Origin of the sequence: Halobacillus sp. K22, assembly GCF_052246795.1 — a bacterium.
Taxonomy (GTDB): Bacteria; Bacillota; Bacilli; order Bacillales; family Halobacillaceae; genus Halobacillus.
This window is the reverse complement of sequence record NZ_JBQQCN010000002.1, coordinates 57,672-172,067: the sequence shown is the minus strand read 5'-3', so window position 1 is coordinate 172,067 and position 114,396 is coordinate 57,672. Positions and strand designations below refer to the sequence as shown.

General features: G+C 41.6%; 126 protein-coding genes, 2 pseudogenes and 3 riboswitches (2 of these 131 running past the window's edge). Of the genes and pseudogenes, 90 read left to right on the top strand and 38 right to left on the bottom strand.

Features of this window, described 5'->3' with window-relative positions; translation table 11 throughout:
• From ACTWPM_RS02520 to ACTWPM_RS02475, 10 genes are all read left to right on the top strand, one after another.
• A protein-coding gene (locus tag ACTWPM_RS02520) for a carbohydrate ABC transporter permease (RefSeq protein ID WP_443131487.1) crosses the window boundary here: on the top strand, positions 1–341 show its end. The gene continues 643 nt to the left of window position 1, outside the view; 341 of the gene's 984 nt are visible here — the last part of the coding sequence; the start codon falls outside the window, past its left edge; the stop codon is at positions 339–341.
• A gap of 5 nt (positions 342–346) precedes the next feature.
• Entirely contained in the window at positions 347–1,201 is an 855-nt protein-coding gene (locus ACTWPM_RS02515) for a carbohydrate ABC transporter permease (RefSeq protein ID WP_443131486.1), read from the top strand.
• A gap of 82 nt (positions 1,202–1,283) precedes the next feature.
• Positions 1,284–2,759, top strand: a complete 1,476-nt coding sequence (locus tag ACTWPM_RS02510; RefSeq protein ID WP_443131485.1) for a glycoside hydrolase family 32 protein — start codon at positions 1,284–1,286, stop codon at positions 2,757–2,759.
• 12 nt (positions 2,760–2,771) lie between these two features.
• The gene (locus ACTWPM_RS02505; RefSeq protein ID WP_443131484.1) at positions 2,772–3,374 is read left to right on the top strand and encodes a YesL family protein; all 603 of its coding nucleotides are present in this window, start codon (positions 2,772–2,774) and stop codon (positions 3,372–3,374) included.
• A gap of 97 nt (positions 3,375–3,471) precedes the next feature.
• Entirely contained in the window at positions 3,472–9,135 is a 5,664-nt protein-coding gene (locus tag ACTWPM_RS02500; protein WP_443131611.1) for a GH32 C-terminal domain-containing protein, read from the top strand.
• Positions 9,136–9,555: 420 nt separating this feature from the next.
• Positions 9,556–10,098, top strand: coding sequence for a hypothetical protein (locus ACTWPM_RS02495; protein ID WP_443131483.1), 543 nt, complete (start codon positions 9,556–9,558; stop codon positions 10,096–10,098).
• A gap of 175 nt (positions 10,099–10,273) precedes the next feature.
• A complete protein-coding gene (locus ACTWPM_RS02490; protein WP_443131482.1) occupies positions 10,274–11,059 on the top strand; it encodes a nucleotidyltransferase domain-containing protein in 786 nt (261 codons plus the stop codon).
• Positions 11,060–11,082: 23 nt separating this feature from the next.
• Positions 11,083–11,622 (top strand): GNAT family N-acetyltransferase, encoded by a 540-nt coding sequence (locus ACTWPM_RS02485; protein ID WP_443131481.1) that lies wholly within the window; start codon positions 11,083–11,085, stop codon positions 11,620–11,622.
• A gap of 237 nt (positions 11,623–11,859) precedes the next feature.
• Positions 11,860–12,387 (top strand): GNAT family N-acetyltransferase, encoded by a 528-nt coding sequence (locus tag ACTWPM_RS02480; RefSeq protein WP_443131480.1) that lies wholly within the window; start codon positions 11,860–11,862, stop codon positions 12,385–12,387.
• Between the two features lie 82 nt (positions 12,388–12,469).
• Positions 12,470–13,282 (top strand): helix-turn-helix transcriptional regulator, encoded by an 813-nt coding sequence (locus ACTWPM_RS02475; RefSeq protein ID WP_443131479.1) that lies wholly within the window; start codon positions 12,470–12,472, stop codon positions 13,280–13,282.
• Here the strand turns inward: ACTWPM_RS02475 and ACTWPM_RS02470 are convergent.
• Positions 13,217–14,458 (bottom strand): MFS transporter, encoded by a 1,242-nt coding sequence (locus ACTWPM_RS02470; RefSeq protein ID WP_443131478.1) that lies wholly within the window; start codon positions 14,456–14,458, stop codon positions 13,217–13,219. The genes ACTWPM_RS02475 and ACTWPM_RS02470 overlap by 66 nt on opposite strands.
• A gap of 172 nt (positions 14,459–14,630) precedes the next feature.
• Here ACTWPM_RS02470 and ACTWPM_RS02465 point away from each other — a divergent pair, with 172 nt between their 5' ends.
• The 3 genes from ACTWPM_RS02465 (at position 14,631) to ACTWPM_RS02455 (ending at position 16,532) form a co-directional block, all read left to right on the top strand.
• Entirely contained in the window at positions 14,631–15,071 is a 441-nt protein-coding gene (locus ACTWPM_RS02465; protein WP_443131477.1) for a pyridoxamine 5'-phosphate oxidase family protein, read from the top strand.
• Between the two features lie 781 nt (positions 15,072–15,852).
• Entirely contained in the window at positions 15,853–16,179 is a 327-nt protein-coding gene (locus tag ACTWPM_RS02460) for a PadR family transcriptional regulator (RefSeq protein ID WP_443131476.1), read from the top strand.
• Positions 16,180–16,193: 14 nt separating this feature from the next.
• A complete protein-coding gene (locus ACTWPM_RS02455) occupies positions 16,194–16,532 on the top strand; it encodes a DUF1048 domain-containing protein (protein WP_443131475.1) in 339 nt (112 codons plus the stop codon).
• Between the two features lie 230 nt (positions 16,533–16,762).
• Here ACTWPM_RS02455 and ACTWPM_RS02450 read toward each other — a convergent pair whose 3' ends face one another.
• Positions 16,763–17,425: a hypothetical protein gene (locus tag ACTWPM_RS02450; RefSeq protein ID WP_443131474.1), complete on the bottom strand. Its 663-nt coding sequence runs from the start codon at positions 17,423–17,425 to the stop codon at positions 16,763–16,765.
• Between the two features lie 272 nt (positions 17,426–17,697).
• On the opposite strand from ACTWPM_RS02450, the gene ACTWPM_RS02445 reads away from it, so the two are divergent.
• The 4 genes from ACTWPM_RS02445 (at position 17,698) to tenA (ending at position 21,176) form a co-directional block, all read left to right on the top strand.
• On the top strand, positions 17,698–18,156 hold the full coding sequence (locus ACTWPM_RS02445; RefSeq protein WP_443131473.1) for a helix-hairpin-helix domain-containing protein: 459 nt from the start codon (positions 17,698–17,700) through the stop codon (positions 18,154–18,156).
• Between the two features lie 390 nt (positions 18,157–18,546).
• The gene (locus ACTWPM_RS02440; protein WP_443131472.1) at positions 18,547–19,566 is read left to right on the top strand and encodes a serine hydrolase domain-containing protein; all 1,020 of its coding nucleotides are present in this window, start codon (positions 18,547–18,549) and stop codon (positions 19,564–19,566) included.
• Between the two features lie 130 nt (positions 19,567–19,696).
• Positions 19,697–20,134, top strand: a complete 438-nt coding sequence (locus ACTWPM_RS02435; protein WP_443131471.1) for a GNAT family N-acetyltransferase — start codon at positions 19,697–19,699, stop codon at positions 20,132–20,134.
• A gap of 138 nt (positions 20,135–20,272) precedes the next feature.
• Positions 20,273–20,378: riboswitch (TPP riboswitch) on the top strand.
• 111 nt (positions 20,379–20,489) lie between these two features.
• Complete coding sequence (gene tenA / locus ACTWPM_RS02430; RefSeq protein ID WP_443131470.1) at positions 20,490–21,176, top strand: thiaminase II; 687 nt, start codon at positions 20,490–20,492, stop codon at positions 21,174–21,176.
• 93 nt (positions 21,177–21,269) lie between these two features.
• On the opposite strand, the gene ACTWPM_RS02425 is transcribed toward tenA, so the two are convergent.
• Positions 21,270–21,488: a hypothetical protein gene (locus ACTWPM_RS02425; RefSeq protein ID WP_443131469.1), complete on the bottom strand. Its 219-nt coding sequence runs from the start codon at positions 21,486–21,488 to the stop codon at positions 21,270–21,272.
• Positions 21,489–21,744: 256 nt separating this feature from the next.
• On the opposite strand from ACTWPM_RS02425, the gene ACTWPM_RS02420 reads away from it, so the two are divergent.
• The gene (locus ACTWPM_RS02420; protein WP_443131468.1) at positions 21,745–22,083 is read left to right on the top strand and encodes a n-acetylglutamate synthase; all 339 of its coding nucleotides are present in this window, start codon (positions 21,745–21,747) and stop codon (positions 22,081–22,083) included.
• A 164-nt stretch (positions 22,084–22,247) separates the two neighbouring features.
• On the opposite strand, the pseudogene ACTWPM_RS02415 reads toward ACTWPM_RS02420, so the two are convergent.
• From ACTWPM_RS02415 to ACTWPM_RS02405, 3 genes and pseudogenes are all read right to left on the bottom strand, one after another.
• Positions 22,248–22,913, bottom strand: a pseudogene (locus tag ACTWPM_RS02415) (potassium channel family protein).
• Between the two features lie 51 nt (positions 22,914–22,964).
• Positions 22,965–23,381, bottom strand: a complete 417-nt coding sequence (locus ACTWPM_RS02410) for a CBS domain-containing protein (RefSeq protein WP_443131467.1) — start codon at positions 23,379–23,381, stop codon at positions 22,965–22,967.
• A 25-nt stretch (positions 23,382–23,406) separates the two neighbouring features.
• Complete coding sequence (locus ACTWPM_RS02405) at positions 23,407–23,544, bottom strand: hypothetical protein (RefSeq protein ID WP_443131466.1); 138 nt, start codon at positions 23,542–23,544, stop codon at positions 23,407–23,409.
• A gap of 104 nt (positions 23,545–23,648) precedes the next feature.
• Positions 23,649–23,797: riboswitch (cyclic di-AMP (ydaO/yuaA leader) on the bottom strand.
• A 298-nt stretch (positions 23,798–24,095) separates the two neighbouring features.
• Between ACTWPM_RS02405 and ACTWPM_RS02400 the strand changes: the two genes are divergently transcribed.
• From ACTWPM_RS02400 to ACTWPM_RS02340, 13 genes are all read left to right on the top strand, one after another.
• Entirely contained in the window at positions 24,096–25,412 is a 1,317-nt protein-coding gene (locus ACTWPM_RS02400; RefSeq protein WP_443131465.1) for a TrkH family potassium uptake protein, read from the top strand.
• Positions 25,413–25,559: 147 nt separating this feature from the next.
• Positions 25,560–25,711: riboswitch (cyclic di-AMP (ydaO/yuaA leader) on the top strand.
• Positions 25,712–25,856: 145 nt separating this feature from the next.
• Positions 25,857–26,282 (top strand): hypothetical protein, encoded by a 426-nt coding sequence (locus ACTWPM_RS02395; protein WP_443131464.1) that lies wholly within the window; start codon positions 25,857–25,859, stop codon positions 26,280–26,282.
• Positions 26,283–26,391: 109 nt separating this feature from the next.
• Positions 26,392–26,475 (top strand): potassium-transporting ATPase subunit F, encoded by an 84-nt coding sequence (locus ACTWPM_RS02390; RefSeq protein WP_443131610.1) that lies wholly within the window; start codon positions 26,392–26,394, stop codon positions 26,473–26,475.
• Positions 26,476–26,493: 18 nt separating this feature from the next.
• Complete coding sequence (gene kdpA / locus ACTWPM_RS02385; protein WP_443131609.1) at positions 26,494–28,164, top strand: potassium-transporting ATPase subunit KdpA; 1,671 nt, start codon at positions 26,494–26,496, stop codon at positions 28,162–28,164.
• Between the two features lie 21 nt (positions 28,165–28,185).
• Positions 28,186–30,243 (top strand): potassium-transporting ATPase subunit KdpB, encoded by a 2,058-nt coding sequence (gene kdpB / locus ACTWPM_RS02380; protein ID WP_443131463.1) that lies wholly within the window; start codon positions 28,186–28,188, stop codon positions 30,241–30,243.
• Between the two features lie 12 nt (positions 30,244–30,255).
• Complete coding sequence (kdpC, locus tag ACTWPM_RS02375) at positions 30,256–30,831, top strand: potassium-transporting ATPase subunit KdpC (RefSeq protein ID WP_443131462.1); 576 nt, start codon at positions 30,256–30,258, stop codon at positions 30,829–30,831.
• Between the two features lie 66 nt (positions 30,832–30,897).
• The gene (gene kdpDN, locus ACTWPM_RS02370; protein ID WP_443131461.1) at positions 30,898–32,034 is read left to right on the top strand and encodes a KdpD-like non-kinase potassium sensor; all 1,137 of its coding nucleotides are present in this window, start codon (positions 30,898–30,900) and stop codon (positions 32,032–32,034) included.
• A gap of 682 nt (positions 32,035–32,716) precedes the next feature.
• Entirely contained in the window at positions 32,717–33,064 is a 348-nt protein-coding gene (locus tag ACTWPM_RS02365; protein WP_443131460.1) for a VOC family protein, read from the top strand.
• A gap of 56 nt (positions 33,065–33,120) precedes the next feature.
• Positions 33,121–33,489 (top strand): VOC family protein, encoded by a 369-nt coding sequence (locus tag ACTWPM_RS02360; RefSeq protein WP_443131459.1) that lies wholly within the window; start codon positions 33,121–33,123, stop codon positions 33,487–33,489.
• Positions 33,490–33,947: 458 nt separating this feature from the next.
• On the top strand, positions 33,948–34,496 hold the full coding sequence (locus ACTWPM_RS02355) for a flavodoxin family protein (RefSeq protein WP_443131458.1): 549 nt from the start codon (positions 33,948–33,950) through the stop codon (positions 34,494–34,496).
• 52 nt (positions 34,497–34,548) lie between these two features.
• Positions 34,549–34,758: a hypothetical protein gene (locus ACTWPM_RS02350; protein WP_443131457.1), complete on the top strand. Its 210-nt coding sequence runs from the start codon at positions 34,549–34,551 to the stop codon at positions 34,756–34,758.
• 547 nt (positions 34,759–35,305) lie between these two features.
• Entirely contained in the window at positions 35,306–36,124 is an 819-nt protein-coding gene (locus ACTWPM_RS02345; RefSeq protein ID WP_443131456.1) for an immunoglobulin-like domain-containing protein, read from the top strand.
• A 595-nt stretch (positions 36,125–36,719) separates the two neighbouring features.
• Positions 36,720–37,235 carry a hypothetical protein gene (locus ACTWPM_RS02340; RefSeq protein WP_443131455.1) on the top strand — a complete coding sequence of 172 codons (516 nt, stop codon included), beginning with the start codon at positions 36,720–36,722 and terminating at the stop codon, positions 37,233–37,235.
• Between the two features lie 74 nt (positions 37,236–37,309).
• Here ACTWPM_RS02340 and ACTWPM_RS02335 read toward each other — a convergent pair whose 3' ends face one another.
• The 3 genes from ACTWPM_RS02335 to ACTWPM_RS02325 all read right to left on the bottom strand — a co-directional run bounded on the left by ACTWPM_RS02335 (position 37,310) and on the right by ACTWPM_RS02325 (position 40,757).
• Positions 37,310–38,179, bottom strand: coding sequence for a DMT family transporter (locus tag ACTWPM_RS02335; protein WP_443131454.1), 870 nt, complete (start codon positions 38,177–38,179; stop codon positions 37,310–37,312).
• Between the two features lie 208 nt (positions 38,180–38,387).
• Positions 38,388–38,693 carry a DUF3243 domain-containing protein gene (locus ACTWPM_RS02330; RefSeq protein ID WP_443131453.1) on the bottom strand — a complete coding sequence of 102 codons (306 nt, stop codon included), beginning with the start codon at positions 38,691–38,693 and terminating at the stop codon, positions 38,388–38,390.
• 721 nt (positions 38,694–39,414) lie between these two features.
• Positions 39,415–40,757 (bottom strand): IS3 family transposase gene (locus tag ACTWPM_RS02325; protein WP_443131452.1). Its coding sequence is split into 2 segments (ribosomal slippage): positions 39,415–40,304 and positions 40,304–40,757, totalling 1,344 coding nucleotides; the frame shifts between segments, so codons are not numbered across the junction.
• Positions 40,758–41,202: 445 nt separating this feature from the next.
• On the opposite strand from ACTWPM_RS02325, the gene ACTWPM_RS02320 reads away from it, so the two are divergent.
• Positions 41,203–42,426 (top strand): IS110 family transposase, encoded by a 1,224-nt coding sequence (locus ACTWPM_RS02320; RefSeq protein ID WP_443131451.1) that lies wholly within the window; start codon positions 41,203–41,205, stop codon positions 42,424–42,426.
• A 301-nt stretch (positions 42,427–42,727) separates the two neighbouring features.
• Here ACTWPM_RS02320 and ACTWPM_RS02315 read toward each other — a convergent pair whose 3' ends face one another.
• Genes ACTWPM_RS02315 through ACTWPM_RS02300 form a run of 4 tightly spaced genes read right to left on the bottom strand, consistent with a single transcriptional unit; the run spans position 42,728 to position 45,483 of the window.
• A complete protein-coding gene (locus ACTWPM_RS02315) occupies positions 42,728–43,381 on the bottom strand; it encodes an ABC-2 transporter permease (RefSeq protein ID WP_443131450.1) in 654 nt (217 codons plus the stop codon).
• On the bottom strand, positions 43,378–44,229 hold the full coding sequence (locus tag ACTWPM_RS02310) for an ABC transporter ATP-binding protein (protein ID WP_443131449.1): 852 nt from the start codon (positions 44,227–44,229) through the stop codon (positions 43,378–43,380). Before ACTWPM_RS02310 ends, ACTWPM_RS02315 begins: the two co-directional genes overlap by 4 nt.
• A complete protein-coding gene (locus ACTWPM_RS02305; protein ID WP_443131448.1) occupies positions 44,207–45,106 on the bottom strand; it encodes an ABC transporter ATP-binding protein in 900 nt (299 codons plus the stop codon). Before ACTWPM_RS02305 ends, ACTWPM_RS02310 begins: the two co-directional genes overlap by 23 nt.
• The gene (locus ACTWPM_RS02300) at positions 45,106–45,483 is read right to left on the bottom strand and encodes a GntR family transcriptional regulator (protein ID WP_443131608.1); all 378 of its coding nucleotides are present in this window, start codon (positions 45,481–45,483) and stop codon (positions 45,106–45,108) included. The genes ACTWPM_RS02305 and ACTWPM_RS02300 overlap by 1 nt, the downstream gene beginning before the upstream one ends.
• A 224-nt stretch (positions 45,484–45,707) precedes the next feature.
• On the opposite strand from ACTWPM_RS02300, the gene ACTWPM_RS02295 reads away from it, so the two are divergent.
• Complete coding sequence (locus ACTWPM_RS02295) at positions 45,708–46,298, top strand: hypothetical protein (protein WP_443131447.1); 591 nt, start codon at positions 45,708–45,710, stop codon at positions 46,296–46,298.
• 58 nt (positions 46,299–46,356) lie between these two features.
• Entirely contained in the window at positions 46,357–46,569 is a 213-nt protein-coding gene (locus tag ACTWPM_RS02290; RefSeq protein ID WP_443131446.1) for a hypothetical protein, read from the top strand.
• Positions 46,570–46,665: 96 nt separating this feature from the next.
• On the opposite strand, the gene ACTWPM_RS02285 is transcribed toward ACTWPM_RS02290, so the two are convergent.
• The 3 genes from ACTWPM_RS02285 to ACTWPM_RS02275 are packed head-to-tail and all read right to left on the bottom strand — an operon-like array spanning position 46,666 to position 47,941.
• On the bottom strand, positions 46,666–47,106 hold the full coding sequence (locus tag ACTWPM_RS02285) for an RNA polymerase sigma factor (RefSeq protein ID WP_443131445.1): 441 nt from the start codon (positions 47,104–47,106) through the stop codon (positions 46,666–46,668).
• 11 nt (positions 47,107–47,117) lie between these two features.
• Positions 47,118–47,357 carry a helix-turn-helix domain-containing protein gene (locus ACTWPM_RS02280; RefSeq protein ID WP_443131444.1) on the bottom strand — a complete coding sequence of 80 codons (240 nt, stop codon included), beginning with the start codon at positions 47,355–47,357 and terminating at the stop codon, positions 47,118–47,120.
• Positions 47,358–47,368: 11 nt separating this feature from the next.
• Positions 47,369–47,941 carry a hypothetical protein gene (locus ACTWPM_RS02275; RefSeq protein WP_443131443.1) on the bottom strand — a complete coding sequence of 191 codons (573 nt, stop codon included), beginning with the start codon at positions 47,939–47,941 and terminating at the stop codon, positions 47,369–47,371.
• A gap of 209 nt (positions 47,942–48,150) precedes the next feature.
• On the opposite strand from ACTWPM_RS02275, the gene ACTWPM_RS02270 reads away from it, so the two are divergent.
• The 9 genes from ACTWPM_RS02270 (at position 48,151) to ACTWPM_RS02230 (ending at position 53,472) form a co-directional block, all read left to right on the top strand.
• On the top strand, positions 48,151–49,017 hold the full coding sequence (locus tag ACTWPM_RS02270) for an alpha/beta hydrolase family protein (protein WP_443131442.1): 867 nt from the start codon (positions 48,151–48,153) through the stop codon (positions 49,015–49,017).
• A 147-nt stretch (positions 49,018–49,164) separates the two neighbouring features.
• Entirely contained in the window at positions 49,165–49,578 is a 414-nt protein-coding gene (locus ACTWPM_RS02265) for an RDD family protein (protein ID WP_443131441.1), read from the top strand.
• A gap of 84 nt (positions 49,579–49,662) precedes the next feature.
• Positions 49,663–50,229, top strand: coding sequence for an SGNH/GDSL hydrolase family protein (locus ACTWPM_RS02260; RefSeq protein ID WP_443131440.1), 567 nt, complete (start codon positions 49,663–49,665; stop codon positions 50,227–50,229).
• Between the two features lie 80 nt (positions 50,230–50,309).
• Entirely contained in the window at positions 50,310–50,579 is a 270-nt protein-coding gene (locus ACTWPM_RS02255; RefSeq protein WP_443131439.1) for a hypothetical protein, read from the top strand.
• Complete coding sequence (locus tag ACTWPM_RS02250) at positions 50,477–50,701, top strand: ASCH domain-containing protein (protein ID WP_443131607.1); 225 nt, start codon at positions 50,477–50,479, stop codon at positions 50,699–50,701. Before ACTWPM_RS02255 ends, ACTWPM_RS02250 begins: the two co-directional genes overlap by 103 nt.
• A gap of 875 nt (positions 50,702–51,576) precedes the next feature.
• Positions 51,577–52,089, top strand: coding sequence for a GNAT family N-acetyltransferase (locus ACTWPM_RS02245; protein WP_443131438.1), 513 nt, complete (start codon positions 51,577–51,579; stop codon positions 52,087–52,089).
• Positions 52,090–52,195: 106 nt separating this feature from the next.
• Positions 52,196–52,642, top strand: coding sequence for a hypothetical protein (locus ACTWPM_RS02240; RefSeq protein WP_443131437.1), 447 nt, complete (start codon positions 52,196–52,198; stop codon positions 52,640–52,642).
• 37 nt (positions 52,643–52,679) lie between these two features.
• Positions 52,680–52,865, top strand: coding sequence for a hypothetical protein (locus ACTWPM_RS02235; protein ID WP_443131436.1), 186 nt, complete (start codon positions 52,680–52,682; stop codon positions 52,863–52,865).
• 325 nt (positions 52,866–53,190) lie between these two features.
• Positions 53,191–53,472, top strand: a complete 282-nt coding sequence (locus ACTWPM_RS02230) for a hypothetical protein (protein ID WP_443131435.1) — start codon at positions 53,191–53,193, stop codon at positions 53,470–53,472.
• A gap of 3 nt (positions 53,473–53,475) precedes the next feature.
• Here the strand turns inward: ACTWPM_RS02230 and ACTWPM_RS02225 are convergent, their stop codons facing one another.
• A complete protein-coding gene (locus ACTWPM_RS02225) occupies positions 53,476–54,273 on the bottom strand; it encodes a polysaccharide deacetylase family protein (RefSeq protein ID WP_443131434.1) in 798 nt (265 codons plus the stop codon).
• Between the two features lie 476 nt (positions 54,274–54,749).
• On the opposite strand from ACTWPM_RS02225, the gene ACTWPM_RS02220 reads away from it, so the two are divergent.
• The 8 genes from ACTWPM_RS02220 to ACTWPM_RS02185 all read left to right on the top strand — a co-directional run bounded on the left by ACTWPM_RS02220 (position 54,750) and on the right by ACTWPM_RS02185 (position 61,371).
• Positions 54,750–55,610, top strand: a complete 861-nt coding sequence (locus ACTWPM_RS02220; protein WP_443131433.1) for an AraC family transcriptional regulator — start codon at positions 54,750–54,752, stop codon at positions 55,608–55,610.
• Between the two features lie 228 nt (positions 55,611–55,838).
• The gene (locus tag ACTWPM_RS02215) at positions 55,839–56,453 is read left to right on the top strand and encodes an HAD family hydrolase (protein ID WP_443131432.1); all 615 of its coding nucleotides are present in this window, start codon (positions 55,839–55,841) and stop codon (positions 56,451–56,453) included.
• Between the two features lie 77 nt (positions 56,454–56,530).
• Positions 56,531–57,691, top strand: a complete 1,161-nt coding sequence (locus ACTWPM_RS02210; RefSeq protein ID WP_443131431.1) for an FAD-dependent monooxygenase — start codon at positions 56,531–56,533, stop codon at positions 57,689–57,691.
• 775 nt (positions 57,692–58,466) lie between these two features.
• Positions 58,467–59,105 (top strand): pyridoxamine 5'-phosphate oxidase family protein, encoded by a 639-nt coding sequence (locus ACTWPM_RS02205; RefSeq protein WP_443131430.1) that lies wholly within the window; start codon positions 58,467–58,469, stop codon positions 59,103–59,105.
• A gap of 85 nt (positions 59,106–59,190) precedes the next feature.
• Positions 59,191–59,430: a hypothetical protein gene (locus ACTWPM_RS02200; protein ID WP_443131429.1), complete on the top strand. Its 240-nt coding sequence runs from the start codon at positions 59,191–59,193 to the stop codon at positions 59,428–59,430.
• 165 nt (positions 59,431–59,595) lie between these two features.
• Positions 59,596–60,453 (top strand): GNAT family N-acetyltransferase, encoded by an 858-nt coding sequence (locus ACTWPM_RS02195; protein ID WP_443131428.1) that lies wholly within the window; start codon positions 59,596–59,598, stop codon positions 60,451–60,453.
• Between the two features lie 214 nt (positions 60,454–60,667).
• Entirely contained in the window at positions 60,668–61,123 is a 456-nt protein-coding gene (locus ACTWPM_RS02190; protein ID WP_443131427.1) for a hypothetical protein, read from the top strand.
• Positions 61,120–61,371, top strand: a complete 252-nt coding sequence (locus tag ACTWPM_RS02185) for a hypothetical protein (protein WP_443131426.1) — start codon at positions 61,120–61,122, stop codon at positions 61,369–61,371. Before ACTWPM_RS02190 ends, ACTWPM_RS02185 begins: the two co-directional genes overlap by 4 nt.
• Before the next feature lie 141 nt (positions 61,372–61,512).
• Here ACTWPM_RS02185 and ACTWPM_RS02180 read toward each other — a convergent pair whose 3' ends face one another.
• Positions 61,513–62,052: a hypothetical protein gene (locus tag ACTWPM_RS02180; protein WP_443131425.1), complete on the bottom strand. Its 540-nt coding sequence runs from the start codon at positions 62,050–62,052 to the stop codon at positions 61,513–61,515.
• Positions 62,053–62,200: 148 nt separating this feature from the next.
• A complete protein-coding gene (locus ACTWPM_RS02175) occupies positions 62,201–62,536 on the bottom strand; it encodes a winged helix-turn-helix transcriptional regulator (RefSeq protein ID WP_443131606.1) in 336 nt (111 codons plus the stop codon).
• Positions 62,537–62,659: 123 nt separating this feature from the next.
• On the opposite strand from ACTWPM_RS02175, the gene ACTWPM_RS02170 reads away from it, so the two are divergent.
• Both ACTWPM_RS02170 and ACTWPM_RS02165 read left to right on the top strand, forming a co-directional pair.
• Positions 62,660–63,154 (top strand): lactoylglutathione lyase family protein, encoded by a 495-nt coding sequence (locus ACTWPM_RS02170; protein WP_443131424.1) that lies wholly within the window; start codon positions 62,660–62,662, stop codon positions 63,152–63,154.
• Between the two features lie 279 nt (positions 63,155–63,433).
• A complete protein-coding gene (locus tag ACTWPM_RS02165) occupies positions 63,434–63,904 on the top strand; it encodes a hypothetical protein (protein WP_443131423.1) in 471 nt (156 codons plus the stop codon).
• A 51-nt stretch (positions 63,905–63,955) separates the two neighbouring features.
• Here the strand turns inward: ACTWPM_RS02165 and ACTWPM_RS02160 are convergent, their stop codons facing one another.
• Entirely contained in the window at positions 63,956–65,581 is a 1,626-nt protein-coding gene (locus ACTWPM_RS02160) for an L-lactate permease (protein WP_443131422.1), read from the bottom strand.
• Between the two features lie 28 nt (positions 65,582–65,609).
• Complete coding sequence (locus ACTWPM_RS02155) at positions 65,610–66,575, bottom strand: L-lactate dehydrogenase (protein ID WP_443131421.1); 966 nt, start codon at positions 66,573–66,575, stop codon at positions 65,610–65,612.
• A gap of 391 nt (positions 66,576–66,966) precedes the next feature.
• Between ACTWPM_RS02155 and ACTWPM_RS02150 the strand changes: the two genes are divergently transcribed.
• On the top strand, positions 66,967–67,146 hold the full coding sequence (locus tag ACTWPM_RS02150) for a hypothetical protein (protein WP_443131420.1): 180 nt from the start codon (positions 66,967–66,969) through the stop codon (positions 67,144–67,146).
• A gap of 42 nt (positions 67,147–67,188) precedes the next feature.
• The gene (locus ACTWPM_RS02145) at positions 67,189–67,371 is read left to right on the top strand and encodes a hypothetical protein (RefSeq protein ID WP_443131419.1); all 183 of its coding nucleotides are present in this window, start codon (positions 67,189–67,191) and stop codon (positions 67,369–67,371) included.
• Positions 67,372–67,456: 85 nt separating this feature from the next.
• On the opposite strand, the gene ACTWPM_RS02140 is transcribed toward ACTWPM_RS02145, so the two are convergent.
• From ACTWPM_RS02140 to ACTWPM_RS02130, 3 genes are read right to left on the bottom strand one after another with little or no spacing between them, the layout of a single operon-like run.
• On the bottom strand, positions 67,457–68,269 hold the full coding sequence (locus ACTWPM_RS02140; protein ID WP_443131605.1) for an alpha/beta fold hydrolase: 813 nt from the start codon (positions 68,267–68,269) through the stop codon (positions 67,457–67,459).
• The gene (locus tag ACTWPM_RS02135; protein ID WP_443131418.1) at positions 68,233–68,382 is read right to left on the bottom strand and encodes a hypothetical protein; all 150 of its coding nucleotides are present in this window, start codon (positions 68,380–68,382) and stop codon (positions 68,233–68,235) included. The genes ACTWPM_RS02140 and ACTWPM_RS02135 overlap by 37 nt, the downstream gene beginning before the upstream one ends.
• An 11-nt stretch (positions 68,383–68,393) precedes the next feature.
• Entirely contained in the window at positions 68,394–68,717 is a 324-nt protein-coding gene (locus tag ACTWPM_RS02130) for a hypothetical protein (RefSeq protein ID WP_443131417.1), read from the bottom strand.
• 321 nt (positions 68,718–69,038) lie between these two features.
• On the opposite strand from ACTWPM_RS02130, the gene ACTWPM_RS02125 reads away from it, so the two are divergent.
• Genes ACTWPM_RS02125 through ACTWPM_RS02115 form a run of 3 tightly spaced genes read left to right on the top strand, consistent with a single transcriptional unit; the run spans position 69,039 to position 70,572 of the window.
• The gene (locus ACTWPM_RS02125) at positions 69,039–69,407 is read left to right on the top strand and encodes a nuclear transport factor 2 family protein (RefSeq protein ID WP_443131416.1); all 369 of its coding nucleotides are present in this window, start codon (positions 69,039–69,041) and stop codon (positions 69,405–69,407) included.
• Positions 69,408–69,444: 37 nt separating this feature from the next.
• Entirely contained in the window at positions 69,445–69,834 is a 390-nt protein-coding gene (locus ACTWPM_RS02120) for a hypothetical protein (RefSeq protein WP_443131415.1), read from the top strand.
• Between the two features lie 51 nt (positions 69,835–69,885).
• On the top strand, positions 69,886–70,572 hold the full coding sequence (locus ACTWPM_RS02115; RefSeq protein ID WP_443131414.1) for an HAD family hydrolase: 687 nt from the start codon (positions 69,886–69,888) through the stop codon (positions 70,570–70,572).
• A gap of 87 nt (positions 70,573–70,659) precedes the next feature.
• Here the strand turns inward: ACTWPM_RS02115 and ACTWPM_RS02110 are convergent, their stop codons facing one another.
• Positions 70,660–71,604 carry a TetR/AcrR family transcriptional regulator gene (locus tag ACTWPM_RS02110; protein WP_443131604.1) on the bottom strand — a complete coding sequence of 315 codons (945 nt, stop codon included), beginning with the start codon at positions 71,602–71,604 and terminating at the stop codon, positions 70,660–70,662.
• A 3-nt stretch (positions 71,605–71,607) separates the two neighbouring features.
• Positions 71,608–74,697, bottom strand: a pseudogene (locus ACTWPM_RS02105) (efflux RND transporter permease subunit); the annotation flags it as partial.
• Between the two features lie 114 nt (positions 74,698–74,811).
• Between ACTWPM_RS02105 and ACTWPM_RS02100 the strand changes: the two are divergent.
• From ACTWPM_RS02100 to ACTWPM_RS02080, 5 genes are all read left to right on the top strand, one after another.
• Positions 74,812–75,657: a TetR/AcrR family transcriptional regulator gene (locus ACTWPM_RS02100; RefSeq protein ID WP_443131413.1), complete on the top strand. Its 846-nt coding sequence runs from the start codon at positions 74,812–74,814 to the stop codon at positions 75,655–75,657.
• A gap of 663 nt (positions 75,658–76,320) precedes the next feature.
• Positions 76,321–76,785, top strand: a complete 465-nt coding sequence (locus ACTWPM_RS02095) for a GNAT family N-acetyltransferase (protein ID WP_443131412.1) — start codon at positions 76,321–76,323, stop codon at positions 76,783–76,785.
• Between the two features lie 32 nt (positions 76,786–76,817).
• Positions 76,818–77,117 carry a TIGR04104 family putative zinc finger protein gene (locus tag ACTWPM_RS02090; RefSeq protein WP_443131411.1) on the top strand — a complete coding sequence of 100 codons (300 nt, stop codon included), beginning with the start codon at positions 76,818–76,820 and terminating at the stop codon, positions 77,115–77,117.
• A 32-nt stretch (positions 77,118–77,149) separates the two neighbouring features.
• Positions 77,150–77,911: a class I SAM-dependent methyltransferase gene (locus tag ACTWPM_RS02085; protein WP_443131410.1), complete on the top strand. Its 762-nt coding sequence runs from the start codon at positions 77,150–77,152 to the stop codon at positions 77,909–77,911.
• 21 nt (positions 77,912–77,932) lie between these two features.
• On the top strand, positions 77,933–78,475 hold the full coding sequence (locus ACTWPM_RS02080) for a GNAT family N-acetyltransferase (protein ID WP_443131409.1): 543 nt from the start codon (positions 77,933–77,935) through the stop codon (positions 78,473–78,475).
• A gap of 290 nt (positions 78,476–78,765) precedes the next feature.
• On the opposite strand, the gene ACTWPM_RS02075 is transcribed toward ACTWPM_RS02080, so the two are convergent.
• On the bottom strand, positions 78,766–78,978 hold the full coding sequence (locus tag ACTWPM_RS02075) for a hypothetical protein (RefSeq protein WP_443131408.1): 213 nt from the start codon (positions 78,976–78,978) through the stop codon (positions 78,766–78,768).
• A 196-nt stretch (positions 78,979–79,174) separates the two neighbouring features.
• Here ACTWPM_RS02075 and ACTWPM_RS02070 point away from each other — a divergent pair, with 196 nt between their 5' ends.
• The 3 genes from ACTWPM_RS02070 (at position 79,175) to ACTWPM_RS02060 (ending at position 81,403) form a co-directional block, all read left to right on the top strand.
• Positions 79,175–79,519: a MerR family transcriptional regulator gene (locus tag ACTWPM_RS02070; protein WP_443131407.1), complete on the top strand. Its 345-nt coding sequence runs from the start codon at positions 79,175–79,177 to the stop codon at positions 79,517–79,519.
• Complete coding sequence (locus ACTWPM_RS02065; RefSeq protein WP_443131603.1) at positions 79,519–79,980, top strand: SRPBCC family protein; 462 nt, start codon at positions 79,519–79,521, stop codon at positions 79,978–79,980. The genes ACTWPM_RS02070 and ACTWPM_RS02065 overlap by 1 nt, the downstream gene beginning before the upstream one ends.
• A gap of 883 nt (positions 79,981–80,863) precedes the next feature.
• Entirely contained in the window at positions 80,864–81,403 is a 540-nt protein-coding gene (locus tag ACTWPM_RS02060) for a hypothetical protein (RefSeq protein WP_443131406.1), read from the top strand.
• 174 nt (positions 81,404–81,577) lie between these two features.
• Here ACTWPM_RS02060 and ACTWPM_RS02055 read toward each other — a convergent pair whose 3' ends face one another.
• A complete protein-coding gene (locus ACTWPM_RS02055; protein ID WP_443131405.1) occupies positions 81,578–82,339 on the bottom strand; it encodes a sporulation protein in 762 nt (253 codons plus the stop codon).
• Positions 82,340–82,597: 258 nt separating this feature from the next.
• Between ACTWPM_RS02055 and ACTWPM_RS02050 the strand changes: the two genes are divergently transcribed.
• The 5 genes from ACTWPM_RS02050 to ACTWPM_RS02030 all read left to right on the top strand — a co-directional run bounded on the left by ACTWPM_RS02050 (position 82,598) and on the right by ACTWPM_RS02030 (position 85,697).
• A complete protein-coding gene (locus ACTWPM_RS02050) occupies positions 82,598–83,935 on the top strand; it encodes a short-chain fatty acid transporter (protein ID WP_443131404.1) in 1,338 nt (445 codons plus the stop codon).
• A 173-nt stretch (positions 83,936–84,108) separates the two neighbouring features.
• Positions 84,109–84,288 (top strand): hypothetical protein, encoded by a 180-nt coding sequence (locus ACTWPM_RS02045; protein WP_443131403.1) that lies wholly within the window; start codon positions 84,109–84,111, stop codon positions 84,286–84,288.
• An 83-nt stretch (positions 84,289–84,371) separates the two neighbouring features.
• Positions 84,372–84,542: a hypothetical protein gene (locus tag ACTWPM_RS02040; protein ID WP_443131402.1), complete on the top strand. Its 171-nt coding sequence runs from the start codon at positions 84,372–84,374 to the stop codon at positions 84,540–84,542.
• A 159-nt stretch (positions 84,543–84,701) separates the two neighbouring features.
• Positions 84,702–85,097, top strand: a complete 396-nt coding sequence (locus ACTWPM_RS02035) for a VOC family protein (RefSeq protein WP_443131401.1) — start codon at positions 84,702–84,704, stop codon at positions 85,095–85,097.
• A gap of 141 nt (positions 85,098–85,238) precedes the next feature.
• Positions 85,239–85,697 (top strand): hemerythrin domain-containing protein, encoded by a 459-nt coding sequence (locus tag ACTWPM_RS02030; RefSeq protein WP_443131400.1) that lies wholly within the window; start codon positions 85,239–85,241, stop codon positions 85,695–85,697.
• 91 nt (positions 85,698–85,788) lie between these two features.
• Here ACTWPM_RS02030 and ACTWPM_RS02025 read toward each other — a convergent pair whose 3' ends face one another.
• The gene (locus ACTWPM_RS02025; protein WP_443131399.1) at positions 85,789–86,598 is read right to left on the bottom strand and encodes a ZIP family metal transporter; all 810 of its coding nucleotides are present in this window, start codon (positions 86,596–86,598) and stop codon (positions 85,789–85,791) included.
• Positions 86,599–86,994: 396 nt separating this feature from the next.
• Here ACTWPM_RS02025 and ACTWPM_RS02020 point away from each other — a divergent pair, with 396 nt between their 5' ends.
• On the top strand, positions 86,995–87,498 hold the full coding sequence (locus ACTWPM_RS02020) for a hypothetical protein (protein WP_443131398.1): 504 nt from the start codon (positions 86,995–86,997) through the stop codon (positions 87,496–87,498).
• A gap of 852 nt (positions 87,499–88,350) precedes the next feature.
• On the opposite strand, the gene ACTWPM_RS02015 is transcribed toward ACTWPM_RS02020, so the two are convergent.
• The 5 genes from ACTWPM_RS02015 to ACTWPM_RS01995 form a co-directional block, all read right to left on the bottom strand.
• Positions 88,351–88,791, bottom strand: coding sequence for a DMT family transporter (locus ACTWPM_RS02015; protein WP_443131397.1), 441 nt, complete (start codon positions 88,789–88,791; stop codon positions 88,351–88,353).
• Between the two features lie 12 nt (positions 88,792–88,803).
• On the bottom strand, positions 88,804–89,499 hold the full coding sequence (locus ACTWPM_RS02010; RefSeq protein WP_443131396.1) for a Crp/Fnr family transcriptional regulator: 696 nt from the start codon (positions 89,497–89,499) through the stop codon (positions 88,804–88,806).
• An 18-nt stretch (positions 89,500–89,517) separates the two neighbouring features.
• The gene (locus tag ACTWPM_RS02005; protein WP_443131395.1) at positions 89,518–89,943 is read right to left on the bottom strand and encodes a DMT family transporter; all 426 of its coding nucleotides are present in this window, start codon (positions 89,941–89,943) and stop codon (positions 89,518–89,520) included.
• Between the two features lie 469 nt (positions 89,944–90,412).
• Positions 90,413–90,643, bottom strand: a complete 231-nt coding sequence (locus ACTWPM_RS02000) for a YjcZ family sporulation protein (RefSeq protein ID WP_443131394.1) — start codon at positions 90,641–90,643, stop codon at positions 90,413–90,415.
• A 115-nt stretch (positions 90,644–90,758) separates the two neighbouring features.
• Positions 90,759–91,595 carry a protein-glutamine gamma-glutamyltransferase gene (locus ACTWPM_RS01995; RefSeq protein WP_443131393.1) on the bottom strand — a complete coding sequence of 279 codons (837 nt, stop codon included), beginning with the start codon at positions 91,593–91,595 and terminating at the stop codon, positions 90,759–90,761.
• A gap of 256 nt (positions 91,596–91,851) precedes the next feature.
• On the opposite strand from ACTWPM_RS01995, the gene ACTWPM_RS01990 reads away from it, so the two are divergent.
• The 12 genes from ACTWPM_RS01990 (at position 91,852) to ACTWPM_RS01935 (ending at position 100,669) form a co-directional block, all read left to right on the top strand.
• Positions 91,852–92,115 carry a helix-turn-helix domain-containing protein gene (locus ACTWPM_RS01990; RefSeq protein WP_443131392.1) on the top strand — a complete coding sequence of 88 codons (264 nt, stop codon included), beginning with the start codon at positions 91,852–91,854 and terminating at the stop codon, positions 92,113–92,115.
• Positions 92,116–92,313: 198 nt separating this feature from the next.
• Entirely contained in the window at positions 92,314–92,658 is a 345-nt protein-coding gene (locus tag ACTWPM_RS01985; RefSeq protein WP_443131391.1) for an ArsR/SmtB family transcription factor, read from the top strand.
• 13 nt (positions 92,659–92,671) lie between these two features.
• The gene (locus ACTWPM_RS01980; protein ID WP_443131390.1) at positions 92,672–93,967 is read left to right on the top strand and encodes an arsenic transporter; all 1,296 of its coding nucleotides are present in this window, start codon (positions 92,672–92,674) and stop codon (positions 93,965–93,967) included.
• Positions 93,968–94,540: 573 nt separating this feature from the next.
• Positions 94,541–94,963, top strand: coding sequence for an arsenate reductase (thioredoxin) (gene arsC / locus ACTWPM_RS01975; protein WP_089752823.1), 423 nt, complete (start codon positions 94,541–94,543; stop codon positions 94,961–94,963).
• A gap of 92 nt (positions 94,964–95,055) precedes the next feature.
• Positions 95,056–95,430: an arsenite efflux transporter metallochaperone ArsD gene (gene arsD, locus ACTWPM_RS01970; RefSeq protein ID WP_443131389.1), complete on the top strand. Its 375-nt coding sequence runs from the start codon at positions 95,056–95,058 to the stop codon at positions 95,428–95,430.
• 13 nt (positions 95,431–95,443) lie between these two features.
• Positions 95,444–97,222, top strand: coding sequence for an arsenical pump-driving ATPase (gene arsA, locus ACTWPM_RS01965; protein ID WP_443131388.1), 1,779 nt, complete (start codon positions 95,444–95,446; stop codon positions 97,220–97,222).
• A gap of 13 nt (positions 97,223–97,235) precedes the next feature.
• A complete protein-coding gene (trxB, locus tag ACTWPM_RS01960) occupies positions 97,236–98,183 on the top strand; it encodes a thioredoxin-disulfide reductase (RefSeq protein ID WP_443131387.1) in 948 nt (315 codons plus the stop codon).
• A gap of 22 nt (positions 98,184–98,205) precedes the next feature.
• Complete coding sequence (locus ACTWPM_RS01955; protein ID WP_443131386.1) at positions 98,206–98,475, top strand: adhesin; 270 nt, start codon at positions 98,206–98,208, stop codon at positions 98,473–98,475.
• Positions 98,476–98,624: 149 nt separating this feature from the next.
• The gene (locus ACTWPM_RS01950) at positions 98,625–98,945 is read left to right on the top strand and encodes an ArsR/SmtB family transcription factor (RefSeq protein ID WP_443131385.1); all 321 of its coding nucleotides are present in this window, start codon (positions 98,625–98,627) and stop codon (positions 98,943–98,945) included.
• A 52-nt stretch (positions 98,946–98,997) separates the two neighbouring features.
• Positions 98,998–99,168: a hypothetical protein gene (locus ACTWPM_RS01945; RefSeq protein ID WP_443131384.1), complete on the top strand. Its 171-nt coding sequence runs from the start codon at positions 98,998–99,000 to the stop codon at positions 99,166–99,168.
• Positions 99,169–99,214: 46 nt separating this feature from the next.
• On the top strand, positions 99,215–100,084 hold the full coding sequence (locus ACTWPM_RS01940) for a permease (protein ID WP_443131383.1): 870 nt from the start codon (positions 99,215–99,217) through the stop codon (positions 100,082–100,084).
• Positions 100,085–100,465: 381 nt separating this feature from the next.
• Positions 100,466–100,669: a hypothetical protein gene (locus tag ACTWPM_RS01935; RefSeq protein ID WP_443131382.1), complete on the top strand. Its 204-nt coding sequence runs from the start codon at positions 100,466–100,468 to the stop codon at positions 100,667–100,669.
• Positions 100,670–100,807: 138 nt separating this feature from the next.
• Here the strand turns inward: ACTWPM_RS01935 and ACTWPM_RS01930 are convergent, their stop codons facing one another.
• A complete protein-coding gene (locus ACTWPM_RS01930) occupies positions 100,808–102,064 on the bottom strand; it encodes a hypothetical protein (RefSeq protein WP_443131381.1) in 1,257 nt (418 codons plus the stop codon).
• Between the two features lie 926 nt (positions 102,065–102,990).
• Positions 102,991–104,100: an oxidoreductase gene (locus ACTWPM_RS01925; RefSeq protein WP_443131380.1), complete on the bottom strand. Its 1,110-nt coding sequence runs from the start codon at positions 104,098–104,100 to the stop codon at positions 102,991–102,993.
• A 203-nt stretch (positions 104,101–104,303) separates the two neighbouring features.
• Here ACTWPM_RS01925 and ACTWPM_RS01920 point away from each other — a divergent pair, with 203 nt between their 5' ends.
• The 6 genes from ACTWPM_RS01920 (at position 104,304) to ACTWPM_RS01895 (ending at position 111,136) form a co-directional block, all read left to right on the top strand.
• Positions 104,304–104,984: a lysozyme family protein gene (locus ACTWPM_RS01920; RefSeq protein WP_443131379.1), complete on the top strand. Its 681-nt coding sequence runs from the start codon at positions 104,304–104,306 to the stop codon at positions 104,982–104,984.
• 202 nt (positions 104,985–105,186) lie between these two features.
• Positions 105,187–106,140, top strand: coding sequence for an LCP family glycopolymer transferase (locus ACTWPM_RS01915; RefSeq protein WP_443131378.1), 954 nt, complete (start codon positions 105,187–105,189; stop codon positions 106,138–106,140).
• Between the two features lie 452 nt (positions 106,141–106,592).
• A complete protein-coding gene (locus ACTWPM_RS01910) occupies positions 106,593–107,879 on the top strand; it encodes an ABC transporter substrate-binding protein (RefSeq protein ID WP_443131377.1) in 1,287 nt (428 codons plus the stop codon).
• A 65-nt stretch (positions 107,880–107,944) separates the two neighbouring features.
• On the top strand, positions 107,945–108,913 hold the full coding sequence (locus ACTWPM_RS01905; protein ID WP_443131376.1) for a carbohydrate ABC transporter permease: 969 nt from the start codon (positions 107,945–107,947) through the stop codon (positions 108,911–108,913).
• Positions 108,900–109,739, top strand: a complete 840-nt coding sequence (locus ACTWPM_RS01900; RefSeq protein WP_443131375.1) for a carbohydrate ABC transporter permease — start codon at positions 108,900–108,902, stop codon at positions 109,737–109,739. Before ACTWPM_RS01905 ends, ACTWPM_RS01900 begins: the two co-directional genes overlap by 14 nt.
• A gap of 53 nt (positions 109,740–109,792) precedes the next feature.
• The gene (locus ACTWPM_RS01895) at positions 109,793–111,136 is read left to right on the top strand and encodes a GH1 family beta-glucosidase (RefSeq protein ID WP_443131374.1); all 1,344 of its coding nucleotides are present in this window, start codon (positions 109,793–109,795) and stop codon (positions 111,134–111,136) included.
• 905 nt (positions 111,137–112,041) lie between these two features.
• Here ACTWPM_RS01895 and ACTWPM_RS01890 read toward each other — a convergent pair.
• Both ACTWPM_RS01890 and ACTWPM_RS01885 read right to left on the bottom strand, forming a co-directional pair.
• Positions 112,042–113,073 carry a LacI family DNA-binding transcriptional regulator gene (locus tag ACTWPM_RS01890; RefSeq protein ID WP_443131373.1) on the bottom strand — a complete coding sequence of 344 codons (1,032 nt, stop codon included), beginning with the start codon at positions 113,071–113,073 and terminating at the stop codon, positions 112,042–112,044.
• A 175-nt stretch (positions 113,074–113,248) separates the two neighbouring features.
• A protein-coding gene (locus ACTWPM_RS01885; RefSeq protein WP_443131372.1) for a carbohydrate binding domain-containing protein crosses the window boundary here: on the bottom strand, positions 113,249–114,396 show its end. The gene runs 1,852 nt beyond the window's last position; 1,148 of the gene's 3,000 nt are visible here — the last part of the coding sequence; the start codon falls outside the window, past its right edge; it ends in the stop codon at positions 113,249–113,251.

The window sequence follows — 114,396 nt, the reverse complement described above, 5'->3', positions numbered from 1 at the left end:
GCCTTCAAAACATTCCGAACCATTTATATGAAGCGGCAGATATTGATGGAGCAAGCAATTGGCAGAAGTTTTTACACGTGACGCTGCCAGGTTTAAAAAACATTGCCTTGTTCATTTTTATTACGATCAGCATTGCTGCCTTTAAATTACTCGTTCAGCCGATGATTATGACACAGGGAGGACCGCTTGGGTCTACCAAGTCTCTGGTCTATCACATCTATGAAACGGGCTTCAACTATCGAGATGTGGGTTATGCCTCAGCTATGGCCGTCGTCTTTACACTGATTGTCCTTACCATAACCATTATTCAGCGTGTGCTCATTCGTGAGGAGAGGGGGTAAAAGCTATGAAAAGAAAGAAAAGGATTCAGAGAGTCGTCTTATATGTATCTTTGATTCTACTCACATTCATCTTTCTCTTTCCCTTAGTATGGATGCTTGTTTCATCGTTGAAAGATGAATTTCAAATTTTCAGGGATATGAAATCACTGAAAGCCTTTCTGCCGCCGGCTCCGAGTGAAGTCGAAGGGGGATACTTCCACAATTATATCGCAGCTTTTCAACGTGTCGACCTTATGAAGTACATTTTAAACAGCTTGATTTATACAACAGGCATCATTGTCTTTGGGCTTATTGTCAATTCAATGGCTGGTTATGCCCTGGCACGGTTTCGTTTTCCACTGGCTGGTTTCTGGCTTGGCGTCATTATAGCTACCCTGATCATCCCGCCAGAAAGTATTTTTTTACCTCTCTACGTTTTGGTGTATGACCTTGGGTGGGTGAATACTTACACTGGTTTGATTGTTCCGTTTATCGCCAATGCGTTTGCTATCTTTTTATTCCGCCAGTTTTTTCTCGACTTTCCTAAGGAATTGGAGGAAGCAGCCAAGATTGATGGGTGTTCTCAAATCGGAATCTTCTTCCGGATCATTGTCCCGCTTTCTAAACCAGTATTCGCTACTGTGGCGATTGTTCTATTTATCAACCACTGGAATGATTTCCTCTGGCCGCTTGTTGTCGCTTCGGATGAAAGTATGCGTACCATCCAGATTGGACTGCAGTATTTTATGAACGAACCACCAATTAAGTGGGGACAAGTGATGGCTGCTTTAACGATTGCCACTGTGCCGATGCTGTTGATTTTTGCTTTCCTGCAAAGGTATTACGTACAAGGGTTAACACACACAGGTTCAAAAAACTAAATGATTTTCACTCAAATGTCACGCGAAATAAACTTCGCCTGATATGAAAGATTCAATATTGTTGGAAGGAGTGCCATAACATATGATTCAAAACCAGGCGTTGATGACGGATGGGTATTATCAGGAGAGGTATCGGCCTCACATCCATTTCACCCCCGAACAAATGTGGATGAATGATCCTAATGGACTTGTTTACTTTGAAGGGGAATATCACCTCTTTTATCAATATCATCCAGATAGTAAACAGTGGGGTCCGATGCACTGGGGCCACGCTGTTAGTAAGGATCTAATCGTATGGGACCATCTTCCTGTAGCCCTCTATCCAGATGATCTCGGCATGATTTTTTCGGGGAGTGCTGTGGTAGACCACAAGGATACGAGTGGTTTTTTCGATGGAAAACCGGGTCTTGTTGCTGTTTTTACACACGCAGATGGAGATTTACAAAGGCAGAGCATCGCCTACAGTAAGGATCGTGGACGGACATGGGTGAAATATGACGAAAATCCGGTGATTCAAAACCCAGGTATCAAGGACTTTCGTGATCCGAAAGTTTTCTGGCATGAAGATACAGAAAAGTGGGTGATGGTACTTGCTGCAGGGAGAAAAGTTCAATTCTACACCTCGCCTGATTTGAAGCAGTGGACCTATGCTAGTGAATTCGGAGAAGGATGGGGCGAACAAGAAGGTGTTTGGGAATGTCCTGATTTGTTCCCTCTCACGAATGAAACGTCTGGGGAAAAGAAATGGGTGCTGCCAATCGGGATTGATGCAGGCGCTCCTTCAGGTGGATCTGGCACGCAATATTTTATCGGGTCCTTTGATGGCAAGCACTTTGTTCCTCATCAAACAAAAGAAACGGTGCGCTGGCTTGACTATGGAAAAGACTTTTATGCGTCACAGTCCTTTTCCGATATTCCTGGGAGAAGGGTGATTCTTGCCTGGATGAGCAATTGGCAATACGCTAATGATGTGCCAACAGATCCATGGAGAAGTGCGATGACGATCCCAAGGGAATTGACGTTAACTATGGTGGAAGGTCAGGAACGCCTGATACAGAAGCCGATCGCAGAGCTTACAAGATTGATAGAAAAACGAAGGGAGCATAAGCGTTGCTTTCTTAAGGAACAGCAGTCCACCGAGCTATCCCAGCCTGCTTCTCCTTTTATATGGGAATTAGATGTAGAAGTTGAAAAAGGAGGGGTATTCGAAGGTCGGTTATTTGGAAAGCAGGACGCAGGTCTGAAGGTTAAAATTGATCGCGAAAAAAATGTGATATCCGTTCAAAGGGACAGGGCGGAGCTTGATTTCTCAAAGGAATATGTTTGTACGTGTAAGGCACCTTTGAATCGTGATATTTCGTCCTTCCATCTTAAGCTCATCTGTGACCGTTCCTCGGTCGAACTCTTTCTTGGGGATGGAGAAATAAGCATGACGAATTTATACTTACCGGCAGCGAATTATGAAGCTAAGTTAAAGATGGAATCTGTCCGCGGAACGGTAGAGGTGAAAGCCTCGTTGATATTCGAAATGAGATCGATCTGGAATCCAAACGCTTAAAGGAGGATAAAGATGAAAGGTACGGGGAACCTCATCTACCTTGTCTGTGACTGGTTGATGCGGCTTGCGATTTTAAATGTATTGTGGATCGCTTTTACACTGATGGGTGGAGGAGTTTTCGGTATCTTTCCTGCTTCTACCGCCTGTGTAGCTTTATTGAGAGAGTGGATGGCAGATAGGCGTCCTCCTCCGGCAGCGTTTTATTGGAACATTTATAAACGCTCTTTTCTTTCTGCGAATGTAGTGTGCCTAAGTACGTGTGTTGTACTGAGCCTTTTAGGGGTCAACATCTATACAAGTCTTCAGTTCACAGGAATATGGTTCTATCTTTTCTTCAGCGGTACCGTGTTTCTGGGGGGAGGGGTGCTGATGACGGCTATCTTAACGTTCAACCCTCTCAGTCATGGAATGAAGGCAAAAGAAGCTTTAAAAAACGCCCTTCATCTGCTCCTGCTTTACCCTGGGCGGCTGCTTTCTTTTATCGCTGGATTTGTTCTGCTGCTCTTGTGTATTCGGTTCATACCCGGCATCCTGCCGTTGTATTCCGTCAATATCATCTTACTGTTAACCGTACTTTTATTTCCTTTTCAACAAGAAGCTCACAAGCCCGTCTGACTGGATGCAAGAACAGACGGGTTTTCTATGCGTTAAAAATCAGCGCACTTTTTTGACAGCGCTTACAATTTAGAAGGAGGAAGATTATTTGAGACATGTGATTCGTCGGTCCACCACCGTTTTGACGATTGCGATTTTAATCATGGCTTTGTTTCCGACCTATCCAATGGCTGAGGAGGGGGCGCAGGAGAGTCAAGGAACTTCGCCTGATCCATACCGGTCACAATTTCATTATTCACCAGCTGAAAATTGGATGAATGATCCGAATGGATTGGTCTATTATGACGGGGAATATCATTTGTTTTATCAGCATAACCCAACGGGGAATCATTGGGGCCCGATGTATTGGGGGCATGCGGTCACCAAGGATTTAATTAATTGGGAGGAGCTCCCTATTGCGTTGTATCCGGATGAAAAAGGGTATATCTGGTCAGGGAGTGTAGTCATAGATAAACAGAATACGGCAGGGTTCCAAACAGGTGATCAAGCGCCTATGGTCGCTGTCTTCACTCATGAAAAAGCAGGACACCAAACTCAAAGCCTTGCATACAGCAATGATAAAGGACGAACCTGGACGAAGTATGAAGGAAATCCGGTCATGGAAATGCCCGAAGGTACGGATGTTTTTAGAGATCCAAAAGTCTTCTGGCATGAAGCAACAGGTCAATGGATCATGGTCGTGTCCGCAGGGCAGAGCATCGAATTTTACCAATCTGATAACCTGAAAGATTGGCAGCATACCGACACCTTCGAACGTCCGGCAGATGCTAAAGGGGTTTGGGAGTGCCCGGATCTTGTAGAACTGTCGGTCGACGGAGATGAAAATGAAAAGAAATGGGCGCTCACGATGAGTGTGAGTGAAGGTTCTTCAGCCGGCGGTTCTGGTATGGAGTATGTCGTGGGAAATTTCAATGGAGAATCTTTTTCCACAGAAATGAAACCGCTTCCTTTAGATTATGGAGCAGACATGTATGCTGGAGTAACGTGGAATAACCTGCCGAAAGAAGAAGAACGGACGATTTTGCTTGGCTGGATGAATAATTGGCAGTATGGGCAGGACATACCGACGGAAAACTTCCGTGGAGCAATGTCAATTCCGCGGGAATTGAATCTTCGTACAACAGAAGATGGAAGCTACCAGCTCCAACAACAGCCTGTAGCTGAATTTGAACAGCTGAGAGGAGAAACCGTAGAGCGAAAGGATGAAGTAGTGAAAGAAGGAAGTCAGACGCTCGGCGATTCTGTCAATGATTTGCTTGAAATAACCGCTTCTTTTGATATCACTCAGTCCTCTGCGGATTCCTTTGGGTTTACGTTGAGGAACGAAAACGATCAATCGACTAAGATTGTTTATCACACAGAGGAGGAGAAGATCGCAGTGGACCGGACTTCATCAGGGGAGAGTGACTTCTCAGCTGATTTTGCAGCCGTCCATGAAGCACCGCTGAAAGTGGAGGACGGGAAAGTTCAGATGAGAATCCTTCTGGATCGATCGTCTGTGGAATTGTTCGGGAATGAAGGGACGACCGTTCTGACAGACCAGATATTCAGAGAAGATTCCCCTTCCACGCTGGAAATGTTCAGTACTGGAGGAGAGGCGTATCTTAGTCAATTGAAGGTTACGAATTTGAACAAGGCGAACGTGGAACCAATGAAAACGACGATTCCTGAAGACGCTCCGAACACCTTGGAAAATGGGAATTTCGAAACGGGCGATTTAACAGGATGGACGGCGAGCGGAAGTGCCTTCACCCACGGCGTTTCTCAAACAGAAACGTATTGGGACGGCAAACCTTTTGAACAGGAAGGAAAGTACCATCTCTGGGGTTTTTCCGAGAACGTGAGTGATTCCGATTTCCGGACTGGAACGCTTCAATCGGATCTTTTTCAATTAAGCGGAAAAGGGCAGGTTGAATTCTTGATCGGAGGTGGGCAGGATAAGGAGCGCTTGTATGTAGCTCTTGTCCGAGCGTCAGACGGGAAAGAACTCTACAAAGCAACAGGCGCGAACGACGAGAAATACCGCCGCGTCTCCTGGGATGCCAGTGCCTATCTTGGTGAGACTCTATACTTGAAAGTCGTAGATTACCATAGTGGTGGATTCGGTCATATTAACGTCGATGATTTTCAGGTGTATGCAGAAGGAGAGCCGATCAGAGACGATCTTGAGAATGGTGGTTTTGAAACGGGTGATTTAACAGGATGGACCGTCGTTAAGGGAGATGCTTTCAGCCCGGCTGACGTAACCAAGGATACGGATTGGGGCTGGGGAGGCCCGTTCAACCATGAGGGTAACTACCATCTTTGGGGCGCTAAAGACGGTGGCGACGGGCAAACCGGCGTCCTGCGTTCCTCTTCGTTTGTCTTATCTGGAACAGGGAAGATTTCTTATTTGATTGGTGGAGGAAACGACCCTGACGACTTGTATGTAGCCCTTGTACGGGCGGAAGATGATCAAGAATTGTTGAAGGCAACCAATACCGAATGGAACGACTCTGAAGAATATTCGAAAGTCGTTTGGAATGCTTCGCAATATTTAGGAGAAGAAGTGTATCTGAAAATTGTAGACAACTCTACAGAAGGGTGGGGACATATCAATGTAGACGACTTCCAAGTGAAGCAAACCGGTCCGCTTGCTCACTGGTCATTTGATGAACAAGAAGGAAAGGTGACGAAAGAGGAAGTCAGTGGAGAGTCCAATCCTGTGCAGTACGTATTTAATAACGCGGAGTATAAAGCATCCTCTGATCCGTTGTGGAAGCCTGGGTTGGTAGGAAATGCTTTGTTATTTGATGGGTATTCCACGTGGGTGACGCATGCGGACGAACAATTTGTCCAGCCCGAAAATGCCGTTACGATAGAAGGATGGGTAGCTCCACGAGCGTATGAGTGGGGAGATCTTAATCAAATATCAGCGATCGTCAACCAGCATGATGAGTCAAAAGGGGAAGGGTTTATTTTAGGAATGGGCCGTCACGGGAAACTTTCCTTCCAGGCAGGCATTAACGGTGAGTGGCAAGAGGTTTCCGCTACGCCTGAACAAAGATTGGAAAAGGATCAGTGGTCCCATGTGGCCGCTACTTTCGATCGGAATGACCAATCGATGAAACTATATTTGAATGGAGAGCTCGTCGGCCAGACAGAAACCCCCAATGGAAGGATAACAGCTTCCAGTGAAGACCTATTAATTGGAAAACACAACCAGGCAGCACTGATTAATGGGGTGTTTGAGGCCAATATGTTCAATGGTTTGATGGATGAAGTGAAAATTGCAAATGAGGCGAAGACTGCAGAAGAGATTCAGCAAGAGTATCAGTCAATGGTAAAGAACTTCGACGGTCAAACGCTCCCTGAACCATCGATGGACTGGGACCGCACGCGTTATGACGGCGATCAGCATCGACCACAATATCATTTTATGCCTCCGGAACATTGGATGAACGAACCGCACGCACCGATCTATTACAAGGGAAAATATCACATTTTCTATCAAAAGAACCCACAAGGACCTTATTGGCACCATATTCATTGGGGACATGCGGTTAGTGAAGATATGGTGCATTGGGAAGAGCTTCCTACGGCTCTTGCACCTGACGCGGGCACGGTGGCCCCAGACGGGGTTTGGTCCGGCAGTGCAACGCTCGATGAAAACGGGGAACCGGTTTTATTCTTCACGGCAGGGGATGACAGTAAATTCCCGAATCAAATGACGGGGCTTGCCGTTAGTGAGGACCCAAGTGATCCTGAGTTGAAGGAATGGCGCATGCTTGATGAACCCGTAACGGTACAGGAAGAAAACCTTCCAGCAGAAGAGGGTGAAGTGATGTACGGACAGTTCCGAGATCCATTTGTTTGGAAAGATGGAGACACTTGGTATCAGCTGATGGGTTCAGGAATTGATCAAGTAGGTGGAACGGCGCTGCTATATTCTTCAAAGGATTTGGAAAACTGGACTTACGAGAAGCCTTTCTTTACCGGAGATTCAGAAGCCTATCCAAAAACGGGGGATGTATGGGAACTACCCGTCTTTCTTCCGCTCGGAAAAGATGAATCCGGAGAAGAAAAATATGCGTTCTTTATTAACCCATGGTTCGATGGATACAGCCCGCATAATGTCAAATATACCTTCTACTGGGTAGGCACGTGGGATAAGGAAAACTTAGCGTTTGTTCCGGATCATGAAGAACCGAAAATGTTCGACTATGGCGAGCATTTCACAGGTCCAAGCGGCATGGTGGATGAAGACGGAACGCCGATTTTATTCAGCATTGCTCAAGACAAACGAAGCGAGCAAGAACATTATGATGCAGGCTGGGCGCACAATGCTGGACTGCCTGTGGAACTTTCCTTGAGAGACAACAACGATCTCGGATTGCAGCCGATACAGGAACTGGAATCTTTAAGAGGGGAGTCACTGGTATCCTTTGAAAACAAAGGAATGAAAGAAGCGAATGAAATGATTCAGGATGTGGAAGGCGACATGCTTGAAATCATCTTAGACATCGATCCGAAACAAGCGGATAAAGTGGGGATTAAAGTACGTCAGAGTGAAAACGGCGAAGAAGAAACGCTCGTGTATTACGATACCACGGAAGAAAGGTTTGCGATCGACAGGAATCAATCAAGCATGGACCCGGATGTGAGTAAAGGCGTCCAAGATGGAGAATTGAAATTGAACGGTGACCGTTGGCAGCTGCATCTTTATTTAGATCGTTCGATGGTTGAAGCATATGCCAATGGACAGAAGAGCATCACTTCTCGCGTCTATCCCACAAGGTATGATGCGCTTGGCATAGAGCTATGGAGTGAAGGAGGCGACCCAGAGATTGTGTCCATGGATGTCTGGACAATGAACGGTGCCTTCGGGGAGACTGCCCCTGTTTATAAAAAAGAAACTGAAACGGTCCCACCACATGGCGAGCTTGAAAACCATGATTTCCAAACCGGTGACTTATCGGGCTGGAACATCGTAGAAGGAGAGACATTCTCGGATGCGCATGTCACAGCGAAGGACGATTGGGGCTGGGGCGGCCCGTTTGCCCAGGCCGAAGACCAGATAGATCCTGAACGTTATCATCTGTGGGGATTCCTTGAATCAAGCGGTGGCGACGCAGCCACCGGCATTTTAGAATCCCAGGTCTTTGAGCTTGGCGGCAATGGAGCGATTGACTTTCTGATTGGAGGGGGAAACAATATCGATCAATTATCGGTCTCCCTGATCCGTGTCTCGGATGGAAAAGTACTGAAGCAAGCGACAGGAAGAAACCAGGAAACATACCGTCGAGTCGAATGGGATGCTTCTGAGTATGTGGGAGAAAACCTCTTGATTCGCATAACAGACAAAGCAGAAGGAGGATGGGGTCATATCAATGTGGATGATGTCAACGTCCCCGTCGCGTTGAGTGAAGAAGAGAAACTCCTTAGACAGCTGAAGGCGATGGATTTGCAAACAGGAAAAGATCTAGATGAGAAAATTGAACTCTATCAGGATGCAGAAGCGAAAATAGAGGAGAAAGAAGCGACATTCCATACAATCAAGGACGAAATGATAGACTTTCTTGAGAAAAAACTAAAATTGAAGAAAAAGGATTATACGCTCAGTTCGACCCAGCTTCATTTTTATGTGAAGCATGCGATTGAAGAAACAGAAGCCGAACAACCTTCGGATGCAGGAAAAGTCCAGGGGTATGTGATGAAGAGAGTGAATAAACATGCGACAGGCAAAGAAGTTCGCGGGGTCATCGAGAATTACTTGAAATAAGGGAAAAGGTTCTGTCCCAGTTGGGGACAGAACCTTTTTTGAGCAAGCAGCATGTCTTTTTAAGTGCTTTTGATGACCTATAAAATTGAACGACACCCAGTGCATAACATTAACGAAACATGGACCATGCACTGTTGAATAGTCAGTTTTGAACAGATACTGATATTTTTCAAAAAAATAATTTTGCAAGCAGATGAAAACATACAGCATGTTAGATTAAAGTATTTTTCGGAAGGGAACCATTAGATAAAAAACTTATGTGGGCATCGTCACTAAATAAACTACACTAAATTTTTGGAGATGTTATCCAAGGGAATGGTGTACTTAAAGGGCGAGTGGTCAATAAGAGCAAGCTAATTTTTTACAGGCCGGATTATTCACTAGCGAATTTCGAAATATATTAGGAGATGTGTGAGTTTAATGAGAAGAAAAACACCAATGGTAATAGCTGTTGCTGCCGTCTCGGGTGGCGGGAAAACGACAATAACCTCTTATCTAAATGAGAAGCTCTCCAATAGTAAAGCAATCTATTTTGATGACTATGATTTTGAGGGTCCTGAAGACATGGTTGAATGGATAGAAAACGGTTCTAACCCTGATGATTGGGACTTATCACCACTTATTAGAGATGTACAACAGTTACTTACTGAATCTCTAGATTACATAATAGTAGATTTTCCATTTGCTTATTTACATAGGAGAACAAGTAACCTTATTGATTTTGCAGTGTTTATTGATACTCCTTTGGATGTTGCAATGGCCCGCAGAATAATTAGAGATTTTAAAGATGGCTCTGCTGAAGATATAGTGCAGGATTTAGATAACTACAGGTCTAAAGGGCGACGAGGGTATCTTTCAATGTTACAAACCACAAAACCAAATTCAGACCTCGTGGTGGATGGGACACGATTTAAGTCTGAGATTACAAGCGTTATTACACAACATGTAGAGAACTTACGATGATTTCAGGTCATAACAAACGAAAGTGGAACGCTTAGTTAAAGTGACAGCCCCCTATTCTTTTTCCATACATACAGATACAAATATTAGACCACTTAATTTTAGAATAGTGTTGAAAATTTTGGGAGAAAACGATATGATGGCGTAATATTTATCTTTACATGAAGAGGTGATGGGTATGCGTCAGGAAAAAGCCGTTGAAATACTTGTGAACAGCTTAAAAGAAGAACCTGGTGTTCGAAGTATATTTTTAAAAGGGTCCATGGGCAGAAATGAGCATGACCAGCATTCCGATATTGATTTGTATTGTCTGGTAGATGAAAAAGAAGAAAAACCATTTTTATCTCGAAGACTGAATCATCTCAGAGCCTATAAAGATCTCGTGTTCTACGACGACATATTTATCATAGCCCCACAAGTCATAGCAATCTACAACGATTGGCTTCATGTGGATTTATTTACAGTTACCGAAGAAACATTTCAGAATAAGGATTATTTTACGGTTCTATATGATCCTGAGCGTCTAATGGATAAGTATAAGGTCGAGCATAAATTAACATTATCGGAAGCTGAATTTAAAGATCACGTTACCGATGTAGCCTGGTTTTTGTTTCAATATAAAAAAGCGAAGGAACGAGGGAATTCGATGTGGGCACAAGAGATGCTGCGCTACGTTATGAGCCACCTTTCCAATGCAATATTATACGGATACGCGAGGGATCGCTCCCGGCTTGGACTTAAGGCGATCGACGTCCATTTACCTCAAGAAAAAAGAAAGAGGATGCTTGAGATTTATGAATCGATAACGCCCTCCTCCCACGAAAGAGCCGTTAAAAATATTACGTCTCTTTTAAAGGTAGAAATGAACTGGATTCAAGAGATTTTTGAGGAAGATGATCAGACGTTAAGGTTGTTGAGAGTAATGGTCAAAACATTCTCGGCTCAAGCTGAATTAACCCTATAAACTACTAGAGAGGATGCTTGTAAATGTTTAAACATGTGATTAACGAACATACGGAACTGCGATTGTTAGAGGTAAGACATGCTGAGGAGTTATTTCGACTAACGGACTCCTCGCGACACAGTTTAAGACAATGGCTTCCATGGATCGATGCAACAAAAACAGTTGAGAACTCCAAAGAGTTCATAGAAGGCACACTAAAGCAATTTTGCAATAATGATGGTTTCCAGGCGGGCATCTGGTATAAAGGAGAGCTCGCCGGAGTGGCAGGACTACACACGATTAACTGGTCAAACCGATCTACATCGATTGGTTACTGGCTTGGGGAATCCTTTCAAGGAAAAGGGCTGATGACACAGGCGTGTCAGGCTATCGTGGATTACTGCTTCGACGAACTGGACTTAAAAAGGATTGAAATACAGGCGGCGACTGGAAATGAAAAAAGTTTGGCTATCCCGCAGAGGCTGGGTTTTAAAAAAGAGGGATGCCTTGAAAAGTCCGAACGTCTATATGGTGAGTATGTCGATCATTATGTGTTTGCGTTAATCAACAGTCGTTCAGTGTAACCACGAATTACCAGGAAGGGGTTTTTAGATGAAGAAAATGAAGAGGGTTATATCATTAACACAATGATAAGTTGGCTCATTGCTATTCTGATTTCTACCTTTTTTGCCGGGGGGACCATTGCAGAAAACTATACCGGCAAGACCTGGGTGGCCTCTGAGTTTTTTACCTGATTTTCCATTTGGCAGAATAGATGTCCATTTAAGAATATGTAAAATCAGTATATAAGGGTGATAAAATTGTTTTCTACAGATCGCATTTATTTAAGAAAAGTCATTAAGGAAGACACCGATATCTATCATAAATGGAGAAGTAACCCTAACGTAATGCAAAACACCAGTCCTAATTTGGACGTTTATACACGGGAGGATACCGAAAACTTCATCCTTTCCATTATTAAATCCGCTAACTCTAAAAGCTATATGATCCAGCATAGGGAAAACGACGAACCTATCGGAATTGTATCTTTAATCAATATAGATTATAAGAATAGGAATGCTGAATGCATCATAGATCTTGGTAACGAAGACTACTGGGGCAGAGGTTATGGTAAAGAAGCAATGAATGAATTGCTGAAATATAGCTTCCTGGAGTTAAATCTACATAAGGTGTATCTAAAAGTATTTTCCTTTAATGAGCGGGCGATTAGGTTATACGAACGATTAGGGTTTGAGAGAGAAGGCGAACAAAAAGAGCAATTATTCAGGAACGGTGCCTGGCATGGGATAATAATGATGGCCTTATTTCAAGATAAATTTCTTCAATAACCAGAGCCTTATCGAGATATCTTAATTGGATAACTTATTATGATCTGTTTCTATACATCTACCTAAACAAGGAGATCTACGCATGATTTTGGAAAATGAAAATGGATTGCTGCTTAAGCGAAGTGAACAATTAGGTGAGCGGGACTGGAGAAGTGATCCGTGCTATAAGATAATCTTTTCTCCTTATGGCAGGAGCAAATACCAGACTCCTCATGGTGACATCCTTATAGATCGAAATGAATTCCTGATATTTAATCCTGTCGATACTCATAAACAGCTGCAGGCTTCAACGGAAAAATTCCTTATCGAGGTCCAGCCTTCTATGTTGCATGCCGCTGCCGAACAAATGGGAATAGAAAAAATGGAACCGGAATTTTCGTTTATTTCTCTTCGCCATCCACAGATTCAGCAGTGGATGTCTTTTGTAAGAGACTTTATTTCTCTTCACGAGAAATCAAACCCACCGATCAATCAATTGTTTCTTGATAACAGTTTGACTCAACTTTCTATTATGATGCTTCAATATGGACCTGGATCTCATCAAACGGAGTTTCCGACCATTCAAAGCAAGGGCAGTATTGATTTAGTGATCGATGCTCTGAAAGAAAGCTATAAAGAAGATTGGACGTTGGACCAGATGGCTGCTGTAGCCAGAATGAACAAGTATCAACTCGCGCACCTTTTTAAAGAAGAAGCTGGGCTCTCCCCTTACTCCTGGTTACAGATGTACCGTCTATTTCGAAGTCAGTATTCACTTTTACATACCAATCATCCAATCCTTTCGATTGCTCTTCATCACGGGTTTAAAAGTGTGGGTTCCTATAACCACTTATTTAAAAAGGTTTATCGGAAGACGCCTTCTGAATTTCGTCGTATTCACGGTATGAAGAAGTAGGGCACCTAAGCTTACGGATAGAATAATGAATCCACTGCCAAGCATCAACTTTTGGATGGAAATAAATGATGCTAATAGACCATAGAGACCTAAAGAAATCGTGTTGGAAAAGTATAATAGTACGGCATTCGTGCTAAACGCACGACCCATCTTTTCTTCAGGGACCAGGGTCTGAAGAAGATAAACCCGAGCTAAACCGGCAATAGGGAGTCCAATCCCGACGATTGCCACTCCTATAAAGAAGTGTTGAATCCCGTAAAATGCGCCATAGTAGGTAATTCCCAGCCCCCATAGGCTAGCTCCGATAAGATAGATAGGGAGAGTCATGGTTTTTATAAAATAGGGCAGCGCAAGATTCGTTAAAATAACGACGCCTCCAAAAACTCCCTGCAACATGCTATACAACTCTTCGCTCTTCCCACTCATATCTGTTAAAGCGAGCAACAATCCCACTTGCCAGACCCAGGTGTTAAGGAAAACCGTAATAAACGTAAAGATGAATAGTTTCTTGATGGTGGAATGGTCTTTGGCCCAGGATGTAAATTCCAGGATCGCACGGAATATAGTTTTTAACGATTTCTTTACGACTGGAAAATGGGTATCCTTCCAATTTATCTTTGCAATTAATAGCGCGCTAATCGCGTAGGTCAGGGCATCAATCGTAAACAAGTGCACCGTTCCAAAGGAATGCAATAACCATACGGTTAAAAAGGGAGTCAGTACAGTCACACCTCTGGTCAGTGTATCGTTCCAACTGTTGGCGCTCGTTCGTTCACTATCCCTGGTTATGGAAGGCAGGAGAGAGCGGTGCGCGGGATTGAAGAAACAGCCGATACTCTGGATAAGGAAACTCATGATTAATAAATATACATAAGTGAGCGCGTCAAAATAGTATAAGCACACAATGGACAGGACTAAAGGAACTCGAACCAGGTCGAGGTAGATCAGTAATCTTTTCTTAGGAAGCCAGTCAGCGATCACACCGCCAATCAGCCCAAACAAAAGGTACGGAACAGTTTCTGCGATCGCCATGATGGTTGTGAGAAGATTAGATTTTGTTAAATCATAAGCTAAAAATAAAAATGCCATCCCAGAAAGCGTGTCTCCGAACCGCGAGATCCCGCCTGCTAATAAATAATATCTAATATTTTTAGTGAACCATATTGTTTTATGCACCAAATCACCTCTTACCATTAGTTTAAAAGGGCAGGGTGATTGGGTCTGTTTGAATATTGGCAATAAATCCACCAATATCTTATCATTTATTAACAGAGCCCTCTTTAAATGCTGTATTGGAGACCAGTTGTAAGAGGGTTGGAAAAATTTAAAGCGAAAGGATGAATGAAATTTGGAAATTATCCCGGGGAATAGAAGTTTTGATTTAGACGAATTTCTTAAAAAGCCTTTATTTGCTCATCTTTCTACTTTATCTAAGGAAGGCCCAAGAGAGTCCCCAGTCTGGTTTTACTGGGAAAATGGATATATCTACATTATCGGCACGCCTTCAGACAGTTTTCCACAGAGAATTGAAGAAAATCCGGGGTGTGCGATTGGGATTGTTGATTTCGATCATACCACAGGAAAAGTGCTGCACGCGGGGTTTCGAGGACAGGCGACGGTTGAACCTTTTGATAAAAAGATTGCCACACGTCTGCTGGAACGTTATCTGGGACCTGATGAAGAAAGTTGGGATCCAAGATTCCAGGGCTTAGATGATAGCAACATTTTAATTAAATTCGCGCCGGAAACCGTAGTGGTAAGAGATCAATCTTATATGCCAAGTATTTAGGGAGAGGAAAATCGTTGAGTACATAGCTTTAGATGGTACATCCGATGCTGATTAACTAGCACCTTCATAGTGTATGGAGCAAGGGGGATAATTTTAAACACGTATCTATTAAGAACGATTCTTCACTAAGAGGAATCGTTCTTTCTATAACTTGGGATCGTAAATGTTTCCCGTCATAGAGTTACAAACCAAACTGGGGGATTAAGCTCAAGTACTTCGCTAATGCAAAGGGTAAATCTGAGGGATGGTTTAACTATTATGATCAAGTATGTATATTAAGACGGATATAAAAAGGATGAGCAAAGTGAGTTTGATTATAAATCCTTTGAAAACTTTTTTACCCTCTAAATAGGCTTTAACAGCTTGAATAAAGATAAATAGGGGAGTGAAAAATGCAAATCCATCATAAGAAAGTGATAAATCCGTAGAGCTCTTGAGCAAATAATAGAAAACCCCCAGGTTAAGGACTGTCCACTCGAAAGTATAAATAAAATTGCTAATCTGTTGACGCATAAATAATCAGTCCTCAAAATTTGTAAAATTTGGATAGTAACAGGTTAGCATAGAATTAGTTCATTGAGAACAGGATTAAATAAAGTACGGAATTGCGTCCCGATATTTATTAGTATTTATTATAAACTCCCGGGGATTAGAGCAGGGACTAAAACAAAAAGTATTATCTTGACAAAACCACTACTTAGCAATACTATATACTAGTAATAAGTAATACTTAATACTGGAGTTGCAGAATACTCATGATTCAGACCAGATGGAGGCGTAAATGGAAAATTTCAGAGAAATGATGAAAGGGGTTCTTGAGGGGTGTGTGCTTGAGATCATCAGCCGTGGCGAAACGTACGGCTATGAAATCACTCAACAGCTGCGGGAACTTGGTTTCACTGATGTAGTTGAAGGCACCGTTTATACAATTACCATGCGGCTTGAGAAAAATAATCTGGTGGACATCGAGAAAAAGCCATCCACTATGGGGCCACCAAGAAAATTTTATACCCTCAACGCAGCTGGGAATGAGCGCCTTGAAACTTTTTGGAGAAAATGGGAATTCGTATCAAGCAAAATTAACGAACTCAAAACCAAAAATTTATAAAAGGAGAAACGAATATGAGTATTTTTGAAAAAATTATCGGAAGTCTGGATGACAAACGAGAATGGAGAGCGATGGAGGCGCGTGCGAAGGCACTTCCAAGCGAGTATTACAACGCTTATAAAGCGATCCAAAAGTACATGTGGACTGCGGGTGGCCCCACAGACTGGAAGGCTACCAGCCGTATCTTTGGCGGAATTCTCGACCTTTTCGAGCAAGGTGCTGCGGAGGGGAGGAAAGTCACTGACCTCACGGGTGAAGACGTAGCGGAGTTCTGCGACGAATTAATGAAGGACGAGAAAACGTGGAAGGACAAATATCACAAAAAGCTGAACGATACGGTTGGTCGTGGATAACGGCTTAAACCTGGAGGGTTTTGACTCACACTAAATTGACTCCTTTTAAATATCGCTCAAGTTTTATACGTATTGTTATTGTACTGTTTGGTTCTTTTAAGCTGTAATACTAGCTAGCATGTATTTTTGAGCTTGCAGGCTGCCATACTGAACTTTTATTACGAGAATATAGAATAAGTAAACTAATAACAAAAGGCCGCTACTGGAAGTAGCGGCCGAGCATTCATAGTTTATTCAGCTTCAGTTTCCATATTCTCAAGAGCGTCTGGATAGACAACTTCATCAATTGTTTCGCCAGAACTTTCATCTTCTATGTTTATGGTAACGGAGTACTCGTCTTCATTTTTCCCCTCGAAAACCTGATACATCATCCCTGACATACCCAACGACATAGTGGCAAACACATCCATACTATTTTCGTAAGTCTCCCGGTCAACGATCATAGTGAACTCTGTAAAGTTATTGTTGTGAGTGATATCTTTAATCGAAGCAAAGTTTTCATCATTTTTCGTTTCCGTTATGGATTCTTCCATACCGGCCTTCACTTCTTCAAGCAAGTCCTGGTGAGCGGATTTTGACATTTTATAAGTGACAGAACCGTTATCATTTTTCGTAACCTTTTTAACGCCCTGTTCTTTTGCTTCTTCGGTGATTACGTCCATGCTTTCACCCTCAACCATAGATGACGGAAGGGTTACTTCAACATTCATTAGGCCTTCATCTACTTCTACACTTTCTCCTGTTTCCGATTCTTCCGAAGTTTCATTTTCTTCGCTTCCAGAAGCCTCACTTTTAGAGTTGGCTTCTTCATTTGTCTTACCTTCACTATTAGAGGAGCAAGCTACAAGAAGACCTAGTAAAAGTACAAAAACCAAGTATTTAGTCTTTTTCATATTATCATCCTTCTTTTGGTATATTCTTGATTATTGTATCAGAGAGTTCTTCTGTTTAGTAAGTATTTATTCTCATATAAGTGATCCGCTTCACGTCTAATAATAGTAAATGATAAATAATATACAGAGGGAACTTACCCACAGCTTTAATTTTCGGAACTAGTTTCTCTCGTAATTGTGATAAGGATTGGTTACAGTTAGATGAACAGATATATTTAGGTCAGATAGATTTAATAAAATATCTATTGCTAACATTAAAGGAGGAGTGTTTTTTGACTTCCACTATCAAATTGCCACTCACAAATGAGGAAAAATCAAAACTTAAAAAATCAAAAATTAAAATAAGCGAGATTCATACTATTGATACGGAGCAAATAGCTAATACGTTAAACTTTCCATTTTCCAAGGCAAAAGTATTAAAAGGTTTGGCTGAATTCCAAACTGTCCCTTCCATTGGTTATAAATTAGCTGAGAAGCTGGTTTTTAAGTTGAGTATTCTTTCATTATCTGAAATTAAGGACAAGAATGCTGCTGAACTTTTTGACCAATTAGAAAAACAGTTAGGTGTATGGACGGATAGTTGTGTTGAAGATCAAATTCGTTGTGTGATTAACTATGCAAACAATCCTGAGAGCAGCAAGCAGTGGTTTGATTTTACAAAAGAAAGAAAGGAATATCGAGAACTATATGGTTTCCCTGAAGATAGACCTGTAAAGGCCTGGTATGAATAAACGTTGATTCATTATTAAATCAATGGGAGTTTTTTGATAGGAATCTACTCAGGTTATTTGTTGATAACATTTTCAAGTAATACCTTGATATCACAGGGACCTTAGGGGTGAATTTACAGGAGTGAAGGGAGAGATTGCAGGTATAAAGTTTGACGTGAAACCTTTTACAAAGATGGACATTGAAAATGGTGTTGATTTATATATTAAGGTGTTTAATTCTGAACCTTGGAATGAAGAATAATCGTACGATATAGCCAAGGAAAGAATTAGTGATTTAAATAGCACACCTAAGTTTTTAGGTTTAACGCTTTACCAGGGAAGTGAACTGATAGGAATAATAAAATAAGTGGCCAAACCTAAATTACATCAAGCGATATGGGGGAGAACAATATGAAAGAATTGAACCAGCTCATCACTAACATGATCAATGAAATGAACTTTTCAGGAGTTGTATATGTGAAACAGGGTGGGCATATATTATCAGATTTATCCTTTGGTTATGCAGACCGAGGAGAAGAGCGGCTGAATACAAGCAACACTCGTTTTGGCATAGCCTCTGGCTGCAAGTTATTTACGGCTATCGGAATTAGTCAATTAGTAGAAGAAGGATTATTAGATTTCAATACTCGTCTAGCTGAATGTCTGAGTGTACACTTGCCTAATTTTGATAAAGAAATTACGATTCACCATTTGTTAACTCATACTTCCGGTATCCCTGATTACTTTGATGAAGAGGTCATGCAGAATTATGAAGACTTGTGGAAGAGCTACCCGGTTTACCAAATTAATTCTCTTAAAGATTTTCTGCCTTTATTTCAGGAAGATCCAATGAAATTCTCACCTGGAGAAAGGTTTCATTATAACAATGCCGGATATATTCTTTTGGGGCTGATCATTGAGGAACAAACGGGAAGGTGTTTTACAGAATATATAGAATCAGAAGTCTTTAGTAAGTGTAACATGGAAGAGTCGGGGTACTTTTCATTAGATCAGCTTCCTGGAAATACAGCGGCAGGATATATTGACAACCACAAGGAGAATACGTGGAGAACGAATATTTATTCTATTCCTAAAAAGGGAGGTTCTGATGGGGGTGCTTTTGTTACAGCTCCTGACATGATGAAGTTGTGGGAAGCATTATTTGACTATAGGCTTATAAATGAAGGGACTACCCGAAAATTACTTTATCCTCATGTACTGGTGAACGGAGAAGTCCATTATGGTTATGGAATCTGGGTGAATCAAAAGAATGACCATGCACACAAATACCACGTCATGGGCTATGATCCTGGAGTAAGCTTCAGAGCCTCTATCTATCCAGATTCGAATTTAAAAATCGTCATCCCTTCCAATATAGAAACGGAGCCATTCGAAATCACGAAAGCCATTGAAGACTTTTTATTAAAATAAAGTGTTTTTGGAAGACGAGAAGTTTATGGAGATCAGCTTTTTCATTTTAATAATCACGTAAAATGTTTATTAGTATCATCTGGTCATGTAAAATGATGTGAAATACTTCTGAAAGGCTGGGGACTTATAAATGGATGCTGTGACTGTGAAAGAGCTTAAGTCTAGTGAAGAAATACTGCAAGGATTCCCTGTTATGAGCCAATTGCGCCCCCATTTAGATGAAAATACATATCTGGAATTAGTATTAGAGGCTAGAGAAGTAGATAGGTATCGAATGCTTGCATTAATGCAAGGTGGTAAGGTAGTAGCGATAACTGGTTTTAAACCGATGACTACGCTTTATTATGGGAGGTTTGTTTGGGTTTGTGACTTAGTCACAGATCAAAGCTATCGATCGAAAGGATATGGGGAAAAGCTGCTTACTTACGTACATACGTGGGCAGAAGAAAATGGGTTTGAGAGTGTGGCTTTGTCCTCAGGATTACAGCGCACAGATGCCCATCGCTTTTATATGGATAAGCTGGAGTATGACAAAGTTAGTTATGTTTTTAAAAAATCACTAACATAATAGAAGAAGTAATCTTAAAGGGGAAGCTGCCACTTTTTCTAAGTTCCATGAGGAATACAACTCACGTTTAATTTAGCTTTGAGAAAACTTGTTCTTTTATTACGCCTATGTTCTAATGTTAGTAACGACTTTATAACATACTTTTACTAGGGGAGCCATAGAGTTTGGCTGAGAAAAGCAGAAGCTTTGACCCTTATTACCTGATCTGGATCATACCAGCGGAGGGAAGTGAAGCGGACCGATGAATTTTGTTCTATTGATACTTATGACGCCCGCTCCTTCTCTGAAGGGGCGGGCTTTTTATTTTGGAAAGAAGATTGTGGTTTCAACAAATAAACCTTAAGGAGGAGAAATAATGTTTACCGATCGTCTTTATAGAAGTGCACAGCCAATCTGGGAGTCTTACCTGCATCATCCTTTTGTGAAAGGAATCGGGGATGGCAGTCTCGAGCTGGATAAATTCAAATTCTTTATGCGCCAGGATTATTTGTATTTGATCGACTACTGCCGGGTGTTTGCCTTAGGGGCTGTAAAAGCGAAACGCCTGGACACCATGACCATGTTTTCTGAATTGCTTCATTCCACGTTATCTGAAGAAATGGAGCTTCACCGTAACTATGCAGAAAAGATTGGAATCAGCCGGGAGGAGCTTGAAAATACAGAACCTGCAGCTACACTTCTCGCTTATACGAGCTATATGCTAAGTAAAGCCAACCAGGGCTCAGAAGCAGAAGTAACCGCCTGTGTCCTTGCCTGTACGTGGAGTTATCATGTGATCGGTACGGAATTAAATAAGCTTGAGCGGAATGAAAAGCATGAGTTTTACGGGGACTGGATTGATATGTACGCTTCTGAAGAGTTTGCTGAACTGGCTGCCTCTTTAAAAGAGCTGATGAACGAACTTGCAGACGATCTTCCTGAAAGGGAAAAAGCCCACCTTGAAGAAATATTTATTCATACAAGCAAACTGGAGTATTTGTTCTGGGACATGGCCTACAATGAGACGATGTGGGTGGATGGGGAAAGTTTTCTTAATAGTTGAACGATGTGATATTTAATAAAGGGGGCGATCCTATTAGGATTGCCTCCTTTTTATTTGGGTGAGTTATGAGGACGTAATAACAGCCATACTTGATTATTCTTCCTTCACATCACAATCATATAAGTAAGCTACTAATTTATTAAAATCTTTATCAGAGGAACATTCAATTTGCAAATCAATAAAGGTCATCACCACTTCTTCATCATCAAACGGGAAATGGCTGTTATCTACGTTGCTAAGGATGTCCCGGTTAGAAAGTCCCTTACCTCGTAATACCTCAACGGCTTGCTGCATGGAAGATACTTCTGCCATTTAAAATGCCTCCTTGGAAAATTTAGTTCCTTACCTGTTATTTTCCCGTTTAAGTCCGTTAGATAACTAGGATGGTTGAGAAAAATTGGAAGGACGACAAGGATCGAAAATGTTAGATCCTTGTATTTATTAATACTATAAAGGATGGATATTATCCTGCTTTCATCGTTATTATCATGAATTACTTACTCCATTATTGGAATTTTGCAAATAATATGGTAGTGTTTAAAGTCATAATTTCAAGGAGGTACACTTAATGATAGATTATAATAACCGTCAATTTGTATCCGTAGAGAATACGGAAAGTGGTGAAGTTTCTTCTAAAACACATTTTCGCTACTATCAAGAAGGGAACATTCTCCATGCCGATTACTCCGGTGGAGAGGTAGCTAAAGGGAAGTTAATAGGAATAGTAAATGATGATGATACGTTGGAATTCAGATATAATCATGTGAACACATCCAATGAAATCCGGGGAGGCAAGTGCGCATCGGTTCCACACTTTAACTCTGAAGGGAAGATAGAATTGCACGAAGAGTGGCAGTGGCTTGATCATGATCAAACAAAAGGAAAATCGATCATCAGCGAAGTTTGATAGGGTTATTACATAGAGCGGCTTTTTTAAAAAAAGTATGGTTTGAAATAATCCTCGCTTACGATTTGTTGATCGCTAATTTTTCATTAAATAATGCCTTAAAACAGTGGTTATAAGATAAACCTGCTGTTTTAAGGCTTTCGAAGTCTTGTAATATTTACAGGTCAGTCATCAACAATAAGGTTCTTCTCGAATCGATTGATATCTTTGTCCCCACCGATAACAATTAAAATGTCGCCTTCCACAATTTCTTCAGTGGCCATTGGAGAAACATTAATTTCTTTCCCTCTCTTGATCGCCACGACATTGCAGCCATATTAGGCGCGAATATCTAGATCGATGAGAGTCTGTCCACTCAACTTCCGCCCTGCGATTACCTCAACGACACTGTGATCATCGGAAAGCTCAATATAATCAAGGATGTTATTAGAAATAATATTGTGGGCGATCCTTTTCCCCATATCTCTTTCCGGGTGGACGATATGATCGGCCCCGATTTTATTTAAAATCTTTTCATGATAATCATTTTGAGCTTTTACCGTAATTTTTTTGATGCCCATTTCTTCCAGGATTAATGTAGTCAGCATGCTTGCTTGAATATTATCACCAATCGCAACGATCACATGATCTATGTTTCTTAATCCTAGTTCTCTTAACACATTTTCATCCGTAGAATCAGCAATTACGGCGTGCGAAGCGATATCCCTGTATTCATTTACTTTATCCTCATCTAAGTCCAGGGCCAGTACGTGCATCCCTTCTCGACTTAATTCTCGACAAATACTCCCGCCGAATCGACCTAAACCAATAACGGCAAATTCTTTCTTCATTACAATCCCTCCTCCAACAAGTACATTGAACGAATGACAATCTCTTACTAGTTATTTTCTCTGATTTGTATCGTTCAATGATTTAAAATACTCAATGATGTCTTTCCTTCTGATGATGCCGATAAATACTTGCTGGTCATCCACTACAGGAACAAAATTTTGGTTTACCGCAAGCCCCAGCATGTCTTCCATTTCAGCATTTATGGATACAGGTCTATTTTTCCTGTAGTTTTTTACCTCTTTTAAAGGGATTTTATGCATGTTTTGAAAGTTTAAGTCAGGATCATTTTTAAGTTTCCATAGTAAATCCCCTTCTGTGAGTGTGCCGACGTAGTTTCCGTTTTTGTTAATGATAGGGATTGCCGTGTAGGAGTGATACTCCATCCTTTCTAAAGCCTGGCGCATAGTGGCTGTATCCAGTACATAGGCTACTTTTTCTTTAGGCAGCAGAAAAAAAGCAATATTCATAAATTGAACTCCTTCAGTTACTATGTTAATGATACTTGCCATAAGTAGATTTATGATAGGTCTTAGTATATTGTTGTACGATTCGTGCTGCTAGTTCTGCCTCTTTATTTTGAGTCACAGCTTGTTCAATCATACGTTTTATTTCATTCACAGTTTTTCGCATGCGCTTCCTCTCCCTTTTTTAATCTGGTCTGATTAAATTTTGACATCAAAAAACACAGGGGGAAGCTACCCTGTGGTCATCAATTGGTTGATCACAAGTTACCACCATCCTCTTTCTAGACGCTTACGGAGTTAGCTGTCGGGTTCGGGCATAAAGAGTTGCCCTGCCATTGCTATGGATTCACCCCAAGTGGCTAAGGCCACGTAAAAATTGGTTCCTCCGCTTCCGTGTCGGAATTAAGCGATTAAGATTATTGGAAACAATGAACTGTATTATGGTGACAAATATTACTCTTCATTAATTCTTTAGTAAAGTGCTAAAATAAGCTTAAATAATACGAAAAAAACAGTTTTATAGTAAATAAACGTTGATATCTTCATTTTTCTTTAATTATCAAAGATTTTATTCCATTTACTACTTTTGATAAAAAGTAAAGTATGGGTGAAGTTGGGCATGATAATAGTTAGGTCATACAAAACTATTAAAGGGATTTAGAAATTAATTAATTCTCTATAGAATGATAATCAAATCTTGAATGAGAGGAGGAACAGATGATGTATAAATGGGACTTGAATCCTCCGCAGATGATTATATCCATTTTTATCGTATTAATCTTATCTGGAACGCTCCTTTTGAAGCTTCCATTTGCCAGTACGGAAGGGATTTCTTTTATTGATGCTTTATTTACAGCTACTTCAGCTATGACAGTTACCGGATTGATTGTGGTGGATACAGGCACAGCCTATACACTTTTTGGTCAGATTATTATCCTTCTGCTCATTCAGTTAGGCGGTCTGGGAATTATGACATTTGCTGTATTAATTTATATGGCTGTAGGGAAGAAAATCGGAATTAAGGAAAGGTTGCTCGTTAAGCAAGCATTAAACCAGTCAGCTATAGGTGGGGTGGTTCGTTTAGCGAAACAATTACTAGTATTTTCTCTCATCGTTGAATCCATTGCTGTGATCTTTCTCTGTTTAAAGTGGATACCTGAAATGGGGTGGGGGCCAGGCTTTTACGCCAGTGTCTTTCATTCGATTTCTGCGTTCAATAATGCCGGCTTTTCGATTTGGTCTGATAGTCTGTCATCTTATGTGGTGAGCCCGATCGTCAATATTGTGATTACGTTTCTCTTTATCGTTGGAGGAATTGGTTTTACCGTCGTGTTTGATATGTGGAAGAGTAAAGAATTCAAACAGTTATCCTTACAAACGAAGTTAATGATTGCGGGCACTCTAGCCATTAACACCTTCAGTTTTTTCATGATATTCATTCTCGAGTATAATAATCCTAATACGATAGCGGATTTATCCAGCCTTGGTAAAATTCAAGCAGCATATTTTCAAGCCGTTACACCGAGAACCGCCGGGTTTAATACACTGAACATTGGCCAAATGGAAGAATCCTCTCTGTTTTATATTATTACTCTTATGTTTGTAGGGGGAGGAAGTGCTTCAACAGCGGGCGGTATCAAACTCACGACAGCCCTGGCTATTCTTCTTGCCACACTCTCTTTCTTCAAAGATAAAGAGCATGTGGTGATTTATGGAAGAAGTCTTACCAGTCATGTTATTAATAAAGCTTTGGCCCTTGCAGTGGGCAGCCTCTGCGTAGTGGTAACGACCATTTTTATTTTAAACTTAACTGAAGAGGCCCCGTTTCTAACGATCATGTTTGAAAGTGTCTCTGCTTTTGGCACTGTTGGGTTATCTATGGGGTTAACGGGGAGTTTAACAGTAATCGGAAAAATAACGATTATCCTTACAATGCTTATTGGTAAACTTGGTCCTTTAACCTTTGCTTTTGCCTTTGCGAAACAAACTCCTGATCCTGTGAAGTATCCAAGTGAAGAAATTCTTACTGGTTAAAAGCCCGCGAATGCGGGTTTTTTTTATTTATAAGTGTCTAATCAGCTCAACAAATTCTTTACAATTCTTTTTTGCAATTTATTATTGACAAAGAAAATAAGCGGGAGTAGAATCATCTCATCAGCAAGACACAATTAAATAAATTCATTCTATGAATCGCTTAATTCTAGATTCTAGAAGCGGGGGACCCAATCAACATGTGGCTAGAGCCACTAGGGGTGAATCCATAATTTATGGTAGGGTGACTCTTTCCACCCGAATCCGACAGCTAACCTCGTCAGCGTTTAAAGAGAAGAATGTCTAATGCTTATTTAAGTATGCACTTTTTTAGTCATACGGATAAAAGAGCCATGAGACGTTTACCTTCTCATGGCTCTTTTTTGATTCTTTAAAGGTGGTGGTGCTGAATAGTTTTAATGAGTCACTAAGAAGCGGGGGTGCAACATGGAAAAAAAGATGAAGAAAAGCTTATGCGTTTTTGATAAATCTCATCCACTGGAATTTATTCATGAAGAGCACAATTACCAGCATTTACTGTTTTGGGCATTCGGGGAAAAGCAGCATACTTTATATTCTGTCCATGAACAATCAAAGGTTGTCCATTTGGAAACCCAGGATGCCGGGAGGGTTTTTAAGGAAGTAGACTCATTCTTTATCGAACGAGTGATTTTATTTATGGATGATGAGGTTAAAGCTTGTTATTGGTCAGTACAACTAAAAAACGATATTGCAGGTGTGCCCATATTATTAGTTGCACACAGGCCTTTCATGAGTGATCGGGTTTTTCATGAATGCGGTATTCGGACTGTGGTGAAATCCAAGGACAGAGAGCCATTATTTATAATCCGTAAACATTTTAAAGGGGAGTGAAAGGTATGTGGGATGTTTTGTTACTCGTTACTATTATGATTTTAAGTTTAGGGATGCTGTCACTGCTCAAATGGGTGGAACGAATAATTTCAAAGGCGGGTGATCATTTATGATCAATATGCTGTTATTTCTTCTGTCGCTGGGAGTGTTTGGATACTTGGGTTACGCGTTAATACATCCGGAAAAGTTCTAGGGAGGTTCTATTATGGTTATTGCAATTTTATCAGTCCTTTTTACCCTGATTTTCGTGGGGGTAATGTTAAAGCCATTTGGGTTATACATGGCAACGGTTTTCGAAAGCCGGCCAACTAAATGGGATAAGATTTTCTTACCATTTGAAAAAGTGTTTTATAAAGTAACTGGTTTAAAAACAGAACAACAAACATGGGGAAGTTACGTTATAGCGTTGCTCCTGACAAATACAGTGATGATCCTAATCGTTTACACGATATTCAGGCTTCAGGGTGTACTGCCTTTAAATCCGACCAAAATTGTGGGTATGGATCCAACACTTGCTTTTAACACAGCTATCAGTTTTATGACCAACACCAATTTACAGCACTATAGTGGAGAGTCGGGGTTATCTCTGCTATCTCAAATGATTGGGATTTTGTTTATGATGTTTGCGGCACCGGCCACAGCATTAGCTGTAGCTATTGCTTTTATAAGAGGGCTTGGTGGCAAGCCAATCGGGAACTTTTTTCAGGATTTTGTCCGGGCGATCGTCAGGGTCTTACTGCCGGTATCTTTCCTGTTTGGGGTCATATTCGTTGCCTTAGGCATGCCACAAACCCTTGATGTTATTGTAACAGCAAATACACTTTCAGGCGAAGAACAAACCATCCTGAGGGGTCCGGTTGGTTCGTTCTTATCGATAAAAGAGTTTGGAAATAATGGGGGCGGGTTCTATGGGGTGAACTCGGCGCATCCATTTGAAAATCCGAACGGTTTAACGAACTTGTTACATGTGCTGCTTATGTTTTTATTACCTGCATCTTTACCATTTACGTATGGAAAGATGGTAGGAAACAAGAAGCAGGGAAATGTATTGTTTGCTTCAATGGCAACCATTTTCGTATTGTTTACGACTATCTCTTTGTTCTCTGAATTTCAGGGAAACCCAGTACTCAACGAAACCGGCATTGAACATTCCGAGGGGTCAATGGAAGGGAAAGAGGTGCGGCTGGGTACAGCCCAGTCTACTCTTTATGCACTTACGACTACGGCTACTGAGACCGGTGCCGTAAATACGATGCACGATACCTTAACACCGATCACCGGAATGCTTGCTCTTGGGAATATGATGTTAAACACCGTCTTTGGCGGAGTAGGTGCAGGGTTTATGAATGTCCTTTTGTATGCAATGATTGCCGTCTTTATCTCGGGATTGATGGTAGGAAGAACACCGGAATTCCTGGGCAAAAAGATAGAAGGAAAGGAAATGAAGTTACTTGCTTTAACACTTCTGATCCATCCTTTCTTAATATTAGGGGCATCGGCTCTGGCTATTTATACTCCGCTAGGTTCTGATGGGATTTCTAATCCTGGTTTTCATGGATTATCCCAAGTGTTCTATGAATATTCCTCTTCAGCTGGGAACAACGGATCCGGTTTTGAAGGTCTGGGAGACGCTACGCCATTTTGGAACATTTCAACTGGCATCGTCATGTTCATCGGAAGATTCTTCTCGATGGTGACGCTGATGGCTGTGGCAGGATCCTTAGCCAGTAAAAAAATCGTACCGACGACGAAAGGGTCATTCCGAACCGACCAGCCTCTATTTGGCGGGATCTTAGTTGGAACGATTTTCATTGTAGGGGCGTTAACCTTCTTCCCTGGTCTTGTACTCGGACCTGTGGCGGAGTATTTAATTCTGAAATAGTTGTGCAGGAGGTGCATGGAAATGGTTCAAGAAACAGTTGCGCATGAGCAAGTTCAAAAGAAAAAGTCGTTATTTACTAAAGAGTTAATAAAGCAGGCGTTGCTTGATGCTTTCGTCAAGCTTCACCCTAAATATATGGTTAAAAATCCGATTATGTTTATAGTCGAGATAGGGTTTCTGCTTACCTTACTGTTAGCCTTCGTTCCCCAAGTCAATGAGAACAATGGCAGCTGGTTTAACTTCGTCGTCTCGGTGATTTTGTTTATCACTGTGTTGTTTGCAAACTTTGCAGAAGCGGTGGCTGAAGGCAGAGGAAAGGCGCAAGCCGACACGCTGAAACAAACGAAGCAGGATACAATTGCCTATCGTCTAACCAAGTCAGGGGAAACGGAAGAAATTTCATCCTCCTTATTGAAAAAAGGAGACATCGTTGTCGTTTCCCAGGGACAATTAATACCGGGGGACGGTGAGGTTATCGAAGGGATAGCCAGTGTGGATGAATCGGCGATCACCGGTGAGTCCGCCCCTGTACTAAAAGAGGCTGGCGGGGATTTTAATTCGGTGACTGGAGGTACAAAAATCGTCAGTGACCAATTAAAGATCGAGATTACGAATCAGCCAGGAGAATCATTCCTGGATCGAATGATTGCATTGGTTGAAGGAGCTGATCGGCAAAAAACACCGAATGAGATTGCTCTCAATACCGTATTGATCAGCCTGACGATGGTATTTCTAATTGTTGTCGTAACATTACCTTTTTTCACCAGTTATCTGAATTTTTCAATCGATACAGGTGTATTAATCGCCCTTCTTGTTTGCTTGATTCCAACGACCATCGGAGGATTATTAAGCGCGATTGGGATTGCGGGAATGGATCGTGTTACCCGTTTCAACGTGTTAGCTATGTCAGGGAAAGCTGTTGAAGCAGCCGGGGATATCAATACGATTATTCTTGATAAAACGGGAACGATCACTTTTGGAAACCGTATGGCATCTGAATTTGTTCCTGTAGGGGGTTATGGCGATCAAGAGGTAACCGAAGCAGCTGCCTACACATCTTTACATGATGAAACACCGGAAGGACGTTCTGTCATAGAACTGGCAGAGGAGCGGAATATCTACGTTTCTCTAGAAAATGTAAACGATGCGGAAGTGATCCCCTTCAAAGCACAGACACGTATGAGTGGGCTGAATTTACCGAATGGTGATCAGTACCGTAAAGGAGCTGTGGACGCCATCCGTAAGTGGGTCGAACAAAATGGCGGAAACGTTCCGGGCGAACTACAACAAGAATCGGAACGCATCTCTAAGCTGGGTGGCACACCATTAGCCGTTGCGAAGAATAATCAAATTTATGGATTAATTTACTTGAAAGATACCGTTAAACCTGGAATGAGAGAACGATTTGATCAACTTAGAGAGATGGGAATCAAAACGATCATGTGTACTGGGGATAACCCATTGACGGCAGCTACCATTGCTAAAGAGGCAGGGGTCGATGACTTTATTGCTGAAAGTACACCGGAAGATAAAATCGAAGTCATTAAGCGTGAACAGGCAGAAGGCAAGTTGGTCGCCATGACCGGAGACGGTACCAATGATGCCCCTGCTTTGGCTCAGGCCGATGTAGGCCTTGCAATGAACAGCGGAACAACGGCAGCCAAAGAAGCTGGCAACATGGTTGATCTTGACTCCAACCCAACGAAAATTATTGAAGTTGTTGCGATTGGGAAACAGTTACTAATGACGCGCGGGGCTCTAACGACGTTTAGTATTTCAAATGATATTGCCAAGTACTTTGCGATTGTTCCAGCTATGTTTATGCTAGCTATTCCTGAAATGGAAGCATTGAACATCATGAATTTAAACTCACCAGCTTCGGCGATATTATCAGCCTTAATTTTTAATGCGGTCATTATTCCCGCCCTGGTTCCTTTGGCAATTAAAGGAGTTACCTATAAGCCGGTATCTTCGAATGAATTGTTAAAACGAAATTTGCTTATTTATGGATTAGGAGGGGTCCTGGTCCCGTTCATTGGTATAAAGGTCATTGATATGATGTTACAAGTCTTTATGTAGGAGGGGTTTTGGATGAAAAAACATGGATTTTCTATATGGAACATACTCGGCTTAAGTCTTGGCGTAATGATTATATGCGGCATTCTTTACCCTTTAGCCGTTACCGCTGTAGGTCAAGGGCTCTTTAATAAACAGGCTGATGGAAGCTTAGTATACAATGGTGAAGGAAAGGTTGTAGGGTCGAAGCTTATCGGCCAATCATTTGATGAACCTGGATATTTCCATAGTCGAGTCTCAAGCATCAATTACGATGCCGCAGGTTCGGGATCACCCAACTATGCACCTTCCAATCCCGAGATGATAGAGAGGACTATTCAGGATACAGAGCGCTGGTTAGATGAAAATCCTGAAGTACTTGTCAGGGATTTACCGATTGATTTAGTAACGAATTCAGCATCTGGATTGGATCCTCATATTTCACCAGAGGCAGCTTTAGCTCAAGTTCCTCGTGTCGCTGAAAATACGGGGATGGATGAAAGTACGTTACGGAATTTAATAGAAGCACATACTCAGGAACCTTCATTAGGGATGTTTGGATCTCCAGGAGTGAATGTGTTGACGTTAAATCTAGCCATTAATGAAAAGTGAGCATCCTAATGGATGGAGGGGGCTGCGTAATGCAGTCTCCTTTTTTAAAATGGAGGTGAACGATAGGTGGAAAGTAACGACAAACCGAGAAGAAAAAGCCCAGAGGAGTTTTTGAAAGACATTGAAGACTCTAAAAAAGGACAGTTTAAACTCTATATCGGTTCCGCCCCCGGGGTAGGGAAGACTTACCGCATGCTCCAGGAGGCTCATGAGATGAGAGAATCCGGCATTGATGTAGTTATCGGACTCATTGAATCTCATGGACGAAAAGATACAGAAGCCCTCATCGAAGATATAGAAACCATTCCTCTTAAAGATATTCCATATAAGGGGCATGTTCTCAAAGAACTTGATGTAGATTCCATTATTGCGAGGAAACCTGAGGTCGTATTTATTGATGAGCTGGCTCACACCAACGTGCCGGGATCAACAAATAAAAAACGGTATGAAGATGTCCTCGTTATATTAAATGAGGGGATTAATGTCATTTCAGCCGTTAACATCCAGCACTTAGAGAGTCTGCATGATAAAATCCAGCAAATTACTGGAGTTAAAGTACGTGAACGATTGCCGGACACTATTTTACAGGAAGCAAAGGAAATCATTCTAATTGATGTAACTCCAGAAATTTTGCAGGAACGATTGAGAACTGGAAGAATATACGATTCAACTAAAATCCAGCAAGCTTTACAAAACTTCTTTAATAGGAATAACCTTTCAGCTCTAAGAGAGCTGGCGTTACGAGAAGTGGCAGATGATGTGGACGAACGTATAGAAAAAATCAATGAAGCGCAAGGAGGCATCCCTTTTTTTAACGCTTCGGAAAGAATCATGGTTTGTGTTCAATATGATGCGAATGCGGAAATGCTGATTAGGCGTGGATGGCGGTTTGCCAAACGGCTCAATGCACCGTTATATGTGTTGCATATTGCTACAAAACCTAATGAAAATCATTTGAAAAGGTGGAGGGAATTGTGTAATCAGTTTAACGCAACTTTTATAGTAGAAGAAAAGAGGGATGACAGAAATATTCCAAGAGCCATTACAGATATTGCTACAAAATACCGCGTAACTCAGATTATAATGGGACAATCGGCAAGGAGTCGCTGGGAAGAGATTACGAAAGGATCTATCGTAAATAATATTATGCGTTATACAGACGGGATTGATATTCATATTGTGGCAGAAAGCCCTAATTTCTAAATCATAGTACCCCTGTGTTTATTGATAGGGATGTTAAGTAGTGTATTTAACTCGAAAAACCAATTTTCATGTAGTGGGGCTATTGTTCCATCTGGTATGATTAGTGAGAGAATGATTTTACAATTATGTTTAGAAGTTGGTGTATTGCTATGACTAGTTGTGATTGTTGCCATACTGAGTTTAAGTGGGGGGAAATCTTAAAGAGAAACCTGTTCTATGGTTTACTTTCATGCAGAAATTGCCGTTGTGAGCATCAAATAGATTTTCCTTCAAGATTAAGAGTAACCCTTGTAAGTGTTGTTCCATTCCTTATATTTGGATTCTTTTTTACACCTTTCACCCATACACTTTTTACCAAATCGGCAGGTTTAATCATATTTGTATTAGGTATGCTCATATCTCCTTTTGTAGCTAATTATAAGCTGGTTAAATAAGGGTCATGAGTCCTTGAAACCCTGTGTAAGTTTACCATATTTGGTAAGCTTCTTTTTTATATGATAGGATAGTTGCCCTTGACTGAAAATTTTGAAATAATTGACATGAAATTTAAAAAATAGGAGGCGAGGACTGGGAAAGGAATCTAGACCCCTAAATTAGTCATCTGGGAATACATACATAAAAAATTTCAATAATCCGTGACTTATTCTCCAGCTATGAATAGTGAAAAGGAGATGCGTAAACCGTGAAAAATCAAATTAATAGTTGTTTTATTCACTTGGTGAACTTTGAAAGCACGAAGGAATGGTATAAAGATGTTTTAGATTTGGAGGTAGAAGATGAAGGGGAAGGTTTTCTGCAATTTAAAATGAATGGTCCATCGTTCATTCTATTACAGGCTCAAGTGGAAGAAATCACCCCTTTACCTTACGCCCCATTCCTTTTTGTGACTGATGATATCGAGTTAACCCAAAAGGAATTGAAAGAAAAGAAAGTGAAGGTCGAAGAGATTGAGAACTTTGGCGGTCAGATCTATGGATGTCACTTTTATGATCCAGAAGGCAATAGACTGCTCGCATGCATGACAGGGTAACTCTACTTGTATGTTTCAAGTAAAGGAGTATCGCGGAATGAATAGGAGGTTAGTAAGTGGAAAACAGTCCAGTTAATCATCATGTGAATACCGTGTTTATCCCTGTAAAAGATATTGAGAAAGCAAAAGAGTGGTATGAGAATGTATTAGGAATTGAAGGCGGAGAGATACAATTTGGTCATCTATTTGTAGCGGATATGAATGGAACGGATCTTGTGCTTGATGAGATGCCGATGTGGCGAGGGGAAAATGGGGAATTGCCCACTTTGAACGTGCCAGCTATTCAATTCAGTTCAAATGATATCCATACCTCATATCAATCTCTGAAAGAACAGGATGTGGAGCTTGTTTCGGAGATTATGCATGATCACTTTTTTGTTTTTAAAGATCCAGACGGAAATATGTTGATGGTTTGTCAGTGTTAAACGTTGCGAGTGTTGCATCGTTAGGGAATGATACAACACTCCTTTTTCAGAAATATATTATTTCTTTTATATTCAAACCTATTTAAAATTCAGCAAAAGTCGGCAGCTTCACATGAGGTTCGTTTAATTTTATATTCCCTCTTATCATTAATTGATCAGGGGATTCATTCTCCAATATTTTAAATGGAGTATTAAATTTATCAGGATTGAAAAATAGATGAATTTCATGAAAAGGTTCTGAATCCTTCTTAGATCTTGAGGTTCAAAAGCGTCTACATGTATCAAATCTTCACAATGGGAACCTTGGTGATTGTAATTCGTTACATAATAGAATTGTCCGAGAGTACGGAAACCATATTTTTTATAAAGGCCAGGGGCAGATGTCATTAAAAAGGACAAGTTGTAGTTCATAAAGAGTATGTTTCAAAAAAGTATAATAAATTGATGGGGTGGTTTAATTGAATATTGTCGTACTTTACGGAGGAACGCGTGAGGGAGGAAACACAGAACTTCTAACTGAAACTGTTATCGGAGATTTAACGGTCCACAGAATATTTTTAAAAGATTACCAGATGAATCATATTATTGATCAAAGACATGATGACAAAGGGTTTGATCAAGTAGAAGATGATTATGATCAAGTGGTTTCAAAGATGATCGATGCTGATGTACTGATTTTTGCTACGCCTATCTACTGGTACGGGATGTCCAGTGTTATGAAGACCTTTATTGATCGGTGGTCCCAAACAGCACGAGACGAAAAATTCCCTAACTTTAAAGAGTCAATGGCAAATAAGCCCGTGTATTTAATAGCTGCAGGAGGAGATGAACCGAGAATCAAGGGTCTGCCTCTTGTTCAGCAATTTAAATATATCTGTGAATTTATGAATTTAACATTCGTGGATTATATCTTAGGTGAAGGTGTAAAACCGTTAGACATTTTAAATGATGAGAAAGCGATAGAGTATGCGAAAGGAATAAATAAGGACTTGATCCATAGTAACTGAATTATTTCCAGGCTATAAAGACTATTAATAGTGCATGGAGAGGGGACTGCATGTGGGAAGCGGAAAAGCTTCAAAATTAGAAAGCTGGCGGGCGAAATATGGAGCACTTGCAGTAGCAATAGCTTGTCTGTGCAGTATGATCACCAGCTGGGGAGAAAATTGGATTCTTACGTGTATTTTAGGTTTAGGTACTGCTGTATGCGGGATGATCGGTTTCTTTGATATTCGTAAAGTCATAAAGGAAAAACTAGCGAGGGAATAATGGATTTTTTGCATGATTACAATGTGAAAATTTGAAGCTGAAATTAATTATCTATTTATCATTACTAATTAGGGATGCTTCGTAGTTGCTTTATTCTATATGAGGGGCCTTGGATATCTATTTCATCTATTATCCAATCACATTTCTTAAGTATTTTCTGGAGTAATCAAACGACTGGTTTACAAGGATCAAGGACTCCACTTTTATAAGTGGAGTCCTTGATCGGGTGAGACTTTTCCTACATGTTCTCACGAAATTGGTTAAAAACGTGAGAAAGTATTAATCAATATAAATTGTAATACAATACTGTCTAAGTGTAAACACGCTTTAAAGTATTAAAGAGGATTAAGTATTATTCATCTCTACCGTTACCTTTATTACATATTTCCTTATTCCAAAAGCTTCCACCTCAGGTCATCCATAAAATGGATGACCTGAGGTGGAAGCTTTTGGTTGTAACTTATCTTTGTGCTGGGACGTCTGATTGGATAGAACAGTGGTGCTTCATGTTATGTCATCACTTTACTATTTATTGAGGAGGATGAATATGAAAAAAGTGCTTTTTTTGTTCACTTTGCTGCTGTTCCTCGTCGGCTGTTCTTCTTTGGATCCAAGGGCTAGTTCCTCCGGCAGCATCCCAAGTCAGATAGGTGATTCAAGCTCTGGTTCGGAGCTGCCTGATTTCAAGGAATGGACAACTGAAAAAATTAATGAACAAACAGGATACGAGCCATACACAAACGAATTCTTTAAAGGTATTTATTTAACCACTACCTTTCATATGGTAGAACCAGGGAAAACTGTAGGAACACACGAGTCCTTTCCGAACCAGAAAATTCGTGTCCAGCTTGTAGAAAGAAAGCGGGACCTGGAGAAAATAAAAATGGTAGAAGAGAAAGTACTTACAGATGGAGAGAAACTAAGAGTTCAACTTCCTCAAAAAACGGACGTTCTTTACACTTACAGCCAAGAAGCGATAGGTGAGAATGATGAGGTACTGGATACGGATGTGGCCGTTTTTTACGTGCCACCAGAAGAATTTAATGCGCGCATGTACACTGGTAAAGATGTTTATCAAGAGGATGACTCGTTGGAAGTGAACGTAGAGAACTGGGGACCTACACTATTACAATTCGGGAAGCCGTATGTCTTGGAAAAGTATCACTCAGGGAGCTGGAGAAATGCATCAGGTTCTCAAGCATTTGAAGATATTGGTTACCGACTCGAACCTCAAAACACCTTTACCCAGCAAATAGATTTAGGATCATTCTCTTTAAGTTCAGGCCGGTATCGGGTGGTAAAAACATTTCATGCTGCACATACGGAGATTTCTGTACAATTAGCTACAGAGTTTGAAGTAGAGTAGTCGGATAAGAATAATTCTACCCGTAGTTCCAATCTCTAGCTCCACTGTTATGTAGAGTCCCATTGAAAAATAATAGGTTTTATTGTTTCCTTGAAAAGCATTTGACAATCCTTCCTGAAGTTTGTCATACTGTCATCAACAAAATACTGGTACCTTTAATTCAGTCCCGTGAGGCTGACAAGGACAGCGTTAAAAGAAAGATCCGTGGAAAACGTGGGCTCTCTCTTCATAACAGAGTCGTACCTTTTTCATGCAGGATCTTAAGGCTTCTTGTCGGACAAAAACGGCTGGAAGCTTTTTTATGTGCGATCTTTTTCGCTCCCGGTACTGGTGTCTTACTAAAAGATACTTGAGTAGTGGAATATGAAAACTACACATGGTGATTTTTTATTAACGGCGGTCTATCTGTCATGTGAGGTTCTTATCGGAAACGAAACCAGGTGAGACCACTCTTTATTTCAAGAAAAACAAAGTAGCGCAGAGAAGATTTTAAAAAGGCTCCTTCATATGAAAAGGTTTATTCAGTCTTTTCATATGAAGGAGCCTGACACAATTTTTAAAAGTTTTTATGGAAAATAAATGTAGGAGGGAAAACATGAGAGTTAAGTTTTTAATAATACTCATGGTATCTTTTTCGCTGTTTATGTTAACAGCGTGTTCGTATGATGAAGTAGAGATAAATTCAACGAAGGTATTTTACGGAGAGAGTGAAACTTGGGGCGCTACATTGTCTGTAAAACAGGTACAAAATAATGGGGATCATACGTTTAAAATAACTCAGATATCAAACCTTACTTATAAAGGGGATGCTCGGGATAAAGGCAAAGGAAACTCCACATCAGTTCAAGTTTCCATTGAAGGTGTATCTCCTGAAAGCGGGAGCAGCATCCGGCTTCAGGAATACAATACCTGGAGAAAAAGTAGCAATACCTCAAAAGAATATGGTTTAGAAGAGGATGAATTTGAAGTCGTAGTAACTTGGAATAATAAAGAAGAAACCTTCACCTTGTCGCATAAAAAGGAGAAGGCTTCGGAATTAAATCTTTATAATGCAGCTGAAGTCTACAAGGGGTTAAGTAAGCAACAAAATAATAGAGTCAATTCTTTTTAATTATTCCTTGTATATCATTTTCCATAACAGGCCCGGCAATATGCTGGGCCTGTTTTCTATATGGCTTAAAGTTTTTAGCCAGACTGCTTCACACTTAAGAATGTAATGGTTGCCAGGATAAGGACCATGCCCATAAGCTGAATAAACGTCAGGGTATCCCCAAGAATGGCTACACCAAATAAGGAAGCTGTGACGGGTTCGACCATAGCAACCATCGAAGCCGTGGAAGGAGCCGTCCGCCTGACACCGATCACATAGAACACGAAAGATATTCCAGCGCCCACGAGACCGAGCAAAATAAACCATCCTAAATCACCTGAAGTTAAAACAGAAGCGGCTTGGCTGCGATCAATGAATAGTAATAGAACGATACTAAAGGTCAAGAATGCGATGGTTAATACGGATTGTGGATTACCGTGCACGGAAGCATTTTTAAATCCGAAAATGAAAATGGCGTACGAAATACCGGCACCAAGTCCCGCGGCAGCACCTAGGAGCGTAACAGAAGAAGATCCGGCGTTATAGGCTCCTGTAAGTAACACAATTCCGATAAGGACCCCGACAATGCATCCCCATTTAACCCAGCTCGATCTTTCTATTCCCGTAATGAATGATACCAATAAGACAAAGACGGGGGCGGTGTACATTAAGGTAGCAGCTATAGCAATACTGGCAGCTTCTATACTTAGGAAATACAAGGTAAAGTTACCTGCTACCCCGAGTCCCGCAAGAATAGACCACAAATAAATTTTGGGAGAGGTCGGCCAGTTTTGTTTAGGATGAACAAGAAACCACAGCAAGACACAAACAAGGCCTACGGCTCCCCGGTAAAAAGAAATGACAGTAGGATTCCAGCCTTTGTTCATTAATATATCAGCAATTCCTCCGGTTATTCCCCAAAGGATGGCTGCTAGCATAACTAAAATGAAACCAAGATATTTCATATATAACCTCCGATTTACAAATATTATCAATATAGTTGTTGTCTCCTATGTATTCCATAAGAAACGATAAGCTAAACGTTATACTACAATTTTTTTAATAAGAGGAAGAAAGGAGCATTGGAAAATTCTTTTTGCTCATTCAGTCCCTTCTTTTTGCCCAAAAAAACCAGCTCTCTAAATTAGAGAGCTGGCTTCATTTTTTAATAATTTAGTTAGTTTGATCAGCAAGCTTAACAAGAACATGAGCCATGTGTTCACGTTCTTCTTTGTTGGCTACGCCCCATAGTTCGTTGAGAACTTTCTCTTCACGGTTGCGAGGCTCCTCATGCTTGGCAAGGTAATCCGCAACGCGTTTAGCTCCTTTAGAAAGACCTTCTGAGCCAAGTCCAAGTTTTTCACCTTTGTTAACTTGATCTCCTAGATAATCCTTAAACGATTCGAAGCTCTTCATAATGTCATCTTTCTTATCTTCACTCATCTGTGCTGCTGCATTTTTTGGATCTTTTTCAGCCATTGTAAAAATCCTCCTTTTTATTATTGTACAATACTGTTCCCTGGAAGGAGTTGTATAAACGTATATAGGTGTGCTCAATGTGCTCGACCTATGTTTAGGGGCTGAAATCTATGTTTTATCATGGACGATCAGGGAGGGATATTACGTTTAAAAAATAAAAGCTTCTTATTATGGTTCAATGTTTTCTTATATTTTGGCTCTGTTAAAGTTTATTGTTGCTTTTTCATAAGCGGCTTTTTACACAATAGGGCCGGATACTTGAAGACTCAGTTTCGAGATAAATCGTGGTCCGTTACTTAAAGGGTATAGGGTTGGTGGGGAAATAACTCGCTTTCCTATGGGGGAACGGTGAGCTTCCTCGCTCGTTTCACTCCCTGCGGGATCTCACCTAGTTCCTTCTCCCATGGGAGTCTCGCCATTTCCCCACCAACCCAGCCACGGGAGAATAACGGACCCTCTGAAAAGAGAGTATTCTATCCTCCTTATCCCGCCTGACTGCTTATATAACAGGCGATCCCGCACAGTTTCAAACTGAAAAAGTATATACGCCCATGTGATTATTTCTTCTCAATCGGGTGAAGGATGAAGCCGTTTCGAGTTTCTGATTCGGCCAGGTCCGGAGGGGAACGGGGAGACTCCTGTGGGATAACCATGATCGGTGAGACCCCGGAAAGCTTTAGCTGAACTGACCCCCTAAAATTGGACACGTTCCGTTAACTTATTACGCCGGTTCTTGAAACTGGGTTCGATAAGAAACGGGGCTCATTCTGAGCTTTGATTTGATGCGTTTATGGTTATAGTAATGGATGTATTCCTCTAACTTTTGTTTGAAATGATCCAGACTTTCAAATTCATCTAAATAAAGAAATTCCGACTTCATGATACCGAAAAAGTTTTCCATAACGGCGTTATCATGACAATTCCCTTTTCTGGACATGCTTTGGGTTACTTCATGGTCTTTCAATTTCTTTCGATAGGGAGCCATTTGGTAATGCCATCCCTGGTCGGAGTGCATATACAGTTCATCCGATGGATGAAGGTGTTCAAAGGCTTGGTCTAACATGTCATCTACCAAGGAATAGGTGGGTTTATAACCAATGGTGTATGTGATGATTTCTCCGTTGAATAGATCTAAGACAGGGGAAACATAAAGCTTTTGGCCAAACAGCTTAAACTCCGTAATGTCTGTAGCCCATTTCTGGTTCGGTTGATCTGCCTTGAAATTTCGATCTAAAATATTTGGAGCTGTTTCTCCAACTTTTCCTTTGTGAGAACTATATTTCTTCACTTTCACCGTAGACTGTAGCCCTAGCTCTCTCATAAGACGATAGACTTTTTTATGGTTCACTTCATGACCGCAATTACGAAGCTCATTTTCAATTCGGCGATAGCCATAACGGCCCTTATGTTCATGAAAAATGGAGGTGATAAGCTCCTTCCATGATTGGTCCTTTTCTGGTTCGTGTTGCTTTTCTTTCCAATGATAATAAGTGCTTCGCGGGATATCAGCTATTTCAGTCAGTTGTTTAACAGGAAATCGAACCCTTAACTCGTCGATTATTTGCGCTTTTTCTTCTTTTGAGATAATTGCTTTTTTTGAGCTAAGGTCTTCAACTTTTTTAAATATTCATTTTCCATTCGTAAGCGCTCATTCTCTTTCTTTAAGGCTTCAAACGAATCCATAGAATCTTGTGTCTTCTTATGAGACGTCATTTGGGTTGGCCCCTTTCTCGTGGATTCAAGGGCTTCTCTTCCACCTTCCAGCCACTTCTTGCGCCATCGGCGCACCATAGAAAAGTGGGGGATGTGGAACATAGCTGAAGCATCTCGAATCGAATAGTCTTCTTCCTCTATACATTGAATTACTTTCAGTTTAAAGGCAGCAGAATAGTTTGTATAGGGGAAGTCGAAGGCTTCTTCTCCATGATATTCGGTTAATTTCACCCAATAACGGATCGAAGAATTATCAACTCCCAATTGTTTTTCTAAGTCTCGGAAACTGACATTTTCCGTGAGATAACGGTGTACGGCCAAGTGTTTTTCTTGGGAAGTAAGTTTGGACATATGGTGGATCCCTCCTAGGTTTCGTGAGGTGTCCAACATTTGGGGGTCATTACATAGCTTGAGGAGGCTCAGCACATGCCCACGGAAAGCGAGTCGTTCCCCGCAGGACCTAACTCCCTCACTAGATATCTCGAAATTGAGTCTTCCAGTATCGGGAGCTTTACTTTTAAATCAACACGGAAGTTTAACAGAGACGTTCATGCTAATTTTTTCGCACCATGACATATGAAAATGGCTTCCAAACGGGTATTAGAAGAGTACAGTCAGCGACTTCTACCAAAGGTCGAGAAGGCGTGATGTCTTAGAACTCGTAACAGAGACGGATCTTCGGAAGCAAGTGTACCATGGATTGTCGCTCTCTTCGGAGAAGCACGTAGGGTAGATTACACGTAACGTTTCCGAAAGGAGTAGCTGGCTGTAACTTTCCAAAAGGAGGCGGGCCCTTATGCACATAATAAGTGATCGTGTATGTGGGATGGATGTGCACAAGAAGAGTATCACTGCATGTCTTTTGCTTTCTGATCAGAAGGAACTTCGTACCTTCGGCACCATGAGAGATGACTTGCTTGCCCTGTCTGATTGGATCCGGGAGAATGGCTGTACCCATGTGGCGATGGAAAGTACAGGTGTCTACTGGAAGCCCATTTATAATCTGTTAGAACTGGAAGCGAATTTATCGGTTTATGTCGTGAATGCCCAACATATTAAACAAGTTCCAGGAAGAAAAACCGACGTTAAGGATGCAGAATGGATTGCCGAGCTATTGAAACATGGGTTACTGAAGCCGAGCTTTATCCCAAATCGAGAACAGCGGGAATTACGAGAGCTCGTAAGATACCGTCGCAGTCTAATTGATGAGAGATCCAGGGAAGCCAACCGAATCCAAAAAGTATTGGAAGGGGCCAATATTAAAATGGGGGCTGTAGCTACCGATGTGTTAGGAGTTTCGGGACGGCTGATCCTTCGCGATCTCATTAGTGGAAATACCAATGCAAAAGTACTGGCTCAACATTCAAAAGGAAACCTCCGTAAGAAGATCCCTCTCTTAGAACGTTCTTTGGAAGGCCTAGTAGGTCCGCACCAGCGTAAGATGCTTAAAACACAACTAGACCATATTGAATTCTTGGAAAAACAGATCGAAGATCTTTCTCAAGAAATTGACACCCGCATGGCCCCTTTTGAAGAAGATATCGCTCTTTTAGATTCCATCCCTGGAATCGGGCGATCAACCGCCCAACATCTGATGGCAGAACTAGGATCGGACATGGGGCGATATGGAGGCGCAGACCGCCTAACTTCATGGGCCGGTATGGCCCCAGGACAAAACGAAAGCGCAGGTAAAAAACGAAATACACGTACACGAGATGGAAATAAATATCTTCGTCACGCTTTAGTAGAAGCAGCTACGAGTGCCACTCGTAAAAAAGGTACGTATTTGCATGCCAAATACCAAAGACTTAAATCCCGCCGCGGACCTAAAAAGGCGAGAGTAGCCATTGCCCGGAGATTACTTGTGATTGTTTATCACCTATTAACGAAAAGAGAAATGTACAAAGAACGAGGGGCAAACCAGTATAATCAACAAGCATTAGAAGCAAAAAAACAGAAAGCCATTAAGAGTCTTCAGCGCTTAGGTTTTGTAGTCGACTTATCGCCACAGTCGGCTTAGATAAATGATGACGTAAATACAAAGATAAGTGTTGAAATAAATAACAAAGGGATTCAGGGATTTTTTAAAAAGCAAGAAGATCCCCTTTATTTAGTGCGGCCTTAAAGCGGTAGTTATTTTCAGGGTAGTCTATATATTAAAGCTAATTAGTTCATGGAGCTTCGTGGGTTTAGTTTGTATGTTTAGTTAAATATCCGTCCCTAGAAATTGGTGGTTCTTTTTTGTCGTAATATCCTCGCAAAATCTTTTAGATTCTAACCATAAAACCAGGAAAGGAGTGAATCTCGCATTGGTTAACTTATTAAAACTCTTTCCGTTTATAAATTTGGATAGAAATCATATAGGAGAGAACGAACAATAGCAATGTAATGACCATAAAGCTCAGCGAAAAGAGAAGGTCCGAATTAAATCCCTGGAATGCCTGAATAGGCATAATTAAGAATTCAAATAGGGAAGCGCTTAAGAAATACAATCCCAGCCCTGCACCTGCACTAATGCCTGCCACCAATTCTGCTTTTTCCGTGCCCAGAGCGTAGGTTAAAGGGTAAGCGGTAAAACCCATGGTGAAGGTTATCCCGATGATACTCATTAACGAATGCCCATATGCGTTTCCTGGCGGCTGCCCTCCTATAAATAGAGCAAGGGCATAACCGATACAAGCGATCAACAAGCCCGTGATCGTGAGCAGGATGAAGAAGATATAATGGCTTTGCACCACATTTTGTCGCTTAACCGGCAGAGTTAATACATATTGATTCCACCCTGATTTGGCTTCGCGTTTCAGGACTTCAAGTGAAGAGGATGCCATTAAAATTATGGGCAGAAAGGCTGCCAGACGTTGAACTTTAGAGTTGTCGAAAAAAATCAGGATCGTGGTTAGCAAGAGGGCAAGAGGAATGTAATTTATAATCGTCTTTTCTACGGTATAATATTGATTTAACAATAATCCTTTCATTCTTTTTCCCCCTTCATTAAGAGCAGTGCAATGTCATCTATGGAAAAGGGTTTATCCTTCATAGCAGAAGCGATATGCTGTGTCTTTGATACAAGGGCTTCAAGTTTATCCCCGTTTTTAAGGAAAGCGGCAGATTCCTTTTGAACATGCTCAAATTGAGCTGGATCGCATTGGATAATCGCATAACGTTGAAAAAGGTCCTCTTTATCTACACTGAGCAAAACCTTTCCCTCTTTCATAAAAATTAGCCGGTCTGCGACTTTTTCAATATCGCTTGTAATATGAGATGAAAGCAGGATGCTTCGCTGCTGATCAGCTACAAAGTCTCTCAAGACTTCCAGCATATCGTTTCTTCCTTCAGGATCAAGACCTGCTGTTGCCTCATCCAGGAGTAACAACTTGGCATCATGACTCAAAGCGACACACATAGATAGTTTCATAGACATACCGCGTGAAAAGTGACCGATGCTCTTTTTTCTAGGAAGGGAAAAGAAATCCACGTAATGATAGAACTTGCCCTGATCCCAACGGGTGTAAATGTTTTGGAACACTTTTTCAATCTTTTCGACTGTAACATCCGGCAGCTTAACAGTATCAAACACAACACCAATCTCATCCTTCATATGTACGTCACGATTGGTTAGTTCTTTTCCACAAAATTTAATGGTCCCGCTGTCCTTAGGGCGTGTTCCTAAAATCGCATTCATCGTTGTCGACTTCCCAGCACCATTGCCTCCGATAAAGCCGCAAATGGAACCATAAGGAATCGAAAACGTAACATCGTGCAGTCCAAAATCAGAATCAGTATAGGTTTTTCTTAGTTTTTCAACTTCTAATAGAGTTGTCACTTTGATAGGCCTCCTTATTCGTAAATTCTTGCACGGTATAAACCATAATTTCCTCCAGAGTAGCGGGTTCAATAACCGCATAATCCTTCATTAAGCGTCTTGCCGGTTCGCCTTTTTGTGTTAGTCCTTCAAATCCAACGGTCGTTTCACGTATGTTAATAAAGAGCTGACGGATGTCTCTGTCCAGCAGTTCGTTGGGGCCGCGAACCATATGATACTGCTCCATCAGCGTCTCCTTATCTTCACTGAAGACAATTTTTCCATTATGTATAAATGTAATGTAGTCCGCGATTTGTTCCAGGTCCGTTGTGATATGAGTGGAGAAGAAGACAGACTTTCTGCCGTCCTGTACTACTTCTGAAAGGATATCCAGTATATCTCTGCGGCTTACAGGGTCCAGTCCTGAGGTGGGCTCATCTAAAATGATTAGTTCAGCGTGATGGGATAATGCAATGGCAATGGACAGCTTCGTGGCCATTCCCTTCGACAATTGCCCAATCTTAAGCTTCCAAGGAAGTCCAAGTCGTTTCATATAATGGTGAAATACCTCGTCATCCCAATTCTTGTAAAAAGGTGAGATAATTCGCTTCATTTTCTCAATGGTTACATGTTCATACATTTGATGTTCTGCATAAACAAAACCGATTCGCTGTTTTAATTCTTTCATGTGCCTGGCGTAATCTTTTCCAAACACTTGTATTGTCCCTGAATCCGGTTGGAGGAGGTCGAGCATGCATTTAATGGTTGTCGTTTTGCCAGATCCATTCGGGCCGATAAATCCTGTAATAAAGCCTTTTTTTACTGAAAAGGAGACGTCTTTTAACGCAAATTCTTTATATGCTTTGCTTACGTGACTCAGTGTTATGGTGTCTTCCACTACTCTTCCTCCTCATAAAGCATCGTGACAAGATCATGGAGTTGCTGCAGGGAAATATTCAAGTTCTTGCTCTCATTTACAATTTCTCCCATCCTTACTTCCACTTCTTTTATTCGCTTTTCCTTAATCAGATCCTGATTCTGCCCAGCTACGAAAGATCCTTTTCCTACAAATGAAGTGATAAAGCCCTCCGATTCCAGTTCCTCATAGGCACGTTTGGTCGTTATCACACTGATACGGAGGTCCTGAGCCAGGCGGCGCATAGATGGCAGGGCTTCTCCCGCCTCCATGTCGTTACGCAAAATGCTTTGCTTTATTTGATTTTTTATTTGCGAATAAATTGGTTCCTGAGAAGAATTTGAAATATTGATATTTATACTCATGGTTACCTCGCTACATTCTGAACTTTGTATATATTGTATATATATTATATACACAATGTCAATATTAATATTGCTGAAAAATTATGCTGAGCGTTAAGGGGGGATTTGTTGGATTGGAATTTATTCCTTTTAAATGGAAATGAAACCTATTATTGTAAATATCGTATAATGAAAAAGATAGACAGTAGGAGGAATTTATTATTTTTAAGACTATATTTTTGAAATCTTTCCTGTTTGCGTGTGCCCTATTTTTAGTGGCGGGCTGCTCAAATTCTGAATCAAGCGATGAAAAGCAGACGACTGTCTCTTCACAAGAGAGTGTAGACAGTTCAAATACTGATGGGGAACAGACCCGTGAAAACTCCCCTTCCGAAGGTGACAAGAAAGGCGCAGAGACCGTCCGCATTTTCCTGGAAAAGGAGCTTAGTGGACCGAGTGATGAATTAAAAAGGTCGCTCGATGGAAACGGAAAATCGTTAACTACTTATGTAGATGAAAATTATAAGTCTCTCTTTCAAGAAGACAACTTTGAAACGTTTATTACTCAAAATTATGTACTGATGTGGCTGCCAAGCGCTCATGGAAACGACTATCAAATAGAAGCGAAAGAGGTTCAAATTGAAAAAGTAGATGATTTAGAAAAAGATGTATATCGCTTCGAAGTTGAAGTGGAATGGAGGAAAGGCGGAGAGTCAGGGACAGGAAATGTTACTGGAAGGGTTAATACGAACGACCAAGGTAAGATTTCGGCAATTCGTCAAATCGAAGATAGCGGCTTACCAGACAGAATAAGTTTGATACCACAATAGGGGCAAGTCAATTAGAAAAATATGTACTTTTACACGCTTGAAAAGAAGGAGGAGCGGGATGAAAGAAAATTTAACATATGCCTGGATTGCTTCGTGGTTTGCTTTAGTGGGACAGCTGATCTTTTTTCTTGGCGTATCACTTTTTACCGGTGAATGGCGTTATATAATGTGGAGTTTACTAGTGAGTATGGTGGCAGGGGTTCCGAGTATGATCTGGACTTCCTTCGCTCAGAAACAAGCAGACCAGAGGAAGAAAGAGATCGGAAGTTGATTATCTAATTATATTGCAGGGAGCGAAAAAGGTGGTTATTTCATAAAATAATCACCTTTTTTGATGACTCCACTCTTCTCTAATGAATTACACTCATTAGATCTGTTCGTATGCAGCATTTAATACTTCCTGCACATCCTCTGTCGAAAGCGAGCAAGTATGCTTTAACACGAGTATGACTCGATCTCTCATCGGTAAGTCCATCAATGCCTCATATAACAACTCACGTTCTTTAAATAACGGTATATCTTTGGTATCTGCATGCCCATCTTTTAGGTATGGCTCTGCCTGTTTTCCATGTTTCATATACCCCTCAGCAAGATGCACAACTTTTACGTACAGAGGGAGATGACTTTGGTGAAGAGTTCGGTGATCCCCCCTTTGTTGGCAGACTTGAAGAAAAGCACTTGTGGAAATTTCTTCAGCGGCCGATGCATTTCCTACTAAGAGAAGACTGAACTCAAACACACTATTTTTGTGGGATTCAATATAATCATTTATTCTTTTTCTTTTTGTTACAGGCCAAGCCAATTTCATAGAACCCCCACCTACTCTTCCATGGATTGATCAGTTTTATCGTTTGGTTCATCATCTATATACTCCATTAAGTCGCCGGGCTGACAGTCCAGTGCTTTACACAAAGCGTCCAGAGTGGAAAAGCGGACGGCTTTCCCTTTTTCATTCTTTAAGATGGATAAATTGGCAGGCGTAACCCCTACTAACTCCGATAATTTATTGAGTGAAATTTTTCTTTGAGCCATGACGACATCCAGATTAATTCGTATCATATTAAACCGCCTTAAATGGTTTGTTTGTTTTCTTCAACGGCATGAACGGCCGTTTTTAAAGCACTTGCAATAATGATCAGGATGATGCCTCCAATAAGGGTATCTATGAAAAACCAGCTGGAATATTGGACAGAGGCATTCGTTATCTCTAATTCATCTACGGCTTTTGAGGTAAGCAACTCGCTTGTATAGGTAAACCCTGTACCTAAAATGCCAATGGTAAGGCCTAATCGTGTCAGAATGGATACATTTTTATAAGTGAACAGGCCTTCCTGATAGACTGTATTTAAAAACTTATACATTAACCATAGGAATACAGCAGCAAAGAGAAGCGTCGTTAATTCACTCAAGATAGATAACTGGAGAAAGGACGTTTTCTCATAAAGAGCGGGTTTGTCTTCGAAATTCAAGACTAAGTAAGAGTAAATGGGGTCGAAGGAACCCAGAGAATTCGTAAAAGCGCTGTTTGGGAAGTACAGGTAACCGATATGGCTAGCTATTGCAAACAGACCGATCAGTGATACGAAATAAAAAAGAGTTATACACAGGATCGAGCCGAGCTTGTAAAACAGATTTAAATTCATAGTAATTTCCCCTTATGTAAGAATATGTATTGGTTTTCTGTAACCCAGTATAAGACAGAGACGCTTATAAAGCAACAAAATTTTATTGATAATCGATAAATATTTATTGAATGAATGATGAACTTAAAGAAAGTCCCTATTAGATGAAACGATTTTTGTATGGTTTCGTATCTATTTAAGAAGGGTTCTTCTAAGTGAGGGGGAGTAAAATGAAGAAGCTGTTATTTATCTTTTTTATCTTACTGCTTGTCGGATGTGAAGCAGACAGCCAAGATATCATTTTAAGTAAGGAAAAGATTGAGGTTCCAGACACTAAGCATTCTGAAGCTACAGAAACCTACAGGATTACCTATTTAAGTGATGGACTTGAAGTCACAGGGTTTATGGTCAGACCCAAAGAGATAGAAAAAGAACTTCCTCTATTGATCTTTAACCGGGGCGGGAATCAGGAATATGGAAAGATTGATGAGAAGATACTTTCTACATACTTATCATTCTGGGCGAAGAAAGGGTATGTAGTGCTAGCTTCCCAATATCGTGGAAATGATGGCGGGGAAGGCAAGGAAGAGTTCGGAGGAGCGGATGTGAATGATGTCCTGAATCTCGCTAAGGCAGCTGAAGAACTCCCAAATGTTGATGGAGAGAATAAGGTTATGCTTGGATTATCCAGAGGAGGAATGATGACATTTCTGGCTATAAAAGAAGGAGTAGATATTAAAGCGGCTGCCGTCGTAGGAGGGATTACGGATCTATTTAACTTTTATGAGGAAAGAATTGTCGTGCGGGGAATGTTAGACGAACTCGTTGGGGATCCAGAGGAAAATAGGGAGGCTTTTGAAAAACGTTCCGCTGTGTACTGGCCGGAGAAGCTTGATGTGCCTCTTCTGATTATGCATGGAGAAAACGATTGGAGAGTGCCCGTTGGACAGGCAAGAGAATTAAACCGCAAGCTCTCGCGAGAAAATGCCGATTATGAATATGTGGAATATGAGGACGGAGAGCATGGTCTGAACAGATATATCGTGGAGTACACCGACAAAACAGACCACTGGTTTCAGCAGCACATCAATGAATGAAATGATTATCCATAATATGGATGACCTGAGGTGGAAAGTTTTGGGTTTGAATCTATGGATTGAATTTTGAGGATTCCGGTATGAAACTTTTTCTAACTCGGAATGGTTAGTACAAAGTGTCCATTAAAATTTGAGGAGGAACAAGACATGCAAAGAGTGACAAAAAAGAGAGCCGCTGCGTTCGCGATAGACTTTGCGCTCTCAACAGTCGTAACCTTTAGTGTAGAAAAGCTGCTTCGGAAGAAAGTGAAAAATGAAGCGGTCCATGCTTTAATTACACCAACTATGGTTATGTGGTCTCTGGAGTATGCCCAGTTAAAAACTTGCGGCTCGACCATTGGGTATCAAGCCCTGGGATTAAAGCTTGAGAATGAAGCAGGAGGAAGGCCGACGTCCAAGCAAATTGTGAAGCGAATGGCTTATCGTGATTTCATAAGCGGTTTGGACTATTTGAGAGACCGGAAAGGATTTGAATTAGAAGTCGGTACCCTCATGCCGCATGACCGTTATTCTGGAACGAGCGTGAAAGAAACGGAATGTTCGTGCAAACCTTGTAAGTAAAAGGAGCCCGTTATTAATAAAATCATTAGATCGGATGTTCATGTATCAACGCTGCCTATAGCTTACAGGACAAGGAGGGAGTTTATGAAAAAACTGGTGTGTTTTGGAGACAGTCTGACAGCGAGGAACGAAGGTTTTGATCAACCTATGCTTACCACGAAACTCGCCAAGCAATTCAATCAGTATGAAGTTATCAATGCAGGTGTATCAGGCGATAACACTGTGGACGGTTTATCAAGAATGGAGCGGGACGTGATGGTACATGAACCAGATGGAGTCACCGTCTTTTTCGGTGCGAATGACGCTGCTTTTCATAAAACGGTGCCTATAGAACTTTACAAAAAGAATCTGTTTAAAATTGTGGAGCGGATTAGCCCTGAAAGAACGATCCTAATTTCACCCGCTCCTGTAGATGAAAAGGTACAAATGGCAAGAACAAATGCCGTCTTATATCAGTACGCCTTCGCAGCCAAACAAGTGGCTGAAGATACAGGATGCCATTTCATAGATTTCTATCATCAGATGATTTCGTTAGAAGATTATCCGGATAAATTGCGCGGTATAAAGGATGATGGTCTTCATTTTGGCGAAGAAGGCTATGACTTTCTTGTGCAGTTATTGACTGAAAAGATAAAGAGTATCCGTCTTTAACGTTCTCAACTAGTAAATAATAGGTAGATCGCAAAGCAATGTGAGTTATTCAAGAAAGTACTAAGGAGGGTTGCTTTTCAATGGCGAAAGGTTCTATCACTCAAATGTGGGAAGAGTATCCTCGTTTAAATCCCCATGTACCAGACGATTACGAAGCCTGGGCTTTTGGTGATTCCAATGAAATGGCTAATCAACTGGCCGATTTAGTTGTAGAAGGTAAAAAACAGCCACATCGTCGAACTATACAATATATGAATGGGAAAACAAAGCCTTACCGCCCAAGGGGCTGCCCAATATTATTCTTAATGGCGATGGAGAAGCAGTGGCCATCATGGAAACCATTGCCGTAAAGGTTGTTCCATTTGATGTAGTTGCGGAAGAACATGCCTTCTTGGAAGGGGAGGGAGACCGCACATTAAGGTATTGGCGGGACGTTCACGAGACTTTCTTCCGAAAAAACTGGAAGAGATAAATAAAGAATTTCATTATAAAATTCCGGTGGTATGTGAAAGGTTAAAACTTCTTTATAAGAAGTAAGAAAAGTGAATATGAACTGCACTATGGCGTAATCCCAACACGGACTCACGCCTTTAAATTACAAGAAAGTTGAGTTCAACATATAATTTTGAAATAATTGGTAAATAACCTTAAATTTTAGGCTCTGTTAAACTTCCGTGTTGATCTTAAGGGTAAGCTCCCGATACTGTAAGACTCAGTTTTGAGACTTTTGTGAGAATTAGGTCCTCCGGGGGACGATTTCGCTTCCGGCCCTGCACGACGCAGGGTCGTTCGACGTTGCCACAGGTGGCGATCTTAGCCGCACATCCCTTGTGGTAAGCTTCCTCGGGCTTAACAGCCCTGCGGGAGCTTACCGATCATGTTCATCCCACAGGAGTCTGCATCGTCCCCCTCCGTACCTTGCGATATATGGAGCTCGAAATCTTGTTCGTAACGCCCGGTATATGATGGAGATAAACTTCTAACAATGAGCGTATGCAGTGGATAATTCCCGCTATATAAGCGTTTGAGAGGGCGAAGCACCTTCTAACGCTTATAAAAGGGTCCGTTCGTTTTTCAAACATAGGCTGGCGAAGGAAACGACGAGACTCCCACGGGAGAAGGAGCTAGGCGAGACCCCACAGGGAGTGAAGCGACCGAGGAGGCTTGCCAGTTCCCCCGTAGGAAAGCGAGTTGTTTCCGTAGCCAGCCCCTCTCTTTATTAGCAACGGCCCCAGAATATCTCGAATTCGTGTCTTACACTAAACGGCCCTATTGTGTAAGAAGCCTCTTATGAAAAACCACCAATAAACTTTAGCAAAACCAATTTTTAAAAGAGGAATGATAAGGATGAAAGTAAGAAGGGCAGCTGAAGCGGATGCACAGGGCGTGGCAAGAGTTCAAGTCGATAGCTGGCTCTCCACTTACAAAAATATAATTCCTGAAGAATATCTATCAAGCATGACCTATGAGAGCCGGACTCAAAAGTGGAAAAAAATCATTACAAAACAGACTGTTTATGTGGCCGAAAATCACGAACGAAAAATCATAGGATTCTCTCATGGCGGTCAGGAAAGGTCGGGGAACTACCCGGATTATGAAGGTGAACTTTATGCATTGTACCTATTAAAAGAGGATCAAAGAAAAGGATTAGGAAAACGGCTGCTAGAGCCAATTATTCAGGAGTTAAACACCCTGAATATTCGTTCTATGCTTGTTTTGGTATTAGAGGATAACCCTAACCGGTTCTTCTATGAAAAACTAAGAGCGGAAAGAGTAGATACTGTCGAGATTAAAGTATCTGGAAGAACTTTGAATGAAGTGGTATATGGCTGGAAAGATACTAGGAGTCTATTAAAATAACCTTTTATATTACGAATCGTTTATTAATAGTGTCTTTAGCTTCAGGAATTTATATGTTAGGAATTCCAATTATAAAGAAATAAGCTTATGAATGAGGAGGCGGACCATGAGCGAAGAGAAATTAAATAAAATCAGAAGATTTCTCCTTTACACAGCTTTTGTAATGACAGCCTTCGTCCTTTCCTACGTGGTGGCTTATCAGATTGGTTATTCGCCGCTCGGATATGAAGTTATCGAGAAGAAGGAAGGAGCCGTCCTCGTTCAATCTCATAATATTTTGGGATTGAAAGCAGAGAACATAAACTTTAATCCAGAACAGGACAACGATTGGCACATCGACATGCTGGTAGAGCGGGTGGGTCAACTGAAGGAGGATTACTTCTTATTTTTCGCATCAATCTTTGCAGTCCCTGTGTTGATTATCAAAGAATTGTACAAAGGAAAACAAAAGAAGGGAGTATTATTCGCTGTACTACTAATTATGATCTTCCCAGTAATAACGTTAATGACAAGCTTGAATGAAATTGAGAGTATCTTAGCAGGCACTTATTAATGGAAAATACTTCATTAGGACAAGAGAGGTGTGCGGTTTGAATGGTCTAATCGGGATTGGTTTAGCTATTTTGACCATTATTTGGCTCGCTATGGAGATAGCAACTGTAGAAGACAGGGGCAAAGACAGCCGTTCCTACTTCAATGCTTTGAAAAGAAGCTTACTTTTTGTTATTCCTTTATTCGCGCTGGCAGGTGTGATTTATTATGGATTTTTCAGTTAAAAAGATAGACCTTTAAAAACCTTGATTACCAAGGTTTTTTAATGCTGTTTAATCGAGCTCCTCCCGTTATCCAGATTCAAATGATTGAATAAGGAAGTGATAGAAAAGGGGGAGAGAAAAGTTGCCATTGTGGACATTAAACTTCTTTATGAGGAGCGGAAATAAGTGGTTGTTTATCCCGAAGTTTCGTCTATAATTATAGGAAAAGGCAGCTGGAAATTCAGTCTTCCTAGTTGGATTATATAAAATCTTCCTACGTGATTCCCTTAGATTAAAAATCTATTATAGGTAAGGACGTGATTCTATGTTGAGATGTTCCTGGTGTATGAAGAAGATTAAAGAAAATAAAGAGGTATTTGGTTTAAGCGCTAAATTTCATGAGGGCGTAGATTACTCGGATAAAGAAGGAACCATTACTCAAATATGGTTAGACACTCGTAATACTAGGGTCCCTATGATTGTCACATCTAAAGACTCTGAAGCCAAAAAGGAGGGAGCCGACGCAATGTTTGCTCTCTGCAGTGAAAAGTGTGGCAAGAAAATGAAAGAGACGCTAAATAAAGAAATTTCAATAATTAAGGATTATAAAGATATCTACATGGCTTAAAGATTACTTATCACTATAACCACGTTCCTCATTCGATAATTTTTCATCTGCATGATGGGAAGACGGTTGACCATGATGATTCAGCTGCCACATTTCAGGAACCGTAACGAATCGGTATCCATGGCTTTTTAACATCGGGATCAGTTCATCGAGAGCATCTACAGTACCACTTAAATCCTGCGTCCAGTGGCCAGCATTATGCATTAAAATAATCGCGCCAGGGTGCACATTGTTGATGACTTGGTCCGTTATAACTGATTGCCCCGGCCCTTTCCAATCTTCCGTATCGATAGACCAGCCAATTCCCTTGTACCCCATGAATCCGAGACCCAACACCTGCTGCTCGTTTAAAGCACCATAGGGAGCTCTAAACCATTGAGTGGTTTGCCCGGTAGCTTGATAAATTTGATTATTGGTTTGATTAATTTCCCATTCCATTTGATGAATGTCTGCTTCAGCAAGGTTTGGATGCCAGTATGTGTGATTCCCAATCACATGCCCTTCATTCACCATACGTTTTGCAACATCGGGGTGTTTAGCTACACGTGATCCCATTAAAAAGAAAGTCGCTTTTATCTGATGTTTGTCTAATATATCCAATATTTCAGGCGTGTACTTCTGATCTGGACCATCGTCAAATGTAAGAGCAATAACTTTATCCTGAATCTGACCCTGATAGAGCATATGGTTAGGAAATTCGGTTTGTAGAGGATAATTGTCTGACTGGGAACTGGAAATATTAGTAAAATTAGCCAGGCAAATCAACGTCCCCGCTAATAAAATAAAAATTCGATCTAACATAGAATAACCTTTCCTTTCCCACTTCTTTGTGCCTGATCAAGATCCTTCTTCTAATTATTCGGACGCTGCATTAAAAAAGGGCAGAGCGTACAGCTCTTACCCAGCTATAAAGGTGAACCTTTAACAACCTCAGTAGATAGCGTTGTTCAGGTTCCTTTTTATTATGTTCCTTTTACTAAAAACCATCCACCTGCTGTACGTTTAGAAAAAACATAGAGAACTCCTGCGAGCAGGAAGTTCTCTATAGGTTGAATTGGTCACTTGCGCTGAAATTCTAACTCCAAATTGCTTCTGCTCAGATACCACGGTTTAAATCACATTCCAGTTTTTTAACGAGCCACTTTCCCGTTCAGGGGTGGGAAAGACAGGCGGTGGTATAATAAAAGAAAACTCTTCCAAGTCCTGTTCCACTCAAGCAGAAATGGACAGGATTTCATCACCAGAGAAGGTTACTATAGGCACAGGGAGTGATTCATATGGCGTTAGTTGAGTCCATGCAAAGGTCGATCGATTATATGGAAAAGCACATACTTGAAGATATTTCGATTGAAGAAATCGCTTCGCAGGCCAATACTTCTGTCTTTCATTTTCAACGCATGTTTACTTTGTTAACGGATATTCCAGTGGCCGAGTATCTCAGAAGAAGAAGGTTCACGCTTGCCGCTCATGAACTATCCAAATCCAATCTCAAAGTGATCGATGCAGCCTTGAAATATGGATATGAGACTCCTGAGTCTTTCGCTAAAGCCTTCAAAAAACAACATGGAATTACACCTAGAGAAGCGAAGGGTTTTAAGGGAAAGATGCAATCCTATAACCGCCTGGTAATTCAGGTGAATGTGAAAGGAGCAGAACCTATGCTATACCACATGGTAGAAAACGGGCCTATTCAAGTAGTGGGTATGAGGGTAGAGCTATCCTGTGAAAATGGAGAGAATCAGCGTGTTATTCCTCAGCTGTGGGAAAAGGTAAATGAAGATGGGACTTCGGAGCAGTTAATCAAATTAAATGATGGAGGGATTCAAGGGCTTCTCGGTGTATGTGTAGATAAAAGTCATTTGAAAGCCAATATGATGGACTATTGGATCGCTTCCGCTCATGACGGAGAGCTGCCTGAGAACTTTTCAAAACTTGAGCTGCCTGCTTCTAAATGGGCGGTATTCGAGGTGCACGGTCCTATGCCCTTGTCCATCCAGAACGTATGGAAGCAGATATATTCCGAATGGTTTCCATCCAGCGGCTATGAACATGCCGGCACCCCGGACTTAGAAGTCTATTCGGAGGGAGACCCTTTCAGCGAGGACTATTATTCAGAAATCTGGATTCCGGTGAAGTAAATGTAGAAACGCACGCAGGATATATACTTAAAGAAGAGCTCATTTGCACAATGCGAATGAGCTCTTCTTTGAGTAAAGCCACCCTTTGAACATAAGTGAGGCTTCATGTTCAAAGGGTGGATAGATAACAGGCAAGTGTTTCTTATATAGAGAAGTGGGTTAATAAACTAATATTATTGAAAATATGGAAAATTTCTTTCATATTGGAAGTAGGGAAGGAGTGAACACATGGATAGTATTATTTTTGATTTAGACGGGACACTTTGGGATCCAATTGACACCGTGGTCGAAGCCTGGAACGAGCAATTAAAGGATTATCCAGAGGTTAAGCAGCTGACAAGGGAAGACTTTGAGGGCGTTATGGGTCTTCAAACCGATGAAATTAAAGAGAAGTTATTTTCAGACTTAAATGAAGAGAAGAGAGACCATATACTAACGCGCTGCTTTGAGGCCGAACAGAAGTTTATCCGTAAACAGGGAGGAAATCTTTTTCCTCATGTTGAAGAGGTTTTGGAAAGACTCTCGGTAAATTACCGTCTATTTATTGTAAGTAACTGTCAGGACGGCTATATCGAATCATTCTACGACTATTATAAACTTGAGAAATATTTTTCCGATTACGAGCACCCAGGAAGAACAGGTCTGTCCAAAGGTGAAAACATTAAATTTTTGATGGAAAGAAATGAATTAAGGGCACCTGTCTACGTAGGAGATACTCAGGGGGATGAACGGGCTTCTGATCATGCTGGAATTCCTTTTGTATTTGCAGCATATGGATTTGGAAATGTAGAGAAATGGGACTGGAGCATAAAGGAATTTAAGGATCTGTTAAACTTGTTTTAGATCCTTGGCCCTATTTTTCCAAGGAAAAAGAACAGTTTTTAGATATTCACTACCTATTTAACCTGGAGGCTTGAGCGATGAAAGTACTTATCGTGGGCGGGGGCATAGCTGGGTTGACTCTTGCCTATTGGATGAATCAGAACGGAAATGAAGTGCAGGTCATAGAAAAGGCTCCAGAATTAAGGACAGAAGGCTATATGTTGGATTTCTTTGGGCCGGGCTATGATGTGGCAGAAAAAATGGGTATTCTCGATTCGTTGCAACGCATTCATTATCCAATTTCAGCTTTAAAATTCCTGAACAGAAAAGGCAAGCATAAATTCGAGCTCCCTTATCCTTCTCTCAGACATTTATTTAATGGGCGGCATTTTAACTTTCTGAGAGGTGATTTGGAACAGGTATTATATGAACTGGTAAGGGAACGCGTAGATTTCAGGTTTGGAGTAACCACCGAGGATATTCAACAGGATGATGAACAAGTGCATGTAACGTTATCTGATGGGAGTCGGGAAGCGGCAGATATAGTAGTGGGAGCTGATGGTGTTCGGTCTCAAGTACGTTCTCTAATGTTTGGCGACCATCACAACTATATCAAGCACTTGGGCTATTATACAGCTGCCTATATTATTCATAACTCCACTATGGAAAACCAGTTAAGTAATGCTTTTTATTCCTTATCATCCCCTGGTCTCCAGGCTTCCGTCTATCCGATCAGAGGAGATCGGTCAGCGACGTTCTTTTTATATAAAGCATCAAAAAAGGAAGAGCACTTATCTGGAAAAGAAGCAAAGGATGAGCTGGAAAATCAATTCAAACATATGGGTTGGATTGTACCAGAATTGCTCGATAAAGCAGACGAGGCGTCGGATTTTTACTTTGACGAAGTTTCCCAGGTGGTCATGCCTCGCTGGAGTAAAGGTCGAGTCGTCCTTGTAGGGGATTCCTGCCAGGCCGTTTCTCTGATGGCAGGGCAGGGAGCGTCATTAGCAATGACCGGAGCCTATGTACTTGCGCGTTGCTTACATGAAAATAAAGACGTGAAACAGGCGCTGGATAAATACGAAGATGATTTAAAACCTCAAATCATGAAGACACAGGCATCCGGCCGGCGATTTGCTCATTACTTTCTCCCGGACACACGTTTGAGAATCTTCATTCGTGACCTGACCATGCGAATTAGTGTACTTCCGGTAATTAGAAGGTTTATAAATATGAACAGAGCACGAATTCCAAAGTGAAATTCGTGCTTTTTTATGTGCGTTTAAAGACTAACCGGATGTTAAAAGGAAACTTATGCTGATGAATACAAGTGATAAGGAAAGATTTATGCTTCTACTGGTTAATAATGTTAAAATTAACTTAATATTTAGTATTATTAATTCTTTATATCCTTAAATTCTATGGTAACACCCATTGCAGATGCCACTTGAGAATCCTTAATTTTTAGGGAAGGGAGTTGTTTACTAAGGTGAAGATCATTCAGCAGGAACCCCATTACGGAACACATCTTCTCGTAATCTTACTTTCATTTCTCACTTTAAAAAAGGTTAAAAGAATCGAAGCTGTAAAAGAGGTATTAGAAGAGGAAGTCCAACTTTACTGGAGGAAAATTTAAACCTGCCTATCCTAACAAAAGAAAGGAAGGATCGAATGAGAGCTTTTTTCTTACTTCTGGCTGCTGCTGTTAATGTCTTCTTTATAACTAGCACACTGTTTTTGCATTCTATACGACTAAACGGGTTTTGGCTTTTGTTTTTTGGCATATTTCTACTAGGGAGTCTCCTCTTTTCCGGGTACGTGTTTGTAAAAAATCGCCGCAAACCTAAGAGTTTAACAACAATCGGGTCAGTAGCGGTTCTCTCTATTAGTGCAGGATCGATTGGCTGGTACTCAGTTCTAGCGATTTTAGCTTTTGTAAGCTCATCAGTAAGTTCTTAAGCCTTTTTCAAAGCTTAGCACTAACGCATATAATCAGGGGAAATCCTATAGGAATACCTCAGGGAGTGAATTTTTTTGAAAAACGAGTCTCCTTTTAAACATCTCGTCCATTCAATAGCTGAACTGCGCGAAGTTACGGGTGAGCCAGGTGAATTGGCTAAGAGTAAAGTCATCTCTCACCTGGATCAAAGCTGTATAAAGTTTATTAACCATTCACCGTTTTTAGTGCTTTCTACGGTGAATCAACAGGGGGACTGTGATGCTTCTCCGCGTGGAGATCAGCCAGGCTTTGTCCACGTTTTGGATTCTACAAGATTGATCATCCCTGAACGAAAAGGCAATAAACGTCTTGATTCTATACAAAATATTTTAACGCAGCCATCCGTTGGTTTGCTTTTTATCATTCCAGGGACCGGAGAAACCTTGCGAGTAAACGGAACAGCTTATATAACGAGAGATCCGGAATATCTTGAGAAGATGACCGTTCAAGGAAAAACTCCATTGTTAGGTATAGGAGTTGAAGTTAAAGAATGCTTTCTCCATTGTGCCAAAGCTTTTAAACGCTCGAAACTATGGGAACCGGAGCACTGGCCGGAAACAGAGAACCTCCCATCTGCCGCTAAAATGTTGGCTGCTCATGCTAATATACGGGGAGTAACGGAGGAATCGGTCGAAACAAATTTGAAAGAAAGCTATACGAAGCGCCTGTATTAGGTTGAGTGTATTATCCGTCTTGTTTTTTGAATGTTAGAACTAGGTTCAGAACGTTCTGTCGTATCTTAGAAAGGTGGTAGGAAGAATGGGCACGGTCTTAGTACTGCTTGCTTTAGTTGCGATCAGTATATGTGGAATTTCATTAGGATTATTATTCACTAAAATAAGTCTCTCTTTTGGTTTAGCCATCAGCGCCAGTGTACCTTTCATTGTTGCTTATTTATTACAGGTTACGTCGGTATTTTACCTCATTCCCATTTTGCCTTTAATGACGTTAAGCGTTCATATCGGAAGAGGATCAAGAAAGAAGCAATTACTCAGATGAGTTAAATATCGGCAAAACTCGTGAAAATTTCCCAGGAAATAATTCGTTTCGGCAATTAATTGGTTCACTTTCCAAAAGTGGAATGTTCCAACGCACCTCATAATTGAACCAAATTCATGGTAGACAGAATTCACCAGCTTTTGTTTAAAGAAAGGGAAGGAGCCAATGAATAGAAAGGATTACCGCCTAACCAGCAGAATGGAAAGAATTTTTCAATCAGCGGAAGAAGCCAGCAGTCAAAGAATCATAGAGCCTCATCACCTATTCATTGGTGCGTGTAAAGAAGCGACGGGGGTGTGCGGGGAACTTTATTTATATCTATGGCAGAAACTTGGCGAAGATTTTATGAGCCTAATCGAGAAATTGCATAAACAGGCTTCTATTTCAGGTTCCTCCACCTTTCACCATTTTAATATCTCAACTGGAACTGGAATTGTTCTTGATATGGCGAACGAAAAGAAATCACATTTTGGACAATCTCTTATTAATGAAGGTCACGTGATCCAAAGTATTCTGGACACGGAGGTTCCGTTAAGTCATATACTCACTGAGGAAATTATTCAGGGCATTATCCAAATAGCTTGTGTGCCTAGAGATTTAATCGTTAACTTAAATGATTTTAAGGCTGCTCATACAAAAAGTTGGACCCACTCCATAAGAAGGGTCGATACTGACGATCTTAGTGAATTAAAAAGCTTCATCCGAAGTGAATTTGGAGAGCGCTGGATAGAGCATATTGATAAACAAAAAATGAAGCAGATTGAGAGACCTATTTTTATAGCCCAATATCATGAAGAGATTATCGGTTTTGCCTGCTATGATATAGTTCGAAACCGAAAAGGACTATTCGGTCCAATGGGGACATCTTCAGGGCGGCGATTTCGATCGGTTGGAAAAGAATTGCTACATAGATGCTTACTGGAGATGGCAGACGAGGGCTACGAATATGCTGTGATCGGAGAGGCAGGGCCAATTGAATTTTATGAGAAAGCATGCAACGCAAAGTTAATCCCGAACTTTTAGTTTAAAAAGTTGCCTACAGAACACTTTTTTTAAAAAGTAAATGGTTGAAGGGAGTGCGTGACTTTAAAGACAGTATGCTTCCTATTAGTCATCGTACTTCTTTTCCTAAACGGGTTGTACAGACATAGGAGATCGTAAAAACAAGCCTGCTGATATCGAATGAGAACAGATAGGTTAACGGCTAAAAAATTATTAGAGACAGGCGGGATAGGGTTTGGAATTCGATGTTAGCGCAGAGCGTCTATTTATGTTTAATATTTTTGGTCTTGTCCTGTTGTGGAACATGCTAAGAGAAATTTATGGTGCTTCCATACTTCTATTCTTCATTTTATTTTTAATCATGGTGGTCATCAGTTCGTTTCGATATAAATTTGAAGTAGGTCATGACCAATTAGTGTATCGACTCCTATTCTTTAAAAAAACAATTTACATAAGAAAACTTGCTCCCAGCGATATCAGTCAAATCAGATTTGTCCGACTGATGTGGGCTAAAAAGACCGTGTTGATTAAAGTGAAAAGCGAAAGAAAGATTCGGTTAGTTGAACCCAGCCCTTCTACAGCTTTTGACCATTTAATGGAGTTTGCGGATAAGCATGAGGTTGAATTGCATAAAACAAGAGATTACTTGCTTTTAGAGAGGAAAAAGGAAAGAGGAGGGAGGAGCTATTGAATGTGCTGCGAATAGGAAAGTTTATTATAGGGGTGATCGCCCTGCTTCTGGCAGGCTATCATTTCTTCATACATCGGATTGATTTTGGAGGGAACTGGAGTATGGTGCTCTTCATTTTTATGTTTTTGCTAATCGGTGTAGATGATATCAAAACTCAATATAGTAGTAATACAGGTGGCTATATCTTCTTAGCTCTGTCTCTGATGTTATTTTCCGGACTGGTCTATAATTTTTTGCAAACTCTTTGATAAGTCAAGATAGATTCGTGCACGGAAACTTATGAACTGGTTTAAGTTTTTTAACTTCTGGAGATTTTTTTAATGAGAAACAAAAATTTAATCCTATAAAAAACCCCAACCATCAACGAGTGGGATCTTTTATATCAACTATTAGGAGGATATCCCCTCAACATTTACTATAAAAGCTTTGGAAAGTGAGCCCAGGAATTCCTGATTTTCATTATACCAATCCAATCTTACAAAATACCTTTCTTTACGGCCATCTTTGCTGGCGCTATGGATCGTTATTTCATTTTCTTCCAACGTTTCACCTTCAATCGTTGACTCATAATATCTGGACAAGTGAGTCTGAGAGGGCTGTTTCCCATCGATATGAACCTGAATTGCCTCACCATCCTCTACTTGCGTAGCTTCCAATCCTTCCGTCATTTCCTCATGGTTGATCTGGTCGACGGTGGCAGAATCCTCTGAACAGTCAGGGGCAAAACACCCGCGAATTTTATTCGTCTCAATTTCTTCTCCTTTATATGTAAAGGTTACGGTCGGCTTTTCCTCTAGAACGTCTTTGCTCTCACTTTGAGCTTCATTGGTACCTGAGCTGGACTCAGAATTTGAATCGGAAGTTTCCATTTCTCCGGGCTGACAGGCCGCTAAAGTTAATAATAGAACCAAATAAACGAACTTTCTCACACTTCTACGCCCCTTAAAAAATCACATTGTTTATGAATCATAACAAGCCATGATTCTCTCCTCAAACTATTTAGCCTTCCTTATAATCAATTAAACCTAGATACCGAATAATTAAATGTAAAAAAGATAAAAAAGACCAATGATTGTATTACTCTAAAGAACCATGCTCCGTACCCCACATGTGCATCTGTTCAAGAATAGGCAGGAGCGTCTTTCCAAAGTCTGTAATGGAATACTCTACTTTGGGAGGAATACTGTTAAATTGCACACGATGAATAAAACCATCCTCCTCAAGCTCTTTAAGCTGTTGGCTTAAGACTTTGTGCGACACCCCGGGAAGTAATCTTCTTAAGGCATTGTACCGAAGAGTTCCATCTACATTCAGGTGCCACAAGATGACAGTTTTCCACTTGCCGCCTATTTTCTTTAATGTATATTCAATGGAACATTTCAATTTTCCGTCGTTATCCAGGGGAGTATCCATTTTCATAACCGTCCTTTCTTACTTACAGGTAAGTGTCTAACTAAAAAGTGCATACTTATATTCTCTCTGATTAAAAATTATAATGTATCTTGTACAAAAAAAGAAATGAGGAGGAACGAACGTATGCACACTTATCCTAGAGCATTCTCTCACATTGGATTATCCGTACCTAATTTGGATGAGGCGGTTCAATTTTATACAGAGGTATTTGGCTGGTATGTCATTATGGAGCCATCAGCAGTGGAGAATGATGATACGCCGATTGGACAAATGTGCCGTGACGTCTTCGGCAATGATTGGGACGAGTTTAGAATTGCCCATTTAGCAACCGGAGACCGAATCGGTATTGAACTATTTGAATTTCCGGAAAACGAGCAGCCGGAAAATAACTTTGAATACTGGAAAACGGGAATCTTCCATTTCTGTATTCAGGATCCGGACATCGAAGGAATTGTTGAAAAAATAAAACAGCATGGCGGAAAGCAGCGTATGCCGATCCGCGAATATTATCCTGGTGAGAAGCCGTTTAAAATGGTTTATGTAGAAGACCCTTTTGGGAACATTTTCGAGATTTACACGCACAGTTATGAATTAACCTACTCAGAGGGTGCTTATTAAATATGTAAGGGGCGAATCTAAATAAATGGGTTCGTCCTTTTATTTTTGAAAATTATCCTAATTAAAATGCTCCCCTTTCTAAATTACTTTATATCTTAGAGAAACGGAGAAATTAAATTTTGGGCTCCAAAAAGTGACATTGGATACTTAGTTGAAATGGGTGAGAGCCTACTTGAAAATTTAGGGAATCCATGAAAATCTGAAACAGTCTATTCATTTTGATCGTATTATAATTAAGACAGAAAGGAACCAAAGAATGGAGAGAAAGATTCATGACTTGTGATACTTATCAGTGAATGGAACATCCAGTACAGCAACACGTCCATTTGGAAAAAGAAAGCCAGGGGATCTTTGTTCAATTTGTTAGCGCAAGTAATCGTTCTTTTTTTCATTTTGTTCCGGAACGGCCGCGTAGAGGAATTCCTGGTGTATCTAGTTGGAGGGGTGACGGTGATCAGTGTCTTGCAGATAATCCATTACTTGAAAATGCCGGAGCGGGATTATATTCGTTTCGAAGAGCGAAGCATTGGTATCCGTCGTGGTATTGCCGATCCAAGATGGAGGGTAGAAGATAAGGAAGTTCAGCGGGTCCAGCAGGTTGGGGATGTGCTTTCCATTCGGAAGGAAAGCGGGGATGAGGAAGAGATTTATTTGGAAAATGTAACTGAAACGGATGCGGATAAAATCATTCAAGAATTCCGTAAACGATACGGTGATCGCATGCATACAAAAGCTGAAGAAGAATCCTAATCGACCCCAGACAACACCACCCGTATAAAAACGGGTGGTGATAGGAATCTATTAAATTCCGATTATAGATAGTAAGAAGGTTATCGTACATACAATGATTAATAGCCCTAAGCTATACTTCAGTGTCATTTTAAACAAGGTTGACTCCTGCCCCGTTTGTTTTACTGCAGCTGTCGCAATGGCGATGGATTGAGGGGAAATCAGCTTGGCCATCACTCCGCCAGCCGTATTGGCTGCGAGTAAAAGCGCCGGGTTTGCCATGATTTGATTCCCTGTGACCACTTGCAAATGGCCGAATAAGGCATTGTTACTAACTACAGAACCAGTGATGAAAACGCCGAGCCAGCCAAGGATGGGGCTGAACAGAGGAAACAGAACACCGGTTTTCGCTAAAGCTAGTCCAATAGAGGAACTTAACCCTGCGAAGTTGGATAAGTTCGCGAAGCCCATGACGAAACAAATGGTCAACACGGGAATCCATAGTTCTTGAATGGTTATTTTTAAGGAGTTCATTCCTTGCGGCAGGGTAATCGCTGAACTGAACAGTCCAGTAAGGAGAACGGCCACTAAAATGGCGGTCCCTGTCGCAGATATTAAGTCTAATTTGAATAGGGCATCTAAAGCTACCGTATCTGGAGCAATCGGCGGAGCTTTTTGGATTTCCTGATGGAGAAATGGAACCGGTATGAATGCGGTTGTTTTTTCTAAAAGACCGCCTTCACTGAACAGAGCCTTAAAAGAAGGCAGACTCCAGACGGTGATGGTTGCCGTTAAGATATAGAAGGGTGACCAGGCTTTAATGATTTCTTTAATGCTGTAAGATTCACCCTGTTGAACATCTGGAGCGTTCTCTTCCCGGTGAATGGTTTTCGGCTGCCATTTTCTCAGGAATAAAGCTAGGCCAGCCATACTAGCAAGCGCAGCAAGAATGTTAGCAAGCTCAGGTCCCAGGAACAAGATGGTGAAGATCTGCGCTCCTGTATAAATTCCGCTGACCACAAACAACGCAGGCAAGGTTTCTTTAATCCCTTTCACGCCACTCAAAATGAAAACGAGCAAAAATGGAATAGCGAAGGAAATCAGCGGGAGAATGTAAGCAAGTGTCCGGGAGAGCTCCATCGTTTCCAGATTCCCCATCTGTGCTCCTACAATAACAGGAATCCCGATGGCACCGAATGCACCAGAAGCAGCATTCGCGATTAAACATAAGGCCGCTGCTTTCAGCGGTCGGAATCCAAGCTCTACAAGAAGAGCGGCACTGATAGCAATCGGTACACCGAACCCTGCCGCACCTTCCAGGAATGCGTTAAAGCTGAAACCAATTAATAACAGCTGTAGACGCTGATCCTGGGAGATGTTCGCAATACTTGAGCGAATTACTCTAAATTTCCCCGTACGAACGGCAATCTTGTAGAGCCAGACCGCCATGATGACGATGTAACCGATCGGCCATAGTCCGTTAGCTACGCCGTGCAGGGAAGCAGAAACTGCTTTCCCGAACGGCATATCAAAAAATATAATGGATACGAGAATACTTAGTCCAAGGGTAAGAAAAGCGGCTATGATTCCTTTCATTCTGAAACGTGTCAGCGCTAGAAAGAAGAAGAATATAGGTAAAGCTGCGATCAGCGCACTAATAAATATATTTCCAAACGGATCATACTGCTGTAACCACACGGACGATCAACTCTTTTCTACGATTATTCTAGGTTGTTGGCTGATTTTCAAAATTTGCGCCTAAGATGTCCTTCAGAACGTTAGCGCTGTGATCGAACTGGCTTTGTTCTTTTTCATTTAAGCTGACTTCCACGATATTCCGTATACCTGTGCGGTTTAGCACAGCAGGGACTCCAATATAAACGTCCTTCGTATTGTACTCTCCATTCAAATGAGCACTCACTGTCATAATACTGTTTTCATTATTAAGAATAGCTTTCGTAATGCGAGTCAGACCCATAGCAATGCCGTAATAGGTTGCACCTTTCTTTTCAATGATATGGTAAGCTGCATCACGAACATTGGTGAAAATCTCATCAAGATCTTCCATGTGGTATTCTTCGTGACGTTCCACTAATTCGTATACAGGCACCCCGCCAATAGATGCATGGCTCCACACAGGAAGCTCAGTGTCTCCGTGCTCGCCAATGATATTGGCGTGAACGTTAGAAGGGGATACGTCAAAATATTCACCTAAGAGAAAACGGAATCGGCCTGAATCGAGAATCGTTCCACTTCCGATCACGCGCTCTTGCGGCAGTCCACTAAATTTCCAAGTCGCATACGTAAGGATGTCTACTGGATTTGTAGCAACCAAGAAGATCCCCTGAAATCCGCTCGCCATAACTTGATCAACGATAGTTTTAAAAATAGTCAGGTTCTTTTTCACAAGATCTAATCGAGTTTCACCGGGCTTCTGATTTGCCCCTGCACAAATACAAACGATATCGGCATCTTTACAATCTTCATATTGACCGTACCAAGTTTTTGTTGGGTTTGGAGCAAAGACCTTACCGTGGTTCAAGTCCATGGCATCTCCCATAGCTTTATCTTCATTCAAATCGATAATAACGAATTCTTCTGTAACGGATTGATTCAGCATAGCAAATGCATAACTGCTTCCTACAGATCCTGCTCCAATCAGGGCAACGCGGTTAACTTGTTTTTTAGTCATATGAATTCCTCCCAAAGGATAGTTATGAATGATTGTGAAATATATCACATATTTATTGTGCAACATTCTACTTCCTAAATCAATAGAATTTGTGATATTTTTCACAAAGTTGTATTTTGCAAAAAGGTAAGCGTTTTCTTGTCCACATTTTGTTCAAAAAGAGCTTCTAGTCAAGTAATGTTGGAGTTGTGGGAAGAGATTTAATCTCCACCTGATTTTAAAAAGTGTTTAGTGAAACCTAGGGCCCGTATTAGGAAGCTGTTTCACACGTAAATTTATTTAGAAAAATTTGTTCTTCTTGCAACCATTGTGGAATTTAATCGTAAAGAGAGATAATAATCTAATCTAAAATAAAGCTATCATCTGATATTAATAATCCGGAGGTGTACAAATGGACTTGTTTTTCTACATTACGATCATTGTTGGCTTTTCTCTTATCTATTATGGATATGTCAAAAAAATAGACAATGATTTAAAAAAGAAAGAACTTGAAATCGAAGAGAAAAAGCTAGAGCTGGAAATGAAAAAAATAGATCATGAGAAGAACGGACCAGAACAGGGAGGAGACTGATGACTTCTGGAGGTCATCAATGATTTTGTGGGAGGTATTATTGTGAAAACGTATATGATCTTGTTTATTGTTGTGTTTCTTATGCATGGAATGACCCTGGTGAATGTAACGCTCTTTGATGGAGATTGGAATGGAATTGTTCTAATGATTTCTAATCTATTGTTTCTGGTTGCCTGCGTGTTATTTGGTGCAGAATTTCGTGCGCATAGAAGAGCAAAGGGCTGACAGCTTAATCGGGAGCGGAGCCAGAGCACCAACGGTCGCAGATTACCTTTTGCAAGGAAATCAGCCAATGTTGCCTTATGTGAGTTTATCGTGATTCTTTAAGTGCTTTTTCAGCCATTTTAAATATCATTTCCTGGTGTCCCTTTTCGAATAAAAATAAATGACCTTGGCCTTCAAGAGGATGGAAGATTGCATTAGGAATATGGTCTGCAAGATGTTGTCCGTAAGAGAAAGGCACTAATCTGTCTTCTGTTCCATGAAAGATATGAACTCTGCCGGGGATATCTTGCAGCTTCACGCCCCAATCCACGTAGTGGACGGCAGCATCAATCGCAACTCCTTTTCCACCTTGCCGGAAAGCTTCTTTTTGTTCGGCTATAAACCGTTTTTGAAATTGCGGGTCGTTCGCAATCTTTTTGTCCGTCTCATTTACCGTTTTTAACAGGCTGTTGATGGTCTGCTTTGGTAACGTCTTCATGGCTATCCCCATCCCTTTAAACAATAAGCCAAATAATACAGGAAATTTCGCTGCTAATTTGATGGACAGACGGTCTGCGGGAGCTTCAAGTTTGTTTGCAGCATCAGGCATTTCAGCAAAATTCGTATACCCTGCAAAAGCGAAATTAAAAGTTAAACGGTCGGCTAATGAATAGCTGCAAACGGTGGTGTGGGCACCACCACCGGAAGTTCCCATCGCACCAAATGTATCGATTTCTAGAGCATTCGCAAGTTCTCTTATATCTTCGGGATAATCCAGCAGCACCCGATGCTCTTTAATAGTTGAACGTCCCATTCCAGGCCGGTCCATAGCTATCATGCGAAAACCATATTTCTTAGCTGTTTTTTCAAAGGATTGGGCTTCTAATCGTGAGCCTGGCCCTCCATGAGCATAAAAGATCGGTAACCAGAAAGATCGCCATACTCACAATAGGCAAGGGTTCTGCCATCTTTTATTTTTATCGTATTGGTTTGAACCGCTCTCATTAAGACACCGCCTTTATATTCATTCACACTAGTAAATCTTACTCTCCCATTGCTATTAAGTACATCTTTGATAAACCTTTATATTCTACTATGATGACAGGAGATTTTTCTTCAGTTGTATAGATTTCAGCCCCGACAGGAGCATCCGTTGCCATTCCTTTTTCCACTTCCCCTAGTTTTTCTCCTTTTTGATACCCTTTGTCTTTTACCCATTCAACTCCACGAGTGTAGACAGTACCATCTTCCAGCTCTATAAGATCAGCGTCTGGGTTCAGTTTTAATACTTGGCTCTTTGAGAGGAGTCCTCCTTCGTTTGCGCCAGGGGAACATCCAGCTATAATAATAAGAAATGCTAAGCACACTAGTAATATCCTCATTTTAGCTCCTTTCAAACTACACCAAAAGTCACAGTTCAGGGAAAAATAATAATGTATAAGGCAAGAATACCATGGAAGATTTGAAATGAGAAAAACCTCCACCTCAGGTCATCCAGATTATGGATGACCTGAGGTGGATTTTTTTGGATTTAAAGTTTTCTTGAATGATAAGATGGTGCCAGCATAGTGCCTATAGGAGAGAAGGAGGAATCTGTTTATCTCTTATAGAAAAAATGAATTAGAGTAATTACTGGACCCAGGTCTGCATATAAACACAAAAAAACACGGGCACAAAGGAGGAAATCGATGAGTAATTCTTTACGAACACAAATAAGAGAGTTAGAGGAAGCGCATGTAAGCTTAAAGGTAAGAGAATCTCCAGAGGAACTTGATAAAATATTGGCCGATGACTTTTGGGAAATAGGCAGTTCAGGCATCATAATTGATAAGAAAGAGTGCCTGGACCTTGGGGTAGTCTTATCGCAAATGACCCTTCATAACTATGAAATACAACGGTTAGCTGATGATGTTGTGCTCTCCACCTACTTTATTGAAGATCAAACGAGGAATAGAAATACGCTCAGGAGCTCTATTTGGAAGTTCATAGATGACAGGTGGCAGTTGTATTTTCATCAGGGGACCATAACTCAGTTACAAGTGGAAGATTTACCGTGATTCGATCATACGTCTTGAAAGGAGGGAGGAGGCTGCTATGCTTGAATATTTTGTTTTGCTTCCATTGATGGTAGTTGTTTTTTACTCCTTATATATGACTGCCCTATTGCCGAATTTTATTACTTACTTGGGCTATGGATACTTTCTGGTGCTTACCGTTGTGTTTGTGGTACTCAGGGAAAGGATCAAATCCACTTATGGTTTCGAGTCCGTGGATTATTGGGAAAAGAATGCGGCATTAGTTGATACTGTGTTGTGGTTCTATTTAATTCCGGGGTTTGCTGTTATCATTTTCGCCCTGATCTATTGGTTTAAAGGAAAGGAAGGCAAAAGTAATAAGCGAATAATAGCAAGTGTGATAGGCTTAATTCTTTTCTTCCTCTATAACTGGGCTATCTTTGAGCTGTTTTTAGGTTACAGCCGTTAAGAGGGAATTTCCGAGTAAGTGTAATATTTGTGCCTGGAGGGAGGGGTTCATATGGTTAAGGCCGTTATTTTTGATTTAGATGGAACTTTATTGGATCGGGATGAATCAGTAAAGATCTTTATATCTGCACAGTATGAGCGTTTGAATAAGTGGTTGGCTCATATCCCGGAAGAGGAGTACATACAGAGGTTTATTGAATTGGATCATCATGGATATGTGTGGAAAGACAAAGTGTATAAACAACTAATTAGCGAATTTGATATCGAGGGCATTACGTATCATGAATTACTCGAGGACTATTTAGATTTCTTTAAACAATATTGTGTGCCATTTCCTAATCTCCTGGAAACGATAGAAAAACTTAAACAAAACAGCTTTCTTATAGGAATGATCACGAATGGAAAAGGCCAGTTTCAAATGGATAACGTGAAGGCTTTGGATATTGATCCATACTTAGATACCCTGCTTATATCGGATTGGGAAGGGGTTAAAAAGCCTGATCCAATTATTTTTAGAAGAGCAGCAGAGAGGCTTAAGGTATCGCCGGAAGATTGTGTATTCGTAGGAGATCACCCAGAGAAAGATGTGAAAGCAGCCCAGGAAGCTGGAATGAAAGGGATTTGGAAAAGGAATCAGCAATGGAGTGGCATAGAGGCAGATGATGTAATTGGTGATTTAGCAGAACTACCCGAGATCATTTTGCAATTAAATTCTATTTCTAGTAATGGTATTAAGTAGAGTTTATATTTTGCATCTTGTATTTGTGTATGTAAAGAAATCCACTCCTGATCGATCGGGAGTGGATTTCTTGGCTTTCACTATCTATTATTTATTCCTGGTATCACCCAGCATCTGATCCACGTAGCCGCGAATAACCGGACTGTTGATCGTAGTCAAATAACTAAGCATCCATTTGATAGCCTTTTTGTTTGGAGAAGTAGTGTTAACCTCTTCCTCCACGGAATCCAGGGTGGAGAGAAGCTTATGCTGCTGCTCTTCATTAAGATTAAGGTGAGGCACCATTTCCCTCAGCTGCTTAATGCTTAACCTGGTCAAATTGAAATTCTGGTTGTTATCTTCTGTTGTGCTCATATTAGCCCAGGTAAGAATCGGCGTCTGGCTGCTTTGATTCAACTGATTCATATAGCCGTCCAGACACTCCATTAAGAATGAGGTGACATGAGATGAATCAATAGCCGAATCTGTTACCATGAACTGTTTCACATATTCATTGATCAAACCATTCAGCATAACGGCTGCATCCATGGAATAGGATTTTTCCGCTTGATCATAGATACTTGCGATGAGCAGCTGGTGATGATCAATAAAGGACTTGTCACTGAATTTCACACGGGCCATACCAATAGCCTCAGCATCAGCATTCTGATGGGCCATTCTACGTAACCATAGACCTCGTTTAATTCGGGACTCAACCTGATGGTAAATCTTTTCAGATGGAGACAGCTTTTCGTTCTTGTTGATTTCCGACCATTCCTGGTTCAGAGCTTTTTGACTTTGTTCGATCAAGCCTGCTAATAGGCTGAACTTCGTCTTAAAGTAACTTCCCAGTTCTTGTTCGCTGATTTCACTCTGTTGAGCCACTTCTGCCATAGTGGCAGCTGTGTATCCATTTTGGATGAAAAGATGTTCAGCTTTATTTAAAATAAGGCTTTGAAATTCTCCGTTCTCTTGCTCTGATGCAGCCAGTTCATTTTGATAAATGCTGTCCTCGTTAAAAGAAGGAGATGTCTGTCTTGGTTTGTCTTCCACTTTCTTGTTCTTTTTCCGACCGATTTTAGATAGCAGTTCATAAACCACTGGAACAATTAACAGCGTCAGAAGGGTAGAACTTGCGAGTCCTCCGATAACCGTCAATCCTAGACCTTTACTAATAATCGATCCGCCTTCTAATCCTAAAGCGAGCGGCAGTAATGCTCCAATCGTAGCAAGGGCTGTCATAAGAATCGGACGTAATCGGGTAGTACCCGCGTCAAGCAGAGCTTCACGAGTGGTAAATCCATCTTTCTCACGCTGGATCACCCGGTCAATTAATACGATCCCGTTTGTAACTACAATTCCGATCAGCATGAGTCCGCCGATCATAGCAGAGATACTTAAAGTTTCACCGCCAATCAGTAATCCTAATACTGCACCGATAATCGTAAACGGCAGGGCAAATAGAATCGCAAGGGGCGCTAATGCTCCACCAAAGAAGATGACGAGTACCAAATAAACGATGGCAATCGCTGCGAGCATGGCAAGACCTAACTGACTGAAGGATTCATTGATATCTTCGGTCACTCCGCCAATTGATAGATCAACAGAGGATGGGTGGTCAATGTTGTCAAGCTCTTCCTGTACGTCGGCAGAGATCGAGCCAATGTCATCGGAAGAAGAGGTCGCGCTCACACTCGCATAGACCTGGCCGCCTTGTCGGCTGATCGTATCTTCGGTAGTACCTTCTTCCACTTCTGCAATTTCATTCACTTGCACGGTTTGCCCGAGCGGTGTCTGGATCTCTTCATTCGTTAATTCGTCTATATTTTCGTAGCTGTCATTTTCAATTTCCAGATAAACCTGTAGCTCTTCCCCGTCCTGCTGCACGGTGGTCACTTCTGGACGTTCGCGATTCGGACTCAGCGACTGGCCGACCTGAGCTGCTGTGAGCCCGAGACTGCTCAATTCACCAGGGTTGGCTACCAGCGTATATTCTTCATAGGATTCAGACAGGCTTGATTCGGCGTCCGACAGATCTTCCTGTTCGTTTAAAATCTCTGTCACTTCTTCTACATAAGGTTTAATTTGCTCTGTAGAATCACCGAATACTTGGACTTGAATATCACTGCTGGAACCGGTTGAGGAGAAGTCCTGATTACTCCAATCCCCGCGATCCGTCATTTCTTTTAGATCATTCATGACCTGTTGTTTCTCATCCGAGAAGTTCTCGGTATCCTCGTTATACTCTACGAAAAATGCTGCCTGGTTAGAGGCTCCAGGGTTCATTGGATTTTCTCCGCCCACGGAATATTGGATATTTTCAACATTTTCACGGTCAGCGAAATATTGATAAGCATCTTCCGCGATTCCTTCTACATCTTCAACGGTCTGGCCTGGTGCCGGACTATACGTTGGCATGACCATTTTCTGTTCTTCAGAAGGAAGGAAGCTTACCCCGACAAGCGGGATTAACGCAATACTTCCAGCCAGAATAATTACAGCGGCCAGGGAAGTGATGATTTTATGATTTAATACAGTGTTTAATACTTTCTTATAACCTTTGGCCAGTCGACCTGGACCTTCTTTGTGACTCTTGGCTGCTTGCTTTTTGTTTAATAGACTATGAGAAAGCATCGGTACAATAGTGATCGCTACCACGAGGGAGGCAAGCAAAGCAAATACGACTGTTAAAGCAAATGGCAGGAAGATTTGTCCGACAACGCCTTCTACTAGACCTAATGGTAAGAAGACGGCTATGGTTACGATCGTAGAGGAAAGAATCGGCATAAACATTTCCTTCGTAGCTGATCGTATGAGGTCTTTTCCTTCCAGCTTTTCATCGGTCAGTGACATTCGCCGGTAGATGTTTTCGACAACGACAATGGAGTCATCAACCACTCGCCCTATGGCTACCGTCATGGCTCCAAGTGTCATAATGTTTAAAGTTATTCCCATTTGGTTTAACACAATAAGCGCGATAAACAGGGATAGCGGGATGGAGATTACCGATATGATCGTTGTTCTGAAGTTTCTTAAGAATAATAGAATAACAGCAACTGCAAATAATCCTCCAAAGAGAGCTTTATTTAACATCGTGCTGACGGATTCTTCGATCGGTTCACCCTGGTCGAAGGAATATACGAACTCAATTCCATTGATGTCTTCTTCAAACTCGGAAGCTTGATCTTTCACGAGGTTAACCACGTCAACTGTGTTCGCTTCCTGAGATTTAACGATTTGTATAGCGATGGACTCTTCTCCATTCGTTCTGGAAATGGAATCCGTCTGAGCGACAACCTCGAGGTTCGCCACTTCGGAAAGTGGAACCGTAGGGATACTCTGTTGGCTATTTTCAGCTTGTTGACCTGAACCCTGCTGGCCGGATCCCTGTCCGTTCTGGGATGGAGTGATCGGGATTTCCAGATTTCTTAAGTCTTCTAGATTCTCTAAGTTTCCATCCATAACGACTGATTTTCTCGTTTCATTAAATGTATATAAGCCTAATGGAAAAGCTACATCAGCGCCTTGAATATAATTCGTTACCGTTTCCTGGTCCAGCCCATTTTCTTGCAAGGCTGCTTCATCAAAGTTCATTTGAACTTCCTGGACCTGCTGACCGGAAACTTGAACATCAGCGACGCCTTCCAATCCTTCCAACTCTGGAACGATGGTATCATTAACAGTGGCGGTTAAATCTTCTAAACTACCACCTTCATTAAGCACACTCATACTAATGACCGGAAACGCGTTAAAGTTTACACGGGATACTTCCGGCTCCTGGGCAGCTTCAGGAAGTGAGAAGGAATCGACGGCTTCTTGCAGTTCATCCTCCGCTTCATCTAAATCTTTACTATAGCTGTACTCAAGCTGTAAACTTGAAGCATTCTGGAAGGAAGATGAACTGACGGTTTGAACCCCGTTCAGATTTTCCACCTGCTGCTCCAGCGGTTCTGATATTTCGTCCGCCACCTCTTCCGGAGTTGCTCCCGGATACGTAGTGGTTACAGTAACAATAGGTGGATCAATATCTGGAATGGTTTCCAGTTTCATGTTTAATCCTGAATACAATCCTGCTGCTGTTATAATAATCGTAATTAGCCAGACAGCGAATTTGTTATTCATGGAAAAATTTATTATCTGCTTCATTTGTTCCTCTCCTTTCAATTTGACCACTTAGTCAACCTGGTCTAAAATATACATGACCATCTGGTCATAAGTCAAGAATCAAACTCTGAATATACAGAAAGGGTTACTACCTATATGGATCCAAAGAAAAAGAACATTATAGAGCAAGCGATCAAACTATTTGCAAGAAAAGGTTTCAGCACTACCTCCGTGCAGGAGATTGCTAGAGAATGCAATATATCAAAAGGCGCTTTTTATCTTCATTTCAAATCTAAAGACGAGTTGTTATATGAGTTGTTTGAGCATTATTGGAGGAGAATGCAGCGGCGGGTGAATGAAGTTTCTTCCGAGCCGCTTGAACCGAGTGAAAAATTTGTCCAGCAGCTGAAAGTTACAATTGAGGAAGTAGCGAATCACAGGGAATTCATTATTATGCAGATCCGTGAGCAAGTCATTCCCTTTAATGAAAGGATCGAGCAATTAATTAGGAAGATGCGTTACCATTCGCATTTGTTTTATAAAAATCATTTAATTGCCATTTACGGAAAAGAAGCAGAACCGTATGCATGGGAAGGAGGTATAATCACTCAGAGCTTAGTCGGTAATTATATCGACTTAATCATTGTCGATAACGTTGAGTTTAACTTTGTAGAAGTAGCTAACTCTATTGTCACGAAGGTAGATTACATGATGAAGGGAATTATGGAAAACCATGACGCTCCCATCATCACGGAGGAAATCATTGGGCAAATGGCTCCTGATGAATTCAATCTTTCGCAAATGGATGAGATTGTTCGTGAATTAAAAGAAGTCACTCTCTCAGAAGCTGATCAGGATGTCAAAGACACAGCCGAGGTCCTTACTTTTGAATTAGAGCGTGATTCTCCTCGGTTAGCTGTGATAAAAGGAATGGCTTCTAACCTGGAACAGCATGAAGAGTATTTAGATTTAGCTTCTAAACTAAGAGCGTATTTTATTTAATTTAGATTGCGTTAATGGCTAGAGTCAGGGTAGATTCCTTTGGGCCTTTTATCGATATGACCGTCAAGTCAGAAATAGAAGAATAAAGGATGTATTTTTATTGGTGCGTTGACTATATAGTCATTCTAGTTTATGTTAGTACTATAATCGTATATTTTCCATTTAAGGGGAGTAGCTTTTACAGCAAAGTCGTCAATCCAGAGTGAGACTCACTCTCGGCTTTGTTGGCAGTGATGCTGTTAGCAAGACCTTACCGTCCGGGTATAGGTCTTTTTATATTGAGTGACCTATACATCGTGTAGGTCACTTTTTTATATATAAAAAGAATAAATGAATAAAACCATATATTGATGCCACAGAAAAGGGGAGAGAAACGAGAAATGTCCAAAACTATTAATGCGAGCATCCAAAAGTTAAAAGATGAAGGAGTAAATATAAAGTTAACGCCAATGAAGAAAAAGGATTGGAAGACTATGTTTTCTGGTGTGGAGAAAAGTCCCCTTATTTATTTTAAACCCTGGGGATATCGGGAGACTGGATCTAAGAACGCACCAACTTAACTTACTTGATCGGAAGCTGTAACAAGGAGTTTTGGTTAGAAAAGAGAATAGGGATAAAGAGGAGCGGAGTAGTTAGGATTGAAAGCACAGGGGTGATTTAGGTGTGCAGTTCGAAAAAATAAATCTGAGTAAGCATAGGGAAACGGTCATAGATTTTCGGAAAGATTCATTTAAAGCAAGCTTTGGAGATTGTTCAAATTTTGGAGAAGAGGAAGATTATCTCCGGTGGCTGGAAGCTAAAATGGAATCTTTCCCGGAAGGGTTCGTTCTAGTGAAAGAAGATGGTAAATATATTGGGCAGCTGGAGTTGTCTATTCGTGTATTCGAAGGAAAACAAATAGGCTATGTTCATTTGTATTACTTGATCCCGGAGAAACGGGGACAGGGAAAGGGAGAAAAATTGGACTATTATGCGGTGCAGTTTTTCAAAGGTCATAATGTAAGCGAGTATCATTTAAGAGTAGCACCGGCAAATACCTCCGCCCGTGAGTTTTACCGCAAGACGGGGATGGAGGAAATAGGGCCGGAAGCTGGTGGAAAAGTTATTCGAATGAAAAGAGCTCTATGATTAGCAATTTGAATAGAAGAGGAGTGTCAAAAATGCCCGTATGCAAAAATTGCAAAGAAGAATGGACATGGGGAGAGACCATGAAGAAATCTTTTACCTTAGCTACAGGAATTACATGTCCCTATTGTGATAGGAAGCAATACCTTACTGCCTCCTCCAGAAAGAAAAGCAGCCTAAGTATTTTCCTTATTCCTCTTGTCATGTTCATATCACTCTTGTTCGATAACTCTTCCCCACTCTTTTTATTTTTCTTAATAGCTATTGCAGCACTGGTTATGAGCCTACAGCCGTTCATCATGGAATTATCCAATGAAGAGGAACCGCTTTGGTAATGAGGTTATTAAAAAGGAGAGGAGACTTACCTATGAAAGAAACCGATTTTTCTAGTATTGCTGATCACTACGATAACAATCAATATAGAGTCGAAGAATTAGAGAAAGATACGACCTTAAAAGCCTATATGTATCAACATCAGAAAGAGCAGTATGAAGTGCTCGATTTATCTTGCGGAACAGGACTGTACCTTTCTAAACAAGTTCCTTTATTCGACGATTCAAAGGTCAGATGGACGGCGTTGGATGCTTCTAAAGCTATGCTTGGAAAAGCTAAAGAGAAGCTTGAATCTGTTCAGTTTGTTCACGGATATGCGGAAGATATGCCTTTTTATTCAGGTGGATTTGATTACATAGTCAATAATTATTCGTTTCATCATTACCAGTACAAAGAAAGAGCTTTGGATGAGGTTACACGTATTCTCACGACAAATGGACTTTACAAAATGCACAATATAGCTATTCATGCCATGCCGAAGTGGTGGGTGTATCGCTACTTTCCTTCGGCTTACGAGATAGATGAACAAAGATTCTGGCACCACGAGGATATTTATGAAGAGCTTAGGAAAAGAGACTGTGAGGTTCAACTGAAAGTGAACTATCAGCGGGAGGAGCTCCAGACAGCTGACTATCTCCCGTACGCCAAAAACAGAGATATATCTGTATTAACGCTCATCAGCGATGCCGAGTATGAAAAAGGATTAAGCAAGATGAAGAAGGATGTAAAGGAAGATCCTCTGAAAACCATTCCCCATGAATTTGCGGAGCTTTTCATCACTGCAAGAAAATTGTAGATCTCAAAAGGAGAAGATCGTTTGATCAAGATTACTGGAAGAAAAGTAATATTAAAAGAAGCTTCACTCGAAGATACTAACGAATTGTACTACTGGAAATACCAAGAGCCAGAACAAGCAGCTAAGCAATGGAATGGTCCTTACATTAAAGAAGAAGTTGTTTCTAAGGAGAAATATCTGGCTGACTGGGACGAGGAAATTATGGAAGGTGTACCTTCTGCACTGGTTATATTGGCAGACCAACAGATCATTGGTTATGTTGGAGCTTACTGGGTGGATCCGAACACTGACTGGCTGGAAACAGGGATCGTTATTTATAATAAAAACTATTGGAATGGCGGGTATGGCAGCGAAGCTTATAAGCTTTGGATTGAATTTCTTTTTCGAACGACTGATCTGCATCGCCTCGGCTTATCTACTTGGTCAGGAAATGTAAGAATGATAAAGGCTGCTGAAAAATTAGGAATGAAAGAAGAAGCTAGAGTCAGAGAAGCACGTCGTGTAGATGGAATTTATTATGATGCGATTAAAATGGGAATATTACGTAGGGAGTGGGATGCATAAGTGAGGTAAATTTTTCTACAGCCACATGAAATGATAGCAAGATGTTCAAGTAGAAGAAAAGAATCATAAGCAGATGGTGGTTAAGAGAAATTTATGTATATATGTATTTCTTCTATTAATTACGCCGCACTACCGGAGTCATCATGATCATTCTTGCCGCATGGTTATCCACGGCCCGGAAAAAAGTAAGTAATGTCAGAGAAACCTAAACAAGCAGAGGTATCCCCCTTGCTTGTTTAGCGTCACCATTTATGAGCAGCTCATACTGAGTACTGAGCAAGTTTCCATTCCTAAGTACGTTTATCTACCACTAACTTCACTCCCACACCAACTACCATCAACCCACTCATACATATAAACCCGGCACTTGGAGAAAACCTATCAATGAGCAATCCGAGCCCGCTCGCGAGTGCTGCCTGTAGTAATAGGGTGATCTCTATCCATACGGACATTGCTCTTCCCATCAGTCTTTTCAGAACGATTTCCATCAGCCCCGTGTTCATAATAATCCTTAAGGAAGAATAGGAAAACCGACTAGAAAAGCTTCTGGCATAAATCGCAAATATATAGGTGTTTACAAGGTTTTCAAGTTTACAAATAGAAAGTATAGAGGAAGGTAAAATAGGATAAACTTCGGAATTCTGTTGACTGTGTGGTGTACCCCATAGTTTAAGCTAAAAGAGAAGAGGAGGCGCCCTCATGTATAAAGTAAGCGAATTTTCAGCTTTAACAGGACTGAGTAAAGAAACATTAAGGTATTACGCTGAAGTCGAGCTTTTAGAGCCTGTGTTTATCGACCCAGCCAACAAATACAGATACTATGACGACGGATCCTATCTCCTCGCTTTATTACTGGGGAAACTACGAGGCTTCGGTTTGACCATCCAGGAAATGAAAACCGTTATGAATGATCAATCTTTTGCAAATCTGGAAGAATTATTGCTTGAGAAAAAGAAAAACATAGAGACTCAGATAGAAGAATTGCGTTCTAAATTGGAGGATATTGATGAATTTATTAAGTCTGGAAGGGAGACGGATGAGTGATGCAATGGAAAGAAGAACGTATCATTGAAGCGAATATAGAAACGGTATGGGATTTATTTCGGGAGGAAAACATGCCTGTCATTATGCCGAAAGTTATTGAAAATGAGCCGGTCCATATAGAAGAAGGTGGAGTGGGATCTAAATACCGGCAAAAATACCAGGAGGGCAAACGGGTAGAAACGTATATCGTGGAAACGGTAGGATTTGAAGATTCGGATGAGAAAAAATTCAAACAACTGAGCTTTACCTTGGCAAAAGCTTTCGAGATTAATTTTTCTTTCACCCTGGAAAAAGAAGAGGAGTCCAGAACCCGCTTTATTTATGAAGGGAAGAACCAGGGAGTCAACTTTGTGGGCAGAGCGCTTATGAAATTGGGAAGTAAGAAGAACAACCAAAAAGTCGTGCAGGAGTTTATGGATCGTGTGGAGGAAGAAGCATTAAAAGAAGAAGCAAGGACTTAGAAAGGAGCGCAGCAGCTCCTTTTTTTACGTTAGAAAAATAATTCAATAAGTATTTGAAACCTCTGTCTCTATTCTTCGTATAATAGCGAAGAACAACCATTAGTTAACTTTGATGATACATAGAAATGAAGGCAGTCTCTATTTTGAAACTTTAATTAAAAGCTCTGTTAAACCTCAGTGTTGACTTTATAGTAAAGCTCCCGTTACTGGAAGACTTGATTTCGAGATATTTGTTGAGTGGAAGGTCCTCCGGGGGGTGATTTCGCTTTCCGCGGGAATACGCGGAGCCTCCTCAGGCTTCTCTTTCCGGGGTCTCCCCAGTTATTTTCATCCCGCAGGAGTCTACACCGTCCCCCCTCCGGACCTGGCCGAATCAGAAACTCGAAACCACTAAATACACTGGTTGCTTGGTGAGAAAAAAGGGTGGGATGAAGAGTGTATTTCATGCTAAAACGATATGAAAAAACTTGTCATAGAAGCATTTAGGACCTATTTAGAAGAAGAGGATTCTCTCTTCTGAAAGGGTCCGTTATTCTCCCTTGGCTGGGTTGGTGGGGAAATGGCGAGACTCCCACGGGAGAAGGGACTAGGTGAGATCCCGCAGGGAGTGAAACGAGCGAGGAAGCTCATGGTACAAGGAGGATCGACTAAGGTCGCCACCTCCTGTGGCAACGTCGATCGACCCTACGTCGTGTAGGGCCATAGGAAAGCGAGTTATTTCCCCACCAGCCCTCTTTAACATATTGTAACGGACCCCATTTATCTCGAAACTGAGTCTTCAACTATTCGGCCCTATAGCTTAATAAGCAGTTTGTAATAAATCAACTAAACCGTTTAAATTAGCCTGAATAAAAAAATCTTATATGTTAATGAGGGGATCCATTTGAATCTTATTGGATGGATGATTGTTTTCTGTGAAATCGGTTTTTGGATCGTTATTCTGTTAGGTCTAGTTACCAGGTATGTGTTCAGGAAAGAAAAGCTTGGCTTAATCTTCTTAGCTTTAACCCCGGTGATTGATCTGATTTTATTAATTACCACAGGTATCGACCTGTACCTGGGAGCCACTGCTACCATCGCCCATGCCATTGCCGCTGTATATATTGGCGTCTCAGTAGCTTTTGGTAAAAGTATGATTGAATGGGCTGATGTAAGATTCCGATACTACATTATGAGAGAAGGACCTCCGCCAGAAAAACTTGCCGGCATGGCTCACGCCACCCAGTATTTAAAAGGTTGGGGCAGGCATGTGTTGGCCTATCTGATTGGATCGCTATTTTTGGTAAGCCTGATTTATATGATCAATGATCCTTCCCGCACTGCTGCGCTGTCTGATACGTTACGACTTTGGTCTCTCGTATTAGGTGTGGATTTACTCATTGCCGTCAGTCATTTTGTGTGGCCTAAAAAAGCTAAAGGTTAATCGAAGAGTGGAAAAAACGAAGGAAACGCTTGGGTGAAATGCATCCAAGCGCTTCCTTCGTTTGATTTCCAGTTATTTGGTTATTTTTTTTATAATTATCTATTATCCATGCAGGTTTTGTTCGTGGTGCTAAGTGAAAAACACGTCCAGATATGTACCTGGACGTGTTTTCTGTCATTTTTTAAATTGATCAATGGTTTGCTGAAGCTTACGGGCTACACCATCTAATGGACCGTTAAGATCCTGACTCGTAAGCGTAACTTTCGTTCGGCTTTCATCCATTTCCAAGGCTTCTGCAAATAACCCGCCAAGACCTCGGGCACGTCGATCAACTTCAAGCATCACCTCGACAAGATCTTCTTTTAAAAAGAAAATCGCTTCCAGTTCATCTAAGTAAGATCGGTATTCTCCGCCCGGGGCGAACTCGAATTCCTGAACATAACCAAAGTGCTTTGAGTACTCCATTTCCACTTCTCTTAACCGGAAGCCCAGTCTCTTCTCTAATGCATCCAGCACTTTTTCAATATGTGGGTGCGGGGATACCTTGATCGGATCACGGTCTTCTGGATCCAGGGCCATAGGAATATCCAGTCCGGTTTCAAACCAAAGCGGCAGTCTTCCGAGGGAAGCGGGGGTATGGTACGGAAGCTGAATTGTAAATGGGATTTCTTTGGTTTCACCTTCCTTAATGGTCTCCTGGTTGGCGATCGGGTATTTTTGGATCGCAACTTTTTCTTTAATCTTCTTATCACCCGATTCACGGAGAGCTTCTGTCATGAGGAAAATATGGATGGAGTCGATGGATTGTTCTACATCTCCACCTTTGATGACGACTTTCCCGTGCACGTCTTCACCTGGTACGAACTGTGCTTTTTCCAACTGGGTGTCTACTTTAGCGGCTCCTACGCCTACACTTGCTAAAAATTTCTTGAACATATTTATCTCCTCCTTTCCTTGATTATACGAAAGTATGATGGGAAAAGGTTCAACTTTTTGTTTAATTGCAAACATTTATAAATGATAAGTTTAATGATTTAAGTATTAAAATTGGAACTTACATTTTCAGGAAGACCGGGCGCTAAAGCTTAACCAGGTTGAATAAGAATTCTTTCCCCCTCCCTTGAAATTTCCATTAATTTCATAGAGACTAGTAAATGTTAGAGTGTATTGAAAACGTTTACAAAAGTGAGGGTGATGAAGGTGCTTAAAGGAATGACCTTGTTTTTTGATCGCCTGGTCCAGCGCTATCTACCAGATGCGTTCCTGTTTGCGGTCATATTGACACTCGTAGTATTCGGACTGGGGATTGGTTTTACTGAAAGCTCTCCGGTTCAAATGGTACAATTCTGGGGAGATGGATTTTGGGATCTATTGGCTTTTGCCATGCAAATGTCTTTGATTGTTGTAACAGGATACATATTAGCTAATACTCCCCTTGTTAAGAGTTTACTAGTAAAATTGAGTACTCTGGCAAATACGCCCGGTCAGGCTATCTTGTTAGTTTCTTTTACGGCTGCGGCAGCGTGTTTGATTAATTATGGATTCGGTTTAGTGGTAGGAGCTTTACTGGGCACACACGTAGCCAGACGTGTGCCAAGCGTGGATTATCGTTTATTAATGGCCAGTGCCTACAGTGGATTTTTGCTGTGGCATGGGGGAATGTCTGGTTCCATACCACTAACTATTGCGACAGAAGATCATTTTCTGGTGGACACCATTGGCTCCGTCCCGATTACGGAGACCCTATTCAGTAATATGAATCTATTCATCGTATTTGTTCTATTATTGTCCCTGCCATTTCTTAATTTATGGTTGTTAAAATCCAGTGGCGATTTAAGCAAGAATAACCTCGACTTGTTGAATGAGGACATGCCAGAAGAAGAGCTTGCAGCGGCTGTAGAGAAACAGACACCAGCCGAACGGTTAGAGAATAGCGCAGTCGTTTCCCTTGCGATCGGTTTGTTAGGGCTTTCGTTTGTCGTATATTTTTTCGTACAGAATGGACTGGATTTAAATATCAATATCGTCAATTTCCTATTCCTGTTCCTGGGGATTCTTTTTCATAAAACCCCTCGGAATTTTTTGAACAGTGTCAACGGAGCAGTTAAAAATGCAGGCGGCATCATTATTCAGTTCCCTTTCTATGCAGGAATTATGGGGATGATGGTGGCTTCTGGATTATCGGAGCAAATGTCTTCATGGTTTGTCAGCATATCTACGGAGTTCACATTTCCTTTATTTGCTTTTATTAGTGCAGGGATTGTAAACTTTTTTGTTCCTTCTGGCGGTGGTCAATGGGCTGTTCAGGCACCCATCATGATTCCGGCAGCGATGGATCTTGATGTCAGTACAGCCAAAACTGCAATGGCTGTGGCCTGGGGGGACTCTTGGACAAACATGATCCAACCATTTTGGGCTTTACCTCTGCTCGCTATCGCAGGGTTAAAAGTTAAAGATATTATGGGATTCTGCGTGATCATCTTCCTCTGGAGTTTCATTCCGATTTCTATCGCTTTATTATTCATCAACTGATTATGAAAAAGCGGAACTTCCGATACCGTCGAAGTCCCGCTTTTTTTAATATCTCTGCAGGGCTACGGGTGTGAAATGAATGTATCTTTATGATGTAAAAATCACAATTGTTCTCTGAAATTATTTATTGAATTGAATGGTGAAAGTTTTAATTATGAATGGGAGTCAGGCAGATGAACAAAAATCAAAAATTAACCATTGTTTTTCTATTGTTAGGTTCTATTTTAATTTCAGGTGGCATAGGTCTTCGTGATTATGTGAGCTATTCACTACCAATAGGATGGATCGCTGGGTTTGTCTCACAACTGCTTGCAGTATGGTTTGCAATTAAATGGTATAAGGAAACAAAATAATCACTAAGATTCAATCGATCATCTGTTTATTCATCCGGATTTAAAAGAAGAATCATCCTACAATGCAAAAAGGAGTGAAACGAATGAATGGTTTATTAATTATTGTTGTAATCATACTCTCTCTATGGTCGATTACGAATACTCTCCAAAAGTTAACGAATAAGGTTTTGGAGAAGCAGGACCAGCAGACCCAACTATTAGAAGAAATAAAAGCTGATATGGAGTCTGGGTCAAAAGGACATGGTCATAAGTAAGGAGTAGATTGCTCTGGAATGATAAGTGGGAACTCGGAGTAATAGCTGCTTTGAAGAATACTTACGCATAAAGAAGGAGTATGAAACTAGAAATAGAATATACATACTTGAATGAGCTATTGGAAATGTTTTTTAAAAACATATTAACAGGAGGTTCTTATGGGAAGAGTTATTCATTTTGAAATTCATGTGGATGATATGGAACGGGCTAAGAATTTCTATAGCGGGATATTCGGATGGACATTTGAAGATTGGAGTGAGTATGCCGGGATGCCTTATTTCGGAGTTGTGACCGGCGATGACAAGGAGCTTGGGATCAATGGAGCTTTAATGCAGCGTCAAAGTGCTCCCCCTGAATTAAATCAGGCTCTGAATGGCTTTGCCTGTACAATGGGTGTGGAAGATTTCGATGCTGTTGAATCTAAGATTTTAAATCATGGTGGCCAGATCGCGATGCCGAAATATGCCCTTCCAGGAATGGCATGGCAAGGATACTTCCTGGATAGCGAAGGAAATATTTTTGGTCTTCATCAGCCAGATGAAAATGCTGAATAGAGAGAGCCTTTTTAAATGTAGAGCCAATTAATCTGTAATCAGTGTTGTTGATTCCTCATTAGAGACTTATTAAACAATCGGGTTAGATTTTGAATACTCAATGTCGTGGTCTTGAAGGTGCTTATCAAAAGGAGGGTGGACATGAAACGACATGAAGCTTTAATTCCTCTATCCCACCACCACCATCACGCCTTAGTGATAGCTCTTGAAATGAAAAAAGCTGGGACAGAAAAAAGTGAAAAGAACTATAAGCAATTAATAAGGGAAATGATTAATTTTTGGAAAGAAGATGGCCAGGAGCACTTTAGGGATGAGGAGGATATTCTACTACCGGTTTATCTTGAATATGCTGAACAACCTAATGAAGGTTTGATCAAACAGATGCTCTATCAACATGCACAAATCAGATGTCTGATTCGTCATCTTCGAGAAAGTCAAAATACTTCCTATGATAAAGTTAATGAATTAGGCAAATTACTGGATGAGCATATACGACTGGAAGAAAGAGAATTGTTCCCACTGATTGAAGAAGCAGTACCTGATAAGTACCTTTATGAAGCAAAAGGTGGTTTCCATAGAGATTCGATAAGTGGAAAATAAGACGCATTTGCAAATGAAAGACCTGTGCTCTGCCGCCAGCACAAACAAAAAATGTCCAGAGTACATTCACTCTGGACATTTTTATTTTAAGTTAGCCAAGTGCAACATCCAGCGTCATCATGACAGTGAAACCGAGCATAAGGCTCATCGATGCCAGATTGACATTTCCTTTTTCATGGGAACCAGGAATGATTTCCTTCGCAACCACGAAGATCATAGCGCCAGCGGCGAAGCTGAGGGCATACGGAAGAATAGGTTCAATGGCAATAACGGCCGATGCACCGATAACGGCTGCAATAGGTTCGACCATCCCTGAGAATTGGCCGAACATAAAGCTTTTCTTTTTCCCCATACCATCACGATGAAGCGGCATGGATACCGCCGTACCTTCCGGGAAGTTCTGAATTCCGATGCCGAGCGCGAGTGCCAGAGCCCCCGCAAGCGTCGATTCTGTCATGTTGGAAGCAAGAGCGCCAAAGGCGACTCCGACAGACAAACCTTCAGGAATATTGTGAAGGGTCATGGAAAAGAAGAGCAGCGCTGTGCGATTCTTAGCCTTATTATCTTTAATATCATGCATGTAACGGTCGGTGTCTATCGCTGGAAGCATGCGGTCGACAAAGAGCAGCAGCACTCCTCCTAATAAGAAGCCAACGGCAGCTGGAATCCAGGCGGGTACTGAGCTTTTAGAAGACATTTCGATCGCAGGGGCAAGCAGAGACCAATAACTGGCTGCGATCATCACCCCGCCGGCAAAAGCGAGCATGCTATCAAGGAATTTCTGGTTCGTCCCTTTAATGAAAAAGACGAGAGAGGCACCAAGTGCCGTCATACCCCATGTAAATAATGTACCAATAAAAGCTTGCATAGTGGGATGGAGTTCTTTAAATGCTTCTAGCATGTTTATTCACCTTTCAATGTTGTGTTATTTTATAAAAATTGGACTCGAGCAAAACTTATTTATGTGGCTATTTTAAATAGAAGCTGAGAAAGCTTCAAACTTTTTGTTTGTAAAATACTGGTTCAGCATTCTTGGAATAAAAGAAAAGGTTCAGATAGCGAAAAAATATATCAACGAAAAGAATGTACCCAATATTTCACAGGTTAAATCTCATATGAGTTAAAAACCGTAAAATCGAATTTATGCTAGACGCGACCTTGAAACCTCTCGGAACACTCATCCGTAAGTGTGAGGAGTTTAATCTTACATCAGAAACAAAAGGCGCTTATTGATCAATCAGAGAAGGTTCATTTATAAGTATTATAAAGTGGTACAGAAGAAATGGAGGGGAATGAAGTGAAGCGATTGATAATAATTGTTGGAGTTGCGCTGTTTCTTGCTGCGTGTACGAGTGAAGGAGGCAGTGAAACGGGGCAGTCCGAGCGGAAGAACGGTGATACAAGTGCCTCTTCGCTTGAGGTGAAGCCGGCTAAGCTTTCCAAACGGGAGAAAACGATTGTTAACCAGATCGGCGTTGATTATCAAACCTTTTACACGGTGGATGGAAAAGTGGAGGAGGGGGAAGCTCTAATTAGTTCCATTGAAGTTTATGAAAACGGGGAGATGATCAATGAAATCACCACTCAGTCTAATGCGGAGCAGAATAATAAATACAAAAAGGCCCTCCATTCTTTTCAAGTTCGAATGGCGGAGGAGTTGAATGATCTAACGATCGGAGGACCAGACGGATATGTAGCTGGCCAAGCGCAGCAGCCCAAGGATGTGAGGGCGTTCCTTTTTGAACATCCAGAAGAAGCGGTCACCCTTACTAAGGGGAAACCATTTATTGGGCCTATCTAATAAGATCAAGTCAAGGTGAACTATCTGCTCACGGGATGGAGAATTTGAAAACATTGCCCCCATCCATTAAAAATGAGGACTTTGCAATTGTATTTAAAATGGAATTGAATAAGGAGAAATAACGAGCTTTTTAAAAGGCTCTGTTAAAGTTTGTTGATTTTTCATAAGAGTCTTATTACGCAATAGGGCCGGATTGTGGAAGACTCCGATTCGAGATATTGTGTGGAGAAAGGGGCTCCAGGGAACGGCTCGCTTTCCGCGGGCATGAGGTGAGCTTCCTCAGGCTTCGCCTTCCGGGATCTCACCGATCATGTTCATCCCGCAGGAGTCTTCGCCGTTCCCTTCCGCCCCTTTGCGATTATTGAGAGCTCAAAATTTTCTGCATAAACGCCTTCCAATGAACAAGGATCATCTATGATTCCTACTGGTCTTTACTTGTGTTTAATTGTAGAAACCCTGTTATATAAGCATTTGAGGCAAATGCAGCATGGCTTCTTTCTCCTATAGCAGGTGCCGTTCACTAGATATCGTTGGGTTGGTGGGGAAATGATGAGACTCCCATGGGAGAAGGAACTAGGTGAGATCCCGCAGGGAGTGAAACGAGCGAGGAAGCTCACCGTTCCCCCATAGGAAAGCGAGTTATTTCCCCGCCAGCCCTATTCCAAATAGAGTAACGGGCCCCAGTTATCTCGAAACTGAGTCTTCCAGTAACGGGAGCTTAACCTTAAAACAAATATGGAAGTTTAATAGAGCTTTTAAAAAAGGGGCTGAAGGTGATTCAATCATCTTCAGCTTTTCTAATGTTGTGCAGCACATTTAATTGTGAAGTGCCAGAAGCAGAAAGAAGTGCCCTTATTCTGTCTGCTTCTCTAGTTTATAGACCAGCACTCCGCCGATCAAAAGTATAATGCCGATCAGTTTCTGCCACGATACGGAAGATGATTCGAATCCAAACCAGCCTGCAGTATTGATTGTAAAAGCAATAATAATTTGCGAGATAAGTGCAATTGAAATGGCATAAGCAGGCCCGATCAGCGAAACGCCCCTCATTAAGAAGAAAACGATGCCGACACCAAATACACCACCGAACAAAAAGATCGGATTCACATCCCCAAACGCAAACAGACTCCTTTGCTCGACCGAATAAAAAACGGGCAGCGAACAGACAAGGCCTACTCCGAGCACCAGTGTAGTTGTAGCCCAGGGCCCTGTTTTTTCACTGACCCGGGCATTAAATATATTTTGCAGACTGATTAAAACCCCTGCAATTATGGCGAGCGATGCACCAACCATGGGAGCACCTCCTTATTCATAGATATTTCCTTTCGCTAGAATGCGAAGCTTTTCCAGATCTTTAATGGTAACTGACCCGTTTGTCCTTTCAATCACATGATCAGAAGCCATTTTCTTCAACACCCGGTTCAAATGTCGGTAGCTTGTGCCGATCCATTCCGCGAGTTCGATTAAATTGGAAGTTCGCATTTCCTGATGAAAAACTGTTCCTTCTCCGACCGAAGAGATCGACAATAAATAGCTTGCCAGCCGAACTTCCACGGGGTAAAGCATGTGCATACTCGTTGTATGGGATTCGGTATAAAACTTGTGAGCCACCGTATCCAGCAGAAATCTTATAAAGCTTGGGTGGTCTTTTTCGAGCTCCATTAAATACGTAAACGGTGCGGAAATCATGACGCCTTCGGTAACGGCTTCCACCGAATTGATGACCGGACTGCCTTTGACATACTCGACGTCTCCAATCAGAGCGAGCGGTCGTTTAAAGCGGTTGATCAGCGATTTCCCTTCAGGCGTAAGCGTAAAAATTTTAATTTTTCCTTCCACGAGAAAATAAAGTTCTTCAAGCTTATCGCCGGCAGAAAATAAGGTTTCACCCTTTTCAAAGGAGCAGATCTTCATATGTTTCCTGAAATGCGCAGGAAATAGAGCCTCCAGCTGGTACTGAAGGATGTAGGAATCTAGTGGGGTATGCGGTCTTTCTTTCACGTTAAGCTCTCCTTCTATTTACAATTGGAAAAGGATCACGCCGACGAGCATCATGGTCAGTCCGATACTCTGTCTTCTCGTAATCGGAACTTTTCTTTCCCCGAACCATCCTTGTGACTCAATGATAAAAGCCGTCCCGATTTGTGAAACGAGCAATAAAGCGATAGCGGGCGCTGGTCCGATTCGGTGAATCGCTGTTAACTCCGAAAATACAACAATAACACCAAACGACCCTCCGACTAAATAAAGCCAGGGAACTTGCCTGAAGCTTTTCCCTTTTCCATCCCGTACGTTGAAATAAATAATTATAGCGATGGCGAAGGCAATGATATGAACCATTGATGTCGTATGCCATCCGCCAATTGTTTCACTCACTCTTGCGTTAAAGATTCCCTGCATCGTGATACAGAGACCTCCAAGCAGGGCAAATAATGCTCCTTTCATTTGTTCATCCTCCTCTTCTGCATCAATTAAAGAGGAAGTTGTGATCTTTCGAAAGGACATATGTCCTAACCTGGATGTTTTTTGATTTTTTATCCTTTTTATAGTGCTGGACACAATCTCAATCTTTAAAATTTTTACCCTTATTTACATTGGATAGAGAATGGGGGGTTAACTTAATACATCGAGAACCACGGTTCTTTACCATGAAGAACGGGAGTAGTCGTCAGCTGTTTCTATTTTATGTATACAGATAGAGAGAAACAGGGAGTTTCTCTCGCTAATCAAAGAATGATAGGGCATATTCACTAATAAAAAAACCAGCCCCCTAAGAAGAAGGGAGCTGGTTTAATTTTTATTTCGTTCTATTTTTTAAAAAGGAGATTCCCTTTACCTGATCGTTTTGCAGCTTTATCACGATCTGGATGATTCGAAGGGGCTATCTATTTCTATCGGAAGAACAATCAATTGCTTACCAGCTAATGCTGCAGCCGACAATGATTAATAGGATAAACAACACAACAATTAATATAAAGTTGTCTTTCCGGGGCGGGCAATGTCGTACAGGAGCACAGGTCATCTGCGGAGCCATCATGTAGGGTGCATTTACATTTGCATCCATATAAGGTGCATTTACATTCGCTCCCATATAAGGCGAATTCATGTTAGCACCCATGGAATACGGAGAATTTAAGTTATCCATTTGAAAACTTCCTTTCCTTTTTGTGTGTTCGTCTCTATATAGTACTCGCCTACCAAAAAGTTGAGCCCGTCAACCTTAAAAATGGGTAGGTATCACGACCACACAACCTAGGATTTTAAGTCTTCAGTTTATAACTCAGCTCAAATAAGTAAGTTATATAAGATATGGAATTCTTGTTATGGTGGATGACGAAGGAGGCCCTTTTAGGAGCACGCACGCTGCCTGAGAAATTAGCTAATTGATTGAAAGAAGGTCTTGTAATTAAGCTTGCCAAATAGGCTGATTGCTGACTATCCGGTTTTCTATTTCTATTCAGCGCTTCAATCATCTGATTTGCCGTCCTGATACTAAATCCATGTCCAAAAAAACGACCATTCCCCATGGCAATGGCATTAACTCCTCTTAACCACGGGGTACCTGGATCAAAATCAGGATTATTAAAATAGACCACATCTCCAGGAACAAAATGATCCGCATAAAAAGAATAAAGTCCGAGGTCTTCATCGGTGTACCAGCTGTATAAATAGAGATTAGGAAAAAGGGTGTTAAAAGAAGGGCTCCCCATGGTCAGCAAGATGCCGTGGTAAAAATTGATGACGCAGGCGGTCGCGCATTCGAATTTATAGAGAGCACTGTTTTTAAAAATATCAGAAATCGCATCTGACGGGCGCACTTGAGGCTTCAGTAGGAATCCACCGGCTTGGGTCAGATTCCAATATTCCGGGTTACACCGGGAATTCTTAAAGGTGGCAAAGACCGCTTCCCCTTGATCCATTTGCTTTGCACTTAAAATGATGTTTTTTCTAGCTTTAATGACAAAAGAAAGTTCCCTTTCTGAAGAAAAAGAGTATATGTCCTGAGTCTTCTGCATCGCTTCGATAATGACTTGATCGACTTCATCCGTATTCCAGTTGTCGCTTGGTTGAAAAGGCCGGCCGGATACTTGGATCATACGAATCCTCCTTTTCTAAAATAAAACTTCTGCTATTGTACCTATGGTATTCATGTAAGGCGGGAATCATGTTTGCGGTGGTAATGATGGGCGGTCGGAATTCGTAAATTGGTGCTTTCTATATTCCTAATCATCATTCAAAACCCTTTCCTGAGAAATTGAATTTTACATGTATTTTACTTTGAATTTATCTCAGGTTTACAATTACCCATTAACTTATAAGTATATACTTATATCATTATTGAGGAGGTCATGTATGGTAACTAATAGACCATGTAAAGGGTTTGGTGCAGAGATTCGTCTTTTAAGGGAAGAGAAAAAAATGACAGAGGATGAGTTTGCCTGGCTTCTTAATACGGATACGAAAGCAATTACTCGCCTGGAGAAGGAGGAATTGTATCCTTCCTCTAATTTAATAAAACTGATCGCGGATAGTCTTCATATCGATGAAGCTAAGGTTCTCCAACGAATCTGGTGTGATCTGCCTGAAGAATGCTCCAACAGCCGGATGAGGTCTTAATGGAGGTGCCTGCTGCTATCCTGTTCGTTATAAGTGTAGGAAGTGTGTGTTATTTTCTGCTTAGATTCGGTATGAACCCTGTGCGATCAAGGTATATGAAGACAAAATGGCACCCTGGTAAAAAAATATATAGAGCGGGATTAATTTATTATTGCAAATATAAGCATATACTTATATACTGATTCCCGAGGTGATGTTATGGAAAAAACCATCATACAGATAGAGGATGCAGCCAAAACGCTGAAGCTTTTAGGAGACAAAAGCCGCTTAACGATTGTGGGTCTCTTGAAGGACGGAGAATGCTGTGTCTGTGAATTTGTTGAAGTATTAGAGATGAGCCAGCCTTCTGTCAGCCAGCACCTCAGAAAATTAAGAGATGCTGGACTGGTAAAAGAAAAGCGGAAGGGGCAATGGATTTTTTATTCGTTAAATGATCAGCATGAAACGTATCCAATCATACAGCAATTATTAGAACAAATACCGGATCAGAAAGAAAAGTTAGCGGCATTGGAGCAAGCCGGTTTACGTATCCAATGCGATTAGTAGGGGGATTCTCTTGAATTTGGCAATTGTAGCAACCATTATTTTTTTACTTACATTAGTTTTAGTTATCTGGCAGCCCAAGAATCTGGGGATCGGCTGGTCAGCCTGTGCTGGCGCCGTCTTAGCCTTAATCTTTGGCGTTGTGGATTTCAATGACGTACTCGCCGTAACCGACATCGTCTGGAACGCGACGCTTGCTTTTGTGGCCATCATCATTATTTCTTTAATCCTTGATGAAATTGGCTTTTTTGAATGGGCCGCTCTCCATATGGCACGCGTAGCTAAAGGCGATGGCAGGCGGATGTTTATATATGTCACGCTGCTCGGTGCTGTCGTAGCGGCTTTATTCGCAAATGATGGGGCAGCCTTAATCTTAACACCTATCGTACTCGCCATGGTGCGAAATTTAAATTTCAAGGAAGCCATGATCCTTCCGTTTATTATGGCGAGTGGATTTATCGCGGACACGACTTCACTGCCTTTGATTGTCAGTAATCTGGTGAACATTGTTTCTGCCGATTTCTTTGACATTGGTTTTATTGAATATGCGTCTCGAATGATCGTTCCCAACTTGTTTTCATTAGTGGCGAGTATTCTTGTGTTATTTGTTTTCTTCAGAAAAAGTATTCCTGAGAACTATGATTTATCTCAGCTGAAGAAGCCGAATGAAGCCATTCAGGACCACAAAATGTTCCGCATGTCCTGGGCCGTCCTGGCCGTACTTTTAGTCGGTTACTTCGCAAGTGAGCCGCTCGGAATTCCGGTTTCTATTATCGCTGGAATTGTAGCTATATTCTTTCTAATCATGGCTCAAAGAAGTGCCGCTGTGAAAACGGGAGAAGTGGTTAAAGGCGCTCCCTGGGCGATTGTCTTCTTCTCGTTAGGCATGTATGTCGTGGTTTATGGACTGCGAAATGTAGGATTAACCGATATGTTAGCCAGTGTCATTCAGGCGGCAGCGGACCAGGGATTATTTGTAGGAACCATATCGATGGGATTCATTGCTGCGATTCTTTCATCGGTGATGAATAACATGCCGACCGTGATGATTGATGCGCTGGCGATTTCTGATACGAACACGACAGGGACTATGAGGGAAGCCCTCATTTACGCCAATGTGATTGGCTCTGATCTTGGGCCGAAGATTACACCGATTGGGTCGCTTGCCACTCTGCTTTGGCTTCATGTTCTCTCAATGAAAGGCTTCCGCATTTCATGGGGATACTACTTTAAAGTTGGAATTGTACTGACCGTCCCTACCTTATTTATTACTCTAGTCGGATTATATGTATGGCTTTTGATTATCTAATTATTATTTAAATAAAAGCTCTATAAACCGTTGATGTTTTTTACAAGCATGTTATTGCACTATTGGACCGGATTGTTGAAGACTTGAATTCGAGATATTGATTATGTGGAAGGTACTCCGGGGGACGATTTCGCTTTCCGCGGGCATGTGCTGAGCCTCCTCTCCGACTTCCGGGGTCTCACCGATCATGTTCATCCCGCAGGAGTCTTCATCATCCCCTTCCGGACCTGGCCGAATCAGAAACTCGAAACAGCTTCGCCTTTCCTCCGCTTGGGAAAAAATAATCACATGGGCATATATACATTTTTTCGCCTGGAACTATGCGGGATATCCTGTAAGCATTTTTGGCAGGTTAAGGAGGAAAAGGCTACTCTCTTTCCAAAGGGGCTGTTTTCCCTAATAAATCTGGGGTGATGGAACAAGACGAGTTATTTCCCCATCAGCCCTTCCACATATAGTAACGACCCAACTCTCTCACTAGATATCTCGAAAATGAGTCTTCAAGTGATGGAAGCTTATTTGTAGCAAGCAATATCAAGATTGGATAAACCAAACAAAAAGGAGAAATTTACGATGTCTGAAAAACCAGTTGTTTACTTTCTATGTACAGGAAACTCTTGCCGCAGCCAGATGGCTGAAGGATTTGGAAAAGAATATTTAGGGGATAAGTACGACGTCCGTTCTGCCGGGATTGAAGCTCACGGATTAAACCCGAACGCGGTAAAAGCGATGAACGAAGTGGATATTGATATTACGGATCAAACTTCCGATATTATTGATCCTGATACCTTGAACAACGCAGCCTACGCCATCACGCTGTGCGGGGATGCTAATGATAAATGTCCAATGACTCCGCCGCATGTTGAACGCTATCACTGGGGATTTGATGATCCAGCTAAAGCAGAAGGAACGGAAGAAGAAAAATGGGCCGTTTTCCAAAGAGTACGTGACCAAATAGGTGAGCGCATTCAGCGGTTTGCTGAAACGGGAGAATAATAAAAGTGAAGAGTAGCCAAAAACGTGAGTGTTTAGGCTGCTTTTCTATATATCATATAAGTATATACTTATTTTATTATGGAGGGTGAATCATGAATAAACTCGAAATTTATGACCCGGCTATGTGCTGTTCAACCGGCGTATGCGGCCCCAGTGTGGATCCGCAATTAACCCGCATAGCCAGTGCGGTTTTTTCCCTGCAAAAGAGGGGCTTCAATATTAAGCGCTATAATCTGGCCAATGACCCAGGGGAATTCACGAAAAATCCGCTTGTACTTGATTTTCTAAACCAATATGGAGCGGATGCTCTTCCGGTTGTTCTATTGAATGGTGAGGTTGTGCTTGAATCTTCTTATCCAACAAATAACCAGCTTTCGGAATGGTTCGAAGTTGGTACGGAAGAGCTGAAAGACAAACCAAAAGAAAGCAGCAGTGTAACCATAGATATCAGTCAATTGAAATCATAGGATGTGAGTAGTTATGAATCAAAAGACATTTCATCCGCAATCGATCGTTACGTCGAAGTTTTTATTTTTCACAGGAAAAGGCGGGGTCGGTAAAACCTCTACCGCCTGTGCGACAGCGATTCACTTAGCGGATCAAGGAAAAAAAGTTCTTCTCGTCAGCACCGACCCTGCTTCCAACCTGCAGGATGTGCTGGAGGTAGAGCTGACGAATGCTGCGACCCCAGTGCCTGGTGTCGAGAACTTGTTTGCTTCCAACATTGACCCTGAACAGTCGGCGGAAATGTTTCGGGAGAAGGTTGTCGGTCCTTACCGTAATCAGTTACCTGCTTCTGCTATTAAAAGCATGGAGGAACAATTATCAGGTGCATGTACATTAGAGATGGCAGCGTTTGATGAATTTGCAGAAATTATTTCGAATGCAGAGATCAGTGATCAGTACGACCATATTCTTTTTGACACGGCTCCTACAGGGCACACGCTGCGATTGTTGCAGCTGCCAACCGCATGGAATGGGTTCCTTGAGGAAAGTACCCATGGCGCTTCATGTCTAGGCCCCCTTTCTGGGATAACTGAGAAGAAGGAATTGTATGAGCGAACGGTACAAGTCCTATCTGACCCTGACCAAACGACTTTATTATTAGTGGCAAGACCTGAAGCATCTCCACTTGCTGAAGCGAATCGGTCAGCTAAGGAGTTAAATGCGATCGGGATAGATAATCAGCTTCTGGTAGTTAACGGGATTTTGCAGTCTCCTATGACTGACGATCAGGTCTCTTTAGCTTATTACGAGCGGCAGCAAGAAGCTTTACAGCGCATTCCGGAAGATTTGAAACAGCAGGCCGTTTATTCGTTACCTCTCGTTTCTTATCCGCTTGTAGGAATTGAAAACCTTCGTCTGCTTTTCAGCTCGTTTGAAACGAGAACCCACTTAAAAGCATCCAAAACTTCAGAACACCAGCTGCCAGAACTCAGCGCAATGGTAGAGCAATTTTCCGAAAAACCTGGCAAGGTCATTTTTGCGATGGGTAAAGGCGGAGTTGGCAAAACAACCGTGGCTTCCTCGATTGCTGTTGGTCTTGCGGAGAAGGGGCATAAGGTTCATTTAACAACCACAGATCCTGCCTCCCATTTGGAATACATGTTTGCAGACAGGTTCGAAAATGAGCGGCTAAAAGTCAGTTCCATTCATCCAAAGAAAGAAGTGCAGAAATATAAAACTGAAGTATTGGAAAAAGCGAGTAAGAGCCTGGATGAGGATGCCATTCAATATTTAAAGGAAGACCTTGAATCTCCTTGTACAGAAGAAATTGCTGTGTTCCGGGCTTTCGCAGATCATGTGGCCCAATCAGAAGATGAGGTTGTCGTCATTGATACGGCCCCAACAGGACACACCTTATTGCTATTAGATTCCGCTGAAGATTATCATAAAGAACTTTCACGTTCTGCCGGGGAAGTACCTGACAGCGTAAAAGAATTGATCCCACGCCTAAGAAATCCGGAAGAGACGAGTGTAATCATCGTGACACTGGCTGAAACAACCCCTGTACTTGAATCGAAAAGATTACAGGAAGATCTGGAAAGGGCAGAGATCAGACCTAAATGGTGGGTCATTAATCAGAGTCTCTATGCTGCCGGAACGAAGGACCCTGTACTCGCCGGTCGTGCGCAAGCAGAAGGAGAATGGATCGAAGAAATTAAGCAAAACCTGGCTGCTCAAACCACGATTATCCCGTGGCTCAGTGAAGAGAAGGTTGGCTATGCGAAACTAAAAGAATTAACCACCCATGGATAGGAGGCATCATTGTATGGAAAAAGTCATTATCTTAGGAACAGGGCCGGCAGGATTAACCGCGGCTGTTTATTTGGCGAGAGCGAACATGGAACCACTGGTCATTGAAGGGCCAGAACCGGGAGGCCAGCTGACTCTCACGACAGAAGTGGAGAACTTCCCTGGATTTCCTGATGGAATTATGGGACCAGAGCTTATGGACAATATGAAAAAGCAAGCCGAACGTTTTGGAGCAACTTTTAAAAGAGGCTGGGTGACTGACGTGAATGTGGACCAGCGACCTTACAAATTGTCCGTCGATGGGATCGGCGAGCTTGAAACCCAATCCTTAATTATTTCCACGGGTGCTTCTGCCAAATTATTGGAAATTCCGGGTGAAAAGGAGAACATCGGAAAAGGTGTCAGTACTTGCGCCACTTGCGATGGATTCTTCTTCCGCGGAAAAAAAGTAGTCATAGTGGGCGGCGGAGATTCCGCTATGGAAGAAGCTACTTTCCTTACCAAATTCGCGGACGAAGTCCAGGTAGTTCACCGCCGCAATGAATTAAGAGCTTCCAAGATCATGCAGGATCGTGCGGCGAATAATGAAAAAATCACCTGGGCTCTTAACAAAACACCGGTGGAAATGGTGTCAGACGGCCTGAAGATCTCAGGACTCAAAGTAAAAGACAATGAAACGGGCAAAGAAGAAGAAATTCAGACAGATGGAATTTTTGTGGCTATTGGTCATAATCCAAACACTGAATTCTTAGAAGGAAAACTGGATATGGACGATAAAGGTTATATCTTAGTGGAGCATGGGAGCACCAATACCAATATTCCAGGAATCTATGCCTGCGGGGATGTTCAGGATCAAAAGTACCGTCAGGCGATCACCGCTGCCGGAACAGGCTGTATGGCAGCTATGGATGCAGAGCGTCACCTTGAAGGAGAAGCGATTCTTGACTGGAGTCAGAATTTATAAATTGAATGAGAGGAGGAGTACGATGAAGATTACGGACGAAGCTAAACAGGCGTTAACTACGATCTTAGGAGATAACAATGCTGAAAATATACGAATTTATGCAATGAGCGGAGGCTGCTGCGGCCCGCAGATTGGACTATCGCTGGAGGAAGCACAGACCACCGATAGCGTTCAAGAAGTTAACGGTATCTCACTGGCCATCGATCAAGAGATCAAAGATACGGTCCAGGGAGTAACTCTGGATAAAGACGGAGAACAGCTAGTAATGCTAGGGTTAAATAATTGTTGCTAAACAGACAGGCCGGCGGTCTCTATTGACTGCCGGCCTGATTTGTTAGATATTTTAATTTAAATCAACTTTTTTTGATATATTGGTTGATTTTCTCATTTGTGTAGCATACACTGGTATTAATCAAAATAAATTGATGAAGGAGGGTGAATATGAAAAAAGAAATTCCTTTGAAGGATGAATCATTAGACCAGACATTTCGGATGTATGAGAAAAAGTTTAAAGCCCTTGCCGATGAGAGGCGGCTCCATATTTTAAATGAAATCACCGATGCTGGAGAGGTTTGTGTTTGTGACTTATCTGAAAAGCTGCATGTACCTCAGTCCAAATTATCTTATCATTTGAGAATCCTCATGGACGCTCAGCTGATTACTAAAGACACGCGCGGAACCTGGAGTTATTATAAGTTAAATCATAAAGAAATGAATCATTTATTATCCGAAGAACTTTGCTGCCTGTTTAGAAGAGGGTAATTTTTTTTACTAAATATATCAAAAAAATTTGATATAAGAAGGTGGAATAGCTGTGGAATTTGAAGAGCTGCTGCAGTTGAAAAGAGAGGAAATCAAACAATCGGTCCGTCAATATCGTAACCTGGCAGGATTTCAGGAAAGCCCGATAATCAAGAGGATATCACGTCATCCATTTAAAATGTTCTCTCCAGCTAAACGAGAGGAAGTATGCTGCTGCTGTTAATTTTTAATCTGTTAATCAAGAAAAGTTGATTTAAGGAGGTTGTGAGGTGACGGAGGTACTAAATAGCTTTTTCAGTATTGCGTTAGAGTTAACGATTTTATTTATAGGGGTATCTTTTCTCATTCATCTCCTTCAGGGATTCATTCCTTATGAGAAGATGGAAGAGTTTATGAATAAAAGCCATCCCCTCGTTAGTGCCATGATCGCTGTGGGGTTTGCTTTTGTTACTCCCTTTTGTTCTTGTTCAACGATTCCGATTGTAGTGAATTTATTGAGGAACCGAGTGCGATTTTCCATGGTCATGATCTTCCTGTTTGCCTCTCCTGTACTAGACATCACGATTCTTACATTAATGATGGCCATATTAGGTTTTAAAGTGACACTTACTTATACAATCGTGACCGTAGTTTTCTCGGTATTCATCGGTTTTTCCTTACAGGCGCTTGGTTTTGAGAGTCAGTTAAAAAATGTGATGGTGGAAAATTTCTCTTATCCGCAGTCTGAACACAAGATTAACGTCAAGGCTGCCCTTAAAGAAACGTGGACACTTATGAGGACTGTTTATCCTTTCTTGATCCTGGGAGCAGGAATTGGTTCGGTTATTCATGGTGCGGTTCCAAGCGAATGGATTGCCGCTCATTTAGGAGGCGAGCATTGGTGGCTCATTCCGATTGCAGCTGTAATCGGAGTTCCCCTCTATATTCGTTTATCCACAATGATCCCTATTTCACAGATCCTAATAACGAAAGGCATGGCGCTGGGGCCGGTTATGGCTCTCATGATTGCTTCAGCAGGTGCCAGCCTGCCAGAGGTAGCGCTTCTTCACACTATATTTAAGAAAAAGCTGGTTACAGCTTTTGTAGGTTCTGTTTTAATGATGTCTACCGTATCAGGGTTCTTGTTTTATTTTATCTAAAGGAGAGTGAATCACCATGCAATGGTTGAAAAAAGTGATAGGTTCGAAAGAGAGTAAAGATTGCTGTCAGGTAAAAATTAAAGAAGTTAAGGAAAACGATCCGAGAAAAGAATCAAAGGGGGAATCGTGTTAAGAAAACAACTTCATAAGGCGAAATTTTATGGCGTTCGACTCTTTTTTAAAAACAGACCAGAAGGAAGAAATTGGTCTGTTTTTTCTGTTATGCTTATTTTAAAGCCAACCTAAAGAACAGGGCTTTAACACCACCTTTGGGACAGAAACAGACATAGGGTTACTTAGACGGTATGTGTACTTGTGAAGAGAAAAAAGCTGATTCGTGTATCTTAGATAACAATATGAGTAAGAAAAGGGGGCGACCGGGTGGTAAATCTATTAGAGAATGCATACGAAATTTCGATAGCTGTTCTGCTTTTATGTTCGCTTTTTTACGTTCGCCAGCTGAAAAAAACAAAGAAGGAAAGAGGATTATCGTCTTTCGAACGCGTGATGTATGTGGTGACACAAACGGGTATTATTGTGTGGCTGGGCAGTTTTCTTATTCTTAACTATGGAGTAAATGCCTAAATTACATTGGTCTGTACTTATGGTGAGGATTAAGACTAAGTAAAGAAATAAGTCGAGCCTGGTTTCTTAATAGAATCCAGGCCCGACTTATTGTTATAGATTAAATAGGTGGAAACAGACCGTAGTACAAGTACCTGATCAGCTGACTTTTTGTGCGTGCTTTTTCTCTTGAGCAGCTTCTTTCTTTTCTTCTGCGGCTTCTTTTTTCTCTTCTTCAGCTTCCTGCTTTTCTTCTTTAGCCTGTTTAATCTGTTTATAACGCTGGCGCTGCCGGTATCCATAAGTAGAAGATAGTACAACCTCTTCATTTTCAAGTACAGATCCCAGCGCACCAATAATGGTTGAAATGCTGGTTGCCGTCCAGGCGATAAAAAAGTAGTGACTGTACCCGACCGCGCCGGACAGTTGCGACTCCAGCATACCAATTGGAATAATCATGATGACAGCTAAGGAAAATAAGATAAATAATAGAGTGTAGTACAAACAAACCGTGATGAAAAGCGTCAGCAGCGTCGCTGTATTGTAGAACTTCCGTATAATATCCGCCCGATCCGGGTTCGGTTTTTCCCATAGGTTGTGCGCGACCACCACCCATCCGACCATAGCTAGAATCGATACCACCGAAAGCATGAACATACGCCAGACATCGTAATTGTTAGCAAGCTGCCATAGCGTAGGGAAAACGAGAGCATAGGCTCCTGTGGTAAAGGCGATTACAATGACCTTCATAAAGGCTGGAAACATTGCCCAGGGCCGGTTAGCCCTTACCATCCCGGTTATTAGACGTAAGGCTCCGCTTCCCCGGGAGTTCACCAGAAACCGAACGTCAACGTTCGCTTCCTCCTCATCGGGCGTTTCACGTCTGATGGGAGAAAGTCGTTCAAAGGCACGCTTGCCGACTAGACTTGTAGAGTTTTTATTTTTCAATTCGTGATGGTCTTCATGATCTTTGGACTGGATTCTTTCCTCTGCCTCTTCTCGTTCTTCATCCGAACTTCCATAATACATTTCGTTAACTAACTGTAAGATTGATTCTCTTACACGCTTGACCATCGGGGTTGAACCCAGGCTAGGAAGGCTGATTAAAGCGACATGTCCTTCTTCATAGCCTTCAGCAACGATTAGTCTTTCGTTATTGAATAGAGGAAGGTCAGTGATACAGACGGAAAAATCCCAATTCTCTTCCTCTTTTTTATCCATAGTCGCATTTAATACTTCTATAGAATCTTCGGTCACTCCTGTGAGGGCGTTTATTACATATTCTACATCCCAGTTAAATTCATCATCTACGTAATAGCTCAGCCATTCAGGCAGTTCTTGCTCCAGTCTTTCCCCTAATTCTTTAGGATATCCAGGAGGAGCAATTAGACCTAATTTCTTTGTTGATGCTCCCATGGTGTTCACCTCTTTTTACTATTTTCCTCACTTTTATTACCCAGAAAGTGAACTTTAAAAACGCATTTAGAATTTTCCAGGTAAATGAATCTTAAATAGTAATAAAATCTAAACAAATTGCTTTCTTAAAACCTCCTAAATACTTGTTCAAGATAAGCTCCCAATACTGGAAGACTCAGTTTCGAGATATCTAGCGAGAGAGTTAGGTCCTGCGGGGAACGACTCGGCCAGCTGCATCGCCCAGACACTCGCGTCATAAGCAGGAAATTCAACGGGACGAAAGAACGCATCCCTTTTGATTTTCCTGCTTATGCGTTTCGTGTCTATCGGGGCGATTCCGCTTTTAAACATTTTCCGTGGGCATGTGCTGAGCCTCCTCAAGCTAAAGCTTTCCGGGGTCTCACCGATCATGTTTATCCCCCAGGAGTCTCCTCGTTCCCCTCCGGACCTGGCCGAATCAGAAACTCGAAACGGCTTCATCCTTCACCCGATTGAGAAGAAATAATCACATGGGCGTATATACTTTTCCAGTTTGAAACTGTGCGGGATCGCCTGTTATATAAGCAGTCAGGCGGGATAAGGAGGATAGGATACTCTCTTTTCAGAGGGTCCGTTATTCTCCCGTGGCTGGGTTGGTGGGGAAATGGCGAGACTCCCATGGGAGAAGGAACTAGGTGAGATCCCGCAGAGAGTGAAACGAGCGAGGAAGCTCACCGTTCCCCCATAGGAAAGCGAGTTATTTCCCCACCAGCCCGCTCCTCATCTCGTAACGGACCCAAGATATCTCGAATTCGAGTCTTACACAATCCGGCCCTTTAGTTTAATAAGTCTCTTATGAAAAATCAATCACCAGTACCAGAAAAAGTAGGAAAGGGTATAAAAAAGCTGCTCTCCTTTTCGATTGGGAGAGCAGCTTTTGCCATTAATTATTTCACTAGTTCAACTTGTAATTCATGATCCTTGATGTCAGCCTGGGGCAATAGAGTCGACTCGAAACTAAATTCGTTCAAGTCCTGTCCAAGCTTAATTTTATTCGGAAGGTCTGGGTTGGCAAGCGCACTAGTACCTAACGAAATGAGATCAGCCTGGTTGCTTTCCAGTACTTTTTCAGCTTTCACAGGATCTCCTAATTTACCGTTTGCGATGACAGGAAGTCCACTGAAGTCTTTCGCTGCCTGAGCTAACGTACGGCTGTCCGTCCCAAAGGAAGGAGCGGAACCGTCCCCGTCTGTCACATGGATATAGTCGAGTGATGTCTTTCCAAGAGTCGAAAAAATGTACTCAGCTTCATCCTCTCCCTTGGCCCATTTGTGCTCTGGGTCTGACACTTTTATTTGAGACATACGAATCCCTATCATAAATTCTTCGCCCACAGCTGCGCGGACTTCTTGAATGACTTCAACGAATAAACGGAGACGATTTTCAACAGAACCCCCATATTGATCATCGCGATCGTTCAAATAATCAGTTAAGAATTGGTCGAGCAAATATCCATTAGCACCGTGAAGTTCAACACCATCGAAGCCGGCGCTGCTTGCTCGGCGTGCGCTTTGTACGAAGGATTCTTTCACGTGTTTGATATCTTCTTCCGTCATTTTCTTTGGAGTCTGGAAGGGACCAGAACCGCCGTAAAACCCTAACTGTTCTCCTTTTGGTGCGATTTCAGAAGGGGCGAGCGTCTCCTCAGTATAGGTGTTGCCCTGGCTTTGTCCTCCTGCGTGCATCAGCTGTGCGATTAGGTGAGCGCCTTCTTGATGTACCGTCTCAACCACAGGTTCCCAGGTTTTCATCTGTTCATCATTCGCAAGACCTGGCTGGTTGTAATAGCCCTGGCTGTAGCTTTCATCCGTATAAATACCTTCTGTGATAATCGTGCCGAATCCGCCTTTAGCGAATCTTTCATAATAACGTCTCATCTTTTCATTCGCATGACCATTATCGAAAGCGCTGATCCGCGTCATAGGTGCCACGACGAAGCGGTTGTTTAAAGACAAGTTTTTAAGATGTAGACCTGAAAATAGGTTTTCAAATTGCATGATTCCACTCCCTTTCCTGATAATCTACTTCCCCATACTAAAGTGAACATATCTCAACTTCAAGGTATTTGCACCTTCACTGAATTCTGACATGAACATAAAGGGATTTCTATGAAGGCCGTGACAATGAAGAGGGGCTTTGGCTGTAAAATGGATAATTTTTCATTTTTAGGGTAATAGATTTATAGGAGGCGTTTTATAATATGAAACGACAAACCTTTATCATTATATTTGCCTGTTCCAGTTTCCTTCTGATTTTCTCCCTGCTTCTTTTTACATCACGTTCAGATGATCAAATGTCCACGAAGAAGTATACCACCGAAACTTCTGAAAATGCCTTAGAAGAACCAGAGGAAGACATAATAAAGATCAGTTATGATGGCGAGCAATTTCCAATTGCAGAAACTCCTGAGGTTTCCGAAAGTGTCCAGCAGTACGAAGAACAAATTGAGAAACACGCCGTATCGTATGAAGTAGAAGATTACTCTAATCTGATCATGGCTCTGATGATGCAAGAGTCGGAAGGAAAAGGAGAAGATCCGATGCAGGCTTCAGAATCCTTATGTGGCGAGGTCGGCTGTATTGACGAACCTTCCCAATCAATCAAACAGGGTGTGTACTATTTTTCGGAGGTGCTAAAACAGGCCAATGATGATGTGAAACTTGCTTTGCAATCCTATAATTTCGGCAATGGATTTATCGCTTATGTAAAAGAAAATGGAGGAACTTATACGAAAAAGCTGGCCATTCGCTATTCTCAGAAGATGTTCAATAACTTGAAAGAATCCGGCAATTACGCTTGCCGCACACCGGAAGAAGCGGAATTGAACGCGTGTTACGGAGATTTCAATTATGTTGGAGAAATTCTCAAGTACTTTGAGTGATCAGTACAAACCCCATTCATATACAGGCGAGCGTCTACTGGCCTGTATATGAATGGGGTTTATTGTGTGAACCATTCACTTATCAATAATCACTGCTTTTATCGCTCCTTTTGTATTATCTTAAATTATCTTGTAGAATGAGAGGTTGATAGATATAATGGAAATAGTGTGAAATTTAGATAGAATCTGGAGTGAAGAATAAATGTCTCGTTCTTCTAAGTTAAAAATGAAAAAGGGGAAATGGTGGAAAATTCCGCTCCTTTTACTGGCATTCCTATTAATTGGCGGAGGCGTGTACGCCTATACCATCTATAGTGGTGCGAAAAATACAGTTGATAAAAAAATGCAGGAACAAGTAACAGCTATTGATACCGAAGTAACCACAAAGAAAATGAAAGAAAAAGAACCGTTAAATATCCTCCTGATGGGAGTGGATGAGAGAAGTGGTGACCGCGGTCGTTCGGATGCCCTGATGGTGTTATCAGTCGATCCCGAGAACAACCGGAGCCAGCTCATCAGTATCCCTCGTGATACAAGGACCGAAATGATCGGCGATGATCCGCAGGCCGGCAGCATGGATAAGATTAACCATGCCTACGCGTTTGGCGGTACCGATATGGCTGTGAATACCGTAGAGAACTTCCTGGATTTCGAACTGGATTATTACGTGAAAATGAACATGGAAGGGTTATCCGAAATGGTCGATGCGGTTGGCGGGATAACTGTGGACAATGAATTAAGCTGGACAGATACCGGCTATTATAAAAAAGGATATGAGTACGAAAAGGGCAATATTGAGATGAATGGCAAACAGACGATGGGTTACGTTCGCATGAGATATCAGGACCCTAATGGTGATTTTGGACGGAACGAACGTCAGCGTAAAGTCATCCAGGGGATCATCGATAAAGGTGCAAGTGTTGGCTCCGTAAACAAAATCGGTGATATCATGGATGTTCTCGGAGATAACGTGACGACGAATATGGACTTCAGTACGATGCAGAATATGCTGATGAATTATCGGAGTGCCCGCGAGACCATGACGACTTACCAGATGACAGGAAGCGGTACGAAAATCGATGGCATTTACTATCTTCAGGTTCCGGACGAAGAGGTAGAGAATGTGCAGGAAATGGTTAAAGAATATAGTTCTTAAGTGAAAAACAGTCTCTGCGGAGGCTGTTTTTTTATGGGCTGTGGTGAATTAGAAGCAAAGTTTTTCCCCCTGTACGTTTGTATAGAAGAGACACGACGTTTCAATCGAGGATAAAGCACTTACCACTCTTGCCGCCAGCACAGGTCCAATCATTTGAAAAATATTCAGAATGATGGAACAGAATATGTTCTTTAACACCCTTTTCTGCAGCATTCATATCGAAAGCGGTTTCTTTTTTGTAAAAAACCCTTGAAAACGGATACATTTCGTCTTATAATCAAATTAAGTTCAAAGAAGAGCTCTTTTTTTTACACTAAACAGAAACCGGTTTCGAAACGATTTTATTAAGGTTTTCTCTTTTTTTAAGAAAAACAGAAACCGGTTTCGATAAACAGTGTAAAGAGAGTAGAACTCTTTAGGTATTCATTAATTACTATTAAGGGGGAAACGCAGTGAAGTTTAAGAAGAGTTTGTTAGTGGGTCTGCTTCTCAGTTTTAGTTTAGTATTGTTTGCTTGCAGTAACGAAGGGTCAACCTCCGGGGGAGATAACGGAGACGGAGAAAATATTGAATTAGATTTTTGGGTGTTTGGTGCTACCAACTATGAAAGCCTGGCTAAAAAATACGAGGAAGAAAATCCGAACGTCACTATTAAAATTCGTAAGTCTGAACTGGGAGATCACCACAATAGTTTATTCACAGCGATCTCGTCTGGGACAGGTGCTCCGGATTTAACTATGATTGAAGTGGATCAGCTCGACCGCTTCCGTGAAGCGCAGGAGCGTTTTACAAATTTGTATGACCTGGGCGCAGGCGATATCCAGGATAAATACTTAGATTGGAAATGGAAAGTAGCGGAAGACGAATCAGGAGACTTCCTGTTTGGACTTCCAACAGATATTGGACCGAAAGCGATGTATTATCACACAGGGGTATTTGAAAATGCAGGTCTTCCAACAGATCCTGCAGAGGTAAAAGAGCAAATTTCCAGTCCGGAAGCTTTTAAAGAGGCGGCAGCAACAGTTAAGGAATCTACCGGTAAACCGATGGTCGATAGTATGGAAATGGCTTTCCGTGCCAACATGGATGCTCTAGAAGTAAGCTACTTCAATCGTGAAGGCGAGCTGCTTATCGAAAACCCAGATAACAAAGTAAAAGATGCTTATGATTTTGCGGTTCAATTAAATGAACAGGGATATGTAGGATCTTATGAAATGTGGACGCCGGAATGGGCCACGGCTTTAAATAAAGGTGAATTCGCTGTAGAAATGGCGCCAGCCTGGCTTAAGGGTTACATGACAGAAAATGCACCAGAAGCAGAAGGTGAATGGCGCGTAACGACGCTTCCAGACCAGTTTGCTGGAAACTGGGGCGGATCGTACATCTCTATTCCAAAAGAAACGGAGCATGCTGAAGAGGTATATGCGTTTGCGAAGTGGTTAGTAAATCCAGAAAATCAGCTACAATCGTTTGTAGAGAGCGGTCTATTCCCATCCACTCCAGCAACGTATGAAATGGAAGAGTTCACCCAGAATTCGGACGAGTACTTTGGCGGACAAAATACAGCAGAAGTATTTGCGGAAGCGGCTCAAGAAGTAACCGCTACTTATAAAGGACCGAACTATGTAACGGTGAACAACGAAATTTTGACAGCTCTTCAAAACGTAAGTGAAGGTGCGAATCCCGAAGAAGAATGGAACGCTGCTGTGACTCGGATCAAGGACATTATGAAACGATAATTTTTGAAATCAAAGGGCTGGATGCTTCTTATGATCTGGCCCTTTATTAATAGGAGGTTGTCTGGGTGGAATTAACAAGGGCTAAGGCTAAAGACAAAGCCGAACCGAAAAAAAGAAAGCTATCTGAAAGCAAAAAAGATATGCTGTCCGGTTATTTATATGTCGCTCCTTTCTTCATCATTTTTGGCATCATCGGCTTGTATCCCGCTATATTCAGCATTTATCTTGCATTTCAAAAGTGGAGCGGGTTTGGCGAGATGGAATATGTCGGCATGCAGAACTTCACATTGGTACTTCAGGATCCATTGTTTTGGAAGTCTCTTTATAACACGCTTATTATCGGGGTTATGGGGACCGCTCCGCAATTACTAGTTGGAATTATACTCGCTTACTTTTTAAATTTAGCGGTCATAAGGTTTACAAACTTCTTCCGTGTGACCATCTTTATGCCTTACATTACCTCGATGGTTGCGGTCGCATTAGTGTTTGGTGTCTTTTTCAGTAACAATGAGTCAGCCCTTGCGAACTATGTGATTGGCTGGTTTGGTGTAGATCCTATCAACTGGAAAACATCAGAATGGGGAGCGAAGATCGCCATTTCTTTAATGGTGTTCTGGCGATGGGTCGGATATAACACGATTATTTATCTTGCTGGCCTTCAAAGTATTCCTAAGGATTTATATGAAGCGGCTAAGATCGACGGGGCGAACGGCGTACAGCAGTTCTTCCATATTACGATCCCGCTTTTAAAACCATTTATCGTGTTAACCGTCTTTATGTCTACGGTTGGTGCGTTGCAGTTATTCGCAGAACCTACCGTTTTCCTTGGTGGATCAGCGTTTAACCGTGATGAAGCGATGACGGTCGTTATGTATTTATACCGCGATGCCTTTAACCTTAACTCCTTCGGTACGGCATCAGCAACGGCAATCTTACTGCTGATCATTATTGTGGTCATAGCATCCATTAATACTTGGTTAACATCAGGGTCTAAACGACGTAAGAAAGTGAGGGCTAAAAATGTCAAAGGCTAATAAGAAAAAATTCTCTATGAAATCGGTTCCGATTTATGCCGTACTGATCTTAGCATCCCTCTTATCCTTATTCCCGTTTTACTGGATGTTTGTCATGGCGACAAGGCCAAGTGAGGCGTATAACTCGATTCCACCGGCTATGATTCCAGGTACCAAGCTGGTTGAAAACTTTCAAAATGTGCTGGATCAGATTCCTTTCTTCCAAGCGATGTGGAACACGTTTCTGCTCTGTACAATTACGACACTGTTGGTGTTGCTGATTAGTTCGCTTGCTGGATTTGCATTTGCCAAGTTTCATTTTCCAGGGAAAAACGTGTTATTTGTATCCATTTTGCTCACGATGGTCATTCCGCCTCAACTCGGGCTGATCCCTCAGTACTACCTGGTTTCTCAATTGGGTTGGCTGGATACGTTGTTTGGAGCAGGTATCGTCTATTTGCTGAACCCGCTTGGGATCTTCCTCATGCGGCAATATGTCAGTCAGTCGGTGCCGGATGAATTAATTGAAGCTGCGAAACTGGACGGTTGTTCGAACTTTAGGATTTACAGGAGCATTGTGCTGCCGATTATTAAACCGGCCTTTGCGACTCTTGGAATTATCGTCTTCACTCTTGTATGGGGCGAGTTCCTGTGGCAGTTCACCGTATTACGGAGTCCAGAATCCTATACGCTTCAGGTAGCTCTCGCTTCCTTAAATGAATCGTATAACATGGACTTTGGCATGGTGCTGTCTGGAGTATTCTGGGCTACGGTACCACTAATTATCATCTTCCTTATGTTTAATAAACTATTTATCTCAAGTATTACAGAAGGTTCTGTGAAGTAACGACATCGAACTAATTCACGGATAAACTATAAAGCTATTCGGAGGTACGGAACATGACAACAATCGAATTTCCTAAATCAATGAAATGGGGAGCGGCAACAGCCGCTTACCAAATAGAAGGAGCAGCCGATAAAGACGGCAGAGCTCCTTCCATCTGGGATACTTTTTCACATACACCAGGGAACGTGAAGAATGGAGACAATGGAGACGAGGCGTGTGACAGCTACCATCGCTACGAAGAAGATGTCCAGCTGTTAAAAAAGCTTGGCGTGGACGTGTATCGCTTTTCTATTTCCTGGCCCCGCGTTATCCCGCAAGGAAAGGGAGAGGTGAACCCGGAAGGTGTGGCTTATTATCAGCGTTTAATTGACTCACTCCTTGAGAATGGAATCGAACCCATGATTACGTTGTATCACTGGGATTTACCACAGACACTGCAAGATCAGGGCGGCTGGGAAAACCGCGATACGGTAGAAGCGTTCCAGGAGTATGCGAAGGCTATGTATGAAGCTTTTGGAGACCAGGTGAAAAATTGGATTACGATTAATGAACCGTGGTGTGCTTCATTCCTTTCCAATTACATAGGCGTCCATGCTCCAGGCAAGCAGGATCTTCAGGCAGCTGTTGACGTCTCGCACCACTTATTGCTTGCACACGGCAAAGCAGTAGAAGCCTTTCGTGAGATGATTCCTGACGGTGAAATCGGCTATGCACCGAACGCCGACTGGCTGGAGCCGTTCAGTTCAGCGGAGGAAGATCGTGAAGCCTGCCGACGCGATATGCAGTGGAAAATAGAATGGTTTATGGACCCTGTCTTCAAAGGAAGTTACCCTGACCTACTACAATCTATTTTTGCCGAGAATAATGCTTATCTTAAAGTAGAAGAGGGCGATATGGAAACGATCTCTCAGCCAATTGATTTCATGGGAATTAATTATTATTCTGGCAGTATTGCGCGATATAAAGAAGGCAGCGGATTATTTGATGTTGAACCGATATGGGTAGATTATGATAAAACCGATATTGGCTGGCCTGTATATTCTGAAGGTTTCTATAAACTATTAACCTATGTGCATCAGCAATATGGTGATGTTCCGATTTATATAACGGAAAATGGAGCCTGCTACAATCATGAAGTGGAGGATGGCATCGTCAACGATCAACCGCGGATTGACTATTTGAAAAAACACCTGACTGCCGTTCATCGTGCGATGAAATCAGGGGTTCCGATTAAAGGATACATCATCTGGTCACTCATGGATAACTTTGAGTGGGCGGAAGGATACAGCAAGCGCTTCGGAATCGTTCATGTTAACTACCGAACGTTTGAGAGAACGAAAAAAGAAAGTTATTACTGGTATCAGCAGACAGTTCATAATAACTGGTTCGAGATTTAAAGCTAAAAAGACTGCCGGGAGATTCTCCCGGCAGTCTTTTTGATTCCATCAATCTATTAACTTTTAATTCTATAATGAATGTCTATGGTAGTGAACGTATGGGTTCGTTTAAGAGAAGAACTCAGGCAAAGAGTGACTAAGGAAGAACTGAGGACTGCCGGTTGATCAATACGTGCTCATTTTTTAGGCACACTTATACATTGATATTGATTTTTCATAAGCAGCTTATTGAACTATCGGGCCGTATACTGTAAGACTCAGTTTCGAGATATTCTGGGTCCGTCGCCGAAAAGTAGATGAGGGCGGCTACGGAAACAACTCGCTTTCCTGCGGCCTTACATGACGTAGGGTCGATCGACGTTGCCACAGGACGTGGCGATCTTAGTCGATCCTCCTTTGACCATAAGCCTCCTCGTTCATTTCACTCCCTGTGGGGTCTGCCTAGCTCCTTCTCCGACGGGAGTCTCGTCGTTTCCTTCGCCACCCTATGATTGAAGATTGAACGGACCCTTCTATAGGCGAAAAGGAGAGTTTGATCCGCCTCAAATGCTTATATAACGGGAATTATCCACCTCACATGCTCATTGTTAGAAGTTCATCTCCACCATAGACCAGAGTTTTTCAAACATGATTTCGAGCTTTATATTTCGCAAGGTCCGGAGGGGGACGATGAATACTCCTGTGGGATGAACATGATCGGTAAGATCCCGCAGGGCTGTTAAGCCCGAGGAAGCTTACCACATGCCCACGGAAAGCGAAATCGTCCCCCGCAGGACCTAATATCTCTCAAAAGTCTCGAAACCAAGTCCTACAGTATCGGGAGCTTATCTATATATGTATTTTATTTCTCGCAGCATAAAAAAGCTGTTATCCTCCAGGGCATACCTTAGAGAATACAGCTTTTTTCAGGATGGAGAGCTTTCCGTCTGGACGAGAGCTTTACAGCTTTCACGAACGACCAGCTCAACCGGTACGACGATGCTGTCGTTCACTTTCTGCCGGCTGTTGATTTGGTGGAGTAATAATTCCGCAGCTTCTTTTCCTAGTACATCCGTATTCTGCCGGATAGTTGTTAATGGTGGATTCACGAACTGGGCGATATCAATGTCATCGAACCCGATGATCGAAAAGTCTTCAGGGACGCTGTAGCCAGAATCTTTGATGGCCTGCATAGCTCCTATAGCTAATTCATCACCCGCTGCATAGACAGCGGTAGGGAGTTTAGGAAGGGCCAGAAGTTTTTTCATAGCTTCATAGCCTCCTTCCCTCGAAAAGTAATTACCGTCCACAATGTATTCATCTTTTATATCGAGTCCTAAAGATTTTGTCGAGGTTAAAAATCCGTTTAGTCTTTCCTGCCCCGCAAACGTGGTAGCATGCCCAGCGATGTGAGCCATGGCACGGTGGCCGAGGGAATACAGGTAATTGACAGCTTTATAGCTTCCGTCGAAGTTATCCGATTTCACAACGGCTGATTCGCTGCTATGTAAATCAATTACTACCGTTGGAATGGTTGATTCCATAAGTTCCTTAACCTGTTTGTCGTTAAATAAAGAGCTGACAATGACGACACCGTCGACTCCACGGTATTTGAACTGCTCCAGGTAACTTTTCTGCTGGTTGTTGATCATGCGGGAAGCAAACAGCAGATCATAGCCGAGCATCTCTACATTTTTGCGGAAGCTTTCAATAACGGAACTGAAAAAGGGATGCTTCATTCCAATCCCTAAAGATTCGATGAAAATAACACCGATTGTCCAAGATTTTTTCGTCGTCAGGGTGCGGGCATGTGAATTAGGTAAATAACCCATCTCTTCCACGGCATCCAGAATGGTTTTTCTTGCTTTCTGACTGACATCTGCATAATTATTAAGTGCTTTAGATACGGTTGTAACTGAGTATCCGGTTTTTTTTGCAATATCGTATATGGTTACCATGGTTTTTTCCATCTCCTCCGGTATCGAAAGCGCTTTCGATTGTTGACATATATGTATTATAATATCGTCCAGGATTTATTGCAAGACTGAACGAACTGGTGTAAAAACAGGTGTCGCTTTCTTAAAGTTTGAAAAAAGGGAAGCTCTTTCATCAGCTTCCCTTTTCCTTCATAAGTTATTCGTACTCACTTGCATTTTTTACTTGTAAAACAACGTTGTCGATATGAACGTCATGAGCTTCAGCAAATTGTCCCATTAAAAACTTCAGGGAAGCCGTGTCGTCCGCGGTCATGTTCCATTCATACTCAAAGCGCTGAGTCTCCGTTTCCAGTGACACTTTTTCACTTAAATACCTCTGGTAGGATGCGTTCTCGAGCGTTACCTCGATGTCTCTGGCTACAGTGGAACGAGCGTCAAAAGAGAGCTGGTACGTGACTCCTTTCGAGAGCTTAAGTCCTGGCTGTTCAACGAGCACACTCCACATTTCATTACCCGAATTGGTGATTTGAGCTTGCAGATCTCCATCTCCAGCCGTCACTTCAGCAACGGCGTCAAAGTGAACATAAGGAGACCACTGTTGTAGTCCATTTGAAAAGTCCCCATTCTTTAAAGGATAAAGGTCCACGTTGCTGTAGTCGACGAAATTGGATGTTTGGAGCAGGACGACGTTGTCTAAATAGATGTTAGCTGACTTTCCGCCTACATTAAAGACAAGTTGTCCTTCGCGGTCAGTGATATCCTGCGGCATTTCGAAAGTAACTTCATGGGTATCCATGTCTTTCGAAAGCTGGACATTCTGCTCCGCATATTGAACATTTCCATCTTTACTCAGAAATGCCACTTCAATTGTTTGATTTTCCTCGGCTCGGGCTTCAAACGTAAGGTCGTACGTATTGCCCTTCAAAAATTGAAGTCCTGTTTGCGTCAGCTGGACGGCGTCAGGGGAAGCACCGCCATCGGAGACGTTTAGGTTCAGCTCACGAGTCTGTGCATCCACGCTTGCTTCCGCGTCTGCATCCTCTGAAGTATTCACATTCCAATAAATCATGCGGGACTGGTCTCCCTGGTCAAAGGTTCCATTATACACATGATTTCCATCTGGAAGCGGGGTCTTTTGATCACTTGTTTCTTCCGTTCCTGTAATATCTTCCATGCGGACATTTCCAATCCAGACAGGGGCTGTCCCATTTCCTCCCATATTGAATTCGAGTCGGGCGGCGAGATCCGTTTCCTGGTTCAGTGTAAAGGTGTACTCGTATGACTGGAGCTGATCCGACAGGGCGATCGATTGCTCGCCGGAGTAGTTGGCATAGCCTCTTTCCG

What these genes read in the sequence shown, in the direction of transcription:
- ACTWPM_RS02015 (WP_443131397.1), bottom strand. Translation starts at nt 88,791, where the DNA reads ATGGTTGGTGCATCGCTCGCCATAATTGCAGGGGTTTTAATCAGTCTG.
- ACTWPM_RS02045 (WP_443131403.1), top strand. Translation starts at nt 84,109, where the DNA reads ATGAACAAAAATCAAAAATTAACCATTGTTTTTCTATTGTTAGGTTCT.
- ACTWPM_RS01955 (WP_443131386.1), top strand. Translation starts at nt 98,206, where the DNA reads ATGAAGATTACGGACGAAGCTAAACAGGCGTTAACTACGATCTTAGGA.
- ACTWPM_RS01990 (WP_443131392.1), top strand. Translation starts at nt 91,852, where the DNA reads ATGGTAACTAATAGACCATGTAAAGGGTTTGGTGCAGAGATTCGTCTT.
- kdpC (WP_443131462.1), top strand. Translation starts at nt 30,256, where the DNA reads ATGAAAAAACATGGATTTTCTATATGGAACATACTCGGCTTAAGTCTT.
- ACTWPM_RS02155 (WP_443131421.1), bottom strand. Translation starts at nt 66,575, where the DNA reads ATGACTAAAAAACAAGTTAACCGCGTTGCCCTGATTGGAGCAGGATCT.
- ACTWPM_RS02075 (WP_443131408.1), bottom strand. Translation starts at nt 78,978, where the DNA reads ATGAACACGGGGCTGATGGAAATCGTTCTGAAAAGACTGATGGGAAGA.
- ACTWPM_RS02285 (WP_443131445.1), bottom strand. Translation starts at nt 47,106, where the DNA reads ATGAAATTGGCTTGGCCTGTAACAAAAAGAAAAAGAATAAATGATTAT.
- ACTWPM_RS02115 (WP_443131414.1), top strand. Translation starts at nt 69,886, where the DNA reads ATGGTTAAGGCCGTTATTTTTGATTTAGATGGAACTTTATTGGATCGG.
- ACTWPM_RS01890 (WP_443131373.1), bottom strand. Translation starts at nt 113,073, where the DNA reads ATGGTAACCATATACGATATTGCAAAAAAAACCGGATACTCAGTTACA.
- arsD (WP_443131389.1), top strand. Translation starts at nt 95,056, where the DNA reads ATGAATAAACTCGAAATTTATGACCCGGCTATGTGCTGTTCAACCGGC.
- ACTWPM_RS02230 (WP_443131435.1), top strand. Translation starts at nt 53,191, where the DNA reads ATGAAGAAGATTAAAGAAAATAAAGAGGTATTTGGTTTAAGCGCTAAA.
- ACTWPM_RS02245 (WP_443131438.1), top strand. Translation starts at nt 51,577, where the DNA reads ATGAAAGTAAGAAGGGCAGCTGAAGCGGATGCACAGGGCGTGGCAAGA.
- arsC (WP_089752823.1), top strand. Translation starts at nt 94,541, where the DNA reads ATGTCTGAAAAACCAGTTGTTTACTTTCTATGTACAGGAAACTCTTGC.
- ACTWPM_RS01930 (WP_443131381.1), bottom strand. Translation starts at nt 102,064, where the DNA reads ATGGGAGCATCAACAAAGAAATTAGGTCTAATTGCTCCTCCTGGATAT.
- ACTWPM_RS02210 (WP_443131431.1), top strand. Translation starts at nt 56,531, where the DNA reads ATGAAAGTACTTATCGTGGGCGGGGGCATAGCTGGGTTGACTCTTGCC.
- ACTWPM_RS02100 (WP_443131413.1), top strand. Translation starts at nt 74,812, where the DNA reads ATGGATCCAAAGAAAAAGAACATTATAGAGCAAGCGATCAAACTATTT.
- ACTWPM_RS02215 (WP_443131432.1), top strand. Translation starts at nt 55,839, where the DNA reads ATGGATAGTATTATTTTTGATTTAGACGGGACACTTTGGGATCCAATT.
- kdpB (WP_443131463.1), top strand. Translation starts at nt 28,186, where the DNA reads ATGGTTCAAGAAACAGTTGCGCATGAGCAAGTTCAAAAGAAAAAGTCG.
- ACTWPM_RS01985 (WP_443131391.1), top strand. Translation starts at nt 92,314, where the DNA reads ATGGAAAAAACCATCATACAGATAGAGGATGCAGCCAAAACGCTGAAG.
- ACTWPM_RS02455 (WP_443131475.1), top strand. Translation starts at nt 16,194, where the DNA reads ATGAGTATTTTTGAAAAAATTATCGGAAGTCTGGATGACAAACGAGAA.
- ACTWPM_RS02330 (WP_443131453.1), bottom strand. Translation starts at nt 38,693, where the DNA reads ATGGCTGAAAAAGATCCAAAAAATGCAGCAGCACAGATGAGTGAAGAT.
- ACTWPM_RS02425 (WP_443131469.1), bottom strand. Translation starts at nt 21,488, where the DNA reads ATGGCAGAAGTATCTTCCATGCAGCAAGCCGTTGAGGTATTACGAGGT.
- ACTWPM_RS02345 (WP_443131456.1), top strand. Translation starts at nt 35,306, where the DNA reads ATGAAAAAAGTGCTTTTTTTGTTCACTTTGCTGCTGTTCCTCGTCGGC.
- ACTWPM_RS02055 (WP_443131405.1), bottom strand. Translation starts at nt 82,339, where the DNA reads ATGTTCAAGAAATTTTTAGCAAGTGTAGGCGTAGGAGCCGCTAAAGTA.
- ACTWPM_RS02270 (WP_443131442.1), top strand. Translation starts at nt 48,151, where the DNA reads ATGAAGAAGCTGTTATTTATCTTTTTTATCTTACTGCTTGTCGGATGT.
- ACTWPM_RS02405 (WP_443131466.1), bottom strand. Translation starts at nt 23,544, where the DNA reads ATGCGAAAAACTGTGAATGAAATAAAACGTATGATTGAACAAGCTGTG.
- ACTWPM_RS02315 (WP_443131450.1), bottom strand. Translation starts at nt 43,381, where the DNA reads ATGAAAGGATTATTGTTAAATCAATATTATACCGTAGAAAAGACGATT.
- ACTWPM_RS02120 (WP_443131415.1), top strand. Translation starts at nt 69,445, where the DNA reads ATGCTTGAATATTTTGTTTTGCTTCCATTGATGGTAGTTGTTTTTTAC.
- ACTWPM_RS02410 (WP_443131467.1), bottom strand. Translation starts at nt 23,381, where the DNA reads ATGAATATTGCTTTTTTTCTGCTGCCTAAAGAAAAAGTAGCCTATGTA.
- ACTWPM_RS01950 (WP_443131385.1), top strand. Translation starts at nt 98,625, where the DNA reads ATGAAAAAAGAAATTCCTTTGAAGGATGAATCATTAGACCAGACATTT.
- ACTWPM_RS02335 (WP_443131454.1), bottom strand. Translation starts at nt 38,179, where the DNA reads ATGAAATATCTTGGTTTCATTTTAGTTATGCTAGCAGCCATCCTTTGG.
- ACTWPM_RS02280 (WP_443131444.1), bottom strand. Translation starts at nt 47,357, where the DNA reads ATGATACGAATTAATCTGGATGTCGTCATGGCTCAAAGAAAAATTTCA.
- ACTWPM_RS02030 (WP_443131400.1), top strand. Translation starts at nt 85,239, where the DNA reads ATGAAACGACATGAAGCTTTAATTCCTCTATCCCACCACCACCATCAC.
- ACTWPM_RS02340 (WP_443131455.1), top strand. Translation starts at nt 36,720, where the DNA reads ATGAGAGTTAAGTTTTTAATAATACTCATGGTATCTTTTTCGCTGTTT.
- ACTWPM_RS02240 (WP_443131437.1), top strand. Translation starts at nt 52,196, where the DNA reads ATGAGCGAAGAGAAATTAAATAAAATCAGAAGATTTCTCCTTTACACA.
- ACTWPM_RS01895 (WP_443131374.1), top strand. Translation starts at nt 109,793, where the DNA reads ATGACAACAATCGAATTTCCTAAATCAATGAAATGGGGAGCGGCAACA.
- ACTWPM_RS02510 (WP_443131485.1), top strand. Translation starts at nt 1,284, where the DNA reads ATGATTCAAAACCAGGCGTTGATGACGGATGGGTATTATCAGGAGAGG.
- ACTWPM_RS02195 (WP_443131428.1), top strand. Translation starts at nt 59,596, where the DNA reads ATGAATAGAAAGGATTACCGCCTAACCAGCAGAATGGAAAGAATTTTT.
- ACTWPM_RS02050 (WP_443131404.1), top strand. Translation starts at nt 82,598, where the DNA reads ATGAAGGTGCTTAAAGGAATGACCTTGTTTTTTGATCGCCTGGTCCAG.
- ACTWPM_RS02090 (WP_443131411.1), top strand. Translation starts at nt 76,818, where the DNA reads ATGCCCGTATGCAAAAATTGCAAAGAAGAATGGACATGGGGAGAGACC.
- ACTWPM_RS02000 (WP_443131394.1), bottom strand. Translation starts at nt 90,643, where the DNA reads ATGGATAACTTAAATTCTCCGTATTCCATGGGTGCTAACATGAATTCG.
- ACTWPM_RS02225 (WP_443131434.1), bottom strand. Translation starts at nt 54,273, where the DNA reads ATGTTAGATCGAATTTTTATTTTATTAGCGGGGACGTTGATTTGCCTG.
- ACTWPM_RS02255 (WP_443131439.1), top strand. Translation starts at nt 50,310, where the DNA reads ATGGCGAAAGGTTCTATCACTCAAATGTGGGAAGAGTATCCTCGTTTA.
- ACTWPM_RS02320 (WP_443131451.1), top strand. Translation starts at nt 41,203, where the DNA reads ATGCACATAATAAGTGATCGTGTATGTGGGATGGATGTGCACAAGAAG.
- ACTWPM_RS02170 (WP_443131424.1), top strand. Translation starts at nt 62,660, where the DNA reads ATGCACACTTATCCTAGAGCATTCTCTCACATTGGATTATCCGTACCT.
- ACTWPM_RS01925 (WP_443131380.1), bottom strand. Translation starts at nt 104,100, where the DNA reads ATGCAATTTGAAAACCTATTTTCAGGTCTACATCTTAAAAACTTGTCT.
- ACTWPM_RS02440 (WP_443131472.1), top strand. Translation starts at nt 18,547, where the DNA reads ATGAAAGAATTGAACCAGCTCATCACTAACATGATCAATGAAATGAAC.
- arsA (WP_443131388.1), top strand. Translation starts at nt 95,444, where the DNA reads ATGAATCAAAAGACATTTCATCCGCAATCGATCGTTACGTCGAAGTTT.
- ACTWPM_RS02065 (WP_443131603.1), top strand. Translation starts at nt 79,519, where the DNA reads ATGCAATGGAAAGAAGAACGTATCATTGAAGCGAATATAGAAACGGTA.
- ACTWPM_RS01900 (WP_443131375.1), top strand. Translation starts at nt 108,900, where the DNA reads ATGTCAAAGGCTAATAAGAAAAAATTCTCTATGAAATCGGTTCCGATT.
- ACTWPM_RS02260 (WP_443131440.1), top strand. Translation starts at nt 49,663, where the DNA reads ATGAAAAAACTGGTGTGTTTTGGAGACAGTCTGACAGCGAGGAACGAA.
- ACTWPM_RS02200 (WP_443131429.1), top strand. Translation starts at nt 59,191, where the DNA reads ATGGGCACGGTCTTAGTACTGCTTGCTTTAGTTGCGATCAGTATATGT.
- ACTWPM_RS02005 (WP_443131395.1), bottom strand. Translation starts at nt 89,943, where the DNA reads ATGAAAGGAGCATTATTTGCCCTGCTTGGAGGTCTCTGTATCACGATG.
- ACTWPM_RS02515 (WP_443131486.1), top strand. Translation starts at nt 347, where the DNA reads ATGAAAAGAAAGAAAAGGATTCAGAGAGTCGTCTTATATGTATCTTTG.
- ACTWPM_RS02475 (WP_443131479.1), top strand. Translation starts at nt 12,470, where the DNA reads ATGATTTTGGAAAATGAAAATGGATTGCTGCTTAAGCGAAGTGAACAA.
- ACTWPM_RS02495 (WP_443131483.1), top strand. Translation starts at nt 9,556, where the DNA reads ATGAGAAGAAAAACACCAATGGTAATAGCTGTTGCTGCCGTCTCGGGT.
- ACTWPM_RS02220 (WP_443131433.1), top strand. Translation starts at nt 54,750, where the DNA reads ATGGCGTTAGTTGAGTCCATGCAAAGGTCGATCGATTATATGGAAAAG.
- ACTWPM_RS02035 (WP_443131401.1), top strand. Translation starts at nt 84,702, where the DNA reads ATGGGAAGAGTTATTCATTTTGAAATTCATGTGGATGATATGGAACGG.
- ACTWPM_RS01915 (WP_443131378.1), top strand. Translation starts at nt 105,187, where the DNA reads ATGTCTCGTTCTTCTAAGTTAAAAATGAAAAAGGGGAAATGGTGGAAA.
- ACTWPM_RS02490 (WP_443131482.1), top strand. Translation starts at nt 10,274, where the DNA reads ATGCGTCAGGAAAAAGCCGTTGAAATACTTGTGAACAGCTTAAAAGAA.
- ACTWPM_RS02460 (WP_443131476.1), top strand. Translation starts at nt 15,853, where the DNA reads ATGGAAAATTTCAGAGAAATGATGAAAGGGGTTCTTGAGGGGTGTGTG.
- ACTWPM_RS02125 (WP_443131416.1), top strand. Translation starts at nt 69,039, where the DNA reads ATGAGTAATTCTTTACGAACACAAATAAGAGAGTTAGAGGAAGCGCAT.
- ACTWPM_RS02025 (WP_443131399.1), bottom strand. Translation starts at nt 86,598, where the DNA reads ATGCTAGAAGCATTTAAAGAACTCCATCCCACTATGCAAGCTTTTATT.
- ACTWPM_RS02040 (WP_443131402.1), top strand. Translation starts at nt 84,372, where the DNA reads ATGAATGGTTTATTAATTATTGTTGTAATCATACTCTCTCTATGGTCG.
- ACTWPM_RS02450 (WP_443131474.1), bottom strand. Translation starts at nt 17,425, where the DNA reads ATGAAAAAGACTAAATACTTGGTTTTTGTACTTTTACTAGGTCTTCTT.
- ACTWPM_RS02435 (WP_443131471.1), top strand. Translation starts at nt 19,697, where the DNA reads ATGGATGCTGTGACTGTGAAAGAGCTTAAGTCTAGTGAAGAAATACTG.
- ACTWPM_RS02395 (WP_443131464.1), top strand. Translation starts at nt 25,857, where the DNA reads ATGGAAAAAAAGATGAAGAAAAGCTTATGCGTTTTTGATAAATCTCAT.
- trxB (WP_443131387.1), top strand. Translation starts at nt 97,236, where the DNA reads ATGGAAAAAGTCATTATCTTAGGAACAGGGCCGGCAGGATTAACCGCG.
- ACTWPM_RS02290 (WP_443131446.1), top strand. Translation starts at nt 46,357, where the DNA reads ATGAAAGAAAATTTAACATATGCCTGGATTGCTTCGTGGTTTGCTTTA.
- ACTWPM_RS02390 (WP_443131610.1), top strand. Translation starts at nt 26,392, where the DNA reads ATGATCAATATGCTGTTATTTCTTCTGTCGCTGGGAGTGTTTGGATAC.
- ACTWPM_RS02485 (WP_443131481.1), top strand. Translation starts at nt 11,083, where the DNA reads ATGTTTAAACATGTGATTAACGAACATACGGAACTGCGATTGTTAGAG.
- ACTWPM_RS02070 (WP_443131407.1), top strand. Translation starts at nt 79,175, where the DNA reads ATGTATAAAGTAAGCGAATTTTCAGCTTTAACAGGACTGAGTAAAGAA.
- ACTWPM_RS02150 (WP_443131420.1), top strand. Translation starts at nt 66,967, where the DNA reads ATGGACTTGTTTTTCTACATTACGATCATTGTTGGCTTTTCTCTTATC.
- ACTWPM_RS02400 (WP_443131465.1), top strand. Translation starts at nt 24,096, where the DNA reads ATGATGTATAAATGGGACTTGAATCCTCCGCAGATGATTATATCCATT.
- ACTWPM_RS01920 (WP_443131379.1), top strand. Translation starts at nt 104,304, where the DNA reads ATGAAACGACAAACCTTTATCATTATATTTGCCTGTTCCAGTTTCCTT.
- tenA (WP_443131470.1), top strand. Translation starts at nt 20,490, where the DNA reads ATGTTTACCGATCGTCTTTATAGAAGTGCACAGCCAATCTGGGAGTCT.
- ACTWPM_RS02175 (WP_443131606.1), bottom strand. Translation starts at nt 62,536, where the DNA reads ATGGATACTCCCCTGGATAACGACGGAAAATTGAAATGTTCCATTGAA.
- ACTWPM_RS02085 (WP_443131410.1), top strand. Translation starts at nt 77,150, where the DNA reads ATGAAAGAAACCGATTTTTCTAGTATTGCTGATCACTACGATAACAAT.
- ACTWPM_RS02420 (WP_443131468.1), top strand. Translation starts at nt 21,745, where the DNA reads ATGATAGATTATAATAACCGTCAATTTGTATCCGTAGAGAATACGGAA.
- ACTWPM_RS01995 (WP_443131393.1), bottom strand. Translation starts at nt 91,595, where the DNA reads ATGATCCAAGTATCCGGCCGGCCTTTTCAACCAAGCGACAACTGGAAT.
- ACTWPM_RS02505 (WP_443131484.1), top strand. Translation starts at nt 2,772, where the DNA reads ATGAAAGGTACGGGGAACCTCATCTACCTTGTCTGTGACTGGTTGATG.
- ACTWPM_RS02275 (WP_443131443.1), bottom strand. Translation starts at nt 47,941, where the DNA reads ATGAATTTAAATCTGTTTTACAAGCTCGGCTCGATCCTGTGTATAACT.
- ACTWPM_RS02265 (WP_443131441.1), top strand. Translation starts at nt 49,165, where the DNA reads ATGCAAAGAGTGACAAAAAAGAGAGCCGCTGCGTTCGCGATAGACTTT.